Origin of the sequence: Nonomuraea sp. SYSU D8015 (genome assembly GCF_008065375.1) — a bacterium.
Lineage (GTDB): Bacteria > Actinomycetota > Actinomycetes > Streptosporangiales > Streptosporangiaceae > Nonomuraea.
Genome location: NZ_VJYI01000005.1, coordinates 455,738 through 571,080, shown reverse-complemented (window position 1 = coordinate 571,080; position 115,343 = coordinate 455,738). Strand labels below are relative to the sequence as shown.

The 115,343-nt window shown below is 71.2% G+C and carries 91 protein-coding genes, 1 other RNA gene and 1 pseudogene (2 of these 93 running past the window's edge); 45 read left to right on the top strand and 48 right to left on the bottom strand.

From position 1 onward, the window contains the following. Nucleotides 1-118, top strand: the 3' portion of a protein-coding gene (locus ID574_RS24925) for a hypothetical protein (RefSeq protein ID WP_223167033.1). It extends 191 nt beyond the left edge of the window; only the last 118 of its 309 coding nucleotides appear in the window; its start codon lies off the left edge, out of view; its stop codon occupies nucleotides 116-118. 60 nt (nucleotides 119-178) lie between these two features. On the opposite strand, the gene ID574_RS24920 is transcribed toward ID574_RS24925, so the two are convergent. The 3 genes from ID574_RS24920 to ID574_RS24910 are packed head-to-tail and all read right to left on the bottom strand — an operon-like array spanning nucleotide 179 to nucleotide 1,529. After that, complete coding sequence (locus ID574_RS24920) at nucleotides 179-358, bottom strand: hypothetical protein (RefSeq protein ID WP_188191347.1); 180 nt, start codon at nucleotides 356-358, stop codon at nucleotides 179-181. Nucleotides 359-372: 14 nt separating this feature from the next. After that, nucleotides 373-975 (bottom strand): ArsR/SmtB family transcription factor, encoded by a 603-nt coding sequence (locus ID574_RS24915; protein ID WP_188191346.1) that lies wholly within the window; start codon nucleotides 973-975, stop codon nucleotides 373-375. Between the two features lie 53 nt (nucleotides 976-1,028). Then, nucleotides 1,029-1,529, bottom strand: coding sequence for a pyridoxamine 5'-phosphate oxidase family protein (locus ID574_RS24910; RefSeq protein ID WP_188191345.1), 501 nt, complete (start codon nucleotides 1,527-1,529; stop codon nucleotides 1,029-1,031). A gap of 150 nt (nucleotides 1,530-1,679) precedes the next feature. On the opposite strand from ID574_RS24910, the gene ID574_RS24905 reads away from it, so the two are divergent. Next, a complete protein-coding gene (locus ID574_RS24905; protein WP_188191344.1) occupies nucleotides 1,680-2,333 on the top strand; it encodes an alpha/beta fold hydrolase in 654 nt (217 codons plus the stop codon). On the opposite strand, the gene ID574_RS24900 is transcribed toward ID574_RS24905, so the two are convergent. Next, nucleotides 2,312-2,842, bottom strand: a complete 531-nt coding sequence (locus tag ID574_RS24900; protein WP_188191343.1) for a cysteine dioxygenase family protein — start codon at nucleotides 2,840-2,842, stop codon at nucleotides 2,312-2,314. The two genes, ID574_RS24905 and ID574_RS24900, sit on opposite strands and share 22 nt — an antisense overlap. 109 nt (nucleotides 2,843-2,951) lie before the next feature. Here ID574_RS24900 and ID574_RS24895 point away from each other — a divergent pair, with 109 nt between their 5' ends. From ID574_RS24895 to ID574_RS24885, 3 genes are all read left to right on the top strand, one after another. Next, nucleotides 2,952-3,815, top strand: a complete 864-nt coding sequence (locus tag ID574_RS24895; protein ID WP_188191342.1) for a LysR family transcriptional regulator — start codon at nucleotides 2,952-2,954, stop codon at nucleotides 3,813-3,815. 21 nt (nucleotides 3,816-3,836) lie between these two features. Continuing rightward, complete coding sequence (locus ID574_RS24890) at nucleotides 3,837-4,463, top strand: LysE family translocator (protein ID WP_188191341.1); 627 nt, start codon at nucleotides 3,837-3,839, stop codon at nucleotides 4,461-4,463. 117 nt (nucleotides 4,464-4,580) lie between these two features. Further along, complete coding sequence (locus tag ID574_RS24885; RefSeq protein WP_188191340.1) at nucleotides 4,581-11,381, top strand: ATP-binding protein; 6,801 nt, start codon at nucleotides 4,581-4,583, stop codon at nucleotides 11,379-11,381. A 10-nt stretch (nucleotides 11,382-11,391) separates the two neighbouring features. Here the strand turns inward: ID574_RS24885 and ID574_RS24880 are convergent, their stop codons facing one another. The 5 genes from ID574_RS24880 to ID574_RS24860 are packed head-to-tail and all read right to left on the bottom strand — an operon-like array spanning nucleotide 11,392 to nucleotide 17,577. Further along, entirely contained in the window at nucleotides 11,392-12,978 is a 1,587-nt protein-coding gene (locus tag ID574_RS24880; RefSeq protein ID WP_188191339.1) for an acyl-CoA synthetase, read from the bottom strand. Then, nucleotides 12,978-14,126: a thiolase domain-containing protein gene (locus tag ID574_RS24875; RefSeq protein WP_188191338.1), complete on the bottom strand. Its 1,149-nt coding sequence runs from the start codon at nucleotides 14,124-14,126 to the stop codon at nucleotides 12,978-12,980. Before ID574_RS24875 ends, ID574_RS24880 begins: the two co-directional genes overlap by 1 nt. A 1-nt stretch (nucleotide 14,127) precedes the next feature. Further along, nucleotides 14,128-15,147: a thiolase domain-containing protein gene (locus ID574_RS24870; protein ID WP_188191337.1), complete on the bottom strand. Its 1,020-nt coding sequence runs from the start codon at nucleotides 15,145-15,147 to the stop codon at nucleotides 14,128-14,130. Beyond that, a complete protein-coding gene (locus tag ID574_RS24865; RefSeq protein ID WP_223167032.1) occupies nucleotides 15,144-16,043 on the bottom strand; it encodes a Zn-ribbon domain-containing OB-fold protein in 900 nt (299 codons plus the stop codon). Before ID574_RS24865 ends, ID574_RS24870 begins: the two co-directional genes overlap by 4 nt. Next, nucleotides 16,033-17,577, bottom strand: coding sequence for an acyl-CoA synthetase (locus ID574_RS24860; RefSeq protein WP_188191336.1), 1,545 nt, complete (start codon nucleotides 17,575-17,577; stop codon nucleotides 16,033-16,035). Before ID574_RS24860 ends, ID574_RS24865 begins: the two co-directional genes overlap by 11 nt. Before the next feature lie 116 nt (nucleotides 17,578-17,693). Here ID574_RS24860 and ID574_RS24855 point away from each other — a divergent pair, with 116 nt between their 5' ends. Beyond that, on the top strand, nucleotides 17,694-18,503 hold the full coding sequence (locus tag ID574_RS24855) for a crotonase/enoyl-CoA hydratase family protein (protein ID WP_188191335.1): 810 nt from the start codon (nucleotides 17,694-17,696) through the stop codon (nucleotides 18,501-18,503). Between the two features lie 220 nt (nucleotides 18,504-18,723). On the opposite strand, the gene ID574_RS24850 is transcribed toward ID574_RS24855, so the two are convergent. The 5 genes from ID574_RS24850 to ID574_RS24830 all read right to left on the bottom strand — a co-directional run bounded on the left by ID574_RS24850 (nucleotide 18,724) and on the right by ID574_RS24830 (nucleotide 23,775). Continuing rightward, nucleotides 18,724-19,830, bottom strand: a complete 1,107-nt coding sequence (locus ID574_RS24850) for an NAD(P)H-dependent flavin oxidoreductase (protein ID WP_188191334.1) — start codon at nucleotides 19,828-19,830, stop codon at nucleotides 18,724-18,726. Nucleotides 19,831-19,914: 84 nt separating this feature from the next. Beyond that, the gene (locus ID574_RS24845) at nucleotides 19,915-20,655 is read right to left on the bottom strand and encodes a decaprenylphospho-beta-D-erythro-pentofuranosid-2-ulose 2-reductase (protein ID WP_188191333.1); all 741 of its coding nucleotides are present in this window, start codon (nucleotides 20,653-20,655) and stop codon (nucleotides 19,915-19,917) included. Beyond that, nucleotides 20,652-21,971 carry an FAD-binding oxidoreductase gene (locus ID574_RS24840; protein WP_188191332.1) on the bottom strand — a complete coding sequence of 440 codons (1,320 nt, stop codon included), beginning with the start codon at nucleotides 21,969-21,971 and terminating at the stop codon, nucleotides 20,652-20,654. Before ID574_RS24840 ends, ID574_RS24845 begins: the two co-directional genes overlap by 4 nt. Beyond that, nucleotides 21,968-22,858, bottom strand: coding sequence for a decaprenyl-phosphate phosphoribosyltransferase (locus ID574_RS24835; RefSeq protein WP_188191331.1), 891 nt, complete (start codon nucleotides 22,856-22,858; stop codon nucleotides 21,968-21,970). Before ID574_RS24835 ends, ID574_RS24840 begins: the two co-directional genes overlap by 4 nt. Further along, nucleotides 22,855-23,775, bottom strand: a complete 921-nt coding sequence (locus ID574_RS24830) for a cell envelope lipid trafficking protein PgfA (RefSeq protein WP_188191330.1) — start codon at nucleotides 23,773-23,775, stop codon at nucleotides 22,855-22,857. Before ID574_RS24830 ends, ID574_RS24835 begins: the two co-directional genes overlap by 4 nt. Before the next feature lie 117 nt (nucleotides 23,776-23,892). On the opposite strand from ID574_RS24830, the gene ID574_RS24825 reads away from it, so the two are divergent. After that, the gene (locus ID574_RS24825) at nucleotides 23,893-25,146 is read left to right on the top strand and encodes an acyltransferase family protein (RefSeq protein WP_188191329.1); all 1,254 of its coding nucleotides are present in this window, start codon (nucleotides 23,893-23,895) and stop codon (nucleotides 25,144-25,146) included. On the opposite strand, the gene ID574_RS24820 is transcribed toward ID574_RS24825, so the two are convergent. Further along, nucleotides 25,083-26,915, bottom strand: coding sequence for a hypothetical protein (locus tag ID574_RS24820; protein ID WP_188191328.1), 1,833 nt, complete (start codon nucleotides 26,913-26,915; stop codon nucleotides 25,083-25,085). The two genes, ID574_RS24825 and ID574_RS24820, sit on opposite strands and share 64 nt — an antisense overlap. A 115-nt stretch (nucleotides 26,916-27,030) precedes the next feature. On the opposite strand from ID574_RS24820, the gene ID574_RS24815 reads away from it, so the two are divergent. Then, nucleotides 27,031-27,771, top strand: a complete 741-nt coding sequence (locus ID574_RS24815) for a class I SAM-dependent methyltransferase (protein ID WP_223167031.1) — start codon at nucleotides 27,031-27,033, stop codon at nucleotides 27,769-27,771. Here ID574_RS24815 and ID574_RS24810 read toward each other — a convergent pair. From ID574_RS24810 to ID574_RS24780, 8 genes are all read right to left on the bottom strand, one after another. Beyond that, nucleotides 27,712-28,680 (bottom strand): cell envelope lipid trafficking protein PgfA, encoded by a 969-nt coding sequence (locus ID574_RS24810; RefSeq protein ID WP_188191327.1) that lies wholly within the window; start codon nucleotides 28,678-28,680, stop codon nucleotides 27,712-27,714. The two genes, ID574_RS24815 and ID574_RS24810, sit on opposite strands and share 60 nt — an antisense overlap. A gap of 5 nt (nucleotides 28,681-28,685) precedes the next feature. Then, complete coding sequence (locus ID574_RS24805) at nucleotides 28,686-30,536, bottom strand: diguanylate cyclase family protein (RefSeq protein WP_188191326.1); 1,851 nt, start codon at nucleotides 30,534-30,536, stop codon at nucleotides 28,686-28,688. Beyond that, on the bottom strand, nucleotides 30,533-34,678 hold the full coding sequence (locus ID574_RS24800) for an alpha-(1->3)-arabinofuranosyltransferase domain-containing protein (protein WP_188191325.1): 4,146 nt from the start codon (nucleotides 34,676-34,678) through the stop codon (nucleotides 30,533-30,535). Before ID574_RS24800 ends, ID574_RS24805 begins: the two co-directional genes overlap by 4 nt. Continuing rightward, nucleotides 34,675-35,889, bottom strand: coding sequence for a glycosyltransferase family 4 protein (locus tag ID574_RS24795; RefSeq protein WP_223167030.1), 1,215 nt, complete (start codon nucleotides 35,887-35,889; stop codon nucleotides 34,675-34,677). Before ID574_RS24795 ends, ID574_RS24800 begins: the two co-directional genes overlap by 4 nt. A gap of 92 nt (nucleotides 35,890-35,981) precedes the next feature. Further along, entirely contained in the window at nucleotides 35,982-36,113 is a 132-nt protein-coding gene (locus tag ID574_RS61710; RefSeq protein WP_260477562.1) for a hypothetical protein, read from the bottom strand. A 125-nt stretch (nucleotides 36,114-36,238) separates the two neighbouring features. Then, a complete protein-coding gene (locus tag ID574_RS24790) occupies nucleotides 36,239-38,146 on the bottom strand; it encodes an MmpA family trehalose lipid delivery protein (RefSeq protein ID WP_188191324.1) in 1,908 nt (635 codons plus the stop codon). Nucleotides 38,147-38,283: 137 nt separating this feature from the next. Beyond that, nucleotides 38,284-40,461, bottom strand: coding sequence for an acyl-CoA dehydrogenase family protein (locus tag ID574_RS24785; RefSeq protein WP_188191323.1), 2,178 nt, complete (start codon nucleotides 40,459-40,461; stop codon nucleotides 38,284-38,286). Nucleotides 40,462-40,563: 102 nt separating this feature from the next. Beyond that, on the bottom strand, nucleotides 40,564-41,628 hold the full coding sequence (locus ID574_RS24780; RefSeq protein WP_188191322.1) for a hypothetical protein: 1,065 nt from the start codon (nucleotides 41,626-41,628) through the stop codon (nucleotides 40,564-40,566). A gap of 220 nt (nucleotides 41,629-41,848) precedes the next feature. Here ID574_RS24780 and ID574_RS24775 point away from each other — a divergent pair, with 220 nt between their 5' ends. After that, nucleotides 41,849-42,934, top strand: a complete 1,086-nt coding sequence (locus ID574_RS24775) for a S1C family serine protease (RefSeq protein WP_188191321.1) — start codon at nucleotides 41,849-41,851, stop codon at nucleotides 42,932-42,934. Nucleotides 42,935-42,976: 42 nt separating this feature from the next. On the opposite strand, the gene ID574_RS24770 is transcribed toward ID574_RS24775, so the two are convergent. From ID574_RS24770 to ID574_RS24750, 5 genes are all read right to left on the bottom strand, one after another. Then, entirely contained in the window at nucleotides 42,977-43,501 is a 525-nt protein-coding gene (locus tag ID574_RS24770; protein WP_223167029.1) for an OmpA family protein, read from the bottom strand. A 1-nt stretch (nucleotide 43,502) separates the two neighbouring features. Then, nucleotides 43,503-44,084 (bottom strand): hypothetical protein, encoded by a 582-nt coding sequence (locus tag ID574_RS24765; protein WP_188191319.1) that lies wholly within the window; start codon nucleotides 44,082-44,084, stop codon nucleotides 43,503-43,505. 75 nt (nucleotides 44,085-44,159) lie between these two features. Further along, nucleotides 44,160-47,537, bottom strand: coding sequence for an AfsR/SARP family transcriptional regulator (locus ID574_RS24760; RefSeq protein ID WP_223167028.1), 3,378 nt, complete (start codon nucleotides 47,535-47,537; stop codon nucleotides 44,160-44,162). Between the two features lie 64 nt (nucleotides 47,538-47,601). Continuing rightward, entirely contained in the window at nucleotides 47,602-49,539 is a 1,938-nt protein-coding gene (locus ID574_RS60040; protein WP_223167027.1) for a serine/threonine-protein kinase, read from the bottom strand. A 19-nt stretch (nucleotides 49,540-49,558) separates the two neighbouring features. Continuing rightward, on the bottom strand, nucleotides 49,559-50,527 hold the full coding sequence (locus ID574_RS24750; protein ID WP_188191318.1) for a GlxA family transcriptional regulator: 969 nt from the start codon (nucleotides 50,525-50,527) through the stop codon (nucleotides 49,559-49,561). A 102-nt stretch (nucleotides 50,528-50,629) separates the two neighbouring features. On the opposite strand from ID574_RS24750, the gene ID574_RS24745 reads away from it, so the two are divergent. The 5 genes from ID574_RS24745 (at nucleotide 50,630) to ID574_RS62260 (ending at nucleotide 59,061) form a co-directional block, all read left to right on the top strand. Beyond that, complete coding sequence (locus tag ID574_RS24745) at nucleotides 50,630-51,037, top strand: hypothetical protein (RefSeq protein ID WP_188191317.1); 408 nt, start codon at nucleotides 50,630-50,632, stop codon at nucleotides 51,035-51,037. 129 nt (nucleotides 51,038-51,166) lie between these two features. Next, the gene (locus ID574_RS24740; RefSeq protein ID WP_188191316.1) at nucleotides 51,167-52,006 is read left to right on the top strand and encodes a phosphatidylinositol-specific phospholipase C/glycerophosphodiester phosphodiesterase family protein; all 840 of its coding nucleotides are present in this window, start codon (nucleotides 51,167-51,169) and stop codon (nucleotides 52,004-52,006) included. Between the two features lie 149 nt (nucleotides 52,007-52,155). Beyond that, the gene (locus ID574_RS24735; RefSeq protein ID WP_188191315.1) at nucleotides 52,156-53,547 is read left to right on the top strand and encodes a hypothetical protein; all 1,392 of its coding nucleotides are present in this window, start codon (nucleotides 52,156-52,158) and stop codon (nucleotides 53,545-53,547) included. Continuing rightward, nucleotides 53,544-54,692, top strand: coding sequence for an ARPP-2 domain-containing protein (locus ID574_RS24730; RefSeq protein WP_188191314.1), 1,149 nt, complete (start codon nucleotides 53,544-53,546; stop codon nucleotides 54,690-54,692). Before ID574_RS24735 ends, ID574_RS24730 begins: the two co-directional genes overlap by 4 nt. A 106-nt stretch (nucleotides 54,693-54,798) precedes the next feature. Next, the gene (locus ID574_RS62260) at nucleotides 54,799-59,061 is read left to right on the top strand and encodes a rhamnogalacturonan lyase family protein (RefSeq protein WP_188191313.1); all 4,263 of its coding nucleotides are present in this window, start codon (nucleotides 54,799-54,801) and stop codon (nucleotides 59,059-59,061) included. A gap of 72 nt (nucleotides 59,062-59,133) precedes the next feature. Here ID574_RS62260 and ID574_RS24720 read toward each other — a convergent pair whose 3' ends face one another. Genes ID574_RS24720 through ID574_RS24705 form a run of 4 tightly spaced genes read right to left on the bottom strand, consistent with a single transcriptional unit; the run spans nucleotide 59,134 to nucleotide 66,055 of the window. Continuing rightward, nucleotides 59,134-60,645, bottom strand: a complete 1,512-nt coding sequence (locus tag ID574_RS24720) for a VWA domain-containing protein (protein ID WP_188191312.1) — start codon at nucleotides 60,643-60,645, stop codon at nucleotides 59,134-59,136. A gap of 24 nt (nucleotides 60,646-60,669) precedes the next feature. Further along, a complete protein-coding gene (locus tag ID574_RS24715; RefSeq protein ID WP_223167026.1) occupies nucleotides 60,670-61,866 on the bottom strand; it encodes an AAA family ATPase in 1,197 nt (398 codons plus the stop codon). 9 nt (nucleotides 61,867-61,875) lie between these two features. Further along, nucleotides 61,876-63,168, bottom strand: a complete 1,293-nt coding sequence (locus tag ID574_RS24710) for an iron-containing alcohol dehydrogenase (RefSeq protein ID WP_188191311.1) — start codon at nucleotides 63,166-63,168, stop codon at nucleotides 61,876-61,878. Next, the gene (locus ID574_RS24705; protein WP_188191310.1) at nucleotides 63,158-66,055 is read right to left on the bottom strand and encodes a SpoIIE family protein phosphatase; all 2,898 of its coding nucleotides are present in this window, start codon (nucleotides 66,053-66,055) and stop codon (nucleotides 63,158-63,160) included. Before ID574_RS24705 ends, ID574_RS24710 begins: the two co-directional genes overlap by 11 nt. Nucleotides 66,056-66,269: 214 nt before the next feature. Here ID574_RS24705 and ID574_RS24700 point away from each other — a divergent pair, with 214 nt between their 5' ends. Continuing rightward, nucleotides 66,270-66,629 carry a hypothetical protein gene (locus tag ID574_RS24700; protein ID WP_188191309.1) on the top strand — a complete coding sequence of 120 codons (360 nt, stop codon included), beginning with the start codon at nucleotides 66,270-66,272 and terminating at the stop codon, nucleotides 66,627-66,629. 111 nt (nucleotides 66,630-66,740) lie between these two features. Then, complete coding sequence (locus tag ID574_RS24695; RefSeq protein WP_188191308.1) at nucleotides 66,741-66,992, top strand: hypothetical protein; 252 nt, start codon at nucleotides 66,741-66,743, stop codon at nucleotides 66,990-66,992. A 148-nt stretch (nucleotides 66,993-67,140) separates the two neighbouring features. Here ID574_RS24695 and ssrA read toward each other — a convergent pair. The 6 genes from ssrA to prfB all read right to left on the bottom strand — a co-directional run bounded on the left by ssrA (nucleotide 67,141) and on the right by prfB (nucleotide 73,391). After that, nucleotides 67,141-67,524, bottom strand: a transfer-messenger RNA (tmRNA) gene (gene ssrA / locus ID574_RS24690). A 293-nt stretch (nucleotides 67,525-67,817) separates the two neighbouring features. Continuing rightward, the gene (locus tag ID574_RS24685; protein WP_188191307.1) at nucleotides 67,818-69,671 is read right to left on the bottom strand and encodes a penicillin-binding transpeptidase domain-containing protein; all 1,854 of its coding nucleotides are present in this window, start codon (nucleotides 69,669-69,671) and stop codon (nucleotides 67,818-67,820) included. A gap of 7 nt (nucleotides 69,672-69,678) precedes the next feature. Beyond that, entirely contained in the window at nucleotides 69,679-70,146 is a 468-nt protein-coding gene (gene smpB / locus ID574_RS24680) for an SsrA-binding protein SmpB (protein WP_188191306.1), read from the bottom strand. A gap of 47 nt (nucleotides 70,147-70,193) precedes the next feature. Beyond that, nucleotides 70,194-71,102 (bottom strand): permease-like cell division protein FtsX, encoded by a 909-nt coding sequence (ftsX, locus tag ID574_RS24675; protein ID WP_188191305.1) that lies wholly within the window; start codon nucleotides 71,100-71,102, stop codon nucleotides 70,194-70,196. A 20-nt stretch (nucleotides 71,103-71,122) separates the two neighbouring features. Further along, complete coding sequence (gene ftsE, locus ID574_RS24670) at nucleotides 71,123-71,812, bottom strand: cell division ATP-binding protein FtsE (protein WP_091079803.1); 690 nt, start codon at nucleotides 71,810-71,812, stop codon at nucleotides 71,123-71,125. A gap of 460 nt (nucleotides 71,813-72,272) precedes the next feature. Further along, on the bottom strand, nucleotides 72,273-73,391 hold the full coding sequence (gene prfB, locus ID574_RS24660; RefSeq protein WP_188191303.1) for a peptide chain release factor 2: 1,119 nt from the start codon (nucleotides 73,389-73,391) through the stop codon (nucleotides 72,273-72,275). Between the two features lie 135 nt (nucleotides 73,392-73,526). Here prfB and ID574_RS24655 point away from each other — a divergent pair, with 135 nt between their 5' ends. The 6 genes from ID574_RS24655 (at nucleotide 73,527) to ID574_RS24630 (ending at nucleotide 78,416) form a co-directional block, all read left to right on the top strand. Further along, a complete protein-coding gene (locus ID574_RS24655; RefSeq protein ID WP_188191302.1) occupies nucleotides 73,527-74,558 on the top strand; it encodes a DUF8094 domain-containing protein in 1,032 nt (343 codons plus the stop codon). A gap of 52 nt (nucleotides 74,559-74,610) precedes the next feature. Then, entirely contained in the window at nucleotides 74,611-74,844 is a 234-nt protein-coding gene (locus ID574_RS24650; RefSeq protein WP_188191301.1) for a helix-turn-helix domain-containing protein, read from the top strand. Then, nucleotides 74,841-75,323 carry a Clp protease N-terminal domain-containing protein gene (locus tag ID574_RS24645; protein ID WP_188191300.1) on the top strand — a complete coding sequence of 161 codons (483 nt, stop codon included), beginning with the start codon at nucleotides 74,841-74,843 and terminating at the stop codon, nucleotides 75,321-75,323. Before ID574_RS24650 ends, ID574_RS24645 begins: the two co-directional genes overlap by 4 nt. 252 nt (nucleotides 75,324-75,575) lie before the next feature. Beyond that, nucleotides 75,576-76,463, top strand: coding sequence for an ABC transporter ATP-binding protein (locus ID574_RS24640; RefSeq protein WP_223167025.1), 888 nt, complete (start codon nucleotides 75,576-75,578; stop codon nucleotides 76,461-76,463). Then, the gene (locus tag ID574_RS24635; RefSeq protein ID WP_188191298.1) at nucleotides 76,460-77,305 is read left to right on the top strand and encodes an ABC transporter permease; all 846 of its coding nucleotides are present in this window, start codon (nucleotides 76,460-76,462) and stop codon (nucleotides 77,303-77,305) included. Before ID574_RS24640 ends, ID574_RS24635 begins: the two co-directional genes overlap by 4 nt. 4 nt (nucleotides 77,306-77,309) lie before the next feature. Further along, nucleotides 77,310-78,416, top strand: a complete 1,107-nt coding sequence (locus ID574_RS24630) for a DUF418 domain-containing protein (protein ID WP_188191297.1) — start codon at nucleotides 77,310-77,312, stop codon at nucleotides 78,414-78,416. Here the strand turns inward: ID574_RS24630 and ID574_RS24625 are convergent. From ID574_RS24625 to ID574_RS24610, 4 genes are all read right to left on the bottom strand, one after another. After that, nucleotides 78,413-83,287, bottom strand: coding sequence for an NAD-glutamate dehydrogenase (locus tag ID574_RS24625; protein WP_188191296.1), 4,875 nt, complete (start codon nucleotides 83,285-83,287; stop codon nucleotides 78,413-78,415). The genes ID574_RS24630 and ID574_RS24625 overlap by 4 nt on opposite strands. Nucleotides 83,288-83,325: 38 nt before the next feature. Then, a complete protein-coding gene (locus tag ID574_RS24620) occupies nucleotides 83,326-84,129 on the bottom strand; it encodes a tryptophan 2,3-dioxygenase (protein WP_223167024.1) in 804 nt (267 codons plus the stop codon). 86 nt (nucleotides 84,130-84,215) lie between these two features. Next, the gene (locus ID574_RS24615) at nucleotides 84,216-84,413 is read right to left on the bottom strand and encodes a zf-HC2 domain-containing protein (RefSeq protein ID WP_188191294.1); all 198 of its coding nucleotides are present in this window, start codon (nucleotides 84,411-84,413) and stop codon (nucleotides 84,216-84,218) included. Further along, nucleotides 84,413-85,054: a sigma-70 family RNA polymerase sigma factor gene (locus ID574_RS24610; RefSeq protein WP_223167023.1), complete on the bottom strand. Its 642-nt coding sequence runs from the start codon at nucleotides 85,052-85,054 to the stop codon at nucleotides 84,413-84,415. Before ID574_RS24610 ends, ID574_RS24615 begins: the two co-directional genes overlap by 1 nt. A gap of 21 nt (nucleotides 85,055-85,075) precedes the next feature. Here ID574_RS24610 and ID574_RS24605 point away from each other — a divergent pair, with 21 nt between their 5' ends. From ID574_RS24605 to ID574_RS24580, 6 genes and pseudogenes are all read left to right on the top strand, one after another. Then, nucleotides 85,076-85,720, top strand: coding sequence for a DUF4142 domain-containing protein (locus ID574_RS24605; RefSeq protein WP_223167022.1), 645 nt, complete (start codon nucleotides 85,076-85,078; stop codon nucleotides 85,718-85,720). A gap of 87 nt (nucleotides 85,721-85,807) precedes the next feature. Beyond that, entirely contained in the window at nucleotides 85,808-86,491 is a 684-nt protein-coding gene (locus ID574_RS24600) for a DUF1996 domain-containing protein (RefSeq protein ID WP_188191293.1), read from the top strand. Between the two features lie 177 nt (nucleotides 86,492-86,668). Next, nucleotides 86,669-87,439, top strand: a complete 771-nt coding sequence (locus tag ID574_RS24595; protein WP_188191292.1) for a hypothetical protein — start codon at nucleotides 86,669-86,671, stop codon at nucleotides 87,437-87,439. A 61-nt stretch (nucleotides 87,440-87,500) separates the two neighbouring features. Further along, a complete protein-coding gene (locus ID574_RS24590) occupies nucleotides 87,501-89,075 on the top strand; it encodes an NADH-quinone oxidoreductase subunit NuoF family protein (RefSeq protein ID WP_188191291.1) in 1,575 nt (524 codons plus the stop codon). A gap of 342 nt (nucleotides 89,076-89,417) precedes the next feature. Continuing rightward, nucleotides 89,418-89,702 (top strand): annotated as a pseudogene (locus ID574_RS62855) (FAD-binding oxidoreductase); the annotation flags it as partial. Between the two features lie 64 nt (nucleotides 89,703-89,766). After that, nucleotides 89,767-90,600 (top strand): FAD-binding oxidoreductase, encoded by an 834-nt coding sequence (locus ID574_RS24580; RefSeq protein WP_188191290.1) that lies wholly within the window; start codon nucleotides 89,767-89,769, stop codon nucleotides 90,598-90,600. On the opposite strand, the gene ID574_RS24575 is transcribed toward ID574_RS24580, so the two are convergent. Then, complete coding sequence (locus ID574_RS24575; RefSeq protein ID WP_188191289.1) at nucleotides 90,588-91,307, bottom strand: L,D-transpeptidase family protein; 720 nt, start codon at nucleotides 91,305-91,307, stop codon at nucleotides 90,588-90,590. The two genes, ID574_RS24580 and ID574_RS24575, sit on opposite strands and share 13 nt — an antisense overlap. 224 nt (nucleotides 91,308-91,531) lie before the next feature. Between ID574_RS24575 and ID574_RS24570 the strand changes: the two genes are divergently transcribed. The 5 genes from ID574_RS24570 (at nucleotide 91,532) to ID574_RS24550 (ending at nucleotide 94,957) form a co-directional block, all read left to right on the top strand. Further along, on the top strand, nucleotides 91,532-92,179 hold the full coding sequence (locus tag ID574_RS24570) for an HAD family hydrolase (RefSeq protein WP_223167021.1): 648 nt from the start codon (nucleotides 91,532-91,534) through the stop codon (nucleotides 92,177-92,179). A gap of 150 nt (nucleotides 92,180-92,329) precedes the next feature. Next, complete coding sequence (locus tag ID574_RS24565; protein ID WP_188191287.1) at nucleotides 92,330-92,839, top strand: DUF6912 family protein; 510 nt, start codon at nucleotides 92,330-92,332, stop codon at nucleotides 92,837-92,839. A 108-nt stretch (nucleotides 92,840-92,947) separates the two neighbouring features. Then, complete coding sequence (locus ID574_RS24560; protein WP_188191286.1) at nucleotides 92,948-93,424, top strand: DUF2690 domain-containing protein; 477 nt, start codon at nucleotides 92,948-92,950, stop codon at nucleotides 93,422-93,424. A 90-nt stretch (nucleotides 93,425-93,514) separates the two neighbouring features. After that, the gene (locus ID574_RS24555) at nucleotides 93,515-94,141 is read left to right on the top strand and encodes an HAD family hydrolase (protein WP_188191285.1); all 627 of its coding nucleotides are present in this window, start codon (nucleotides 93,515-93,517) and stop codon (nucleotides 94,139-94,141) included. Nucleotides 94,142-94,249: 108 nt separating this feature from the next. Next, the gene (locus tag ID574_RS24550) at nucleotides 94,250-94,957 is read left to right on the top strand and encodes an HAD family hydrolase (RefSeq protein WP_188191284.1); all 708 of its coding nucleotides are present in this window, start codon (nucleotides 94,250-94,252) and stop codon (nucleotides 94,955-94,957) included. Between the two features lie 777 nt (nucleotides 94,958-95,734). On the opposite strand, the gene ID574_RS24545 is transcribed toward ID574_RS24550, so the two are convergent. Further along, the gene (locus ID574_RS24545; RefSeq protein ID WP_188191283.1) at nucleotides 95,735-97,336 is read right to left on the bottom strand and encodes a penicillin-binding transpeptidase domain-containing protein; all 1,602 of its coding nucleotides are present in this window, start codon (nucleotides 97,334-97,336) and stop codon (nucleotides 95,735-95,737) included. A gap of 87 nt (nucleotides 97,337-97,423) precedes the next feature. On the opposite strand from ID574_RS24545, the gene ID574_RS24540 reads away from it, so the two are divergent. The 3 genes from ID574_RS24540 (at nucleotide 97,424) to ID574_RS24530 (ending at nucleotide 101,373) form a co-directional block, all read left to right on the top strand. Beyond that, on the top strand, nucleotides 97,424-98,353 hold the full coding sequence (locus ID574_RS24540; protein ID WP_188191282.1) for a LysR family transcriptional regulator: 930 nt from the start codon (nucleotides 97,424-97,426) through the stop codon (nucleotides 98,351-98,353). After that, the gene (locus ID574_RS24535; protein ID WP_188191281.1) at nucleotides 98,350-99,237 is read left to right on the top strand and encodes a serine hydrolase; all 888 of its coding nucleotides are present in this window, start codon (nucleotides 98,350-98,352) and stop codon (nucleotides 99,235-99,237) included. Before ID574_RS24540 ends, ID574_RS24535 begins: the two co-directional genes overlap by 4 nt. Nucleotides 99,238-99,405: 168 nt before the next feature. Further along, nucleotides 99,406-101,373 carry an acetoacetate--CoA ligase gene (locus ID574_RS24530; protein WP_188191280.1) on the top strand — a complete coding sequence of 656 codons (1,968 nt, stop codon included), beginning with the start codon at nucleotides 99,406-99,408 and terminating at the stop codon, nucleotides 101,371-101,373. An 83-nt stretch (nucleotides 101,374-101,456) separates the two neighbouring features. On the opposite strand, the gene ID574_RS24525 is transcribed toward ID574_RS24530, so the two are convergent. Together ID574_RS24525 and ID574_RS60020 are read right to left on the bottom strand one after the other, a co-directional pair. Next, nucleotides 101,457-102,020, bottom strand: a complete 564-nt coding sequence (locus ID574_RS24525; protein WP_188191279.1) for an NADPH-dependent FMN reductase — start codon at nucleotides 102,018-102,020, stop codon at nucleotides 101,457-101,459. Nucleotides 102,021-102,029: 9 nt separating this feature from the next. After that, nucleotides 102,030-103,688, bottom strand: coding sequence for an alcohol dehydrogenase catalytic domain-containing protein (locus tag ID574_RS60020; RefSeq protein WP_223167020.1), 1,659 nt, complete (start codon nucleotides 103,686-103,688; stop codon nucleotides 102,030-102,032). Nucleotides 103,689-103,796: 108 nt separating this feature from the next. Between ID574_RS60020 and ID574_RS24510 the strand changes: the two genes are divergently transcribed. The 5 genes from ID574_RS24510 to rhaS all read left to right on the top strand — a co-directional run bounded on the left by ID574_RS24510 (nucleotide 103,797) and on the right by rhaS (nucleotide 109,587). After that, a complete protein-coding gene (locus ID574_RS24510) occupies nucleotides 103,797-104,771 on the top strand; it encodes an AraC family transcriptional regulator (RefSeq protein ID WP_188191278.1) in 975 nt (324 codons plus the stop codon). 162 nt (nucleotides 104,772-104,933) lie between these two features. Further along, nucleotides 104,934-106,430 (top strand): sugar ABC transporter ATP-binding protein, encoded by a 1,497-nt coding sequence (locus ID574_RS24505; RefSeq protein WP_188191277.1) that lies wholly within the window; start codon nucleotides 104,934-104,936, stop codon nucleotides 106,428-106,430. Between the two features lie 25 nt (nucleotides 106,431-106,455). Next, a complete protein-coding gene (locus ID574_RS24500) occupies nucleotides 106,456-107,496 on the top strand; it encodes an ABC transporter permease (RefSeq protein WP_188191276.1) in 1,041 nt (346 codons plus the stop codon). Beyond that, entirely contained in the window at nucleotides 107,486-108,511 is a 1,026-nt protein-coding gene (locus ID574_RS24495; RefSeq protein ID WP_223167019.1) for an ABC transporter permease, read from the top strand. The genes ID574_RS24500 and ID574_RS24495 overlap by 11 nt, the downstream gene beginning before the upstream one ends. Then, nucleotides 108,508-109,587, top strand: a complete 1,080-nt coding sequence (rhaS, locus tag ID574_RS24490) for a rhamnose ABC transporter substrate-binding protein (RefSeq protein ID WP_223167018.1) — start codon at nucleotides 108,508-108,510, stop codon at nucleotides 109,585-109,587. Before ID574_RS24495 ends, rhaS begins: the two co-directional genes overlap by 4 nt. Nucleotide 109,588: 1 nt before the next feature. Here the strand turns inward: rhaS and ID574_RS24485 are convergent, their stop codons facing one another. Beyond that, nucleotides 109,589-110,248 carry a response regulator gene (locus ID574_RS24485; RefSeq protein ID WP_188191275.1) on the bottom strand — a complete coding sequence of 220 codons (660 nt, stop codon included), beginning with the start codon at nucleotides 110,246-110,248 and terminating at the stop codon, nucleotides 109,589-109,591. Then, the gene (locus ID574_RS24480) at nucleotides 110,245-111,609 is read right to left on the bottom strand and encodes a sensor histidine kinase (RefSeq protein WP_223167017.1); all 1,365 of its coding nucleotides are present in this window, start codon (nucleotides 111,607-111,609) and stop codon (nucleotides 110,245-110,247) included. Before ID574_RS24480 ends, ID574_RS24485 begins: the two co-directional genes overlap by 4 nt. A gap of 136 nt (nucleotides 111,610-111,745) precedes the next feature. On the opposite strand from ID574_RS24480, the gene ID574_RS24475 reads away from it, so the two are divergent. From ID574_RS24475 to ID574_RS24460, 4 genes are all read left to right on the top strand, one after another. Continuing rightward, a complete protein-coding gene (locus tag ID574_RS24475; protein WP_223167016.1) occupies nucleotides 111,746-112,663 on the top strand; it encodes an ATP-binding cassette domain-containing protein in 918 nt (305 codons plus the stop codon). Continuing rightward, a complete protein-coding gene (locus ID574_RS24470) occupies nucleotides 112,660-114,225 on the top strand; it encodes an ABC transporter permease subunit (RefSeq protein ID WP_188191274.1) in 1,566 nt (521 codons plus the stop codon). The genes ID574_RS24475 and ID574_RS24470 overlap by 4 nt, the downstream gene beginning before the upstream one ends. Continuing rightward, the gene (locus ID574_RS24465) at nucleotides 114,222-114,998 is read left to right on the top strand and encodes an ABC transporter permease (RefSeq protein ID WP_188191273.1); all 777 of its coding nucleotides are present in this window, start codon (nucleotides 114,222-114,224) and stop codon (nucleotides 114,996-114,998) included. The genes ID574_RS24470 and ID574_RS24465 overlap by 4 nt, the downstream gene beginning before the upstream one ends. Nucleotides 114,999-115,081: 83 nt before the next feature. Then, a protein-coding gene (locus ID574_RS24460; protein WP_188191272.1) for a F0F1 ATP synthase subunit A crosses the window boundary here: on the top strand, nucleotides 115,082-115,343 show its 5' end (the start). The gene runs 548 nt beyond the window's last position; the window shows 262 of its 810 coding nt (coding positions 1-262); the start codon lies at nucleotides 115,082-115,084; the stop codon falls past the right edge of the window.

Genomic DNA, 115,343 nt, shown 5'->3' with positions numbered 1-115,343 from the left:
TCCGGATGCGGGGTTCGGGGTCGGGGTTCACCGCTTCACCGGCCGGCCCCGGCCTCTGGAGCTCGGTGAGCTCATGTTCCGGTTCGTCGGTTGCCACGAGCTCAAGACGGAGCGATGAGGGGCACGAGGCGTTCCGCCTGATCCAGGTCCCCGGGAGAGCGGCACCAGCTCGCCTCGATCAGTAGTGCACAGGTCGGCGGTGGACGAGGCGGAGGCCGGTTTCCACCAGGGCCCAGCCCAGGCGGGTCTCCCACGTACGTAAGACCGACGAACGGGACGCGAGGCGGTGGCGGTCCGCCTCGGCGCGCAGCTCGCGGGCTCGCACTTTCTCGACGTACAGGTACAGCTCCGGGTCCATCGGGCTCTCCTTGGTCAATGTCCGGGACTCCACGGGCGGAAGGGGAAGCCGTACATGTGCACGGCGACGCTCTCGCGGCCGTCGGTGTCGCCGGCCTCGCGGGCCGCCTTTCCGTGGGCCCGCCACTTCTCGGCCAGCTCTCGGAGCTCCTCGGCGAAGCGGCTCAGCTCGTCGGCCGTGAGCGACATCAGGTGCTCGGAGGTGAAGGCCGCGCTGCGCCAGGCATCACCCCAGGTCGGCTGCGTGTCGAGGAATTCCTCCAACAGCTCGTGCTGCTGACGGGTGTGCATGCGCGTCACGGCGGCGTGGACGGCGGCGCGCTCAGGGGCGTCGCGGAAGTCCTCGTCCCTGGTGGTCAGGGTGGCGGCCGCGGGCTTCCACCACCGCTCCCTCGCGTCACCGCCGCTCCCCTCCGCCTCCTCGATGAGGCCGTGGGCGGCCAGCTTGCGCAGGTGGTAGCTGACCAGGGAGACGGCCTCGTCGACCTGGTCGGCGAGGTGCGACGCGGTCGCCGTGCCCGCCACTTTGAGAGCGCGGTAGAGCTTCATGCGCAGCGGGTGCCCCAACGCCTTGAGCGTGTCGAGGTCCTTGATGCGGCGGGTGTTCTCGGCGGCCATACCCCCACCCTAGATGCGAAAAAGAATTTGCGCAAATTTCCTTTCGCATGTGGTCAGAAACGCCAGGTGGTCTGGCTGTACTCGCCCTTGCGGAAGCCCAGCACCTTGGCCGGGGCGACCTCGAACACCAGCGCCTCCCCGCCCTGCGCGTGCGTGAACACGCCGTCGCCCACGCCGAAGTGCCATTCGGGGCCGTACTTGGACCCCCAGGCGTCGGCGAGCCGCTTGAGCTTGCCGGAGTCCGTCACCCGGTCGGCGACGCCCTCGACCACCAGGTCGAGCCCTTCGCGCAGGGCGCTGGCGCCGGTCGTGAGCGCGCAGTTGCGGTTGCGCTCGAGGTTCCTGGCCTTCTGCTCCTCCGCGCCGGTGCAGAAGTAGATCGCGTCGTCCTGCCAGACGGCCAGCAGCGTGGTGACGTGCGGGCGGCCGTCGGGGCGTACGGTGGTCAACCAGTACGTCTCCGCCCGCTCCAACTGGTCGCGGGCCTGCGACCACGGGGTCGCGGTGGCGTTCTGTTCGCTGAAGCGCTGGTCCAGTTTCGTGGTCGGTTCCATGGCCGATCCTCACGTGTCGTCGGTACGGCTTCCACATGGACAGACGTGCCCGGGGTCAGAAACTCATCGCCGGAGCCGGCCGAGCGAGTGTCAGAATGGGGCCGATCCCGATCAGTGGGTCCACGCATGTCGGACGCGGAGGTACTGAAAATGGCGACGTTCGCGCTGATCCACGGCGGCGGGGGCTCCGCCTGGGACTGGCATCTGCTGGTGGAGGAGCTGCGTGGGCGCGGACACGACGCCGTGGCGGTGTCCCTGCCGATCGAGGACGAGTCCGCCGGGCTGTTCGACTACGCCGACGCCGTGGTCGAGGCCCTCGGCGGGCCCAGGGAGCGACTGCTCGTGGTGGCGCACTCGTGGGGCGGCTTCGTCGGCCCGCTGGTGTGCGCCCGCGTGCCTGCCGAGCTCCTGGTGCTGGTCACGGCCATGATCCCGAAGCCCGGCGAGCCGCCGGCCGACTGGTGGGACAACACGGGCTTCACTCATCGCGACATGAACGACCCGATCGGGTTGTTCCTGCACGACGTGCCCAGGGACCTGGCCGAGGAGTCACTCACGAGGTCGCGTGATCACGCGGAGAAGGCGCTGGAGGAGCCGTGGCCGCTGGAGCGGTGGCCGGACGTGCCGACCAGGTTCCTGCTGTGCCGCGACGATCGGTTCTTCGAGCCGGAGTTCATGCGCGGCGTCGTACGCGACCGGCTCGGCATCAGGCCCGACGAGATCGACGGCAGCCACGCCCCCATGCTGGCCCGGCCCAAAGAGCTGGCCGACCACCTGACTGGCTACCTGACCGGCAGGTCGTAGACGCGGCGCACGCTGCTGCCGAGCCGGTTCAGATCGGCCCCGTACACGTGCACCGACACCCCGATCTCGCTGCTGCTGTTGCGGACCTTGTGGATGTCACCGGGCGGCGCGAAGCCGCTGACCTCTCCCGGCCGGTTGTCGGCCCGCCCGATCTCCACCAGGTGATCGCCCATGTCGCGGTAGAGGGTCTCGTGCTCGATGCCGCTGAGGATGCCGAACGTGCACCACGAGACGTGGTCGTGGATCACCGTCTCTTGCCCGGGCCGCCAGACCACGGCCGCGATCGAGAAGTCCTCCTGGGCGTGCAGCACGTGGGACACGTACCCGTCGGGTGAGCCCTCGCGCTCCTGCGGCGTGAGGAGGTCGAGGCCGGGCAGGCGGTCGCGGAGCAGACCGGCGACGGCGTACGCGGTCTCGCGCGGCCCGAGCCGCCGGGCCACGATTCCGGAAATGCCGGTCATGAGCGCATCGAGCCCCGGCCTCGCCAGTGCGGTGGCGGCCATGTTCATGGTGTCCCCCTAGCGGAAGCCGACAGTTGCCCTTCCCTTCTACGGTGCTACGCCGCGACCAATAGGTCCAACAGAAGTCTTCTGTGCAACCCATAGATACGATTGATGAATGCTGGATGTCACCCGTCTGCGCGTGCTTCTCGCGGTCGCCCGCAAGGGCTCGCTGACCGCCGCCGCCAAGGAGCTGCACTATTCACAGCCGTCCGTCAGCCACCACCTGGCCAGGCTGGAGGCCGAGACCGGCGCGCGGCTCATCCAGCGGGCCGGCCGCGGCATCAGGCTCACGGACGCGGGCCGGCTGCTCGCCGAACGCGCCGCGGAGATCATCGGCCGTCTCGACGACACCGCCGAGGAGCTGGCCGCCCATGTGGGGCTGCGTTCTGGGCGCGTACGCCTGGCCGCCTTCCCCTCCGCACTGGGCACGTTCGTCCCGACCGCCGCCACGCTGCTCGGCGACGCGCACCCCGGGCTGCGCCTGCACCTCACCGAGACCGAGCCGCCGGAGGCGCTCAGGCTGCTGCGGGCCGGGCGGGTGGACGTGGCGGTGGTCTTCCGGTACGACGACACCGCACCGGAGGACAGCGGCATCAACATGATCCATCTCCTCGACGACCCCAGCTACCTGGTGTCCGACAAGCCGACGGACGGGCGGCTGGCCGATCACGCCGGGGCGTCCTGGATCGCGGGCTGCGACCGGTGCCGCAGCCACCTGCTGGACATCTGCGACAAGGCGGGGTTCGCGCCGCGGATCACGTTCACGAGCGACGACATCGTGGCCGTTCAGGCGCTGGTCGCGGCAGGGCTCGGCCTGACGATGCTGCCGGGGCTCGCGTTGCGCGCCCACCGCCACCCGGACGTCGAGGTGGCCGAGGTGCCGGGCTCGACCAGGCACGTGTACGCCGCCGTCTACGGCGACCCGCCCCACCCGCCGGCCACCGGAGCGCTGCTGGACGCACTACGAGAAAGTCTTTGACGCCGCTCCTACGATGGCCTCATGCCGGATATCTCGACACTCGCTCTCTTCAGTGTGCTCACGCTCGGCCTCCTCGTGGTGCCCGGGCCCGCGGTCCTGTACATCGTCACGCGCAGCGTCGCCCAAGGCCGCTCCGCGGGACTGATCTCCGTGCTGGGCGTCCATGCCGGCTCGATCGTCCACGTGGCCGCGGCGGCACTGGGCATCAGCGCGCTGCTGGCCGCCTCCGCCACGGCGTTCACCGTGGTCAAATACGTCGGCGTCGCCTACCTGGTCTGGCTCGGCGTGAGCAAGCTGGTGCGGCGGGGCGAGGCCGAGGAGGCGGTCGAACTCCGCGTGCAGTCGAAGCAGCGGCTGTTCTGGGAGGGCTTCGTGGTGAACGTGCTCAACCCGAAGACCGCGATCTTCTTCCTGGCGTTCCTGCCGCAGTTCACCGATCCGGCCGCCGGTCCCGTCGGGCCTCAGATCCTGCTGCTCGGAGTGCTGTGGATCGTGCTGGGCATGGCCTCTGACGGCACGTACGCGATGCTCTCCTCGGCGCTCGCCGGGCGGGTACGCGGGTCCGCGCGGGTGCGGCGGCGGCTCGACGTGGGGAGCGGGGTCGTGTACCTGGGGCTTGCGGCATGGCTCACAACCGAGAAGGCATGACAAGCCAAGAAATTTCGGGCCCATAATGCGATAGTGGAGATCAAGCGCCGATAGGGGGGACGGCTGAGCGGGGGGCGGCACGTCCGGACGTACGTAAGAGGCCTACAGGCGGAGCCCATGGACATGCCACCACACCGCCACGGGCTCGAGCGGACCGTCGAGGTTTACTCGGGTCACGACGAGCTCGCGGGCCTGACCGGTTCGGGCTATGCGATCGGCGCCGATCTCGTACTGACGTCCGCGGACGTGGTCGACCCCGAGGCGCCCTGTCAGGTCCGGGCGGCCTGGTCGGAGCGGTGGGTGCGGGCCGAGGAGGTGTGGCGGGGCCGCGGCGGCACGGGGGCGGTGCTGCTGCGGGTGGTGGGGTCGCCGCCGGGTGAGCCGTCCGACGAGACGGGCAGCGGCTCTCCCTGGCGCGACGTTCCCGGCATCGACCACGTCCGCTGGGCCCGGGTGGCCGGTGGAGAAGGCGACGGGCAGTACAGGCTGCGGTGTGTGGCCAGGGGTTTCCCCAGGGCGGCGCAGCGGGGCGGGTCGAGGACCGCGCAGACGGTGTCGGGGCTGGTGGACGCGCCGACAGGTGCGGTGTCCAAGGCGTTGACGGTCGGCGTACTCACGCCCGAGCCGGCGTCCATGCCGGTCTCCCTCTGGGAGGGCCTGTCCGGCGCCGCGCTTCTCGCCGAGCCCGCCAGGCAGATCGTCGGCGTGGTCGTCGCCGGACGCGACGGGGACGCGCGGCGGTCTCTGGACGTCGTCCCGGTCACCGCGCTGCTGAGTGACGCGCGGTTCTGCGAGCTGGCGGGCGTGCCGCCGGGGCGGCTCGAAACGGTGGCCGAGGGCGACCCGTCGGTGATCCTGTCCAATCTGCTGTCCCCCGCCCGGGAGAAGCTGCCTCCGGACTCCCCCGACTGGCGGCTGCTGGCGCCGCGTCACGCGCTGGTGCCGTTCCTGGGGCGGGACGAGGAGCTCGCGCGCCTGCGGGACTGGGCCGCCGAGCCGGGAGCTCTGTCGATCGCGGTGCTGAGCGGTCGCAGCGGCACGGGCCGGACCAGGCTGGCCGGCGAGCTGTGCGAGGAGCTGGCCCGAGCGGGCTGGGACGCCGGTTTCCTGCCTCTGGACTCCGTCTGCGGACCTCTGTCCGGCGACCTGGGGCCGCTGCCGGGCGAGGGCATGGCGGTCGCCGGTCCTGTGGTGGTCGGGGACCTCCTGGATCCTGAGGGCGCCATTGATCCGGTGGGAGCCGGCGAGGCGGCGGCCGGTGGTTGGGTGAGCCCAGAGGAGCAGGGCCCGGGGCCGGCTCTCGGGGGGACGGGGCGACGGGTGGTGCTGGACGCGGTGCGGCCGACGCTGCTGGTCGTCGATCATCCTGAGCCGTCGTCACCGCTGGTGGGAGAGCTGGTACGGCGGCTGGCCAAGCATGAGCACAATCCGCCCGTACGGATCCTGCTGCTGGTCCGCGAGCCCGGCGACGCCGAATGGTGGCGGCGGCTGGACACGGCGGCGGGTGGCTGGCTGCGGCGGCTCAACACCACGACCGTCCAGCTCAACGCCCGGCCGCTGACGCTGGCCGAACGGAGCGAGCACGCGCTGGCGGCCATGAAGGCGTTCGGTCCCAGCAGGGCCGCCCTGCCCCCGCCACCACCCCTCGACGACCCGGAGTACGGTCTGCCGCTCCACGTTCACCTGGCCGTCCTCATGCGTCTGCGCGACGGCGGCATCGACTCCGCGAGCTGGACGGATGCCCGCAAGGGCGGCGCGGCGGCGGCCGACGCGCGGCTGGGTGACGGGCTGGGCGGTCGCGATCGCTGGGCGGGCGTGGCCGGCGGGCTGGTCGGCCGGTTCCTGGCGCGCGAGTACGAGCAGTGGGCCCACGTATGGCCCGCCCGGCACGAGCGGGTGGACGACGTGACGGCGCGGCAGGCCGTGGCGGTGCTCACGCTGACCGCCCCCACTCCCGCCGAGCTGCCCGGGCTGCTGACGGCCGTTCCCGGCCTCCGGCTGCCTGATTCACCTGCCGAGCAGGCGGGACAGGAGGACGAGGGCGTGAGCGTGGAGGACGGTGCCGGACTTCATGGACCGCTCCTCATCGTGGCGCGCTGGCTCGGCCGGATCTTCCCCGGGGAGGAGCGGCTGGTGCCGCTCGGGCCGGACGTCCTGGCCGAGCGGCTCCTGGCCGAGACCGAGGGCCTGGACGAGCTCGTGCTCGCCCTGCACGATCACGAGGGGCGGACGCCGCAGCACCTCGTACGCATGCTCGACATCCTTCGCCTGTCGGCGAGCTCCGCGCGGGTCAAGTCGGCGCTGCGGTCGCTGGTGGTGAGCAGGATCGACCGGTTGGTGACGGAGGCCGCTTCGGCTCCGGCGAGCCGGCTGGGGGACGCGCTCAACGCGGCGCTGGCGCTGTTCGCCGACGATCGGCGGATCGGGGGTGCCGCGGTCGGGCTGACGGTTCGGCCGGATGCGCCGCTGGGGCTGCGGGCTCTGGGCGTGACGCTCGGCGAGCTGGCGGTGCGGCACCTGCGGGCCAGGGGTGAGTCGATCGCGCTGGCCGAGGCGCTGTCCGTGTTGTCGGGGCGGCTGGCGGCCGTGGGGCGGGTGGGCGAGGCGGTCGTCGCGGCCGCGGAGGCCGTCGAGATCTTCGCCGCCGCTGCCCCGTACGAGGCGGCGGGTGCGCGGGCGGAGGCCCTGTACAACCTGGGGGCGTGTTTGCTGCTCGCGGGTGAGCCCGGCAGTGCGCTCAAGCCGGTGCAGGAGGCGGCGGCCAGATTCCGCCTCCTCGCCGAGGACGAGGGTCACGCGGGGCGTGCTGACGCGCGGGCCGACTACAACCTGGCGTGTGCGCTGGTGGGGGTCGGACGGACGGACGAGGCCGTCGGGGCGTTCCAGGCGGCGGGCGGCGATCCCGACGTCGTGGCTGATCTGGCAGCGGTCCTTTCCGTGCTGTCCACGGCCGCCCCCGCCGCGGGAGCCGCGGCCGGAGCGCCCGCCGGGGCAAGGGCAGGAAGACCGGCCCCGCCCACCGGACCGAGCCCAGGCAGGACGACCCCGTCCGCTGGGTCCGGCCCAGGCAGGACGACCGCGTCCACCGGGCCCCGTCCAGGTTGGACGACTCCTCCGTCCGGGCCCGTCACAGGCGACACGGCAGCGCCGGCCAGGCCCGGCCCGGGCTGGACCACTCCCCCCTCCGGGCCAGCCACAGGCGACACCGCAGCGTCCGCCTGGTCCAGCAGTGGCAGCTCGGCCATGCCTGCCGAAGCCGGCGCGAGCGGGGTGACCATGCCCACCGGGAGCGGCGCGGGCAGCGCGGCCGTGCCCGGGCGTGCCGGCGCGGGCGACCCGGCCGGGCCCTCCGGGGCACGCAGGAGCAGGACGGGCGATGCAGGCGGCCCCACCGGGCCCCGCACGGGGAGGAGAGGTGACGCGGCTGCGGCCACCGGGCCCGGCACAGGCGGCAGCGGTGCGGCGGCGGTGCCGGTTGCAGGGCCGATCGGCGGGCCGGTTGGTGGGCCGGTGGTGTCTGATCCGCCGGCGGTGGCGGCGATCATTCCCGAGCCGCTGGCGCCCCTGGACGTGCTCGACGCCTCCAGCCTCGCCGAGCTGGCGGCCTCGCTCATCGCCGCCGCCACGACGGCCGTCAAGGGCGTCGCGCCCACCAACCGCGACCTGGCCCACCACCTCCACCTCTTGGCCTCCTGGCTCCACGACCACGGCAGGACGGCCGACGCCCGGGTCCCGGCGGGTGAGGCCGCGGCTCGGCTGCGAGGGCTGGCCGGCGAGGAGCCGGGGCTGCGGTTCATGCTGACCGAGGCCGCCGGCCTGCTGTCGCGTATCCACGGCGCGCTGGACGACCTGGACGCCGCCGCGAGGTCCGCCGCCGAGGCCGTGCGGAACCTGCGGGCGCTGGTCGCGCTCGAACCGAGCGAGTACCGGCCGGCCCTGGTGGAGCGGCTGCTGGAACTGGGCGAGCTGCTGCTGCTCGACGACCGGCCCGAGGAGGCGCTCGACCCGCTGCAGGAGGCCATGGGTCTGACCGCCGGGCGGCACGCGCAGGCCAGGGCCAGGCGGCTGCTCGGCCTGTGCCTGGACGAGCTGGGCCGGCCCGTGGACGCGGTGGCGCACCTGGAGCTCGCGGCCGAGCTGTACGACGCCCTGACCGCGGAGGACCCGGCCTACGAGCGCCACCTCACCGAGGTACGGGCCCGGCTGGGCCGCACGCAGCCGCCCCCGGCCCCCGCCGGCGCCAGGCACTGGATGTTGTCGCTGGTCAGCGGGCGGCCAGAAGAGGCCGTGGCCAGGGCGGAGCAGTTGCTGGCCGAGTGCCGCGAAGCCGTCGAGGAGGCGCTCGCACCCCGGCCGGACGAGATCCACGCCTACGTGTCCGCCCAGGCAGTGCTCGCCCGCGCCTGGGCCGACGCCGGCCGGGCGGCGGAAGGGTTCGCGCTGGCGATGCAGGCGTCCGAACTGCTCGAGCGCCATACGGGTCTACGGCCGCGCCCGCACGGGGCTCCGCTGATCACGCAAACTGCCGCTCTCCGCCCCAGGCTCGCCGCTTCGGCACCGGATCGGCCGCACGCGATCGCCGTCGGCCAGGTCGCGGCGGCGCTCGGGCGCACGCTCGTGGGGCTGGGCCGCCACGAGGAGGCCGTGCCGCACCTGCTCACCGCCATCGAGTCCCACGGGCAGGCCGGAGCGAGCCCCGCGTCCGGGAAGGAGCTGGCCGGGCTGCTCGTCCTGGAGACCGTCGCGCTGTCCTCCTCCGACTGCCCCGCGGACGCGGAGTCGGCGTCGGACCGGCTGGTCAGGCTGTACGCGGCACTCGTGTCCGAGGGCATCGAGTCCCCCGTCGCCCTCGCCGGGGCGCTGCGCCTGCAGGGCGGCATCCGGTTCGCCAGGCAGGACGCGGAGGGCGCGCTCAAGTCGGCCAACCGCGCGCTGGACGTCCTGGCGTCGGAGCAGACCAAACCGCAGGAGGGCGGACAGCCGGAGAACGGGCGATCGGCCAAGGACAGGAGGCTGATCACCGCAGCCTGTCTGGAGCTGAGCGGCCTCGCCCTGACCGAGCTGCACGAGGACGAGGTGGCCAGGGAGCGGCTGGCCGAGGGCACCGCGAAGATGGCCGAGTACGGCACCGCGCCGCCCGGCCTGGCCGACGCGCACCTGCTGGCCCTGGTGCGGCTGGCAAGGCTGCGGGCGCGCGAGGACCCCGCCGCCGGGATCGCCCTGTACGCCCGGATCCTGAAGATGCGCCCCCTGCCGGCACCCGACGTGCTCAGGACCCTGATCGAGGAGCTCTCCGCATACGTGGGCGACCTTCCGGACGGCGCCGAGCCGGGCGAGCTGCTGCCGCCGCTCAGGACGTTCACCGACGCCCTCGAACGGCACGTGCCGGTGAGCACCGACGCCGGCCTGCACGACAGCTACGCCCGATGCCTGTCCCGCCTCGCCGCCGCGGCCGCGCAGGCGGGCGACCCCGACAGCGCCGTCCTGGCGGCCAGGCTGGCCGTCCGCGTCCACCTCGGGCTGGCCACCCTGTCCAGCTCGTACCGCGGTCGGCTGGGTGCGGCGCTCGCCGCCCTCGCCGAGTACGACCCCGCCGACCTGGCCGTCGCCGAGCAGGCGGTCGCCCTGCTGAGCGAGGAGGAGAACGGCAGGGAACTGGCGGCCGCCCTCGGCCGGTACGCGGCCGGGCTGCTCGAACGCGGCCGCACGGTGGAGGCCCTGGCCCACTGCGAGCGGGCCGCCGACCTGTGCGACGAGCTGGACGACCCGGCCGTGGCCGCCGCCACGTACGCCCAGCTGGGCGCCGCCCTCGCCGCGCTGGACCGCACGCACGCCGCGCTGGAGGCGACCACCTGGTCGCTCGCCGAGCTGAACCGGGCCAGGGAGCGGGGCCAGGAGCTGCCCCAGGTGCGGGCCCGGGCGATCCAGGTCAAGGGCCAGGTGCTGCGGAGCTCGGGAAGCAAGCAGGAGGCCATGACGCACCTCGTCGAGGCGCTGCAGATCTACACGCGGCTGCCGAAGCCGGCTGCCGCCGCCGAGATCGCCGCGATGCTCGCCGACGACCTGCTGGCGTCCGGGCGGGCGGAGGAGGCCGTCGAGTACGCGAAGATCGCCGCCACCGGGCACCCGGAGCGCACGGTCAAGCACGCGCTCGCCCTCCAGCGGCTGGCCAGGTGCCACATGATGCTGAACGAGATGACCGAGGCGAACGAGCTGGTGGAGCGGCTGATCCCGCTGGCCAGACGGTCGCCCGACGATCTCACGTACCGGGCGATCCTGGCCGACTCGCTGGCCCAGAGTTCTGAGCTGCTGCCGCTGCTGGGGCTGGACGACGGGACCGAGGCCGAGGCCAGGGCCCGTGAGTCCATCGCGATCTACGACGACCTCATGACCACGGGCATGAACGCCGAGGCCCTGCACACCAGCCGGGCGGGCGCCAGCCTCACGCTGGCCGCCGCGCTCAGGATGCGGGACCTGGCCGTCGAGGCTGTGGGGCCGTTGCGCGAGGCCGTCGGGGCGCTGGAGCGGCACGCACCGAGCACGGGGCAACTGGCCGGGCTGCTGGCCAGGGCGATGCTCATGCTCGGCGACGCCCTGATGGAGGCGGGCCGGCCGCTGGAGGCCGGCCTGGTCTTCCACCGGGGCACGCAGGTGACGCGCGACATGCTCTCCAAGGCGCTGGCGCACGCCCGGCTCGGCTTCTGCCAGCAGGAGCTGGGGAGGGACGACGCCGCCGACGCCGCGCTGCGGGTCGCGTCGGTCCTGCTGCGCGAGCTGATCGCCGATGACGACGACGAGAGCCTGGCCGAGCTGCTGCGCGACGTGTTGCAGGGCAGGCTGAAGCTGCTGGAGAAGGCGGGCAGGGCCGCCGAGGCGCGCCAGATCGAGGAGGACCTGCGCAACCTCAGGACCCGCTAGCCCGTCGCCTTCAGGACCCCGCGGCCTCCACCGTCTCCCGCGCCCACCGATAGTCGGCCTTGCCGGCCGGCGAGCGCACCATCTCGGCGACGAACGCGTACGAGCGGGGCACCTTGTAGCCCGACAGGAGCTTCCTGCAGTGCGTGTCCAGCTCCTCGGCCGTGACCTCGACGCCGGGCCGCGGCTCGATCACGGCCGCCACCTTGTTGCCCCACCGCGCGTCCGGCACCCCGGTCACCACCGCGTCGAACACGGCAGGGTGCCCCTTGAGCACGGCCTCGACCTCCTCGGGGAACACCTTCTCCCCGCCGGTGTTGATGCACTGCGAGCCCCGGCCGAGCACGTTCACGGTGCCGTCGGTGTCGACGGTCGCCAGGTCGCCGGTCAGCAGCCATCGCGTGCCGTTCTCGTCCGTGACGAACGTGCGGGCGGTCTTCTCGGGGTCGTTGTAGTAGCCGAACGCCACCCGCCCCGACCTGGCCACCGTCCCGAGCTGCCCGGACCCGGGCTCGACGGGCCGGCCCTTCTCGTCGAGCACGGCCAGCTTGACCACGGAGTTCGGCTGGTACCGCAGGCCCTTCTCCGGCGTCGAGCCGGCCACGCCGGAGGCGGTGTAACCGGATTCGGTGGACCCGAAGTTGTCGACGATCATGACGTTCGGGAGCAGTTCCTGGAGACGGTCCCGGACCGCGCCACTCAGGATGGCCCCGGTCGAGCTGATCACGATCAGTGACGACACGTCGTAGGAGCCCTCCGCCAGCGCCTCGGCCATGGGCCGGGCCATGGCGTCGCCGGTGATGTTGATGGTGTTCACGCGCTCGCGCTCGACCGTCCGCCACACCTCGGCACCGTCGAACTTGCGGATGTACGCGACGCTCCCGCCCATCCACCAGCTGATGAACGTGGCCATCTGAGCGGCGCCGTGCATCAGCGGCGCGACGGGGAACATCAAGAGAGGACCTGACGCGACGGCCGCGTCGATCACCTCCTGAGGGGTGGCGCGCGGCTCGCCGCCCGGGTTGCCGCCGCCGAAGCCCATGAAGAGGTCCTCGACGTGCCACATCGCGCCCTTCGGCATGCCGGTGGTGCCGCCGGTGTAGATGATGTACACGTCCTGGCCGGAGCGCGGCGGGAAGCCCCGTTCCGGCTTGCCCCGGTCCAGAGCGGTCTCGTACGGCACCGCGGACCCGATGGCCGACGGCCCGCCCACCGAGATCAGGTGCTCCAGCAGCGGCGCCTGGTCGGCGACGGCGGCCACCCGCGCGTCGAACTCGACGTCGTAGATCAGCGCCCGGATGTCGGAGTCCCGGTAGAGATAGAGCAGCTCGGACTCCACGTACCGGTAGTTGACGTTGATCGGCACGGCCCGGATCTTGAGGGCGGCCAGCATGCCGGCGATGTACGGGACGCCGTTGTAGAGCTGGATACCGATGTGCTGCCCCGGCTGGATGCCGAGGTCCATCAGATAGTGCGCGAGCCGGTTCGCCTCGGCGTCCAGCTCGGCGTAGGTGCGGCGGTCATCGCCGCAAATCACCGCGGTACGTTCCCCGATCGCGTCCGCGAGCCCTTCGAAGAGGTCCGCGTGGTTGAACTCCATTAGGGCTTCTCCCGTCCGACGATCCACATCGCGAAGAACTGGGCTCCCCCGCCATAGGCGTGGCCGAGCGCCGTGCGGGCGCCGTCCACTTGGTGTTCGCCGGCCATCCCGCGGACCTGCAGCGCGGCCTCGGCGAACCTGATCAGCCCGGAGGCCCCGATCGGGTTGCTGGACAGCACCCCGCCCGAGGCGTTCCACGGAATGTCACCGTCGAGCGCCGTGGCGCCCGACTCGGTGAGCTTCCATCCCTCCCCTTCCGCCGCGAACCCCAGGTTCTCCAGCCACATCGGCTCGTACCAGGAGAACGGCACATACGTCTCGGCGACGTCGATCTGCCGCCGTGGGTCGGCGATGCCGGCCTGACGGTAGACGTCGGCCGCGCAGTCCTTGCCCCCCTGCGGGGTGACCATGTCGCGCCCGGCGCGGAAGATCGGCTCGGAGCGCATGGCGGTGCCGTGCACCCAGGCCGGAACGCCGGTGACCGCGGACTCCGACGACAGGACCATCGCGCACGCGCCGTCACTGGACGGGCAGGTCTCCAGGTAGCGGATCGGCTCCCACAGCATGGGCGTGGACTCGACCATCTTCTGGTCGATGCCGGGGATCTTGAGGTGCGCGTAGGGGTTCTTGAGCGCGTTGAGCCGGTCCTTGACCGCCACGAGCGTGCCGATGTGGCCGGGGGCGCCGGACCTGCGCATGTACTCGCGGATGTGCGGCGCGAAGTAGCCGCCCGCCCCCACCACCAGCGATGAGCTGAACGGCAGGTGCGTGGAGAGGGCCCAGGTGGCGTTGGACTCCGACTGCTTCTCGAACGCCACGACCAGCACCCTGTCATGCACGCCCCCCTGGACGAGGCTGGCGCCGACCAGCGCCGTGGAGCCGCCCACGCTGCCCGCGGTGTGCACCCGCATCATGGGCTTGCCGGCCGCGCCGAGCGCGTCGGCCAGGTACGCCTCGGGCATCATCACGCCCTCGAACAGGTCCGGCGCCTTGCCGATGACGACGGCGTCGATGTCCTTGAACGTCAGGCCGGCGTCCTCCAGCGCCCGCAGCGCCGCCTCGCGCACCAGCCCGGCGATCGACACGTCCCTGCGCCGGGTCGTGTAGTGCGTCTGCCCGACGCCGATGACCGCACAACGGTTTCCCATGTCACGCCTCCAGGACCGTCACGAGGTTGTGCTGCAGGCAGGGGCCGCCCGCGGCGTGGGCGACGGTGCGGCGCGCGTGGCCGTCGAGGATGCGCCTGGCCGCCTCGCCGATGCGGATGAGCCCGGTGGCCATGACCGGGTTGGCGGCCAGCGGGCCGCCCGACGGATTGATCACCGTGTCGCCGGTCAGCTCCAGCGCCTCGCGCAGGATGATCTCCTCGTGCGGGAACTGGGCGTGCAGCTCGGCCACCTCGACGGGACCTTTGCCGACCCCCGCGGCACGTGCGGCATCGGCCGCGGAGGCCGACCGGCCCAGGTCCCGCATACCCAGGTAGTGGGGCTCTATGCGATGCGCGATGCCCCTGATGTAGGCGGGACTGTCGGACAGCTCCGTGGCCAGGTCTCCGGCCGCGAGCACGATCGCGGCCGCGCCGTCCGTGATCGGCGGCACGTCCGTCTGCTTCAGCGGCTGGACGGCGAAGTCCTCGCCCTCGGGGTCGGGCAGGTCGAGCGCGTACGGGTTGGCCCGGCCGTCGGCCCGGCTACGGCGGACGATCTCGTCGAGCTCCTTCCGGTCCGCGCCGACGGCGGCGGCCTGGAGCGCGGCGTAGGAAAGCTGGTCGAGGCCGAGGGGGGCCAGGTAGTAGGGGTCGAGCTGGAGCGTCATGATCGTACGCAGGTCGCCGAGCGACGACTTGCCGAAGCCGTAGACCAGCGCGGAGTCGACGTCGCCATGCTGGAGGCGCACCCACGCCTCGTACAGCGCCCAGGCACCGTCCATCTCCACGTGGCTCTCCGAGATGGGCGGCCAGGCGGCCAGCGCGTCGAGCGCCGACACGAACGAGAACGGCGCGCCGGCGAGGTAGTCGCAGCTGCCCGAGCAGGTGAAGCCGAACCTGTCGAGCCCGGTGCGCTCCTTGACCTCGTTGATCACGGGCAGGATCAGCTCGGGCTCGCTCAGCCCGGTGTCGTGGGGGGTGTGCCGCGTCTGGGCGAACGCGACGATCGCGACCTCTCTCATGACAGCTCCACATCGGGCTCGCCGGTGGGGGCGAACCAGCGGATGTTCGCCATGGACGCCGTGCGCTCGCTCTCGGGGACCCAGACGGCCTTGACCCGCATGCCCTGGCGCACCTCGTGCGCGGGCACGTCGCCGATCAGCGCGATCATGGGGATGTCCGCCCCGTCGAGCAGGATGTACGCCGACACGAAGGGCACCTGCGGGGCGCGCGGGTCGGGCAGGTTGTTGATGGCGAACGTGGTGATCGTCCCGGTGTCGGGAAGTTCGAGCGTGTCCGGGATGACGCCTCCGCATTCGGGGCAGGCCGCGCGGTAGGGCACGTACACCTTGTCGCACCGGTCGCAGCGGCCGCCGAGAAAGACGCCGCGTTCGATGCCCTCCAGGAAGACGCGGAGCGCGCCACCGGCCTGGATGCGGTATTCGCCGCGCACGTTGGAGACGATCTTCGTGACCTCGGGGACGAAATGCGAAATGTCGGTGATGTGGCCGGTGGGCTGGTCGCGCCAGACCGGCCATACGCGCATCCCGGTCCGCATCGCCTTGACGTGCTCGGGGTCCACCGCGTGCACCAGCGCCGTGTCGGCGCCGTCGAGCTTGATCAGCGCCCAGGCGAAGGGGCGGTCGAGCGGGTGTCCGTCCAGCGGCTCGTGCACCCAGTTCCACGTGGTGACCGTGCCGGCCGGGCCGACCTCGACGTACTCGCCGGTGACGGGCTCGCCGGTGGCCGGGTCGTACTCGAGGGGCGGCACCAGCACCCGGCCCTCCGCCGTGCGCACCCCGACGATGCGGCGGGCGCGCAGCTCGCTCAGGAACCGGCCGACCACCGGCCCGGTGGAACGGGTGTAGCCGCCGGGGAACTCCAGGACGTGCTGAGTTACCAGCGGATCAGATGGCACGGTCGTGTCCCTCCCAGTACGGGTCGCGGAGCTTGCGTTTGAGCAGCTTGCCGTTCGGCTCGCGGGGCATCTCGGCGATGAAGTCGATGCTCTTGGGCCACTTCATCCTGGCCAGCCTGCCCTCCAGCGAGGCCAGCAGCTCCGCGGCCAGCTCGGGGCCCGGCTCGACGCCCGGCGCCGGCTCGACGACGGCCTTGATCTGCTCGCCCCATTCCTCGTCCGGGATGCCGAACACGGCCACGTCCGCCACCTTGGGGTGGATCATGAGCTCGTTCTCGATCTCGGCCGGGTAGATGTTCGCCCCACCGGAGATGATCATGTCGGCCTTTCGGTCGCACAGGAACAGGAAGCCGTCCTCGTCCAGGTAGCCGATGTCCCCGACGGTGAAGTAGTCCTTGAGCCGGTTCGCGGCGGTCTTCTCGGGATCGCCTTTGTACTCGAACTGGACGCCCATCATCTTCATGTAGATCGTGCCCGGGGTGCCGGTCGGCACCGGCTCCCCCTGCTCGTCCACGATGAGCAGCTCGCTGATCGGCCAGGCCTTCCCCACCGTGCCCGGGTGCGCCTTCCAGTCCTCGGGCGTGGCCAAGGTGCCGCCGCCTTCGGTGGCCGCGTAGTACTCGTACACGCAGTCGCCCCACCACTCCAACATGGCCCATTTCACCGGCACTGGACAGGGGGCGGCGGCATGGATCATCCACTTCAGCGAGGACAGGTCGTAGCTCTCCCTGGTCTTCTCCGGCAGCGCGAGCAAGCGCTTGAAGTGCGTCGGCACCAGGTGGGAGTTGGTGACGCGGTGCCGCTCGCAGACCCGCAGCATCTCCTCGGCGTCGAAGCGGTCCATGTAGACCAGCGTGTGCCCCATGTGCAGGGCGGTGCCGCCGAACTGGGTGACGGCGGTGTGGTAGCACGGGGAGGTGATGAGGTGGGCGTTCGGGCGGCCCGGCGTGATCCCGAACAAGCCGAGCAGGAACGTCATCAGCTCGGCGGAGTCGTCCGGGTCCAGGCCGTTCAGCGGGCGTTTGACGCCTTTGGGCTTGCCGGTGGTGCCCGAGGTGTAGTGCATGGTGGCGCCGGCGGTGCGGTCTTCCGGGGCGGTGTCGGGGCGGCCGTCGACGAGTTCGCTCACCGACCGGAACCCCGGGGCCTCCCCGAACACGAAGCGGCGCTCGGGCGCGATGGCCTCGGCCGCGCGGGCGCCCTCGGCCAGGAAGCGCGGGTGGACGAAGAACGCCTTCGCCTCGCTGTCGGAGACGATGTAGGCGATCTCGGGTCCGGTGAGATGCCAGTTGATCGGCGTGTAGTACCAGCCGGCCTGCAGCGCGGCCAGGTAGAGCACCAGGCCGTCGGCGCCGTTGGGCACCAGGCCGCAGATGCCGTCGCCGGCCTCGAGCCCGAGGTCGCGCAGGCCGTGTACGAGGCGGTTCGATCTGGCCAGGAGGTCGCCGGCGCGGTGCTGCGTGCCGTCGGGGTCCACGGCCGCGATCCACTCGGGATCCGCCTGCGCGAGCCTCCAGAAACCGAGCGTGCCCATCTGAACTCCTGAGGTCAGGCAGCAAAAAATAGGAACCTGTTCTCGTTTGCTGGTGGGAGCGTATCCTGGGGCGCAATGTGTAGCAAGCGCTTGATTCGACACCTTCGGAGGCGTCCGTGGAGCTCCTGCCGATCAGCACCCCCCACTGCCGGGTCGAACGCGACGGCCACGTCCTCATCGTCACCATGAACCGGCCGGAGGCCCGCAATGCGCTCTCCTCGGACATGCTGATCGGGCTGGCCTCGGCGTGGGCGTACGCGTCGACGGAGCCCGGGATCCGGGTGGCGATCCTGACCGGCGCGGAGGGCACGTTCTGCTCCGGCGCCGACCTGAAGGCCATGGGACAACCCTCGACGGACCCGGAGGTCCAGGCCAGGGCCGCCCAGATCCCCAACTTCCACTGGAAGGGCCTCCTGCGCGAGGACCTGCCCACCAAGCCGATCATCTGCGCGGTGGAGGGCTACGCGGTCGCCGGAGGCACCGAGCTGCTGGTGGGCACCGACCTGCGGGTGGTGGCGGAGTCTGCCACGCTGGGGCTCTTCGAGGCCAAGCGCGCCCTGTTCCCCATGGGCGGCAGCGCCGTCCGGCTGCCCCGGCAGATCCCGTACTGCCACGCCATGGACCTGCTGCTGACCGGGCGCGCCATCACGGCGGCGGAGGCCCTGTCGATGGGCCTGGTCAACCGCGTGGTCCCGGACGGCCAGGCGCTGACGGCGGCCCGCGAGCTCGCCGACGACGTGGCCGCCTCGGGCCCGCTGGCGGTCCAGGCGATCCTCCGCACGTACCGGGACACCCTGGGTCTGTCGGAGCCGGAGGCGCTGAAGGTGTCGGACGAGCTCGGCTGGCCGGTCATCGGCTCACAGGACGCCAAGGAGGGCTCCCGCGCCTTCCGCGAGAAGCGCGCGCCGCGTTACGAGGGCCATTGAGAGATTTCCCGGGGGCGTCCCCGACGCGACGGGCCGCCGCCACCTCGTAGCCTCCCCTTGTCCGGCCGTCCGGCAGGGGGAGGGGAGCATGACACAGAAGGCCCTGATCGCCTATATCGTGCCCGATCACGAGGCACCCGCGGGTGTCCCGCCTCGGAAGGAGGTGCAGCCCCCGGGGGCAGGGTTGGGGGGTGCTCGGGGGGCGCAGCCCCCGAGGGTGTCAGTCCTGGGTGATGCGGGAGAGGCGTTCCAGCGCCTCTCCGTACTCCTCCACCAGGCCGAAGACCACGTCCTTCGTGGAGCGGACCTGGTTGGTGATGCCGATGATCTGGCCGGCGGGGAACGTGGACAGCTCGGAGGCGTCCGAGCGGCCGATGCGCCGCAGCGCGTCCGACACCAGCATGAACTGCAACGGCATCGGAAGCGTCCCCGGCGACTCTTCCGACTCCCAGGCGTCCGTCCACTCGTTCTTGAGCAGCCGCGCCGGCTTGCCGGTCCAGCTGCGTGAGCGGACCGTGTCCCGGGAGGTGGCCTGCAGGATGCGGCGCTTGGCCATCTCCGGCGTGTCGGCCTCCTCGACGGTGAGCCACAACGATCCCGTCCACACGCCCTCGGCCCCCAGGGCCATCCCGGCCGCCATCTGACGGCCGTTGCCGATGCCGCCCGCCGCCAGGACGGGCACGTCCACGGCGTCCACCACCTGCGGGATCAGGACCATCGTGGAGATCTCCCCGGTGTGCCCGCCGGCCTCCGTGCCCTGGGCGACCACCACGTCCACCCCCACCTCGACCTGCTTGAGCGCGTGGCGGGGCGTGGAGGCGAGGGCGGCGACCTTGACCCCGTGCGCGTGGGCCAGCTCCACGACGTCGGCGGGAGGCGGGCCCAGCGCGTTGGCGAGGAGGGCGATGGGGTGGCGCAGGGCGACCTCGACCTGAGGACGGGCCGTGACGTCCGTCCAGCCGAGCAGCACCTTGCCCGAGTCCGCGTCCGAGGACAGGGGCGGCACCCCGTGCTTGGCCAGCAGGTTCTCGACGAACGCGCGGTGCCCTTCGGGGATCATCGACTGCAGGCGGCCCACCAGCTCGTCGGGGGCGAAGTCGGCGCCCTCGTAGGAGGCCGGCATGACGACGTCCACGCCGTACGGCTTGCCGTCCACGTGGTCGTCGATCCATTTGAGCTCCATCTCGAGCTCTTCAGGCGTGAAGTAGAGCGCCCCCAGGACCCCCATGCCGCCCGCCCGGCTGACGGCGGCGACCACGTCCCTGCAGTGGCTGAACGCGAAGATCGGGAGCTCGATTCCGAACATGTCCGTGACACGTGTCCGCATGAGCCGACGATAAGCCGCGGACCCAGCAAACTGCAACGCGTTCTACTCTAGAACCTTTGGTCGGTCATCCTGATGGAACGAGTTCTAGCGCGGGAGCCTCCGCCAGAGCGGGCGGGGCAGCAGCCGCAGCAGGCCGAAGGCGGGCCCGAGCGCGCGCGGCACCCAGACGGACGACCTGCCCTCGCGGAGCGCGCCCACCGTGGCCACCGCCACCTGCCGGGGCGTCGAGGACATCGGCGCGGGGGTCAGCCCCTTCGTCATCCGCCCGATCACGAAGCCCGGCCGCACGATCAGCACCTTGGCGCCCGACCCGTGCAGGGCGTCGCCGAGCCCCTGGGCGAAGCCGTCGAGGCCGGCCTTGGCGGAGCCGTACACGAAGTTGGCCTTGCGCACCCGCGCGCCCGCCACCGACGACAGCACCACGAGCGTGCCGTGTCCCTGCTCGCGCAGCACCCTGGCGGCGTGCAGGCCCACGGACACGTGGGCGCCGTAGTTGACCGCGACCGCCTCGGCGGCGGCCGCGGGGTCGGCGTCGTAGCCGGCCTGGGACCCGAGGACGCCGAACGCAGAGATCACCACGTCGAGGTCGCCCACCAGTTCGGCCGCCTTGGCGAAGACGGCGCCGTGGCCCTGGACGTCGAGCGCGTCGAACGGCACGACGTGGACCTCCGCGCCGCCCAGCTCCGGCGGGTCGAACCCGCCCCGCACAGCCAGCACCACCCGGCTCGCGCCCAGCCCCACCAGCAGCCGGACGATCTCCAGGCCGATCTCACTGCGCCCGCCGAGCAGCAGCACCGTGTCCACCGCGCCGAGAGCGTTCTTCACAACCGCAGCCTCCTGGCCAGGTCGGAGCGGAACAGCCCGGCGGGGTCGGCCTCGTCCCTGATCCGCCGCCACCGTTCCAGCTCGGGATACATCGCCGCCATCATGTCAGCGCGCAGCCGCGCGTCCTTGGCGAGGTAGACCCGGCCGCCGGCCGCGGCCACGCGCCGGTCGAAGCCGCGCAGCAGGCCGCCGAGACCGCGCTGCCCGACGGGGATGTCCAGGGCCAGCGTCCAGCCGGGCATGGGGAAGGACAGCAGCCCGCCGGAGCCGGGGCCGAACCTCTTCAGCACGGTCAGGAACGACACGGTGCCGTGCGCCGACAGCGACCCGACGATGCCGCGCAGCGTGTCCTCCGCGCCGAAGGGGACCACGAACTGGTACTGGACGAAGCCGCGCGAGCCGTACATGCGGTTCCAGCCGTCGACGAAGTCGAGCGGGTGGAAGAACGGCGCGATGCCCTGCACGACGGTCTTGCGGCGCGGCGCCTTGCGGTACCAGAGCTCGTTGAACGCGCGCACGCTCACGCCGTTGAGCAGCCCGCCGGGCGCCCACGCGGGCGCGCGCAGCAGCGCGCCGGGCGCGAAGGCCGGGGACTCCTTTTCCTCCGCGCGCGTCACGTGGTCGCCTCTGGTGAGCACGCTGCGCCCCATCCGGCGGCCCCTGGCGAGCAGGTCGATCCAGGCCACCGTGTAGCGGTAGCGGTCGTCGGTGGCCGCCATGGTCGCCAGCGTCTCGTCCAGGTCGGCGGTGCGCTGCACGTCCACCCGCATCAAGGAGGTCTCGACGGGCACGCAGCCGAATGTGGCCTCGGCGATCACCCCCGTCAGCCCCATGCCGCCGACGGTGGCCGGGAAGAGGGGGTCGCCGGGGCGGAGGGTCCGGACCGTCCCGTCGGCGGTCACCAGTGTGATCGAGCGCACGTGTGCGCCGAAGGAGGAGTCGCGGTGGTGGTTCTTGCCGTGGACGTCGGCCGCGATGGCGCCGCCGACGGTGACGTGCCGGGTGCCGGGACTGACGGGGACGAACCAGCCGCGGGGGACGAGCGCGGTCATCAGGTCGTGCAGGCTGACGCCGCCGGAGGCGGTCACCAGGCCACTGCTCTCGTCGAAGGTCCACGTGTCGAGGCCGGTGCAGTCGAGGACGAGGCCTCCGGCGTTCTGCGCGGCGTCGCCGTACGACCGGCCCAGGCCGCGCGCCACCACGCCGCGCCCGGGCGCGGCCGCGACCAGCTCGCACAGCTCCGCGACGGAACGCGGCCGCGCGAGCTCGGCCGGCGTGGGCGCGGTGCGTCCCCAGCCGGTCAGGAACGTCGTCATCTGTAGATCCCCAAGGCCACCAGGGTAACGAGCCCGGCGGCGAAGAGCAGGGTCTGCCGGTCGCGTAGGACGAGTTCCTCCGGCTCCTCGCCCCTCCCCCGGTCCACCAGCAGGTTGTGCCTGAGCACGAGCAGGAGGAACGGGATGATGCTGAGCCCGTAGAAGAGGTCGGCGTGCGCGTTGAGCGCCCACAGGCAGTACGTCACGATCATCGCGCCCGAGCACATGATCCGGACCTGGGCCAGATAGGCGGGAGAGTAGGCGGCCAGCGTCGCGCGCGTCCCGTTGGCGCCCTGGGCCCGCAGCTCCGCCTCGCGCTTGCCGGCCACGATCTGCAGCGCGGCCAGCGACACGACCACCAGGAACCAGCCGGTCACCGGCACGTCGACGGCCACTGCCCCGGCGTAGGCCCTGATCACGTGGCACCCGGCGACCGCGATCAGGTCCACGACCTCCTGGTGCTTGAGCCACAGCGTGTACGACAACGTGAGGGCGACGTACCCGGCGACCACGGCGGGCGCCTCCCAGCCCCCGGTGAACGCGGCCACCGCGGGCGCCAGGACGAGCAGGCCGACGCCGGTCACCCGGGCCGTTCGCACCGACACCTCGCCTGCCGCGATCGGCCGCCGCCGCTTGCGCGGGTGCAGCCGGTCGGCCTCGACGTCGGAGGCGTCGTTGATCAGGTAGGAGCCGCTCGCGGCCAGGCAGAACGCGGCGAAGACCAGCAGCGCGGCGAGCAGACTGCGCGGCTGGCCCAGCACCCCGGCGGCCAGGGGCGCGGCCAGGACCAGCACGTTCTTCACCCACTGGCGCGGCCTGGCCGCCTTGACCAGCGCCAGCACGGGCGAGATCGCCGTCCTGGGCCGCGTGATCACGTCCTGGCTCATGCCGCCCTGCGGCCCCGGACGGTCAGCAGGATGCCTCCCACGAACAACACGACGCCCACGACCGCCAGCACGATCGGCAACGTGGTCCTGATCAGCGTGATCTGGCTCTTGCCCTCGCGAGCGCTGTCCACGAGCCCGTTGACGGTGTCGTCGGTCATCTTGGCCGTGGCCACGAACGCCTTGGAGCGCTCGACGCCGTCCTGGCTCTTGAGCACCTCGTTGCGCTGCTGCTCCTGGCGGACGGGCGCGCCGGTGGTGGGCTCGATCCAGAAGGTGTTGGTGCCGGAGTAGTAGCGGTCGAGCTGCACGTCACCCGAGTCGCCCATGCCGAACCAGGCGGCCGGGGCGTTCAGCGTCTGGGTCTTCGTCTCGGGGACGACCTGCTCGAACTTGTACGTGTTCAGCCCGTTGACCTGCTCCTCACCGACGAACTTGGCCTCGTACGCCTTGCCCGTGGTGGAGTTGAAGACCAGGTAGCTCTTCTTCTCCACGTCGAACGGGAACTTGTAGATCTGCCCCTGGAGCTGCACCGGAGCCTTGTCGATGCTCACGCCGCAGCAGTTGAGCCCGACCCCGGAGCGCTTGTCGAAGGCGCTGCGCCGCTCGGTGTAGTTGATGCCGGGCTTGCCGTTGGTGACGTCGTTCACGGCGGTGAACTCGTCCCACACGACGCGGTCACCCGCCGCCTCCTTCACGTCGCCACGCGTGGTGACGATGATGTCGAGGTCGGCGGTCAGCACCTTGCCGTCGGGGATGCTGAAGTACTGAGCGCCGGTGGCCCGGAGCTTGCTGATGCCGTAGTGGTCGCCCGCGGCGGCGATGAGCGCGGGCGCCACCTGGAAGCGCAGCAGGGGAGACAGAACGATGAGGAATGCCCCGACGGCGATGAGGACGCTGCCAACGACGACCCGGTTCATGGACCCTCCATGTGCAGGTGCACGGACGCCTGTCTGGGTGGTTAAGTGACTGGAACTAGTTCTACTCGCCGGTATGTTATTGCGGTGAGTGACCAACGTCACCAGGGATGCGGAAACGTGACCGAAACAGGTTCTACATCGACGGCGGCTCCGGTGATCTCCGGGCACCAGGCGTCGCTCGACGGGATACGCGCCGTGGCCGCCTTCGCCGTGCTGCTCTTCCACGTCGCGATGGAGGCGGGGACGGCGCTGGAGCCGGGGTTCCTGGGTGGCGTGCTGTCCAGGGGCGAGATCGGCGTTCCGATCTTCTTCACGCTGTCCGGCCTGCTGCTGTACCGCCCGTGGGCGGCCGAGGTCCTGACCGGCGACCGGGCTCCGGACACGCGCCGTTACCTGTGGCGGCGGTTCCTCCGCATCATCCCCGCGTACTGGCTGGTGGTGGCCGTGGCCCTGCTGCTGTGGGGCGAGGCCCACCGGTCCGATCCGTGGACGTGGGCGCAGATGTTGTTCCTGGTGCACATCTACGACCTCGCCCCGTGGTGGTTCGGCCTCGGCCCCAAAGGGCTCGGACAGATGTGGAGCCTTGCGGTCGAGCTGACCTTCTACCTCACGCTCCCGCTGATGGCGGCCGCGCTGCGGCGCTTCGCCCTGGCCGCGGGGCCGGACCTGCGGGCCAGGGCCAGGCGACTGCTCATCGGGCTGGCGGTCTTCGGCGCCCTGTCGTACGTGTACACGATCTTCGAGTACTTCCCCGAGTACCGCCCGTGGATGAACGTCTGGCTGCCGCGCTCGTGGACGTTCTTCGTGCCGGGCATGGCGCTGGCCGTCCTGACCGTGTGGGCCAGGGCCGAGGACGGCCGCGTCCGGCGGCTGTGCGCGGCCCTGGCGTCCTCCTGGGCCACCCTGTGGACGATCGCCGGGCTGGCCTACCTGATCGCCGCCACCCCGGTGACCGGGCCCCGCTTCGTCGGCCTCGGCGGCATCTGGACCGCCCTCTACGAGCAGGCGCTCTACACGCTCATCGCCTTCTGCCTGGTCGCGCCCGCGGCACTGGAGCCCGAGCGGCCCACGCGGGTGCGCGAACTGCTCGGCGGGCGGGTCATGAGCTACCTCGGCCGGATCTCCTACGGCGTCTTCCTGTGGCAGTTCGTGGTCATCTACCTCTGGTACGACTTCACCGGCCAGAAGCCGTGGACCGGCAACCTGCTCGTCAACCTGGTCGCGATCGGCGCGCTCACGATCGCGCTGTCCGGGCTCACCTACCGCTACGTGGAGGAGCCCGCCAGGCGGCTGATCCGCTTCATCCCTCAGGGCGCCGGAGGCGCGGGCCCCGGCTCGCCGAACGCCACCGCCTTGAGGCAGAACGCCTGACCCTGACCGCCGGCCGCGGCGATCCTCAGGCCCTTGCCGACCCCGTCGTGCGGGACGTAGTACAGCGCTCCCATGACGCCGGTCGCCGGCAGCGTGGCCGCCCGCTCGGTGCCGCCGAGATCCACCACGACGTGCACCGGCTGGGGGCTGACATAGGCCATGGCCACCACCATTCCGGGCCCGCCGAACGACTCGACGGGGAAGACCTTGCCCGCGGGGTAGCACTTCCTGCCCTTGACCCCGTCGAAGTACGGGGTGACCCGGCCCACCAGGACGAGCTTGCCCGTGGCGTCGAAGACGTACGGCTCGGCGGAGGGGCGCGGATCGCGCATGCGCTCCCTGGTGTCGGGGTCGGCCAAGGGCGCGAGCACGTACGACGTCAGCCGCCGGGGCCCGTTCCAGGGCAGGACGATCTCCTGCGGCACGGGACGCGCGTAGATGTCGGCGTCCGGCGACGCGGTGGCCAGCGAGGCGCGCGCGTTGTCCAGGTAGGTCCTGACCTTGTCGCCGCTGAGCGTGTCGCGGAAGGCGTTGATCGAGAGCACGGACACGACCAGGTAGACGATCGTCAGCCCGCCCGCGGCCAGCGACAGCCCGCCCGGCAGCGGCCTGCGCCGGGCGTCCTCGGGCTCGCCCTCGACCGGCTGCCAGGCCAGCGCCAGGCAGAGGGCGGCCAGCACCGCGGCGTCGGCGACGTACCTGGTCTCCGCGCCCACCAGGTCCCACGCGGTCGCCCGCGCGATCACGGTGGGGACCGCGTCGGCCACGACGACGTAGGCGGCCAGGACGGCCCACGCCCGCCAGGCCCGCCGGCGGTACACGCACGTGACCACGACCAGCAGCGCGATCAGCGTCCATGACGCGACCACAGTGGCCGAGGCCGGGTCGGCCAGCCCTCCGGTGGAGGTGACCCCGCCCCAGCGCAGCGGGCCGCCTACGGCGCCCGTCGGGAAGGTCTCGCCCAGCAGCCGGCGCAGCAGCCCGGGGACGACCTCTGATTTCGGCCCGGTCAGCGCGTCGGAGCCGGCGCTGTCGCGGCGCAGCCAGTAGAGCACGCCGTATCCGGCCAGCAGCAGGCCGTGCGCCCACCAGACGGGCCTGCGCAGCTCGGTGAGCGCCGCGCGGGCCCATAAGCCTTTGCCGAGGTAGGCGCTGGTGATGCCGAGCACCACGAAGGGGATGAACACGCCCTTGGTGGAGAAGGCCATGCCGACGGCGGTCCAGATCAGAGCGTGCCAGCGGCCCTTGCCCTCGCGTACGTACCTGATGTGCGCGGCCAGCGCGCCGACCAGCGCGAGCTGTAGCGGCACCGCGTTGAGCGCGGCCGACCACCAGCTCATGGCGGGCACGGTGAGCGGGGCGAAGACGTAGACGGCCAGCGCGGCCAGCACGACCGCGCGGTCGCCGAACAGCCGCCGCAGCAGCACCAGGAACATGATCGAGGCCGCCGCCTGGACCGCCAGGGTCACGACCGAGACCAGCGTCCAGCTGTACGGCGCCACTGACGTGAGCAGCCACACCACGGCCAGCGCGCCCGGCATGAGGTGGCCCTTGTGCACCCGGGTCAGGTAGTCCCAGGTGAGCCCGCTGTCGGCGGCGCCGGCCACGAAGAGGAAGTCGTCCTCGACGAAATACGCCCTGCTGAGGACGCCGGCCCGGAAGACCAGCGAGATGAGGATGAGCAGCAGGCCGACGCCCACGACCGGGCCGGTCCGGATCGCGGGCAGCGTGATCTGCAGGGGTTCCGCGCGCTTGACGTCGTCAACCATGGTCGGGTCCTTCCCCAATAAGAAATCTGCGCCCACTGCCGCTACGGCCTTGACCTCGCACGACAGTGGGGCGGCAGACCTGCGAGCAGGTTTCTTGTTGGTAAAGTCCACCCCCGTGGACACCCCCGTACCGTTCCGAGCGGATCTCGGTAGATCCGTCCGGTTGCTGCGTGCCTTCCGCCTCGAGCAGAGCGATCCGGATTTCTTCTACGGCACCCTGGCCCAGGACACGGTCGCCCAGCTCGCCACCTACACGGACCTCGCCGGCGCCACCGTGGCCGACATCGGAGGCGGCCCCGGCTACTTCGCCGACGCCCTGCGGGCCGTCGGCGCGCGGCCCGTCTGCGTGGACTGCGACGCCGGCGAGATGCGCCTGCGCGACGGCGTCCTGCCCCAGGACGCGGTGCTGGGCAGCGCGCTCGACCTGCCCCTCGCCACGGGCTCGGTGGACGTGTGCTTCTCCTCGAACGTGCTGGAGCACGTCCCCGACCCGCTCCGGATGGCCGACGAGATGGTCAGGGTCACCCGCCCCGGCGGGATCGTCTACCTGTCGTACACCGTCTGGCTCTCCCCGTGGGGCGGCCACGAGACCTCTCCCTGGCACTACCTGGGCGGCCACTACGCCGCCCGCCGGTACGCGCGCAGGCACGGCAAGCCGCCCAAGAACGTCTACGGCGAGAGCATGTACGCCATCGGGGTGGCCAAGCCGCTGGCCTGGGCCCGGCGGTGCCGCGACGCGGAGATCCTGGATGCGATCCCTCGCTACCATCCCCGCTGGGCCCGGCATGTCGTCCACCTACCTGGCATCCGCGAGCTGGTCACCTGGAACCTGCTCCTCGTCCTGCGCCGCAGATGAGCGCCGCCGCGCGAGCCACAGGGCGGTCGCCACGCAGCCCGCGCCGAGCAGGCCGCCGCCCACCGGGGCCACGGTCCCCAGCAGCAGGATCCAGCGGCGGTAGGCAGCCGCCGTGTTCAGCGCCGCCACGACGTCGGCCTCCGTGGTACGGAACACCGCGTCCAGCGCGGTCAGCCGGCCGCGTCCGTCGGCCGTGACCAGCGTCTCCTTGACCTCGTCCAGCGTCTTGACGGGCTGGCCGCTGACCGGCTCGACCCAGTACGTGCGCCGGATCTCGGCGTGGCGGGCCAGCCCGACGTCGCCCTTCCCCGGCAGCCCGAGGAGGTGGCGTGGCAGCGGCGCCGTCTCCCCCGGCACGAGCTGGCGCGGCGTGCGCTGGACGTAGCGGTAGGTCTCGACGCCACGGACCTGCTCGACCCCGTCGAACGCGGCCGTGACGGGCCGGCGCAGCCGCAGGTCGAACAGCGTGTAGTCGCGGCGCTCGGCGTTGAACGGCCAGCGGAAGGCCTGCCCCGACTGCTTGATCGTGGTGTCCTCGTCGAGGTATTCGCCGCAGCAGTTGACGATGGCGCCCGTCCGCCGGTCGAAGGCCAGGCGCCGCTCGTGGTAGTCCAGCCGCTCGTCCTCCCGCGTGGCCATGGAGACCGACTCGCCCCACACCGCGCGGTCGTCGTCGCCGGCCAGCACGTCGCCGATCAGCCAGCGGGTCTGCACGAGGTCCCCCACCGCCGGACGCATCGTGGCCGGGTCCAGGTACGTCGCCGACTCGGCCACGGACCTGGTCATGCTCTGCTGCTCCAGCGGGGCCTTGAGCACCTGGCCGTAGACGTACAGGCGGGTCAGCGGGATGAGCGTCAGCAGGAAGGCGCCCACGCCGGCCAGGACCAGCGCGAGGTTCCTGCGGCTCATGACGTTCACGGTCGCGGCACCGCCCGTCCCGGCTTCACGTCGCCGAGGCACACGCCCTCCGGCATGTCGTGCACGACGATGCGGTCGGCGCCCGGGGTCGCGACCATGAACACCTGGCCCAGGCCCGCCCGCAGCTTCACGTCGGTGGCGCGGTCGCCCATCCACAACGTGATCTTCGTGTCCGCGCGGGCGGCGTACCCCAGCCTGACCAGCGTGCCCTCCACCCGGCTGACGCGGTTGTCCAGCGGCACCTGCACCGTCCCGCCGGTGATCGGCCAGCACCGGTCGGACGTGGCCGGGGCGAGCGGGATGCCGTCGACGTCCACGGGCCGCAGGCGGCCCTGGTCGTCGAAGACCATGCCGTCGAGCGCCGCGGGCGGCGCCTTCATCGTGGCCCTGAGCCGCGGCGAGGCCATCGCGCCCAGCACCCTGGAGGTCAGGCTGTAGGCCTGGTAGCTGCTCGGCATCACCTCGGCCGGCACGACCCGGTCGTAGATCACGGTGCCCGGTGGCACCCTGGCCAGCTCGGCGCGGGCCGTCTCGATGTAGCGCTCGCGCCGGTCGCTGCCCAGGTAACCCGCGAAGATCGTGACCGTCACCAGCGACGCGCCTGCGAACAGTCCGAGCGCCGCGCCGCAGACCCCGGTCACCCGTTCCCTGCCGGGCAGCGCTTTCCGGTACGGCTCCGCCTCCTCCGGCAGCGCCAGCACCACGAGCCCGACGACCAGCGCCATCAGCGGGACGGCGTCGGCGATGTAATGCGTGTTGGTGCCGGCGAACGAGCCGATCAGGTAGACCCGCCCCCACAGCGCCGGCACGGCGTCGGCGACGACGATGTATCCGATCAGCGTCACCCAGGCCCAGGCGGCCCGCCTGCGGTAGTACACGGTGACCGCCATCATGGCCGCCAAGGTCACCAGGGAGGCGATCACCACCGGCAGCGGCGGCGAGGCCACCCCCCAGTCGCCGCCCGCGAACCACCGCCAGGGGCCGCCGAGCACCGTGGTGGCGAAGGTCTTGCCGAGCAGCTCCCACAGGAAGCCCGCGGTCTGGCCCAAGGTCGGCAGTCCCCCGACGCTGGTCGACGACATCGATCTCTCGACGTAGAACACGCCGAAGGCCGCCACCGGGACCACGTACATCGCCCAGGCCACCAGGTGCCGCCGCAGCGCGGTGACCAGGCCGCCGTGGTAGATCGCCGTGAGCGCGAACAACACCAGCGGCACGGCGAAGCCCTTGACGAACCCCAGCAGCCCGAACAGCACCCACAGCGCCGCCGCCACGGCGTGCCGCAGGCGGCCGGTACGCAGGTAGTGCCAGTGCGAGGCGATCGCCATGGGCAGGGCGACCTGCAGGAAGACGGTGTTGAGCGCCGCCGCCCACCACACGAGCACGGGCACGGTGACCGGCGCGACGAGGAAGACCAGGAGCGGCGCGAGTATCGCCGGCCGCTCGCCGAACACGACTCGCAGCATGCGCAGGACGGCGAGCGCGGCGAAGGCGTGCATCAGCAGGATCCCGCCCGCCGCGTACTCCCAGCCGAAGGGCTCGAGCCTGGACGACAGCCACACCAGGAGGAAACCGCCCGGCATGAACTGGCCGACGTGGAGCCGGGTCAGGTAGTCGAAGGAGAGATCGCTCTCCATCGCCCTGGCCACGAACTCGAAGTCGTCCTCCTTGAAATAGGCGCTCTGGACGATGGCCGCCTTCCACGCCATGGCCGCGCCGACGAGCGCGAGCGCGGCCAGCAGCACGCCGCGCCGCCGCGCCCACCGGGACACCGCCCCGGCGGTGCGGGCCATCGGCCCCGGGACGGTGAGGACGATCCCGGTGCGCGGCTTGGTCGTCTCGGTCACGGAACACTCGTCATGGTCGGGCCGCCGGCGGCGACGGGGACGGGGATCTCAGCCTGTCGCGCCGGCGCCCGCCGGGCGGGGATCTCGGCGAGCAGCTGCGCGAGCAGGGGCAGGCAGAGGAGCTGCGGCCAGAGACCCCCCATGCCCGCCGCCACGAGGGCCGCGGCGACCAGGTAGAGCGCGACGCCGGCCGCCGGCCCGAACAGCAGCCGCCTGCGGGGCCCCGCGCGTACGTGCTCGGCCTCGCGCAGCGGTCGCAGCCACGCTCCCAGCGCGTAGAGCGCGCCCACGACCGCCGCGCCCGGCACTCCGCCGACCCAGAACCCCAGGGCGACGGCGAACGGCAGGACGTGCGCGGCACGCAGGCGAGCGGGCCGCATCGGCGCGAAGTGCCGCGCGGTCGGGCCCGTCCTGACCAGCGCGAGCACCGCGACCAGCACCGCCAGGACGCCGCCCACGGCCAGTCCCGCGCGGTAGGACGCGTCGGGCTCGTACGTGAGCGTGACGGTGCCCGCCGTGTACGCGGGGAGGAACCAGGCCTGCCGCCAGCCGTCGAGCCGGACCGGCTTGAGCTCGACGACGCCCAGCTCGGCCCGCCACCCGGAGTTGAAGTTCTCGTTGACGACCAGGTACGAGTCGTCGGTGACGCTGACCTTGACCACGCGCTCGCCGGCGCCCCACGACTCCACGAGCGTCTCGCGCATCTCCACGGGCGCGGCCGCCCGGCCGCCGGGCTCGGGTCGGATGATCGCGGACTCGATCCGGTAGGCCTCGCCCGGCCGCACCGCCATCCGGGACGGCCCGGCCTCCAGCCGCAACGGCTCGCAACTCCTGAACGTGACGGGTTCGCCGGTGACCACGTCGTCGAGCGTGCCATCGACGATCTCGGTGTGCATGGCCTCGCCGTTCACGGTGAACGTGGGACCGAACCCGCAGGGCATCCTGAGCGGGAAGCCGGTCAACGGGCCGAGCGGACGCACCCCGGGGAAGGCGATGTCGCTGATCTCGATGGACCGGCCCCCCGACGCGCCGAACTCCAGCTTGAGCTTCTGGGCGGACATGGCGGGGAAGCTGATGAGGCCGTCCTTGCCCACCCAGCTCTGCCTGACCCCGCCTTCGGCGCGGATCGTCACCCGGATGGGCGGGGCGCCGAGGTAGGAGTCGGGCGTCACGACGCGGATCTGCGACAGCCGCATCCTGCGGGCCAGCTCGACGCTCAGCGTGGGCCGCGGGTCGAGCGGGTCGGCGAACCAGGCGGTCTTCGGGTCGCCGTCGAACGCCCACCGCCCGCCTGCCGCGCCGTGCTCGACCGCCGTCGAGGACGCCTGCACCTTGACGGTGTCGCCGGGCAGCGTGCTGAGCCGCTCGATGGCGGTGCGATCGGTGAGCACGGTACGGCCGGTGACGCCGTAGGAGCCGTCCTTCCTGACGGTGAAGGAGCGGTCGAATCCGGTGCCGTCGTCGCCCAGGACCTCGTGGCCCTTGGCGCAGCTCCAGGCGAGCGAGCCCTTCACGCAGCCGGCGACGTCGCCGGTCCTGCTGAGCGCGATCGCGGCGGGCTCGCCGGAGCCGGCGCCGGGGTCGGGGTCGGGCACAGTGATCGAGCGCCCGGCCTGGACGCCGGGGATGGTCAGCTCGGTGATCCCGACGCGGCCGCCGAGCCTGGTGGCCGGCTTGTGCGAGGTGGCGGCCACCTCCAGGCGGAGCCGGCTGATCGGGCCCTTCGGCACCACCAGCTCCTGCGGGTCGGCGGTGGCGCGTACCCGCTGGCGCAGGGAGCCGGTGTCGGTCTCGACCACGACCTCGCTGGGCGCCGGGCCGATGGGCGAGTTCTCGAAGGCCACCTGGATCGTGGAGACGGTCAGCGGCTCGGTGAAGGTGACCTCCAGCCATTCGCCGACCGCGCCGTTCCAGCCCGTGGAGCGCCAGCTGGTGCGCCGGTCGCCGTCGAGCGCGGCGAAGGGTTGATGGCCGGGCTCCCGGGTCTGGGGGGCCGCCGTGACGTCCGCTTCCGAGCTGGAGGCCGTGACCTTGGCGATGCCGCTGAACGTGGCCGTGGCCAGGTATCTGCGCCATCCCGGGTCGAGGATGTCGTTCGCCGGCGAGTCGCCGCGGAGGGGCTCGCCGGCGGTGAGCGTGGCGCTGGCGTTGCGGCGCAGGTCGGGATAGGAGAGCTCGCGGTGGCGCAGGGTGTCGGTCAGCACGGTGTCCTGCGCGGGCACCTCCACCTGGCCCGGGTCGTCGTTGAGCAGGACCGGGCGGTCGTCGTCCAGGAGTCCCTGTTCGGCCAGGTCGAGCACGGCCTCGGGGGCGCCGCCCACGCGCAGCGGGCGGGTGGCGTCGACGGTGCCGACGAGCGGCGCGGCGCCCGACACCTGGTAGATCTCGACCGCGTGGTAGGGCTGGTCGAGCCAGGCGGCGGCCTTGCCGTACTGGGCGATGCCGACGCCGGGCCCCATCTGGGCCACGAGCGAGATGCCGGGCGACTCCTCCAGCGCCTGGTGCACACGGACCGGCCAGGCCGTGCCGATGGTGGCGCGGTCCAGGTCGTTGCGGACCACCAGGTGGGTGACGCCCATGCGGCGCAGCGTGGCCGTGAGCCCGGCGGACCCCTCGCCGGTGGCCAGGCGATCGTCGATGGCCGCCATGAGGCGTGAGATGCCGGCCGACCCCCACGGCACGATGGTGTGCGTGGCCCAGCGGGCCTGCGAGAGCGCCTGCAGCGGCTCGTCCAGCGGGCGCCCCCAGAGGTACTCGCCGCGCTTGGCGCCGGGCACGGCCAGCACCATGCCGTCCCCGGCGTTGCGGTTGAGCCAGGAGATGGCCTGCTTCCAGTGATCGGGGATGGCGGTGAAGCCGCCGGGCGGCGCGAGACCCGCGTACAGGATGGGCAGGCTCGACAACCCCATGAGCCCGACCGCGGCGACGGTCAGGGGTCGCCGCCAGCGCACCCGGACCAGTGACAGCAGCCCGGCGACGCCGAGCGCCACGGGCAGCCTGATCAGCGCGTCGAACTTGTGCAGGTTGCGGAAGACCGCCAGCGGGCCGTCCAGCAGCTGGATCATCAGCTCGTGGTGCGGGGTGCCCGGGTGGCCCGTCGTGATGATGGCGACCCCGCACAGCAGGCTGATCAGGAGAAACGGCCGCTCCGGCAGCCTGCGCAGAGTGAGGCCGGCGAATCCGAGCGCCGCCACGGCCGCGGTCACCACGATGAGCCACGGGACCGTGGACTGCTGATGGGCGTCGGGCAGCCAGGTCTGCCCGTCCACCGTCAGGAAGCTGAGCCAGCTCGACGTGCCGCGCAACGCGTTGACCAGCGAAGTGACGCCGGTCGTCGCGCTGGCCGTCTCGATGAAGGGCAGGAACGAGAAGATGTAGCCGCCCAACGTCAGCAGCGGGGCGACCCACCACATCGACGCGAGCGCGATGAGCGGCAGCCACCAGGCGATCAGCCGCCATTTGTCCGCCCCGCCCGCCCTGGTCAGCAGATACACCAGCGGGACGAGGAGCACGGCGGCCTCGGCCACGGCGTTGACGCCGCCGCAGAAGAGGAAGGCGAGCGCGGACAACGCCGCCGCCCGGCGCGGCGACAGCTCCCGCCTGGCCCCCTTGACCAGGGGGAGCAGGATCCACGGCAGGACGGCGCTGGGCAGGAACTCCGAGGAGTTGATGCCGATCAGCGCCTGGGCGTGGGGCGCGAGCGCGTACACGAAGCCGGCGATCACGCGGGTGTGCGGGCCGCCGATGCCGAGAGCGCGGGCCAGCTGGACCACGCCGAGGAACGCGGTGCACAACACCAGGGACATCCACAGCCGCTGGACCGTCCACGCCTCCATGCCCAGCTTGAGGCCGAGCGCGTAGAACGGGCCCATCGGGAAGAGGTAGCCGTAGGCCTGGTTCTGCAGGTGGCCGAAGTAGGCGCCGTCCCACAGGTGCAGGGCTCGGCCGAGGAATCCCAGCGGGTTGACCGCCATGTCGAGCTTGGTCTCGGGGATGATCTTCTCGGTCGAGGTGTTGAACGCGATGGCGCCGAGCAGGAGGCAGGAGGCGAGCAGTCGCAGCCTGTGTCTGATCCGTGTCTCGTAGCTCTCGGCGGTGGACTCCGCGAACTCCCCCCGGAGTCCAGGCGAGGCTTGGGTCACTGATAGGCTCCGCCGCGATCTTGGAGGTTCGCCAGGATGAGTCCGGTTATGCTAGCCCCTGTTCGGGTCCACGTAAATTCCCGTGCCCAGGCGCGGCAGGCGTCGGCCACCTCGGCCCGGCGGGCCGGGTCCGCCAGCTCCTTGAGCGCGCGTTCCACGACGTCCGCCAGTCTCTCCCCGTCCCGCACCAGCCATCCGGTGACGCCGTGGCGTACGGAGTCGCGTAACCCCGCCACGTCGTAGGCCACCGTCGGCACCCCCAGGGCGGCCGCCTCGATCACGGTCAACCCCCAGCCCTCGAACTCCGAGGCCGTCACGTTGAGCCACGCGGCGGCGAGCAGCGCGTTCTTGCGCGCATCGGGCAGGAATCCGTGCAGCACCACCCGTCCGTACAGCCCTTTGTCCACGATCCGCCGGGCCAGCGGGCCCTGCTCGGGGCCGCGGCCCACGACGTGCACGGTCAGCTCGGGCCACGCCGTCTCCAGCTCGGCGGCCAGGTCCACGACCCGTTCGATGCGCTTGTGGCCGACCAGGCGGCCGGCGTACACGATCGTCGGGTCGCCCTGGACGGGCTCCGGCGCGACCTCCGCGGGCTCGGCGCAGCCGTTGGGCACGACGGTGATCGGCGCGAGCCAGCGCAGCTTCCTGATGAGCTCCTGCTTGGACGACTCCGAGACGGTGATCGTCAGGCAGCGGCGGTAGAGCAGCCGGGCGACGGGCCCTTCGACGAAGCAGCCGATCCTGGCCAGCCAATGCGGGAGGAAGGCGTGGAACTGCCGGTCGTGGACATGGTGCACGAGGCAGAGCACGGGCGTGCCGCGACGCACCACGAGCGGGGAGAAGAACGGGATGCCGTTCATCGTGTCGATCACGGCGTCGACGCGGCGCCGGTGGAGCAGCAGCCAGAGCGGCACCAGCAGATAGACCAGATACGGATTGCCCATCCTTCGCAGCTGGATGTCCTCCAGGACCTCCACCCGGCGCTGCCCCCGCTGGCGGCCGGTCACGAAGACCACTTTCGCCCCCTGCGCCAGCAGGAAGCGGCTGACCTGCCAGGCGTACTCCTCGGCGCCCCCGGCGGTCGACTGCCGGGGCTCGCGGAAATTGAGCATGGCGACGCGGATCCCCGCGAGCGGCCGCTCGTCCCCCCCGGAATGGGTCAGCCTCGCCAGGCGTGCCGCCTCCGCCTGGTGCTCTCCGGTAAAGACCACCGTCACTCCTCGTCAGCGGGCATGCGGGCATGGCAGAGCCACGCTCCGTGCTTGCTGAGCTTGGTATGGGCCCCGTCAAGCGGGGAGGATCATCACCTGGTGCCGTAGTTGTAGAGCGGCTGGTTCGGCGGGGTCAGAGAAGGTGATGCCACATTGACCACGGCGACAGAGGCTCCGACCGCCAGCAGAGCTCCGATGGCCAGGGCCACGAGAAGTCGCAACAACAGAGCACTCCCTTCCGATCAGTGGCGCAGTGTGCCGAGACTAGAACGTGTTTCGCCTTGAATCCATAACATTGGTCAAACCGTGATAAAGCAAGTTACCCTCCGGTATATCACGAAACAGCCGGTCAACGCCGCAGCAAGTGAAGGTCTTTTCCGCGGAAAATGGTCTTGAAGCCGGCCCGCTCAAGTAGGAACCCGTTCTGACTTGCCGCCACCAGCACGTACCTGGCAGGGAGCCGCGCAAGGTCACCCGCGGCCAGGAGCTCTCCGGCGCGCCGGTTGAGGGGGTCCTCGCCGCGCACCCGCAGCCGGCCGCCGTCCGGCAGCCCGACGTACAGGGTGTCGTCCCAGAGCACCCGGCGCTCGAAGAGCTTGGTGGCCGGATCGAGCACGATCCGGCCGCCGTTCCAGGCGAAGGCCCGGTGCGCGCCCCAGGGCAGTGACAGCAGCGCCCCGGGCGCGGGATCGGCGTTGACGATCCGCTGCACGGCCGTCCAGTCCGGCGGGTACGTGACCGCCGCCAGCCGGCCGAACGCCCCGAACGCGAGCGTGGGCAGCACCAGCACCGGCGCCACGACCCCCACCGACGCGGACACGCCCGACCGCAGGGCCGCGGTCAGGCCGACGGCGACCAGCAGGACCAGCGGCGCCAGATAGACCTGGCCGTCGCGCAGCGGCCCGAATCCCGGCCACAGCGCCACGAGCCATTTGAGCGCTTCGCGCCCCGGCTGGAACGCCCCCAGCGCGGCCAGCCCGAACCCGGCCGCCGCGGCCACGGCGAGCCCGCCCCACCACGCCGGCCGATCGGGATCGGAACGGAGCCGCACGTAGCCGAAGAGACCGACGCCGACCATGAGCAGGCGAGCGGTGGCGAGCCACCACGACTCCTGACCAGGGAGCCCGGCGTCGGCGCTCCAGATGCCGCCGAGGGACAGCAGGCTGCCCAGCACGCCGAAGGGCCCGTCGGCGCGGGCGGCGAACGCGTCCACCCCCGCCGGGTCCGTCACCGCGCCCGATCCGAGCGCGGGGACCGCCCAGGGCAGGCTGAACAGGGCGAGGACGCCGGCGACCACGGTCACCCTGCGCCGCGCGACGGCGATCGGCAGCAGAGTGAGCGCCGAGACCAGCATCGCCTGGAACCCGCCGACCGCGGCCGGGAGCAACGCCGCCCCGAGCCGCGTCAGGGGCGCGAACCGGGCCCGGCGCGTGGCCCGCGCGCCGGACATGAGCCGGGCCCCAGACGCGGGCCGGGCCCCGGACGCGGGCCGGGTCCCGGACATGCCCACGGCCCGCACCGCCCACGGCAGCCCGGCCACGCCGAGCAGCAGCGCCCACTGGCCGAGCAGGAGCCGCTGGGCGAGATAGAGGTTCCAGGCGTAGCAGGCGGCGGCGACCAGCCGGGCGAGCCTGCGCTCCGGCGGCACCAGCGCCGCCGCCCCTGTCGCGGCCAGCACGAAGACGCCGACGAGCAGGCCTTTCTGCACGACCTCCACGGGCAGCACCCGGGACAGCAGCGCCACCACCAGATCGCTGGGCACGGCGCGCGGGAAACCGCCGCGATCGGGCAGCAGCGGCGGGTCGGGCACGAACACCAGGTCGTAGCGGAGCACGAGCCCTTGGCCGAGTGCCGGCCCCAGCGCCAGCACCGCCAACCCCAGGCCGAGGACGGCAGGCGCCACCCGCCAAAGCCCCAACCGCACCCACTCCAGGCGCTCGCCCCCCGCGCGGACGGCTTCCGGGGGCACACGCTCAGGGCGCACGCCTCCCGAGGGCATGCCTCCCCGCGGCACGCCTCCGGGCCGCTCGTCTTCCGGGCGGTCGCCTTCCGCGCGGTCGCGTCCCGGGGGCACATGTCCCATGGGCTCGCCTTCCGGGCGCTCGTCTCCTGGGCGCACGTGCTCAGGCTGGTCGGGCACCGGCCGATCCGACGAGTCGGGGCACTCGGGTCCCGGGGGCACGATCTCCGTCTGGTCGGATCCGGCGCGTTCGGGGTCCAGGCGCATGTGCTTCAAGGGGCCGGATTCGGGTCTCACGGGCGGCTCGCCGTCCGGGCGTGCGGGCTTCGGTTGTGCGGACGACGACCGGTCGGCATCCACCGAAGCACCGCCTCTCCCCTGCTCCCGGACATTCCAGGCACAGGGGAGCGTAGCGGGCCGCAACCTCACATGCGTTACTTGCCGGGCTCCGGATCCCTGGGCAGCCCGAGCATGCGCTCGCCGATGATGTTGAGCTGCACCTCCGTGGTGCCGCCGTAAATGGTCATGGCCCTGGTCGCCAGCACCGCCCGGTTCCAGTAGCCGGCGTCGCCCAGTTTGACGTCGGCAGCCACCGTGGCGGCGGGGCCGAGCAGTTCGACCGCCGTCTCGGAGACGTGCTGAGCATGCGAGGTGGACAGCAGCTTGCGTACGGACGCGTCCGCCCCCGGCTCGGTCCCGGCCAGCTGCTTGAGCGTGACCCGCAGCGACAGGGCGCTGATCGAGTGCCCCTCGCAGACGACCGCGGCCACCTTCTGCGCCTCGACCGGCGTCAGCTCACGCCCGAGCCGCCCGACGAGGCCGAGCAGGTCGGTCACGGACGCGCCGGTGCCGCCGGAGCCGGACGACAGCGACACGCGCTCGTTGGACAGCGTGTTGCGGGCGACCTTCCAGCCCTCGCCGACCTGACCCACGACGAGGTCGTCCGGGACGAAGACGTCGTCGAAGAAGACCTCGTTGAACAGGTTCTCGCCGGTCATCTCGGTGAGCGGCCTGACGGTGACGCCCGGGGACTTCATGTCGACCAGGAAGTACGTGATGCCCTCGTGCTTGGTGCCGTCGCTGGAGGTGCGGGCGATGCAGATGCCCCACTCGGCCACGTGCGCGACCGACGTCCAGATCTTCTGACCGGTGAGCTTCCAGCCGCCCTCGACCTTCTCCGCCTTCATCTGCAGCGAGGCCAGGTCGGACCCGGCGCCGGGCTCGGAGAACAGCTGGCACCAGATCATCTCGCCGCTGAGTGTCTTGGGGAGGAAGCGTTCCTGCTGCTCCGGGGTGCCATACACGGCGATGGACGGCACCACCCACGCGCCGATGATCAGGATCGGCGGGCGTACCTTGGCTGCCTTCAGCTCCTGGGCGATGAGCACCTGCTCCAGAGGCTTGGCGTCGCGGCCCCACGGCCGGGGGAGGTGGGGCATGACGAAGCCGCGCTCGGCCAGCGCCCGCTTCTGCTCCTTGCCCTCCAACTGCGCGATCTCCGCGATCTCGGCGCGGATGGAGGCGCGCAGCTCTTCGGCGTCCTCGGGCAGGTCGATCTCCATCTCGCGGGAGACGCCCTGCAGCGCCAGCGAGGCGACCGTGGCGGCCCACTCGGCCGACGGGCCGAGCAGGGCGCGCAGGGTGAGCGCGCGGCGGTAGTAGAGGTGCACGTCGTGCTCGAAGGTGTAGCCGATGCCGCCGAACGTCTGGATGGCGTCCTTGGCACACTGGACGGCAGCGTCGGGGGCCATCACCCCGGCGACGGCGGCCGCGAACGCCAGCTCCTTGCCCTCCGCGCGGGTGGCGTCCCACACGGTGGCGCGGGCCTGCTCCAGCGCGACCAGCATGCGTGAGAGCTTGTGCTTGATGCCCTGGAACTGGCCGATGGGACGGCCGAACTGGACGCGTACCTTGGCGTAGTCGGCGGCGGCCGTCACGCACCACGAGGCCAGGCCCGTGGCCTCGGCGCCGAGCAGGATCGCCGCCAGATCCAGCACGTCCGGGCCCTCGACGCCGTCAAGCACCCGCTCGGTCGGCACGGAGACCTCCGCGATCTCCACCTTGGCCACCGGCCTGGTCGGGTCGAGCGACTTGAGCTCGGTGACGGTGGCGGCGGAGGCGTCCAGGGCGATCCATTCCTCGCCGTCCGGCGTGGTCACCGGCAGGACCAGCACGTCGGCCAGCGAGCCACCGAGCACGGGCTCGGCCCTGCCCGACACGACGAGGGAGCCGTCCGCCGCGCGGGTGCCCGTCAGCGCGCCGGTCAGGGCGACGGCGCCGGTGAGCGTGCCGTCGGCCAGCGGTTCGAGCAGTTCGTGGCGCTTCGAGGCGTGGATGACCGCACTGGCGAGCACGGTCGGCACGTATGGGCCCGGCGCCATGCGCTCGGCCAGAGCCTCCACGGCGACCGCCGTCTCCAGCAGGCCATAGCCGGAGCCGCCCGACTCCTCAGGCAGGTGCAGGCCGAGCAACCCCTGCTCGGCGAGGCCCGCCCAGAACGGCGGACGCCCGCTTCCCCCGGCGCGGAGCAGCTCGGAGGGGACGTTCCGCTCGGCCCAGCCGCTCACCGACTCGCGGAGCGCCTCGTGTTCCTCGCTCAAACCGATCGCCATTGCTCATCCTCCAGCCAGGTCCGAGTCGACACCCAGAACCATATTCTAGAGGATGCTTCTGGCCTAGCGGCCTACCCGCTCTTCACGTGATCGGCTGCGGGACTAGATGGGCCGTACCTGCTGGGCCAGAGTGTTCAGGTCGCGCCAGCGGCTCTTGTTGGACTCCGGGATCGAGGCCACGAGCATCGCGGGCCTGTTCTTGCCCACCTCGACGATGGTCACCATGGCCTGGGCGGTCTCCTGCTTGCCGCCGTTGGGGTAGGTCACCTTGTAGCCGAGCGTCCAGCCCTTGCCGACCGGGATCTTCTTGGAGGCCGTCCACTCCGCGACCGTGGCGCCCTCGGGGAACTGCGTACGGATCGACCAGCGCACGGCGTTCGTGGCGATCTCGCGGTAGTCGGCGTTCGAGTCGGGCTTCGTCGTCGGCGCGTAGCTCTCGGGCAGCATGGCCGAGCCGATCACCGTGAACGGCGTCTTGACCTTGCCGATCCGCTGCGCGATCGAGTACGGCGAGAACGACCTGGCCTTCCACGGCGAGGCCAGCCGAGGATAGGTGATGCCGACCGCGTTGTCGGTGATGGTGCTGGTGACCGCGGACGCCGTGCCCGACAGGTTCTTGAACGCCTTGCTCTCCGGCACCGGCGGCAGCACGATCGGGGTCTCGGTGGGCGTGGGACTGACCGTCGCCGTGGGGGTCGCCGAGGCCGACGGCACGGGCGCCACCCGGACGACCTGCTCGCTCGGCTCGTTGTTGGCCGGCACGTCCCCGGAGAAGACGACGAAGACCAGCACGACCGCCCCGACCGTGGCCAGGATGGCGCCGAGCAGGTAGACGACCTTGATCGGGATGTCGCCGATGCCCCGGGACGGCTTGGGCGGCACCACGGGCAACGGCGGCATGGGCGGCTGTACGGGAGGCGGCACGGGCGCCTGCGCCGGCGACTGCTGCCGCGAGGACTGCCCAGGGGGCTGCTGTCCAGGCGGCTGCTGCGCGGGGGCCTCTTGAGCCGGCGGTTGCTGCCCCTGGGGCCGCACCGGCACGGACGGGCCTGGCTTGGGCGGCTTGGGGATCTTGATCGTCTCCTCAGCGGGCAGGACGACCTTGCGGAACGGGGTGGTGGGTGATCGTGATTCAAACGAAGGTCTCTGGTCGCGTCCGTCCGCCATGGCCTTGAGGTTACGTCACGACAGCCAGGGATATTTCCCCTATGGCCCGTGCAGAATCTAATTCTGTAAGGTCTTCCGGCAATGAACGGTTGGCAACGGTGGTCGTTTGAGTGCGTGGCAGAAGCCCTTTCCTCCGCCATCCGCACGCCCACCGGGGAAGCTGAGCAGGCGGAACGTCAGGGAAGCGTATCTTTCACATCGAGGTGGGCAGGAACCCCGCATGAGGGAGCCCATCAGGGAGATCATCGCGGGATTGGCCGCTGTCGCGCTGCTCACCGGCTGCGGCCCCCTTACCTCCGCCGGCACCGCCACACCGTCGCCCTCTCCCACGGCGACGACGGCCTCGCCCTCCCCCACGGGGCCGGCCGCGCCCGTGCAGCCGCTGGAGGCCGCGTTCGAGAAGGTCATCGCGGACGTCCTGCCCTCCATCGTCCAGATCAACACCAGGGTGGGGCTCGGCTCCGGCGTCGTCTTCGACACCGCGGGCCACATCGTCACCAACGCCCACGTGGTCGGCGAGGCCACGTCGATGAACGTCACCCTCGCCACCGGCGGAGCGCCACGGCGCGCCCGGCTGGTGAGCTCGTTCAGCGCCGGCGACCTGGCGGTGATCAAGGTGGAGGATCCCGACGGGCTGCGCCCGGCCAGGTTCGGGGACTCGTCGAAGCTACGGGTCGGGCAGATCGTGCTCGCCATGGGCAACCCGCTCGGGCTGTCAGGCAGCGTGACGAACGGGATCATCTCTGCGCTCGGCCGTACCGTCACCGAGCCGCAGAACCCGGGCTCTCCCGGCGCCACGATCGCGGGCGCGATCCAGACCTCGGCCGCGATCAACCCGGGCAACAGCGGCGGGGCGCTCGTGGACCTGTCAGGCCAGGTGATCGGCATCCCGACGCTCGCGGCCACGGACCCGACCCTGGGCGGCGGCACCGCCCCCGGCATCGGCTTCGCGATCCCGAGCAACACCGCCATCGACATCGCCGCCCAGATCGTCAAGGACGGCAAGGTCACCAACACCCGCCGGGCGGCGCTGGGCATCAGGGGCAGCACGGTCATCGGCTTCGACGGCGAGTCCGCCGGTGTGAGCGTGGTCCAGGTGGAGCCCGGCGGCGCCGCGGAGAAGGCGGGGATCCGAGCCGGGGACACGATCGTCTCGCTCAACGGCCGGCAGACGCCGACCATGGCGTTGCTGGTCGAGATCATCGCCACGCTCAAGCCCGGCGATCAGGCCCGGGTGGGCCTGATCCGCGCCGACGGCGCCAGGGAGACGGTGACCGTCACGCTCGGCGAGCTACCGGGCGAATAGCACCCCGGGAGCCGCCCCGACTTGTCACCACGCTGCCGTCCGTCACTGCTTGGCGGTGAAGATGATCTCGACGCGACGGTTCTTGGCCCGGTTCTCGTCGACCGGCCTGCCGTCGACGATGTTGGGCAGCTTGGGGCGGCTCTCGCCGTACCCGGAGGCATGGAGGGTCACGCCCGGGCCGGTCAGCAGGGTGCGCATGGCCTGCTCCACGGCCTGTGCCCGGCGCCGCGACAGCGTCAGGTTGTACGCGTCGCTCCCTTGGTCGTCGGTGTGCCCCTCGATCTTGACCACGCCGCCCGCGCCCTCGGCGCCCACCTTCTCGGCCACCTTCGCCAGCCGCTGCCGGGCCTTGGCGGTCAGCTGCCACTTGTCCAGGGCGAACAGCACATCGCTGGTCACCGCCAGCGTCACCTGCCGCCCCTGCTTGGTCTCGCTCTCGGTGCCGTCCATCGACTCGACCTCGCCCACGATGTCCTCGACGGGCATGACGAGGTCCTCGACCGGGAGATAGGCGTCGGCCGGCGGGCTCGGCGCCGGGGTCGGGGACAGGACGAGGGCGAGGGCCACGCTAAGAGATCGGAACATCGGTGAGCACGCCGAACATGGGCATCTCCACATTGACCTTCGTGACGTCCGCGGGTGGGGCGGCGAAGACGGCGTACAACGTCGAGGCCTCCCCCTTCTCCAGGAACTGGCCCAGGGTGCCGGAGCAGACGCAGGCCGCGCCCGGGCCGTTGTTGTTGCGGGCCACGCGGTAACGCTTGGCGTTGACCGGATCGATCAGGGACACGGCGGAGACGGTGCTGTCGGTGGGGCCGTCGCCCATGCTGTTGTGCAGGTTGACCTTGCCGTCCGTCGCGGTGACCGTCCAGTTGAGCATGGCGGTCTTGCCCTGGCGCTTGAGCGCGGTGATCTCGACGCGGGCCTGGCCGTACATGTCGCCGGCCGCGACCTTGGTCTCGCGGCTGGCGATGACCTTGCCCTCCTGCGGCGGCGCGGTCTGCTGCTCCTGCTCCGGGGCCTGGGCGGGGGTCGTGTCGGCGACGGCCTGCGACTGCCTCTCCTCGCCGCCTCCGCCCTGCTGACCGGGGACCATGCCGCAGCCCGCCAGTGCGACGGCCGCGGCGAGCAGCGCGATCGTCCTTCGCATTATGTGATCACCTTCGTTTGTCGGGGATGTGGCCCACACCTTACGGAGGCGACCTTCAGGATCCGCATAGTTGGCCTATATCGGCTGACCACTCTGCCTGCGGGCCTCCTTCGCGAGCCCTTCGGCCTCGGCCTTGCCGTCCGCGTCACCGAGGCGGTCGAACTCTTCCATAGCGCCCGTGACGGTCTCAACCGCGCCATCGGGATCATGCCTGTCGAGTGCGGCGTGGGCCAGCGCCAGCAGGGCGTGTGCGGCGTTCCGGCGGTCGCCGTACCGGGTGAACGTCTCCCGGGCCGCCTGCGCGGCCGCCGCCGCGGCGCCGGGGTCGCCTTCCGCCCTGGCCAGCTCGGCCGACACGAGCAGGGCCGCGGCCTCGGGCAGGGGGTCGCCGAGGCGGCGGTTGATCCGCAGCCGGCGCTCCACGCAGCCGCGGGCCTGGGGATGGCGGCGGGCGGCGAGGTGCAGCCTGGCCAGGTCGAGCAGCGCCTCCGCCTCGCCCCGGAGATCGCCCAGCTCCCGGTACGCTTCGAGGCTCTCCTCCAGCCGGCCCTCGTCCCGGCGCAGGGCGCCGAGCGCCCGCAACGCGTCCGCCCGCCCCCGCCGATCCCCGGCCTCCTCGAAGGCCCGCAGCGCCCGCAGGAACGCCTGCTCGGCCTGCGCGAGATGCGGCGACCGCGCCACACGGGCCCCCACCGCCTCTCCGGATCCGCCCGGCCGCTCAGCAGGCCCCGCCGCCCCGGATCCGCTCAGCCGCCCCCCGGATCCGCTCAGCCGCCCCCCGGATCCGGTCGGCCGCGCCGCGGATCCGCCTGGCGGTGTACCGGCTCCGATCGAGGGTGTACCGGGTCCGCTCGGCGGCGCCCCGGGCACGGCCTCGGCGGCCATGGCCGGTCGTTCACCAGGCCCCGGCTCCCTCGCACCGGCCTGCCCCGTAAGCCCACCGGCCTGCCCCGTAGGCCCCGGCTCCGCCGCGCCGGCCTGTCCCGCACGCCGTGACTCCGCCGGACCGGGCTGTCCCGCCCCGGGCGCCGTCCCCGCACGCTCGGCGGGCCGCGCACCGGACGTCATCTGCCCTGACCCGGCCGGCCGCTCACCCGGCGTCGGGAGCATGACGCCGGCCGGTCCCCAGCCGTGGGGGTGAGGCGACTCGATCTCCGCCTGGCGGGCTTGGACGAGGCCGAGGCGGAGGGTGATCCTGGCCAGTTCCAGGCCTTCCGCCAGCGGCTGGGCAGCTCGCAGCGCGGCCGCGGCGGCCTCCGTTCGCCCCTCGATGCGGTGCAGATCGGCCAGGCCGCGCAGAAGGAGCGCCTCGCCGCGCCGGTGGCCCGCCGCCCTGGCCGCGTCCAGGCCGATCGCCGTGGTGGCGTGCCAGTCGTCGTGGTGCGCGCCCAGCTCGAACAGCGGCGTCAGGTAGAACGCCAGGCGCCAGGCGGCCTCGTACAGGCCGGCCCGGTGGAGGTCCTCGACCGTCGCGACCAGGAAGCGGCGCTCGGCGCTCAGCCACCGCGCCTCCTGCCGCAACCATCCCGTCCGGAGCGCCTGATCGTCCCCGGAGTGGAGCCCGTCACCGACCGGCTCGTTCCCGGGCAGGTGGACCTCGGTGCGGCCGGTGCCGGGCTCGGCGGGGAGGAGGGCCGCCCTCGCCCGCCGGGTACGCTCCAGGATCGCCTCGGCCCTGACCGCCAGCACGCCTGCCGCCCCGCCGTCCTCCTCGGCCAGCCGTTCGGCGGCGTAGAGCCTGGTCAGGTCGTGCCACCCGTACCGCTCCTGCCCCGCCTCGTCCAGCCCGCGCGACTGCAGCAACCCGGCCGCCGCCAGCGGCTCCAGATCGGCGCCGAGCGCCCAGGAGGCGAAGTCGGGGGCGGACAGGGCGCCGAGCTCACGCAGCAGCCGGCGTTCCGGGTCGGGCAGGCCGCGGTAGCCGAGCGCCAGGCTGCCGCGGACGGCCAGGTCGCCCGCGCTGAGCTCGTCGAGTCTGCGTCGCTCGTCGCCGAGGCGGCCCGCCAGGTGTTCGAGCGTCCACCCGGGCTTCCTGGCCAGCCGGGATCCGGCGATGCGCAGTGCCAGCGGGAGACCGCCGCAGAGCCGGACGATGCGCCGGGCGGCCTCGGGCTCGGCGCGGATCCGCTCATGCCCGGCCACGCCCCCGAGCATGGCCACGGCCTCGTCCTCGTCGAGCACCCCCAGCTCGTACGCCCGCGCCGCCTCCAACCCGGGCAACGACGACCGGCTGGTCACCAGGGTGAGGCTGCCCGGACCGGTCGGCAGCAGGGGGCGTACCTGCGCCTCGTCGGCGGCGGCGTCCAGCACGACGAGCAGCCTTCTGCGGGCCGTCGTGCTGCGGTAGAGGCGTACGCGGTCGTCGAGCGTCGGCGGCACCGCGCCGTCCGGGCAGCCCAGCGAGCGCAACAGATCCTCCAGCACGGCGCTGGGCGGCCTCGCGCCGAGATAGGCGTACAGGCGGCCGTCCGGGCGGTCGATGCCGGTGGCGGCGTGCACGGCCACGGCTGACTTCCCGCATCCGGGCGGACCGTGCACGACCAGGTGTACGGGGGCCGGCGCCTGCTCGGCGGCGGCGCGACGGATCCAGTCGAGCACCTGTCGCCGCCCGGCGAAGTCCGAAATATCCGGCGGCAGTTCGTCGACCACGCCGGTACGCCGCCGCGCGTCACCGCTCCCCGCCCACTGCCCGCCGCCATCCGCGGACCGCGAATCCCGTGGCGCGGCAGGGAGATCGGCCTCGGACAGCACCCGCTGCTGGGCGGCGTTCAGCTCGGCGCCCGGCTCCAGGCCGAGCTCCTCGACCAGCGTCCGGCGCGCGTCCTGGTAGGCGGCGAGCGCCTCCGACCGGCGTCCTGCCTGGTGAAGGGCGTCGATGAGGCGTACCCAGGCCCGCTCGCGCAGCGGGTGGGCGGCCACCAGCGCCCGCAGCTCGCCGACCACCTCCGCGCCCCTGCCCAGCCCCAGGTCCAGCTCCACGCGCTCCTCCAGCGCGGTGAGCCGCAACTCCTCCAGCGGTACGGCGTGCGCCCGGCGCAGCACCGACGACTCGACGTCGGCCAGGGCCTGCCCCCGCCAGAGCCCCAGCGCCGTCCTGAACCCGTCCGCCGCCTCCGCGACCCGTCCCTCCGCCCTGGCCTGCCGCGCCTCGCCGACCAGCCGTTCGAAGCGATGGCAGTCGACGTCGTCCGGATCGATCTCGATCACGTAGCCGCCGGGCACCGTGCGGATGCCGTCGACGAGCTTGCGCAGCGCGCTGACGTACACCCTGAGCACCGACTCGGCGGACGCCGGCGGCCGGTCGTCCCACACCACGGACATGAGCCGCTCGACCGGCGCCCGCTCCGGGGCCGAGAGCAGGAGCGCGGCCAGCAGCGTACGGTGCTTGGCCGGTCCCGGCGCCCGGCCTCCCTCGATCCGCAGCGGCCCCAGCACGCCGAACCGCACCTTCACCCGCCCTTCGGCATCGCGCCCCGCTCACACCCGAACCGAGCGCGCGGAGATCGGCCGCCGCCCATCACCGGCTCACCAGCCGTAGGGCGAACGAGTCGAAGCGGACGCGTACCTCTCCCGTGGCGGCGGCGGTCGCGTAGACGCCCGCCTCGTCGGGGCCGTACGGCGCGTCGGCGTCGGATGCCTCCGCGACCAGGCGTTCGTTCAGCCACATGCGTAACGTCACCTTGTTCCCGCTTCGGCCGCACTCCGCCACGATCCGGTTGACGGCCGCGGACTGCGCGTTCCCTGGGCCGTACAGGGTCTTGCCATCCGTGCTGCCCGCGCCACGCTTGACGATCGTGACCTTGCCCGAGCCTGACACGCCGAACTCGTAGCGGTCTCTGGAGGCCGCCGAGCCATGGCACCACACACCGTACTCGCCGGTTCCGCCTGTGAGGGCGGCCTTCGCGCTGACGATCACGCCGCCGTCGGGCTCCCGTCTCGGTGCCGACTTCCACAGGCGCCAGCCGGGATTGACGGTGAGCTCGTAGGCGGTGCCCGCCAGGCGCGCGTCGCCGCCATCCGACGCGCCGACCGCCCAGGCGTCGCCGAAACCGGCCTCGTACGGCCAGGTCTCGCCCCAGAACCTGGGCACCGCCAGTGCCACGCCGACGACGACGGCCACCGCGGCGGCGGCACCGGCGACCCACGGCCACCGCCGCCGTCCCGCCCTCACCGGACGACCCGCCGCCCCCGGCGCCGCCCCATCCGGCGGCGGCGCCACCATCGTCCCATCCGCGGCAGACGGTACCCACGGCCCATCGGTGGCAGAGGGCACCCACGGCCCATCGGCGGACGACGGCCCCGGCCCCCCGCCCTGTGGCCTGCCGTCCGCGCCCGGCGTCGAGCGATCCGTCGAGGCCGACGTCATCCCACCCGTTGTCCGAGGCCCGTGCATCTGCTCAGCGGCCGCTCCAGGGATGGGCGCATTCGTCGGCACGGGCGCTGACCTGTCCATAGACCCCGCTGCCGCCCCGTCCGGCCGCATCACCACCCCGTCCGGCGGTGCCGGCGGCGGCCCACCACCGAGTGATGCGGCACCGAGTGATGCGGCACCGCGCGGCCCAGTGGTGGGCGATCCGGTGTCGGGGGCGGACCCGCCGGGGTCCGGGCGCAGGTCGGCCGTCACCGTGCCCGTCCAGGTGCGTTCCACGACTTCGGTGGCCGTGGTCAGGCGAGTGCCGCCGACCAGCTCCGACAGCAGGCCCTGCGCGGTGGGCCGCAGCTGGGGGTCCTTGGCGAGGGCACGCGAGACCACCTCCCTGATCCCCTCGTCCAGCCCGTCCAGCCGGGGCCCTTCCTGCATGATCCGGTACAGCACCTCACCAGGCGCCCCGCCCCCGAACGGCAGCCGCCCCGTCCCCGCGTACGCGATCACCCCGCCCCAGGCGAAGACGTCGATGGCGGGCGTGAGCGCCTCGCCGCGCACCTGCTCGGGCGCCATGAAGGCAGGCGTGCCGAGAATCGCCTGGCTGGCCAGGCTGTCGTGGTCCACGAGCTGGGCGATGCCGAAGTCGATCACGCGTGGCCCGAGCGGCGAGAGCAGCACATTGGAGGGTTTCAGGTCGCGGTGGATCACCCCGGCCCCGTGGATGGCGCTCAGCGCGGTGGCGATCCCGACCGCCAGCGCCTCCAGGTTCCCGCCGGACAAAGGGCCCTGATCCCGTACGGCCTGCGCCAGATCGGGACCCCGGACGTATTCCGTGACGAGATAGGCCACGTCACCGTCGATCCCGGCGTCCAGCACGGGAGCGGTGCAGAACCGCGCGACCCGGCGGGCCGCGGCCACCTCGCGCTCGAAGCGCCGCCGGAACGCCGGATCCCGGGCCAGCGCGGGATGGATGACCTTGACCGCGGCCAGGCCGCCGGTGGGCGTGGCCGCGAGGTGCACCTCCCCCATGCCACCGCGGCCGAGCAGGCGCCGCAGCGCGTACCCGCCTATGACCCGCTCACCGTTCATCGCAGCCACATTAGCCAGATCATCCGGTGGCCGAGCTCTGGGTCAGGCGGTAGCGGGAGGGCGGGATGCCGTACCGGTCGATGAAGGCCTGACGCAGCGTCTCGGCCGTCCCGAACCCGCACCGGAGCGCGATGGACGCCATCGGCAGCGACGTGGAGGCCAGCAGGCGGGCGGCGGCCTCGGCGCGGGTCTGGCGGACGTACCGGCCGGGCGTCTGCCCTAGGTGCTTGAGGAACAGCCGGGTGAGATGCCGCTCGCTGACGCCGGCGGCCTCGGCGAGGGCGAGCGTGGACAGGTCTTCCGCGAGGTGGCCGCCGATGTAGTCGACGGTCCGCTTGACCAGGCCGTTCGCGGGTGGCGGCGCGCTGACGAACATGCTCATCTGCGCCTGGTTCCCGGGCCGCTGCAGGTAGGTGACCATGTTCCTGGCCACGGTCCTGGCCAGTTCCGGGCCGCTGTCCTCCTCGACGAAGGCGAGCATGAGGTCGTGCGCGGCGGTGATGCCGGCGGACGTGGCGACGTTGCCGTCGCGGATGAAGATCGGATCCGGGTCGACGACGACGTCGGGGTAGCGGGCCGCCATCAGCGGCGCCCGCTCCCAGTGCGTGGTGGCGCGCCGCCCGTCGAGCAGACCGGCGGCGGCGAGGACGAACGCCCCTGTGCACACGGACGCCACCCGGCGGCTCTCGCGGGCCAGCCGGCGAACGTGACCGACGATCAGCGGGTTGGCGGCGGCGTTCTCGTAGCCGATCCCGCCCACCACCACAAGGGTGTCGAGCGGCCCGGTGACCCGTTCGAGGGTCAGTTGCGCCTGCATGACGAGAGCGGTGGCGGTGGTGACCGCATGGCCGCCGGGCGTGGCCACGCGATACTCGTAGTACGGTAAGGCGCCGTGCCAGTTGGCGCTCTCCAGCGTCGTGGTCACGCTGGCGATCTCGAGCAGCTCCGCCGCGTCGTACGCCACCACGACGACCCTTCGTACCTCCATGGCTCTCGACTGTAGGTCCGAAGGACCAAGAGCCCAAGTTTCCTGACCTCCTGCCCGCTCACCCCTGGCCGGGCGACCACGGTGACCGCCACAGTCGTCACCATGACGACGACGAACGCGAAGCCCCGCCGCCGCTGGGGCAGGTTCACCCTCCACTACATCGAGATGATCATCGCCATGTTCGTCGGGATGTTCGCCCTCGGCGCCCTTCTCGACGTCCTCGGCCTCGGCATCTCCCACTCCGAGTATCCCGAGCTGGGCTACCTGGTGATGGCGTTCAACATGTCCGTCGGCATGGCCGTGTGGATGCGGATCCGCGGGCACGGCTGGGCCTCCACCCTGGAGATGTGCGCGGCCATGTTCGTCCCGGTCGTGCCGCTCTTCCCGCTGCTGTGGCTGGGCATGATCGACGGCGGCACGCTGATGATGGTCGCGCACGTGGCGATGTTCCCGCTCATGCTGGCGGCGATGTTCCGCCGCCTCGACGAGTACGCCGGCTGCGCCCATTGACCGGACACCGGCTCAACAGGTCCTCAACGTCCCCGCACCTGGCACCACGCATAGTTAGGCTGAACTTCACTCCTGTCACACCTTGCGCAAATAACGTGACATGCATCCCTGACCTCGTAAGGAGATGCGATGTTGCGTCGAGCCCTGGGCGTGCTGATCGCCGCCGGAGCCGTGCTGCTGACGTCCCTGCCCGCCGCCGCCGACCGCGCCGAGCCCCTTCCCCGGGCGCACGCCCACAACGACTACGAGCACGAACGCCCCCTCTTCGACGCACTCGACCACGGATTCACCAGCGTCGAGGCCGACATCTACCTGGTGGACGGAGAGCTGCGCGTCGGGCACGACCCGGAGGACCTGCGGCCTGGGCGCACGCTCCAGTCCCTCTACCTCGACCCCCTCGCCCAGCGCGTACGCGAGGGCCACGGCCGCGTCTTCCCGCGCAGCCGGCAGCAGCTCCAGCTCCTCGTGGACATCAAGAACAACGGCGCGGCCACGTACACCGAGCTCGACAAGGTGCTGGGGGCGTACAGGAAGATGCTCACCGCCTACCACAAGGGCAAGGTGAAGCCCGGCGCGGTGACCGTGGTGATCAGCGGGGACCGGCCGCGCGACCTCATGGCCGCGCAGGAGCGCCGGTACGCCTTCTACGACGGCCGGATGTCCGACCTCGGGCAGGGCAACCCGTCCCTGATCCCGCTGATCAGCGACAACTGGACGAACCACTTCACCTGGCGCGGCGAGGGCGACATGCCGGCCGCGGAGCGGGACAAGCTGCGGCGGATCGTGGCCGCCGCACACCGCGACGGGCAGCGCGTGCGGTTCTGGGCCACGCCCGACGCGGCCGGGCCGGCGCGGGAGGCCATCTGGCGGGAGCTGGTCGCGGCGGACGTGGATCACATCAACACCGACGACCTGGCGGGGCTCCAGCAGTTCCTGCGCGCGCACGACAGCGAGCGCGCCGCCGCGTAAATCCCGTCGCCATGCCCGTGACGGCCCGGTAAGGTCCGGAATCAGACTGGCCGCGGGACTTCGGCGCGACTTCCGGAACCCGCCTTAATCGCGATGCTTCGCAGCTCGTGCCCCCATTCCCCGGCCAGTCCGCGACCTCGGGGGAGTCCATGGAGACCTACGCCGACCTGATCGAGTGCGAGGACGTGCTGCTCTTCGCGAACGCGGCGATCACCTCGACCGGCCAGCGCGAGTTCCACAGCGCGGCCGGCGAGCAGCGGCTCTCCCTCGACTTCCTGCACCGCTACATCGAGGGCAACTACCCCGACCTGTACGCCGCGACGCTGGCCCTCGACATCAACGACCACAACGCCGCGCTGATCATCGCCAACCTGCTCGCGCGGCCGGGCCAAGGGGACGGCGAGCTCATCGCGCGCCGGCTGAAGCGCATGAGCCCGCCCCGCGTCTACCGGCTCTTCCGGCGACTCCGCCACGACGGCGTCAACAACCGGCGCACCCGCGCCCTCATCCGCGACTGGCTCGCCGGCCGCCCCGACCTGGCCTTCGACGCCGTCAAATACCGTTCGGCGCTGAAGTCCGCGGTCCGGCACGCGCATCTACGGCTGCCGGGCGAGCTCGGCGACTTCCTGTTCGCGCCGTTCAGCCGCGCCCGGTACGACACGCCGGTGCTGGAGGCGTGGCGGCGCGCGCACTACGACAAAGGGGCGCTGTACGAGCTGCCGTACACCGTCGCCGAGGGCTTCGCCGCCCGCCACGGCATCAGCAGGACCCTGTTCCTCGAACGCATCGCCCCCAAGCTGACCAGGCTGGAGCGGCTGCGTCTCGCCGAGTCGGCGGGCAAGGGCGGCCTGGACACGGAGGCGGACCTGGCCTCGATGCCGCTGGTCCGGCTGGCCTCGTACGTGCTGGCGCTGCCCGCGGACACCCGCACCCGGCGCCGCGCCGAGCTGGTGGGCGCGCTGCGGGCCGCGGCCGCCCGCGTGGCCGGGACACGGGCCGGCACCTGGGGAAGCGTGGCGGCGGTGCTCGACGACAGCTTCTCCTCGTTCGGCTCGCCGGTGAAGAGACGCCGCCCGCTGGCGGTCGCGCTGGCCTGCCACTACCTGCTGGAGGCCTTGGCCGGCGGCTACCGCGGCCTGTGGCTGTCGCGCCGGACCGACCCGCTCCAGACGCGGCCGTCCGGGCCGACGCCGCTCGGCCGGCGCATCCTCGACGCGCTGGAGACGCGGCCGGACCTGCTGGTCATCGTCTCCGACGGCTGGGACAACGCGCCGCCCGGGCTGGCAGGCGAGGTGCTGCGCGTCTGGCGGCGCAAGCTCGATCCCGGAGGCGAGGTGGGCATCGTGCACGTGAACCCGGTTTACGATGCCGACCACTTCGACGTGCGGCGGCTGTCGCCGATGGTGCCGACGGCCGGCATCCGCGACGCCGAGGACCTGCCGGCGCTGGTGGAGCTGGCCAGGTTCGCGGAGGGCCGGACGGGGGTCGCGGATCTTCGGGCGTACCTGGCGGATCGGGCGGCCGGGCTGGAGGCACGATGATCGATCTGGCCGGGCTCGACACGCGGCCCGCGCAGACCTGGGGCGGGTTGCGGCTGGTGCCGCTCGTGCGCCGCGAGCCCATCGAGGACCTGCGGCTGCACGCCAGGGTGTACGGCGACGAGCCGTCCGGGGTGTCCCTGCCCGACAAAACCTTCTACACCGCGTACGTGCCGCACGCCTTCGTCGCGTCGTGGACCGGCGACGGCACCCCGGCGGCGGCGTACGGCACCCAGCTCGGGGAGCCGCCGCGGCACATGCCCGTGCGGTTCCACCGCCGCATGGCCCGGCGCGCGGACGAGAACCGGCTGCGGTTCCTGCCGCTGCACCTGGCCATGGAGGGTTTCCTCGCGCTGCACTTCGGCGGGCCCGTGATCGCCTGGGAGGAGTGGTCGCGCCAGGCCATCGCGCACGGCCTGTCCCCGCGGTGCGAGGACGCCTACACGGGAGCCGAGGTACGCGGGCTCGACGACGCACTCAAGATCTTCGAGATCTACCCGGGGCAGTGCGGGCTGCTGCTGTACGCGGGCGACACGCTGGCCGCCGCCTTCGTGGTGCCGCACCCCGAGGACTACCGGGCGCTGCACCCGACGTTGGTCAGGGACCTGTACGGCGAACTCGTCCACGAGTACGCGCTCTTCTATCCGGCGAGAGACTTCCCCGCGGTCATCGACGAATCGGCGGTCTCCTCGCTCGCCGACCTGCGGGCCCAGGCCGTACGGCAGGAGCGGCAGTGGGCCGCCTTCCACGACTCCGTCATGGCCGCCGGTCTGCTCCGCGCCCCCGGACACGTGCAGGAGGTCCACCGGCTCGGCCGGTTCACGCTGAGCCGTTTCCTGCCGGCGTTCGAGCGGAAGTCCGAGAACCACATCGGCGAGACGATCCTCGATGAGGACGGGCGGCTGGCGTACCTGAAGACCTTCCGGCTGTCGGAGGCGCAGACCCGGCGCGGGCACCTGCTGAGCACGCTGGCCGCTCATGACTGGAGCCTGCCCGCCGCCGCGGCCACCCTCAGGACCAGCGCCGCCGAACTGGGGCTGCGGCTGGAGCGGGCCGGGTTCGGGCACCTGTTGCGGCAGGACGTGCTCGACGGCTACCGCAGGGCCGCTCGCAGGCGGACATCAGGGGCGTCATCACCTCCCCGTTGACATTGAAGTGAGTTTCCGATCACACTTGGTTTCGGACCTTCTATTAAAACGATTCAATCGGGCCGAAACCCCACTCCCCCAAGCACCACCCCCGAATGGACGCCCCATGCGCAAGACCGCGGCCATTGCCCTCCTTCTGGGCTTGTTAGCGCTAACGCCGATCCCGGCCCAGGCCGGGGAGGCCGATCGCGCCTTCGACTTCGGCACCTCCGACAGCCCTCTGCAGGAGGGCTACACCCGCGTCACCGAGACCACCGGCTACACCTCCGCCCAGGGATACGGCTTCGCCGACACCTCAGGTGTGAGCTCGGCCGACAGAGCCACGGGAGACGCCCTCCGCTCCGACTTCGTCGCCACCGGCGGCGCCACCTTCAGCGTCGACCTGCCCAACGGCGACTACACCGTCTCACTCATCGCCGGTGACGCCGCCGAGGCGACGGACGTCGCCATCACGGTCGAGTCGATGGCCAAGGTGCAGCAGACCGCCAAGGCGGCAGGCCAGTACCTGGAGATGTCGTTCGGCATCGCCCTGGTGGACGGAAAGATGGACTTCACCTTCTCCGGGACCGCCCCCAAGATCAACTCGCTGGTGATCACGCGGCAGGCCGACCGCACCCCCGGCACGATCCCGACCGCCTACATCGCGGGCGACTCGACCGTCCAGACCTACGATCCGTTCTGGGCGCCCGAGGCCGGGTGGGGTCAGATGATCGAGCAGTTCTTCACCACCGGCGTCGCCTTCGACAACCACGCCATCGGCGGCCGCAGCTCCAAGAACTTCATCACCCAGGGCCGCCTCGACACGGTCCTGCGCGCCATCAGGCCCGGCGACTACTTCTTCGTCCAGTTCGGGCACAACGACGCGACGGTCAGCATCCCCGACCGGTACGCCTCCCCCGCGGACTACAAGGAGTACCTGAAGGTCTACGTCAACGGCGCCAGGCAGCGGGGCGCGACCCCGATCCTCGTCACGCCCGTCTCCCGGCTCGACTACAACGCCACGACCGGCACGTTCAACGTCTCCTTCCCGGAGTACGTGGCGAAGATGAAGAAGCTGGCCCAGGAGGAGAACGTCGCCCTGGTCGACCTGTCCACCCTGAGCAGGGAATACCTGGACGGCATCGGGCCCGAGGCGGCCAAGTCGGTGTTCCTGCACGTCCCCGCCGGCGTCTACGGCGCCTGGCCGAACGGCGCCACGGACAACACCCACTTCCAGGAGTACGGCGCCATCCAGATGGCGCGCCTGGTCGCGGGCGGCGTGAAGGCGCTGGGACTGCCGCTGTCGGGACTGGTGCGGGAGATCGAGCCGCCCGCCGCCGTCCCCGCCAAGCCCACCGGACTGGTGGCGGGCGGCATCTCGAACGCGGGCGCCGTGCTGAAGTGGGACGCCACCGAGTCCGCCGACGTCTACAAGGTGCTGCGCGACGGCGCCCTGGCCACCACCTCGGCGATCCCGCAGGCCTCGGTCTCGGGTCTGGCGGAGGGCAAGACGTACGAGTTCCGCGTGGTGGCGGTGAACGGGCGCGGCGACTCCGAGCCGTCCGACCCCGTGACGATCACCACGAAGCGCGCCCTGTACAAGTACGACTTCGGTCCCGCCACCGGGCCGGTCGCCGCCGGGTACACCCAGGTCACGCGGGCGACGATCTACACGCCTGAGAAGGGCTTCGGCCTCACCAGCTCCGCGAACATGATCGACCGGGACCGCGGCAGCGCGCTGGACGACCTCGGCAGGGACTTCGTGGCCTACTTCGGCGGCTCCTACGAGTTCAAGGTCGACGTGCCCAACGGCCTGTACGGCCTGAAGGCGTACGTCGGGGACCTGCTGGGCACCGCGCGGACCAACATCTCCGCGGAGGGCGGCACCGCCGTCGCCGTCTCCGGCAGCAGAAGCGTCGCCACGGCCGCCATCTCCGGGATCAAGGTCACCGACGGCCAGCTGAATGTCGTGATTTCGGGCACCACCGCCCACCTCAACGGCCTGGAGATCACCCCGATCCTGACGGCTCCCGAGGGCCTGCGAGCCGGAACGATCTCCTTCGAGGGGATCTCCGCCGGCGTCCCGCTGAGCTGGACCGCGACGGACGGGGCGGCCGGCTACCGGATCTTCCGGGCCGAGGAGGGCGACGCGAAGCCCACCCTGCTCGGCAAGGTGACGGACCCCTCCTACACCGACACGACCGCGCAGATCGGCTCCCGCTACGACTACACGGTGACCGCTCTCGACCCCGCCGGGGACGAGTCGGTGCCCTCGGCCGCGGTCAAGGTCGCCACCGTGGACTCCTCGGTGACGCCTCCGGCCGTGCCGCAGGCGCCCCGCCTCGGCCAGGTGCAGGAGGACAGCGTGGAGCTGCGCTGGAGCGGAGTCGAGAACGCCTTGCTGTACCGGGTCCAGCGGGCCGAGAAGGCCGAGGGGCCGTACAAGCTGATCGGGAGCACCCAGGAGCCGTCGTTCACCGACGACGAGGTCCTCACGACGGTGCCCTTCCACTACCGAATCGTCGCCGTCAACAGGGGCGGCGCCTCCGAGCCCTCCCCGTCGACCGCCTCGCGGGCGGCCGCCAAGCTGAAGCGGCAGATGGAGCGCCTGAACCGGGCGCCGGTCGCCGTCGCCACCGGCTCGGGCGTCTACCTGGGCTGGCGGCTGCTCGGGCTGGACGACCCCGGCCAGGCGTTCGAGATCTGGCGCGACGGAAAGAAGATCAAGGAGATCACGGGCGCCACGAACCACCTCGACCCTGACGGCACCGCACAATCCACCTATCGGGTGGTCCCCGTGGGGGGCGACCCGACGGCCGAGTTCGGCGTGTGGAGTCAGCCGTACACGGAGATCGCGCTGGACAAGCCGGCCGACGACTACACCAAGGACGGCCAGCCGTACACCTACAGCGCGGGCGACGCCTCGGTCGGCGACCTGGACGGCGACGGCGAGCTCGACCTGGTCCTCGTCTGGAACCCCAGCAACGCCAAGGACAACTCCCAGGCCGGCTACACCGGGCTCGTCTACGTGGATGCGTACACGATGGCGGGCAAGCGGAAGTGGCGGATCTCGCTCGGCAGGAACATCCGCGCGGGAGCCCACTACACCCAGCTCATGGTCTACGACCTCGACGGCGACGGCAGGTCGGAGGTGGTCATGAAGACCGCCGACGGCACCGTCGACGGCGCGGGCGCCGTCCTGGGCAACCCCAGCAGGGACTACCGCAACTCCAGCGGGTACGTGCTGTCCGGCCCGGAATACCTGACGGTGTTCGAAGGGAACACTGGCAAGGCGATCGACACCGTCGACTACACCCCGCCGCGCGGCGACGTGGCGGCGTGGGGCGACGCGTACGGCAACCGCGTGGACCGCTTCCTCGCGGCCGTCGCCTACCTCGACGGCGAGCACCCGTCGGTCGTCTTCAGCCGCGGCTACTACACGCGCACGGTCCTGGCCGCCTACGACTTCGACGGCAAGGACCTGAAGCAGCGGTGGGTCTTCGACTCGGGCACCCCCGGCAACGGCGCCTATGCGGGGCAGGGCAACCACAACCTGTCCGTCGCGGACCTCGACGGCGACCAGAAGGACGAGATCGTGTTCGGCTCCATGGCCGTCGACGACGACGGCGAGGGCCTGTACACCACCCGCCTGGGTCACGGCGACGCGCTGCACGTCACCGACCTGGACCCGAGCCGGCCCGGCTACGAGGTGTTCGCGGCCCACGAGGACATGGGCTCCAGCGGCAACCGCGGCGCCACCTTCAGGGACGCCGACACGGGTGAGGTGCTGTGGTCGATGCCCGCCACGAAGGACACGGGCCGCGCCGCCGCCGCCGACATCGACCCCAAGCACCCGGGCGCCGAGGCGTGGGCCGTGACCGCGACGGGCGAGTGGAACTCCACCCAAGGTGAGCTGCGCTCCGCCTCCGGCGAGCTGCTCGGGCAGTCGATCCCGGCGGCGAACTTCCTCGCCTGGTGGGACGGCGACCCGCTGCGCGAGATCGTCGACCACGCCTACGACCAGGCCAAGGGCGTCGGCGTCGGCACGATCTCCAAGTGGGACGGCACAGCGAGCAAGGAGATCCTCCGCGCCGAGGGCACCTACTCGAACAACTCCACCAAGGGGACGCCGACGCTCCAGGCCGACCTGGTCGGAGACTGGCGGGAGGAGATCATCTGGCGGTCGCAGGACAGCACCAAGCTGCGCCTCTACACGACCGTCGACGTGACCGACGTCAGGATCCCCACACTGATGCACGACCCCGTGTATCGGCTCTCGGTGGCCTGGCAGAACGTCGGCTACAACCAGCCGCCGCAGGCGGGCTTCTTCATCGGGAACGGCATGACCGCCCCGGAGGCCCCGCGCATCGTCTACACGCGGGCGCGCTAGCCGCGTCCATGGGGAGGACCTCCGCTGTGGTGCCGGAACCGGATTCCGCACCACACGGAGGTCCTCACCGGTTCACCTTCCCGTGAACCGCTGCGCCACCTGGTGTGCGACGCCTTCGAGCCGCGCCAGATCCGGCACCACGTGGATCTGGTCGCAGTGCTCGGCGTATGCGGGCAGGTCACAGCTGCCGAGCCGCCATGAATACCGGGGCTCCGGGGTGAGCCAGATGGTCTGCCTCGCCCGCCTGGTGAGCTCCTCGAACGCCTCCAGCTTCGGATCGTGGCCGTTCCCCCGGCCGTCCCCGAGCATCAGCAGGGTCGTCTTCCTGGTCAGCGCCGAGCGGTGCTCCGCGAGCATCAGCTCGAAGGTGCGGCCGTAGTCGGAGTCGGCGTCGACGTCGAGCAGCCCGCCGACCGCGCCGAACACCAGGTCGGCCACCTGCTGCAGCGGATGCTCGGCGAACAGTTCGGTGATCTCGTGGGGTTCGTCGACGAAGGCGAACGAGCGGACCTGCCCGAACAGGGACTGGAGGGTGTGCACCAGGTGCAGGGTGAAGCGGGCGCTGGCTCGTACGGAGAGTGAGACGTCGGCGAGGACGACGAGCCGGGGGGCGTCCTCGGCCCGGGTCGTGGTCACCGGCCGGAAGGGCACCGCGTCGTAACGCATGTTCTGCCGCATCGTGCGGGCCGGGTGCGCCCGGCCGCGGGGGCTGTTGCGCCGAGTGGCGGTCAGCGCCCCGGACAGCGTGCGGGCCAGCCGGCGCAGCGACGCCTCCAGCTCTCGGCGGCTCTGCTCGTCCACCGCCTCCGTACGCGCCCGCTCGACGGCTCTCGACTCGACGGCGGCGGCGAGCTGGGCCAGCTTGGCGAGGTGGCGCAGCAGCAGCTCGGCGAGGGCGTCGGCCGCCTGGGCCCGGCCGCGCGGGGTGGCGGGCTCCGGCCCGTCCGACTCCTCCGCGGATCGGCCGTTCGCGGGTCCCGCCACGGTCATCTCGGTGTCCGCGCGGAGGGGGTCGCCGCGGGAGAGCCGGCCGGGCGTTCCGGGGTTGTGCAGCCGTTCGGCCGCCAGCTCGACGCTGCCGACGAAAGTGGAGCCGGCGGTGGACCGCTGCCGGTCCTGGGGGAGGACGATCTCCTGGGTCAGCGCAGAAAGGTCGATCTTGCTGGCCTCCTGGTGGGGGTTGTAGCGCTGGGCGAGGTCCTGCGGGTCGAAGTAGTCGCGAATGTCGCGAGGCGGGCCGTGGCTGTGGCCGGGCTGCGGGAGGTGCGAGGGCTCTTCGGAGAGCGTGAACGACGTGGCCGCGCCGGTGTCGGACAGGTCGTCGTGCCCGTGGTGATGGCCGTTCCCCTGCTCGGCGGGGCTCGGCGGTGTGAGGGTGAAGAACGCGGTGAACAGCTCGTCGAAGACCGCGTCATAGCGCCGGTCCTTGATCAGCGTCATGCGCAGGGCTTCGCGCAGCGTGTCGCGCTCGCCCAGCATGCCCGGCTGCGCCGCCGCCCTCGTCGCGTCGATCGTCTCCGAGACCGAGACCGGCACGCCCGACAGGCGCAGCAACCGGACGAAGCGGTGGATGGTCGCTTCCATGGAACGCTCCTGTGCCCGAGCCGCTCAGCGTGCCCGGCGGCGCACGGCCGCGGAGAACGCGCGCTGTCCCTGGCCGGACCGCCCGTCGCGGTGGGGCTCGGCCGCGCTCGGGCCCGACGGCAGGCGGTAACCGACCTCGTGCCGGCCGAGCTGGTCCATGGCCGCCCGCACGGCGCGGCCGTCCGGCTCGTCGGCGTGGGTGTGACCGTTGGCGTGGGTGTGCGCCGGTGACGGGGCCCGTCGCGGATCGTGGGCGGCGCCCTCCTCTGCAGGCGCCGCCCGCCCCCCGGGGACCAGGTGGGGCAGCGCCTCGAGCGCCCGTTTCAGGTCGCGCTCGTATTTCAGCACCACGTTGGCGGTTTCCATGAGCAGTTGCGCGTCCAGCTCCGCGGCCCCCAGCACGGCCAGAGCACGGGCCCAGTCGACCGTCTCCGAGATCCCGGGGCTCTTCCGCAGCCGCAGGCCGCGTAGTTCGCGGACCACGCCGACCAGCTGTGCGGCCAGCGCGTCGGGCAGCCCCGTGTGCTTGGAGCGCACGATCTCCAGCTCCCGCTCGGCGTCCGGGTAGTCCAGGAACATGTGCAGGCACCGCCGTTTGAGCGCGGCCGACAAGTCCCTGGTGTTGTTCGAGGTCAGCACGACGCACGGCGGCACCGCCGCGACGTAGGTGCCGATCTCGGGCACCGAGACCTGGTACTCGTCCAGGCACTCCAGCAGCACGGCCTCCAGCGCCTCGTCGGCGCGGTCGATCTCGTCGATGAGCAGCACCGCCGGCTCGCGGCTGCGGATCGCCTCGAGGACCGGCCGAGGGGACAGGAAGCGGTCGGAGAAGAAGACGCCGTCCTGATCGCCTATGCGCTCCACGGCGGCGGCGAGGTCGGGTGCGTCCGCGACGATCTCGCTGATCTTCTCGCGCAGCAGCTGCGTGTACAGGAGCTGCTTTCCGTAGTCCCACTCGTACAGCGCCCTCGACTCGTCCTGTCCTTCGTAGCACTGCAGGCGCAGCAGCCGGCGTCCGGTGGCCGCGGCCAGGACCTTCGCCAGCTCCGTCTTGCCGACCCCGGCCGGGCCCTCCAGCAGGACCGGCTTGCCCAGGCGGAACAGCAGGTACACGGTGATGGCCAGCCGGCGATCGGCGATGTACCCGTGGGCGGCCAACTTCTCGATCACATCCGTGACCGACTCGAACGCATCGGGTACGGGGTGCGAAATGCCGGTCACGTCATCACCTCAGAGGAGCAGGTCGTCCAGGTCACCGTTCATGCAGTGCTCGACGAGCGGACGGACGGTGTCGTACGTGGCCTCCTTGGGGTTGGTCGGGACACAGGAGTCGCCGAGGGTGTGCCGGGTGATGCGGTCGACGTCGGCCTCGTCCCCGACGATCTCCCTCGACCGCTGGTAGAACTCGGTGGGGCCCTGCCCGAGCCGGTTCTTGGAGTACGTGTCCTGCTTCACGTCGGTGAGCTTCTCGGGCATGCCGAGGTCGCGCACCAGGCGGACGAGCTCCTCCACCGCGGCGTCGGCCGCGCGCACCGTGGTCATGCCGGTGGTGTCCACACCCATGGCGCGGGCGATGTCGGCGAAGCGCCGGTAGGCCACCGGCAGGTTGAAGGCCCACACCCTGGGCAGCAGCACGGCGTTGTTGATCCCGTGGTGCAGGTCGTAGTAGGCGCTGACCGCGTGCGAGATCGAGTGGGCGAGGCCCAGCCCGCCGGAGTTGAACGCCTGCGCCGCGATGTACTCGCCGTACATCATGGCCTCGCGGGCGGCCAGGTTGCGGCCGTCCCAGGTGGCGGTGCGCAGGTACTGCGCCGCGATATCCACGGCCTGCAGGGCCTGGCCGAGCGCGGGCGTGAAGTCCAGCCGTGACACGTACGCCTCGGAGGCGTGCGTGAGCACGTCGATTCCGCACTGCGCGGTGAAGTCGATCGGGCACTCGTAGAAGAGCACCGGGTCGTCGATGGCCAGCGTCACGCGCGCCGAGCGGTCGAAGGCCGCGTACTTGTGCGGATTGTCGGGATCGGTCGTGGTGTCGGTGATGACGAACAACGACGTGGTCTCAGAGCCCGTCCCGGCAGTGGTGTTCACCGCTATGTGCGGCGGGTTGTCGGGATTCTCCGCCTTGTGGTAGCCCTCGAACTCGTTGATGCTGCGGCCGTCGTGCGCGAGGGACAGCCGAGCGCCCTTGGTGGCATCGTGGGAGGAACCGCCGCCGATGGAGACGAAGGAGTCGCACTTGTTCTCCCGGAAGGCCTCCGCGGCGTCCATGCAGTTGTAGTCCTTGGGATTGGACTCGACCTTGTCGTAGACGACGAAGTCGACACCGTGGTACTTCCCCTGGTCGATGATCCGCTGGACGATGTCGGTCCCACGCAGGCCCGAGGTGACGACCAGCGACCGTTTGAATCCCAGCGCCTTGGCCTCCGGGCCGACGAGTTCGTGCGTTCCCGGCCCCAGCAGCGCCCTGGGCAGCGGTGTGAACTCCTTGACCGGCGACGGCCTGAAGAGTGTGTCAAGCTGCATGATCACCAGTCCTCTCCGTGTGATCCGGAATGGGACTCGCAGGCAGGTGCTGTTCGGTCCAGATGACCTTGCCGCTGGCCGTGTAGCGGGTGCCCCAGCGGGAGGCGAGCTGGGCGACCAGGAACAGTCCGCGCCCGCCCTCGTCGGTGGTCGCGGCGCGGCGCATCCGGGGCGAGGTGCTGCTGCCGTCGGACACCTCGCAGATGAGCGCGGAGTCGCGGAGCAGGCGCACCTCGATGGGCTCCCTCGCGTAGCGGATCGCGTTGGTGACCAGCTCGCTGACCACGAGCTCGGTGGTGAAGCACAGCTCGTCCAGGCCCCAGCGCTCGAGCTGCTCCGTCACCGCGCCGCGCACGGTGGAGACGTTCGCCGGGTCGGCGGACAGCTCCCAGGTGGCCACGCGGTCGGGGTCCAGCGCGTGCATGCGGGCGACCAGCAGAGCCACGTCGTCCTTGGGACGGCCGGGCAGCAGGGCCTCGACGACCGCCTGGCACGTCTCCTCTGGCGGGCGGCCCGGGTGCGTCAGGGCGCGCCGCAGCAGGGAGAGCCCCACGTCGATGTCGCGGCTGCGCTCCTCGATGAGACCGTCCGTGTAGAGGACGAGCTCGCTGCCCTCGGGGATCTCCAGGTCGACCGTCTCGAAGGGCAGACCTCCGAGGCCCAGCGGCGGACCCGCCGGCACGTCGGGGAACTCCACGGTTCCGTCCGGGAGCACGAGGGCGGGCAGCGGGTGACCGGCGCGGGCCAGGGTGCAGCGCCTGGACACCGGGTCGTACACCGCGTACAGGCAGGTGGCGCCCACGATCCCGTCGCCGCCGCACTGGTCGGCGTCGAGCCGGTCGACGAGCTCGTCGAGGCACGTGAGCAGGTCGTCCGCGGGCAGGTCGAGTACGGCGAAGTTCTGCAGCGCGGTACGCAGGCGGCCCATCGTGGCGGCGGCGTGCAGGCCGTGCCCGACGACGTCGCCGACCGCCAGCGCCACCCGGGCGCCGGACAGCGGGATGACGTCGTACCAGTCGCCGCTCACCCCGCCGTACGCCGGCAGGTAGCGGTGCGCGACCTCGACCGCGTTCTGCGAGGGCAGTCCGCGGGGAAGCAGGCTGCGCTGCAGGGCGAGCGCCATGTTGTGCTCGCGGGTGAAGCGGCGGGCGTTGTCGATGGACAGCGCTGCGCGGCCGACCATCTCCTCGGCGAGGCGGAGGTCGTCCTCTTCGAACGCGCGCTGCTGCCAGCGGTAGAAGCTGACCACGCCCAGGGTCGCGCCGCGGGCGTACATGGGCACCGCGATGAGGGAGCGGATCCCGAACCTGAGGATCTTCTCAGTGCGCGCGGGGTCGATGGCCTTCCACCCCGGCGCCTGCGCCAGATCCGGCTCCAGCACGGCCTCCCGGGTGGCGAGGCACTGGCCCTGCGGGGTGGACGGGAGGAACCTGACCGATTCCCCCACTTCGGTCAGGTGGGACGACCCGAGGACCGCGCCCAACGCCACCCGGCGGAACTCCCCGGTTTCGAGGGCCGCCTCGTCCCCCCGCAGAACGGCATCCACCAGGTCGACGCTGACGAAGTCGGCGAACCGTGGGACGACCACGTCGGCCAGCTCTTCCGCTGTACGGGTCACATCGAGGGTGGTGCCGATGCGGACGCTGGCGTCGTACAGCAACTCCAGGCGCTGCCGTGCCCGCAGGGCGAGCTGTCCCACGCCCAGCTCACCGACGAGGAGCAGCCATCCCTCGCCGCCGCCGGTCGCCGCGGCGGCGTCCTGGCCGTCGGCCGTCCCGGGTTCCGGAGCGGCCGTCTCCCCGCACACGAACGGGACCGCGGGCACCGGTGCGGATGTGGGCTCAGGGGCCGCCTCCGGCGGCTTGGCCACCTTCCGCGGGGCCGGGATGATCAGGGTCTCCGAGGAGGGCGCCACCGCCAGGGGGGCCGTGACCGACATGCGGCGTACGCGCCCGGCCTCGTCCGCGCGGCCGGCGTCGTACGGGAGGCTCGCCTCGACCGCTATGCCGGCCTCTCCCGAGAGGCCGGCGACCGACCGGCAGGTGAGAGTGGCGATCTGGCCGTTGAAGAGCTCCACCTGGGCCATGAACCGGTGCGGGGAGGAGATCAGCTCCGCGGCCTTCGCCCGCAGCAGGGCCTGGTCGGCGCGACCCAGGACGTCGTCGATCGAGGGGAGCGCTCCTTCGGACCCGACGCTGGGCGGCTCGCCGGGCAGCCGGGCGGCGCGCTGGCTGCGCATGAAGGCCCGGAGCAGGTCCCGCTCCCGTTGTGTGGTCTGCTCCAGCAGGCGCCGCTCGATGTCGCGGGCGGCGTCGCGGACGACCTTCATCATCGCCGGGTCCGCGTCGGACCGCCGGCAGGTGAGATCGAGGATCCCCTCGACCTGCCCGCTCAGCGGATCGCGGATGGGCGCGCCAGCGCAGGCGAAGGGGTGCATGCAGGCGGCGAAATGCTCGCTGCCGAAGACGTAGCTGGGCCTTCTGTCCGCCAGCGTCGTGCCGATGCCGTTGGTGCCGGCGATCTGCTCGGCGAAGGCGAATCCGACGGCGAGGCAGACGGCGTCGAGACTCCTGTTGAGCTCGGGGTCGCCGCCCCGGCGTTGGAGCACCCTCGCCTTGTCGTCGCAGAGGATCACGCTCACGCGTTCTCCGCTGAGTTGGGTCTCCATCTTGTCGAGCACGGGCGTGGCCGCGTGGATGAGCCGGCCGTGCAGGTCCAGGTCCTCCTGGTAGGGAATCTCCAACTGGTCGGGGACCAGGCCGAGCAACCGGCAGCGCTGCCAGGACGTCAGAATGGGGCTCCTGACGTTTCCCTCGACCTCGCGCCCGTCGTAGAACCTCTCGTGGGCGCCGGTCAGTTTGTCTATGTCGTCCCAGGCAACCGCCACTTCTGACCGCCCCCTCGTCTAGCGAGAGACATATGCGCCTCAGAAACCATTATTCTACCTAAAATCACTTTTTTGGGTAAATGTCCGGATCGATCACCCCTGAGCCGCTCCGGGCGGCGTGCGCGCACTAGTTGATCAAGAAATTCCCCGGAAAGGCTAAGATCGCAAATTCGGAATTAACCGGGATTTCAGCCTCTCTCGATACAGAGATCACATGACCATCAAGCGCCACACAGTGGCCGCCGCCGCGATCGCCCTGACCGCGATCGCCACCGTCACCTCGCAGCCGGCTGTCGCCGCCGAGCAGCGCGCCGCGGGCCAGTCCGCCGTCGTCTGCCCCACCGGCTATCTGTGCCTCCAGCCGAGCTCGACGTCCGCCCGGCCCGTGCTCGTCAGAGAGGGGACCAGCCGCTCCTTCTCCGGCGGGCTGCGCGTCAGCGAGGTCTCCAACCGGACCAGCGTGGCGTACTGCATCACCAGCCAGCCCTACAACTACGCCCTGTCCCCCAGCCAGTCGGCGGTCCGCGCCCACACCGTGCTGTCGGTCCGGCCGGGCGGCGTCTGCCTGACGTGACCTCTCGGCCGTAACCACGGAATGCCCGGGTGGCCGGAGTGCGGCCACCCGGGCGACATGGCGGCGAACGGGCGCATTGCCTGTCACCGTATTATTAGTTAACTTTCCTTTATGAAGTCGCGCATCCTTGCCGCGCTCGCGTTGGCCGCGGCCACCCTCGTCACCGCATTCAGTCTCGGTTCACCCGCACAAGCGGCAGCACCCGGCTACGTCAAGCAGGGCTCCTACGGCTGGCCCGACCAATGCCTCGGGGTCGGCCACCAGGGCCAGGTCAACCACACCTGGAGCTCGTACTACTGCGAAACCGTCATCCCGACCAACTGGAACGCCCCCGGCCTGTACCACCTGTGGGTGCAATACTGATTCCTTCGGTGTTTCCGCAGGTAAGAGGCGGTCAGAGGCGCGGCGGATGCCGCCGGGGCGCCCGAGGACACCGGTGGCAGGCGCGCCCCCGCAAACGCCAAACCGCCCCTTGCCTGCGGTGTTTCCGCAGCCAAGAGGCGGTCTGAAGTGGTGGAGGTGGCGGGAATCGAACCCGCGTCCTTCAACCCCAAGTCAGGGCTTCTCCGGGCGCAGCCTGCTGTGCTTTTCTCAGCCCCGGCGATCACGCAGGCGAGTCGCCGACGGGCTCAGCCACTGTTTGATTTCCCGATCTTCCCCGTGGCCGGGTCGAACGGTTGAGCCTTCTAGCGATGCCAGACACCGGGCCGAAGGCACTCCCGGGCTGACAGTGGTTTCGCTGCTTAGGCAGCGAGGGCCAGGGTGTCCGTGGCCGCCACAGTGCTCTTGGAATTGGCACTTATTGTTTGCGGTCACAGGATTAACGAGGTTATGTCCGCAGTCCTCGGCCCGCTTCACCTGGCTTGCAAGGTCAAAGTCGAAGCCAGTCACCCCCTGTGCAGTTGTCAACACATCCCACCGGGGCGGGATGAGCAACATGAATGTACACGGGACAACGCCCTCAACGCCAACTTAATTCCCCATGGCGAAACCCCCGGGAGCGCGGCACAGCAGCGCGCGCTCCCGGGGGCCGACCGGCAGGGTCGAGCCGGTCCGGACGGCAGGACTTCCCCCGAGATGAAGTCCTGATCTCATCACGGCGACTGGGACCGCAACCCCCCGAGCGGGCCCAGTCACTCTGTAAGACGCCGCCACGGCCCCGAATGGTTGCTCGCCGTCACCGCTTTTTCACGATGAGGTACGAAGCGCCTCGAAGAAGCCGCCCGCCACCGCCGAGGCGTCGTAGTTCTTCGACAGCACCGCGATGGCCACGTCCCCCTGCCAGCCGACCCACCAGGTCAACTGGCTGCCCGCATTCGCCCGCACGCCGTAAACCGTGCCCTTGCCCGCCTGGGCGGGCGTACCGGCCGCACCGGTCCGCATCATCGGGACCAGCGCCGCGCGCACCTGCTGGTCGACGGGTACGGGGGCGGGCTGGGTGACCGGCACGGTCTCGGCCGAGGGATCGGGCGACTTCGGGTCGGTGACGAGCACGGGCGGGCGCCAGGTGCCCGAGGACACCGCCGCGGCCACCAGCGCCATGCCCAGCGGGCTCACCTCGACGTTCTGGCCGGCGATGGCCCTGGCCTTGTCGGCGTCGCCCGACAGGGCGGGGAACGAGCCACTGAAGGACTTCAGCGGCAGCCCCCAAGGCAGCCCCACCCCGAACGCCTCGGCGCTCTTCTTCAGGTCGTCGGCCTTGACGCGGCGGGCGAGGGAGGCGAGCGCGGTGACGCAGCCCTTGGCGAAGTGCTCCTGGAACGTGCCGGACGACGTGGTGCCGCCGGACTGGCCGGTCTGCACGAACTTGGCGCCGCCGACCGTGCGCTCCTCGGGGCAGTCGAGTCGCTGTTTCGGGCTCACCTTGGCCTTGATCAGCGCGTCCGCGGCCACGATCGAGAACGCCGTGCCCGCCGGGTATTTGCCGGCCAGCGCGTCCTTCTCCTGGTGCATGTCGCCCTTGGTGGCCACCGCGCGGATCTCGCCGGAGTTGCGGTCGACCGCCACCAGCGCGCTCGTGGAGGTGTCGGCCACCGCCCGCTCGGCCGCCGCCTGGATGCCGCTGTCGATCGTGGTCCTCACCGGGACGTTCTGCCGGCCGAGCCACTCTTTCAGCGTCGCGGCCTCCTTGCCGGTCTTGAGGTCGAGCGTGATCACCTTGGTCTCGGTGGAGCCGGTCAGATAGTCCTGGTAGGCACGTTGCAGGCCACTCTTGCCGATCGAGTCGCCGGCCCGCGCGCCGAGCTTCTGCTCGTCGTCCGGGGTGAGCGCGCTGACGGTGCCGACGATCTGCCGGGGCGCGGCGGGGCCGACCGGCTGAGGCTCCGGATTTACCTTGATTCCCGAGATCGCGTCGGGCTTGGGCCTCATCTTCTGGTAGAGGGAGCGCCCGAACGTCACCAGCGGCACGAACTTGTCCGGCGGCGACGACCTGACGCGGCTGAGCAGCCGGTCCTGGGCGTATCCGGTGATCTCGGAGAGCTTGGCCACGACCTCCTCCGCCCGGTCGCCCAGCTGGTTGGGGTAGACGCCGGCGACGTAGAGCATCGTGTCGGTCTGCAGCGGGTGGCCGGTCCGGTCGGTCACCGGCTGGCGCTCGATGGGCTCGGTGTCGACCGCGAACCGCTGCCCCTCCTTGAGCTGCGGATGCAGCACGGAAGGCGACCAGCGCACCTTCCACATGCCGTTGACCAGGTGGAGCGGCAACATCCCGTCGTACTGCCACAGCGGGTTGTTCTCGCCCAGGTCGACCTCGGCGTGGAAGTCGGCCTGGGACTGGTCGCCGTTGACCGTGAGCTTCTTGATCTTGAAGCGGAACGAGGCCGCGTCGAGCTCTACCGTGGCGTCGGACAACGCCTTGCGCACCGCCGCCTGGTCACCGTCGGTGCGCCCCGCGGCCAGGTCGTAGTCTCCGGTCTGCCAGCCCACGAGGAAGTCGCGTACGGCGTCATGCGGCGACGACTCCTCGAAGCAGCCGGTCAGCGTCGTGCACGCCACCGCCAGCGTGACGGTCGCGGAGAGGGTGCGGCTCAGCCGTCTCATGCCGCTCTCATCTGTTGCGGTGGCGCAGGGCTCGGGCCATCTCCCGTTTGGCCTGCTGCTCCGCCAGCGACTGCCGCTTGTCCCAGTCTTTCTTACCGCGGGCGAGGCCGATCTCGATCTTGGCCCGGCCGTCCTTGAAGTAGAGCACCAGCGGCACGATCGTGAGCCCGCCCTCCTTGGTCTTGGCGGCGAGCTTGTCGATCTCCTTGCGGTGCAGCAGCAGCTTCCGCTTGCGGCGGGCGGCGTGGTTGGTCCACGTGCCCTGCGCGTATTCGGGAATGTGCACGTTGAGCAGCCACGCTTCGTTGCCGTCGATGGTGGCGTAGCCGTCGACGAGCGAGGCGCGGCCCTCGCGTAGCGACTTCACCTCGGTGCCCTGCAGCACGAGCCCCGCCTCGAAGGTGTCTTCGACGTGGTAGTCGTGCCGGGCACGTTTGTTCTGGGCGATGACCTTCCGCCCGGTCTCACGCGGCATGCTTCGACTTTACCGGCGCTCAGAGTGGAGTGACTCCATGAGCACGGCTACACCCTGAGGTAACGGCGAAGCGTGACGAACGAGGCCAGGATACAGATGACCACACCGATGATCATGGTGAACGTGATCGTCTGAGCCACGGCGTCCCAGCCGAGCTGCGCGGTCGCGCCACCGAAGAAGCGGCCGAGCTCCTCGAACAGCATGACCTTCGTGACGATCAGGATGACCGCCGCGAGGACGCCGCCGATCAGGCCGGCGATCACGCCTTCCATGATGAAGGGCAGCTGGATGTACAGGTTCGACGCGCCGACCAGGCGCATGATGCCCGTCTCCCTGCGCCGGTTGAACGCCGACAGCCGGACCGTGTTGCCGATCAGCAGGGCCGCCGCCAGCACCAGGACGATCGCGACGCCGGTGGCGTAAATGGCGAGGTTGTCGAGCATCTCGAAGAACGGGCCGACCAGCTGCTTCTGGTCGGTCACCTGGGAGACCCCCGGCTGGCCCTGGATGGCCTGGATGACGGACTGGTAGTTGTTGGGGTCGTCCACCTTGATCCGGAACGACTGGGGCATGTCCTCGACCTTGGTGGCGGTCAGGAGGGCCTTGTTGGAGGCGTAGGCCTCCTGGAAGTTCTGCCACGCCGTGGCCTGGTTCTCGAAGAACACTTCCTTGACCCCCGGGACCCCGTCGATGTGGGTCTCCAGCGCCTTGATCTGGGCCTGGGTGATCGCCTTGCCGTTGCAGGCCGGGATGGCCGATCCCTTGCTGCACAGGAAGACCGAGACCTCGATCTTGTCGCCCCAGTAGCCCTTCATCAAGCCGACTTGGGCGTTGATCATCAAGCCGACGCCCAGCATCGCCATTCCGACCGCCACGGTGATGACCACCGCGATCGTCATGGTCAGGTTGCGACGGAGGCCGATCCAGACCTCGGAGAAGATGAAGTTCGCCCGCATGTTCTGTCTACAGCTCCCTGTCAGTACGCCTGGCCGTAAACGCCACGCGACTGGTCACGGACGATCTTGCCGTCCTCCAGCTCCACGACACGCTTGCGCATGGAGTCGACGATGGCCGCGTCGTGCGTGGCCATGACGACCGTGGTGCCAGTCCTGTTGATGCGGTCGAGCACCTTCATGATGCCGATGCTCGTCGCGGGGTCGATGTTGCCCGTGGGCTCGTCGGCCAGCAGGATCATCGGCCGGTTGACGAAGGCGCGGGCCATGGCGACGCGTTGCTGCTCGCCGCCGGACAGCTCGTCGGGCATGCGGTGGGCCTTGCCTTCCAGGCCGACCAGCTCGATGACCTCGGGCACCACCTTGCGGATGAACCGCCGGGGCTTGCCGATGACCTCGAGGGCGAACGCCACGTTCTCGTAGACGTTCTTGTTCGGGAGCAGCCTGAAGTCCTGGAACACGCAGCCGATGCGGCGGCGCAGGTGAGGCACCTTGAAGTTGGAGAGGCGGGCCAGGTCCTTCCCCGCGACGTGGATCGCGCCGGAATTGGGCCGCTCCTCCTTGAGGATCAGACGCAGGAACGTGGACTTGCCTGACCCCGAAGGGCCGACGAGGAACACGAACTCACCCTTGTCCACGTCTACGGATACGTGGTCGAGAGCGGGCCGGTTCTGGTTCGCGTAGACCTTGGTGACATTATCGAAATGGATCACGAGAGCATCACGGCATGCCAGTCTAGGGGTCAGGACGGAAGCGAGGGTGGCACATGCCCACTTCCCGCCGCTGGCCGACCGGGGACATCGGCTTTACTGATGATCGACGTTCCGATTGGCCAGAGCACAGTCTAGGGGGAAGACTGGCATGGAACGTCCATAACGGAAACAAAACGATTGTGCGGCTAGACTTGGGGCTGTCATGAGTTGTGAACACCTCGTATGTGCGCAGTGCGCCCACCCCGTGATCGAGGGACGCTGCCCCCTCTGCCGCGCCAACAGGGAGCGGATGCACAGCCACGGCTTCGCCGGGCTGTCCCCCGCCCTCATCGCCCTGCTCCTGATCGCCCTTCTCTTCGTCACCCTGGCGGTCAATCACCTGGCCGGCCGCTAGCCCGGCTCCTCCGCCCGGCCCGCTCCACGCCGACATCACAAGGAGCGCGATGAGGCCGGTCGGGGGTTAGTCGGCGTTGCCCGACTCCTGCCGCCGCATCCACCGGATCTCCGCCTCGATGAACTGGTCGAGGTCGCCGTCGAGCACCGCCGACGGGTTGCCGGCCTCGGTGCCCGTGCGCAGGTCTTTGACGATCTGGTAGGGGTGGAGCACGTAGTTGCGGATCTGCGTGCCCCATGACGTGGTCGTCGCGCCGCGAAGCTCGGACATCTTCTCCGCCTCCTCCTGCCGCTTGCGCTCCAGCAGCTTGGCCTGGAGCACGGCCATGGCGGTGGCCCGGTTCTGCAGCTGCGAGCGCTCGTTCTGGCAGGAGACGACGATGTTGGTCGGCAGGTGCGTGATGCGCACGGCCGAGTCGGTCGTGTTGACCCCCTGGCCGCCGGGGCCGCTCGAACGGTAGACGTCGACGCGGATCTCGTCCTCGTTGATGTCGATGTGGTCGGTCTGCTCGACGACCGGCACGACGTCGACCCCGGCGAACGAGGTCTGCCTGCGGCCCTGGTTGTCGAACGGGCTGATGCGGACCAGGCGGTGCGTGCCGTGCTCGCCGCGCAGCGTGCCGTACGCGTAAGGCGCCTTGATGGTGAACGTGGCGGACTTGATGCCGGCCTCCTCGGCGTAGGAGGTCTCGTAGACCTCCGTCGGGAAGCCCTTGCGCTCGGCCCACCGGAGATACATCCGCAGCAGCATCTCGGCCCAGTCGGCGGCGTCGACGCCGCCGGCCTGCGAGTTGATCGTGACGAGCGCCTCGCGCGCGTCGTATTCGCCCGACAGCAGGGTGCGCACCTCAAGGGCGCCGACGTCGGACTTGAGCGTCTCGAGCTCCTTGTCGGCCTCGGCGCGCGTGTCGTCGTCGCTCTCCTCGGCCGCCAGCTCGTAGAGGACCCTCAGGTCGTCGAGGCGGCGCGCGACGCCCTCGACGCGGTTGAGCTCGCCCTGGAGGTGCGAGAGCTTGCTCGTGACCTTCTGGGCCTGCTCAGGGTCGTCCCAGAGGTCGGGCGCGGCGACCTGCTGCTCCAGCTCCTCGATGTGCTTGCGCATCGCGTCGAGGTCGAGCACGTCCTGAATGCTGCGGATCGTGCCCGCGAGCTCGTTGATCTCTTCTGCCGGATCGATGCCTGCCACGCCTCCCTAGCGTACGCGACCCCTCGGGGGGCTACGCCCTCCGAGCACCCCCCAAAACCCAAAACCAAGGACTGCTTCGCGGACGTAATGCCCGCCGAGGCGGCTACGCCTCCTCGGCCCGAATAACATGGCCACGTGCGTGCATACGGGCGGCGGAAGGTGCTGGCGCTCGCCGCCGGCGTGCTGGCCGCGGCGACCGCCTGCACGAGCAGTGCCGCGCCGCCGTCCACGAAGCCCGCCGCCGCCTCCTCCACGCCCTCGCCCTCCGCGAGCGCGGTGGCCGTCACGCGGGCCGAGGCGGCCAAGGTGTTCACCGAGATCACCCTCGGCGACAACGTGCTGCGGGCCGACGGCCTACGGGGCGAGAGCAGCCTGGAAGGCCGTCTGAAGCTGGAGGTGGAGGGGCTGACCACCGGCGGCCGGACGCCCCTGACCCAGGCGGCGTTCCTGTCGACCGGCTACGCCCCGCCCCGCTACCGGTGGGGGACGCCGACGCTCTACGTGCCGAGGTTCCCGCCGGGCGAGCAGGCGCCCTGGTTCAGCGCGCTGGCGACGCGCGACGGCCGACCGGCGCTGCTGACGTTCGCCAAGTCGGACCTCTGGCGGCTCAGCTCCGTCGCGCAGCTGCTGCCCGACCAGCAGGTGCCGGAGATCCAAGTGGACTCCGAGGGCTACGCCACGGCGCTGGCGCCCGACGACAAGACCGTCACGATCAGCCCGCAGTTCATGCAGCCCGTGCACGCCAGCGTGGCCGAGACGGGGTCGGCCGGGGTCACGGCGGGCCTCCTCGCGCCGGGCCCCTACACGACCGAGGTGGCCGAGCAGATCGCCGACCTGCGGAAAGAGGCCAAACTCAGCGGCTACAGCTACGACTCGATCTTCAGCGCCGACAGTTTCCCCGTGTACGCGTTGCGGACCGCGGACGGCGGAGCACTGATCCAATACTCACTGTCGCGGACGACGACCACGACCACCAGGACGGCCGAGGACGACCCGCTCCCGGTGCCCGACTCGGCCCGGTGGGCGATCAGCGATCCGGTGCTGCGCCGTACGCTGCGGCTGGTCGAGACGCATCAGTACGCCACCGCCGTCCCGCCGCTCGCCAAGCCCTCCGCCGCCGCCGTCATCGCCCACGACGGCGGGCTCACCCGCGCCTCCGGCACCTGACTTTAGCAACCGCAGTTGACTATTGCCGAATTAGTCAACTACGGTTGCTTGCATGCCGGCAGAAGACGTACCCGTTCCCAAGGACCCCGCCGACGCGCTGGCGGCCGTCGTGGCGCTGCGACGCCTGGCCGACCAACTGGAGGACGCCGCCGTGGAGCAGGCCATGCGCGCGGGCTGGAGCTGGCCGGACGTCGCCGAGGCGCTCGGCGTCACCCGCCAGGCGGTCCACAAGAAGCACGCCAAGCGGCTCATCGCCGCCGGCGTCGTGCTGAGGAGACGACAGTGAGCAGGATCGACCACTACATCAACGACATCATCATCCGGGGCGGGGCCGAGGCGCAGGAGGAAGGCTCCGCGACGACCGAGGCCCATCACCTCCTGCTGGCGATCGCCGCCATCGAGGGCACCGCCGCGCACCGCGTCCTGACCGCGGAGGACCTCGGGCGGCAGACCATCAGGGAGGCGCTGGACCGGGAGTTCGAGCACAGTCTGGGCGCGGTCGGAGTGTCCCTCGCCTCCTTCGACCTCCCGCGGCCCAGCCGCGACCCCAAGGCCCTGCCCAAGCTCGGCGCCTCGGGCCGGCTCGCGATCGAACGCGCCATCGCCGCCTGCAAGGGCAAGAAGGACATGCGTCCCGCCCATCTGCTGCTCGGCGTCCTGGACACCGAGATCGGCACCGTGCCCCGCGCGCTCGCCCTGTCGGGCGTCGACCGGATCGCCCTGATGGCGCGCGCCCGGGAGACGCTCACGCACGAGAGCTGGTAACCAGCCCGGCAACCCCCTTTCCGGCCTAGCCCGGCCATACGGCCCCGACAGCCCGGCGGACACGGCCCGGACAGCCCGGCCAGGCAGCGCGACGCCCGTTCGGGCAGCGCCGCCGCCCACTTCCCCTTACCCCATTCCTCACGCTCCGGCCCCGGTTCGGGCCGCGACGCGCCATGCCCTCGCGACGAGGCCCCGCCGGCATGCGTCCCGGCGCGAGGACATCCGATCACGAAGAGAGGTCATCTGGTGACCATGAGCAAACAAGTGGTGCTCGACGTCGACGGGCTGCGCATGCGCTACGGCTCCGTCGACGTGCTGCACGACGTCACGTTCCAGATCCGCCACGGCGAGGTGCTGGCCTTGCTGGGACCGAACGGGGCGGGCAAGACCACCACGATCGAGATCCTCGAGGGCTTCCGCACCCGCTCGGCGGGCCGGGTCGAAGTGCTCGGCGCCGATCCCGCACATGGAGACGAACGGTGGCGGGCCCGGGTCGGGGTCGTCCTGCAATCCTGGCGCGATCACGGCAAATGGCGCGTACGCGAACTCCTTGCCCACCTCGGCACCTACTACGCCGCCTACACCACCCCCGACATCGAGCGCCCCTGGGACCCCGACGAGCTGATCGCGGCCGTCGGCCTGACCGGGCACGCGGACAAGAAGATCAAGACGCTCTCGGGCGGCCAGCGACGCAGGCTCGACGTGGCCATCGGCCTCGTGGGCCGCCCCGAGCTGCTGTTCCTCGACGAGCCGACGGCGTCGTTCGACCCGCAGGCCAGGCACGAGTTCCACGAGCTCGTACGCCGCCTGGCAGGCACCCAAGAAACCACCGTCCTGCTCACCACCCACGACCTGGACGAGGCCGAGAAACTGGCCGACCGCATCCTCGTCCTGAACGGCGGCCGGATCGTCGCCGACGGCACGGCCGCCGAGCTCGCCCGGCGGATCGCCGGCGAGGACGAGGTGCGCTGGCTGCGCGGCGGCCGGCGCTTCACCGAGAAGACCGCCGACTCGACGAAGTTCGCCCGCGACCTGTTCGCCCGCTACGGCGAGGAGGTCCAGGAGCTGGAGGTCCACCGCGCCTCCCTGGAGCAGACCTACCTCGCCCTGGTCCACCAGGCGGAGAGGACCACCCGATGAACCCCGTCATGACCGCACTGCGCGCGGGCTGGTCCCGCGGCCTCATCGAGCTGCGGCAGTCGTTCACCAACGGCGCCGAGCTGTTCTCGCACTTCCTCTGGCCCGCTCTGATGGTGGCCACCATGTTCTTCATCCGGGACATGTCGTTCGGGTCCACCGGGCTGCTCCTGGGCACCCTGGCGCTGCCGAGCATCCTCGGGATGAACGCCGCGACCGGCATGATCAGCATGAGCCAGCAGCTCACCGCCGACCGCGAGGACGGCACCCTGCTGCGGGCCAAGGCGACCCCGCACGGGATGCCCGCCTACCTCATCGGCAAGGTGATCTCGGTCTCCGGCGGCCTCCTCGCCGACCTGGTGATCTTCCTCGTCCCCGGCATGCTCATCGTCGAGGGCCTGCGGATCGGCCCGGGCTCCTGGCCCACCCTGGCCTGGGTGCTGGCGCTGGGCCTGGTCGCGACGCTGCCCCTCGGCGCGGTCCTGGGCTCGGCGTTCCCCAGCGCACGTGCCCAGGGGCTGATCCAGCTGCCGTTCCTGGGCGTGATCGGGATCTCCGGCATCTTCTACCCGCTCACCGCGCTGCCCGAATGGCTGCAGTGGATCGCCCAGATCTTCCCGATCTACTGGATGGGGCTCGGCATGCGCTCGGCCCTGCTGCCGAACTCGGCGGTGGCGGTCGAGATCGGCGAGTCCTGGCGCCACCTGGAAACCGCCGGTGTCCTGGGCGCCTGGGCGGTGCTCGGGCTACTCGTAGCGCCCATGGTGCTGCGGCGGATGGCTCGCGGCGAGTCCGGTTCGACCATGGCGGCGCGTCGCGAGCGCGCCCTGCAGCGGGTCGGGTGACGCCATGTCCCTCACGACCTCGACCGGCCGCTCGCTGGCGCCGGACCTGGCCCGCGGGTTCATGCTGCTGGCGATCGCGCTGGCGCACGCGCCGGTGTTCGTCTCCGGCCCGGCTTCCGGAGTCATCGACGACGTCGCCGCGTTCCTCGATCACCTGCTCGCCCACAACCAGGCCCGACCCATGTTCGTGTTCCTGTTCGGCTACGCGCTGGGGCAGCTCGCCCACCGCCATCAAGGCGACTGGGCCTCGCTCAAGAGACTGTTACGGCGCAGGGGCCGGTGGCTGATCGTCATCGGCTTCCTGCACGGGGTGCTGCTGGTGCCGCTGGACATCGTCGCGGTGTACGGGCTGACACTGCTGGTGCTCGTCCCGCTGGTGCGGGCCCGTGACTCGGTGCTGTGCTGGACAGCCGCCCTGATGCTCGTCCCGGCGGCGCTCATGGTCTCCGCGCCGGTCATGCTGGCGTACGCGGGCGCCGTGCCCCTCACGGGCGCCGGGATCATGCCGGCCGACCTCGGTTCCCACCTCCTCTCCGGCCTCCAGCTGTGGCCGTTCAAGACGGCCCTGGGCACGATCGACGTCGTGCCGGGCATGGCGCTGGGCATCTGGGCGGCCCGCCGCCGGATCCTGGACGAGCCCGGGCGCCACCGGACCCTGCTGGGCCGCGCCACCGTGATCTGCCTCGGGGCGGCGATCATCGGCCGGCTCCCGGGAGCACTGCTCCTGGCCGGCATGTGGACGCCCCCCGTGCCCTGGGCCGTCGTCCTCGCGCACACCCTCTTCGGCTACGCCGGCGGCATCGGCCTCGCCGCCCTCATCGGCCTTGTCGCGACCCGGGTGGAAAGCGGCGCGCTCACCACCGCCCTCGCCGCGCTCGGTCAGCGGTCGCTGACGTTCTACCTGTTCCAGTCGGTGGCGTTCCTCGTGCTGTTCTACCCGTTCACCCTGGACCTGGCCGACGAGCTGGGGTTCGCCTCCGCATCCGGGATCGGCGTCGCGATCTGGGCGGTCTCGGTCGCGCTCGCGGAGTGGATGCGCCGGGCCGGGCGCAGGGGACCGGCGGAGGTGATGCTGCGGCGGCTGACGTACCGCCGCAGCCCTGCCCCTTAGGCCTCCGTGTGCGGGAGGTTGCTGGCGTTCACCAGCGTGCGGATGGCACGCAGGGCGACCGAGAGCGTGGCCAGGTCGAAGTTGTCGCTCTCCCAGATCTCCGACAGCGTCTGCCTGGCCCGCCCGACGGCCGCCGAGTTGGCCTCCGACCACCGGGCCAGCCGCTCCTCCGGCGGCAGGCCGGGCTTGCTGTGGGCCAGCACGTCCCTGGTCAGGGAGGCGTGCGCGGCGTACAGGTCGTCGCGCAGGGCCGAGCGGGCCATGGAGTTCCAGCGGTTGTCCCTGGGCAACGCGATGATCCGCTCCCTGAGGCGGGCCAGCTGGAGGCGGTCGGCCAGGTCGAAGTAGACCTCGCCCACCTCGTTGACCGGCCGGTCCGTCACGGAGGCGACCTCCACCAGGTCGAGCGTGGAGTAGGCGGGCACCATGGCGGCCACACGCTCGGCCAGCTCCTGCGGCACGCCCCTGGCCAGGAACGAGTCGCGGCGGTCCTCGTAGGCGGCCAGGTCGGGCCCCGTCAGCAGCTTCGGCAGGTGGGCGAGGAGCCCGTTGACGCCCTTGACGAAGAAGCTGACGGACCCGGCCAGTTCGAGCGGCGGGCGGCGGTTGATCAGCAGCCACCGGGTGCCGCGCTCGACGAGCTTGCGGGCCTCCAGCAGCATGGCGATCTGGACGTCCGTGCTGACCTTGTTGTCCAGGGACTCCACGGCCCGGTAGAAGCTCGGCAGGTCGAACACCTCGCGCGCCACGAGCCACGCCCGGACGATGTCCGGCGTCGAGGCGCCGGTCTCCTCGCCGAAGCGGTGCATGAACGTGGTGCCCATGGAGTTGACCAGGTCGTTCACCACGCCTGTGGTGATGATCTCGCGCCGCAGCGGGTGCGCGTCCATGTACGGCCGGAACCGCTCCCGCAGCGCCGACGGGAAGTACGACACCAGCCACGACTCGAGATAGGGCTCGTCGGGCAGGTCGGAGCCGAGCAGCTCGGCGTCGGCCACGAGCTTGGTGTAGGCCAGCAGCACGGAGAACTCGGGCGCGGTCAGGCCGAGCCTGGCCTGGCGGCGCTCGGCCAGCGTCTTGTCCGCCGGCAGGAACTCCAGCTCCCGGTTGACCAGCCCTTCCCGCTCCAGCCGCCGCAGGTAGCGGGCGTGGATGTGGAGCATCTCGACGGCCTGGGCGCGGGCCGCGGCCAGGACGACGTTCTGGGCGTAGTTGTCGCGTAGCACCAGGTTGGCGACCTCATCGGTCATCGAGGTGAAGACCTGGTTGCGCTGCTTGTCGGTCAGCTCGCCGTCGCGGACCACCTGGTCGAGCAGGATCTTGATGTTGACCTCGTGGTCGGAGGTGTCGACGCCGGCCGAGTTGTCGATGAAGTCGGTGTTGATCAGCCCGCCGTTGAGCGCGAACTCGATGCGGGCCAGCTGGGTGAAGCCCAGGTTGCCGCCCTCGCCGACGACCTTGCAGCGCAGGTCGGCCGCGTTGACCCGGAGGCTGTCGTTGGCCTTGTCGCCCACGTCGGCGTGGGTCTCGGCGGTCGCCTTCACGTACGTGCCGATGCCGCCGTTCCACAGCAGGTCGACCGGGGCCCGCAGGATGGCGCTGATCAGGTCGTTCGGCGCCATCGAGTTGACGCCCTTCGGGATGCCGAGCGCCTCGCGCATCTGCGGGGTGATCTGGATGGACTTGGCCGTGCGCGGGAACACGCCGCCGCCCGCCGAGATCAGCTTGGGGTCGTAGTCTTCCCAGGAGCTGCGCGGCAGCTGGAAGAGGCGCTGCCGCTCGGCGAAGGAGCGGGCGGCGTCGGGCGTGGGGTCCACGAAGACATGCCGGTGGTCGAAGGCGGCCACGAGCCGGATGTGCTCGGACAGCAGCATGCCGTTGCCGAACACGTCGCCGGACATGTCGCCGATGCCGACCACCGTGAAGTCGGTGGTCTGCGTGTCGACGCCCATGGTGCGGAAGTGGTATTTCACCGACTCCCAGGCGCCGCGGGCGGTGATGCCCATGGCCTTGTGGTCGTAGCCGACCGACCCGCCGGAGGCGAACGCGTCACCCAGCCAGAACCCGTACTCCTTGGCCACGCCGTTGGCGATGTCGGAGAACGTGGCGGTGCCCTTGTCGGCCGCGACGACCAGGTAGGTGTCGTCGCCGTCGTGCCTGACCACGTCGGGCGGCGGCACGACCTTGCCGTCCACGAGGTTGTCGGTGACGTCCAGGAGCCCCGAGATGAAGGTGCGGTAGCAGGCCACGCCCTCGGCGAGGAGCTCCTCGCGGGTGCCGTGCGCAGGCGGACGCTTCACGACGAACCCGCCTTTAGACCCGGTCGGGACAATGACCGTGTTTTTCACCATCTGCGCCTTAACCAGGCCCAATATTTCCGTCCGGAAATCCTCCATTCGGTCGGACCACCGGAGCCCGCCCCGGGCGACCTTTCCGAACCGGAGATGAACACCCTCGACGCGAGGCGAATAGACGAATATCTCGAACTTCGGCCGCGGCAACGGCAGCACGCTGATGGCCTGCGGGTCAAACTTGAGCGAAATGTACGATTTGCGCCGCCCATCCACCGTTTGGAAGTAATTCGTGCGCAATGTCGCGTGAATCATCTCGAGGTACGCCCGCAGGATCCGGTCCTCGTCCAGCGAGGCCACCTCGTCCAGCGCCCCGAGGGCCTCCTCCTGCAGCGCCTCCACGAGATCGGTCCGCAGGTCTTCCGACCGTCGCGGATCCAGCTTGGCCTCGAACAGGTGCACCAGCAGCCGCGCCAGCCGCACGTTGCCCGTGAGCACCCGCTCGATGTAGCTCTGCGAGAACGTGCTCCCGGCCTGCCGGAGGTATTTGGCGTACACCCGCAGGATCTCGACCTCTTCCCAGGTCAGCCCGGCCCGCAGGATGAGCGCGTTGAAGTCGTCGGCCTCCACCTCGCCCTTCCACAGGGCGGTGAGCCCGTCCTGGAAGAGTCGCTTGAAGTCGTTCCTGTCGACCTCGTCGGAGGGGGTGTAGCGCAGCCCGAAGTCGTAGATCCAGGCGTTCTTGGTGCGGGGGTCGTTGTCTCGGTCGACCTCGTACGGCCGCTCGTCGACGACCTCCACGCCGAGCCGCTGGATCAGGGGCAGCGCATGGGACAGCGAGATGGGCGAGCCGATCTTGTAGATCTTGAGCCGCCGCTCCCCCTCGGCCGCGTCGTACGGCTCGTAGAGGTTGATCCCGACCTCGTCGTCGTCGCCGCCGGCGACGAGCTCCTCCAGGCGGCGCAGGTCCACGACGGCCACCTTGGGCGGGAAGTCCGCTTTGTACCCCTCGGGGAACGCGTACGCGTACCGCCTGATGAGCGTCGGCGCCTCCTCCTCGGAGGTCATCTCCCCCAGCGCGCCCGCCAGGTCGTCCTCCCACGAGCGGGTGAGCGCGGCCAGCCGGGACTCCAGCTCCTCCACGTCCACGCTCGGCGGCGGCAGCTGCTTGCCCCGCTCGCCCCGCACCACCACGTGCAGCCGGGCCAGCACCGACTCGCCGATCATCGCGCTGTAGTCGAGCGCCTTGCCGCCCAGGGCTTTGAGCAGCACCTCCTGCATCTTCAGCCGGACTTTGGTGGTGTAGCGGTCGCGGGGCAGGTAGATCAGGCAGGAGATGTAGCGGCCGTAGTCGTCGCGCCGCAGGAACAGCTTGACCTGCTTGCGCTCGCGCAGCCGCAGCACGCCCAGCGCGATCGGCAGCAGCTGGTCGACCGAGGTCTGGAACAGCTCGTCGCGCGGGAAGGACTCGAGGATCTCGATCAGGTCCTTGCCGTCGTGGCTGTCGGGCGCCAGCCCGGCCTTGTCGAGCACGTCGGCCAGCTTGCGCCGGAGCACCGGGATCCTGGAGATCGACTCGTTGTAGGCCACGTGCGTGAACAGACCCAGGAAGCGCCGCTCGCCGATCACCTCGCCCTCGGGCGAGAACATCTTGACCCCGATGTAGTCGAGGTAGGCGGGCCTGTGAACGGTGGCACGCGAGTTGGCCTTGGTGATGATCATGAGGTGCTTCTCGCGCGCCTTGGCCCGCACCTCGGGAGGCAGCACGGAGAAGCTCGCCGAGCCGACCTTGTCGTCACGCAGGATGCCCAGCGCCGCCCCCGGCAGGGAACGCAGGGCCTCGCCCTCGTCGGTGTCCTCCAGCCGGTATTCCCGGTAGCCGAGGAAGGTGAAGTGCCCGTCGGCGAGCCAGCGCAGCAGGTCGATGCTGTCCTCGACCTCCGCGGGCTCCAGCGGCGGCGGGTTCATGCTCAGGTCTTCCGCGGTCTGCACGGCCAGCGCCCGCATCTTCCTGAAGTCCTCGACCGCGTGCCGCACGTCGGCGAGCACCCGCTGGAGGTCGTCCTCCAGCTTCTTGAGCACCCCGTGGTCGGACTGCCGGTCGATCTCGATGTGCATCCACGACTCGACCAGCATCTGACCGGTGACGTCCTCCTGGCCCCGGCCGAGCATCCGGCCCGTCATGTCGCGGCGCACCCGCATCTGCGGGTGGACCACCAGGTGGATGCCCAGGTCGTGGCGGTCCAGCTCCATCGTCACCGAGTCGACCAGGAACGGCATGTCGTCAGTGACCACCTCGACCACGGAGTGGCCCGGGTCCCACCCGTTCTCCTCCAGGGTCGGGGTGTAGGCCCGGACCACGGCCCGGCCCTGGGGGCGCACCTCGGCCAGTTGGCGCTGCGACATCGCCGGACCGTAGACGTCGACCGGGTCGCGGTCGAGCAGGTCCTCCGGCGCCACGTGCCGGTAGTAGAACCGGAGGAAGGACAGCGCCTCCTCGGTGGTCACGTGTTCGCTGCTCGCCGCACAGCTCTCCGCGGCTCGCTGGAGCAGCTCGTCCTTGGCCTCGTCGAGGGGCATCTGGGTCTCACTCCTTTGTGAGGGTACGCCGTGGCCGTTCATAGCCAGGCCCTTAGTTCCCACAGAAGCGGGAAGTAGTGCAGACGCGTTCTATCGCGTAGATAGGGGGCGCCGGTCGAGCCGCCGGTGCCGGACTTGGTGCCGATCTGGCGTTCGACCATCTGGACATGACGCATCCGCCACAGGGCGGCGGTCTCGTCGTGGGTCAAGAGGTCCTCGGCCAGCTGCCACAGGTCGTCGTAGGACCGGCGGTCTCTGGCCACGGCCAGCAGCGAAGCCATGATCTCGTCGTCGGAGACCGGTAGGCCTCGCTGAGAGAGGGCGGCCAGGTAAGCATCCCACAACGTGGGCTCCTCCAGCCTCCGGCGCAGCCTGGCGAGCTCGGTCTCGCTGGCGTTGCGGAAGCTCATGAGGTAGCGCTCGTCCTTCAGCCCCGACAGGAACTCCAGCTCGCGGAACTGCACCGACTGGAATCCGCTGGCGGGCGCCAGCTTCGAGCGGAACGCCAGGAAGTCCTGAGGCGTCATCGTCTCCAGGACCTCGACCTGCTCGATCATCACCCGCTCGACCGCGTGCACCCGCCGGAACAGGTGCCTGGCCTGCCACAGCTCGCCGTCGAACATGGCGGCACGCGCCGCCTCCAGCTCGTGGAGCAGCAGTTTGAACCACAGCTCGTAGATCTGGTGCGTGGTGATGAACAGCAGCTCGTCGGGAGCCTCCGACTGGGGCTGTTGTTGGGCGAGCAGCGCAGGCAGGCAAAGGTAGCCGCCGTACGACAGCCGGCCGCCTTCCTCGCCGAACTGCCGCTGCGGGGGACCGGGCGCATCACCGTTGATGCCCACCGAACACCTCCCCCTGAACCGCCCGGCCATGGTCCGCCGGACGTAGTGCCTCGCCGTACCGATACCACCCGAAAAGGTGATAGACGTCAACGCGACATCGACATAGGGGGATCGTCGTCGGAGGCTGAGGGGGTGTTCTTGAGCTCGTCGAGCTGCTCCGGCAGCTCGGCAAGCTCAAGTAGCTCCGCCTGGCACTGCTCGCATGTGTCGAGGTGGCGCTCGAACGCCTCGTGCTCCTCTTCATCGAGGACGCCGAGGACATAGGCGGCCACCTCGTCATGCATCAGCCGGCTACCCCCTTGTCCCGCAGCTGTTCGCGGAGAGCCCGGATCCCGTAGTAGAGCCGGGACTTCACCGTGCCCGGCGGGATCCCCAGAATCTCCGCCGCTTCACTTATCGTACGGTCTCGAAGGTAGGTCTGCTCTATTACTTCCCGGTGTTCTTCGGACAGACTGCGCAGCGCGTCGGCGACAACGATCGCCGAGAGGGCTCGCTCCGAGCCGTCCGGCACCGCCAGCGTGTCGACTTCGGGTGGCTCGACCTCCTGTGGCCGCACACTCTTACGTCGACGTCCGTCAATGACGATACGGCGGGCTACCGTGAGTAGCCATGCCCATATGAGGCCTGGTTCCCATTGCAGTCTTGCCGAGTTTCTCCAAGCTCGGACGAGCGTCTCCTGCACGACGTCTTCAGCCCACTGAAGGTCGTTGCCTGTTGATTTACGTACGTGGCGCAGCAGAGGGCCGCCGAACTCCTGGTAAAGCACCGCAATGCGATGCTCCGCCTCGGCATCCGCACTCTCGAACCTGCCGTCGAGGTGACCTAGCACGGGGCACATCTTTACACCTTTGTTATCGGTCCGGTAGCCACTCCGATAACTCCAGTCATTTCTAACTATCTCCGGCCATAGGTGAACCAGGCTCATGCCCCCCGCGTACCTCACACCATGCACAGGCTTCTGCGTGGCGAGATCTTCATGCTCGCCAGCTTCGTTCTTGCCGCCGCGGCGACGGCCGTGCTGATCATGCCGTCTCCGAGCGATTCCGCGGCCACCCAGTCCACGACGACGTCGTTCGGGCCCCTCACCGCTGCTGACCGCGACCTCCTGATCAAGGTGCGCCAGGCCGGCCTCTGGGAGATGCCGGCAGGGGACTACGCCCAGACGCGCGCCGAGTCCCAACGGGTCAAGCAGGTTGCCAGGCAGATCAAGGATGAACACGGGAAGCTGGACCTGCTGGTCCGCCAATCAGCGAAGAAGCTGGGCGTGGCCTTGCCCGACGAGCCGAACGCCGACCAGCAGAGCTGGCTGGCCCAGATGGCCTCCGAGAGCGGCCCGGCGTTCGACAAGGACTACGTGAACCTGTTGCGTGCCGCGCACGGCAAGGTCTTCTCCGCCATCGCGCTCGTACGGGCCGGAACCCGCAACGCCGAGGTGAGGAAGCTCGCCTCGGACGCCAACGCCTTCGTCATGCGCCACATGACCTACCTGGAGTCCACCGGCCTGGTGGACCACAGCCAGCTGCCGGAGCCCCCGACGCCCTCACCCGCTCCGCCAGTCGCTCTGGCGGGAGACATGAGGAGACAGCAGTGAGCAGATCCAGGCGCATGGCCGCGGCCGTCCCCTCCTTGGCCGTCGCGGCCACGGGACCGCAGGCCCCCCCAGGGCGGCGGCGTCGCGGTGCTGGACCCCGTCGCCTCCCCCGAGGCGGGCGCCCAGGACCAGGATCAGGGACAGCAGCAGGGCCAGAACCAGGACCCCACCGCGGCGCCCGAGGACGAGGAGAACGCGCAGACGTTCCGCCGCGGCCGCCCGAGGCCCACGCAGACCCAGAACCCCGGCAACAGCCCGTACTTCCGGCCCGTGCTGAGGGACCGCAAGGCGGACGCGAACTCCAACGACCCCGACGGCAACGTCGGCCAGGTGCTGACGGCGCGCTCGGTACAGCTCCAGTTCCGCGGGAACGCGAACGGTCCGGCCAACGCGCGCGCCGCGTGGAGCTGCACGGGATTCCAAAACCGTATAGCGACCGACAAATCTCCGCTTTGCCCGCGCGGCAGCCAGGTCCTTCGTATCCTGGACTTCCCCAGCTGCTGGGACGGACAGAACACCGACAGCGCCAACCACCGCACGCACGTGGTCTTCCCCGGGCAGAACGGTGCCTGTCCTCAGGGCACAAGGGCGATCCCGCAGCTACGCATGACCCTCGCGTACTCCGTGCCGCAGGGCCCGTCGTTCGCGCTGGACTCCTTCCCCGAGGAGAAGCACAACCCGATCACCGACCACGCCGACTTCGCCAACGTCATGCCCGATCGGCTGATGCGCTTCGTCGTCGACTGCATCAACCGGGGCCGCCGTTGCTGACCCTGAATCACGCCCTCAAGGGCTGACCTTCCGAGTCGCACCCTCACCCGATCTTGGAGGGGAACACAGATGCTCCACAGACAACACCCCCGGCACTCTCCCACCAAGCTGGACAATCGAAGCATCCGGCTGGGAGTCAGTGCGATGATCATGGCTGTCGTCCTGACAGGTTTCGCTGTGACCAGTACGGAGCGCGGCGTCGCGCTGCTCGGCCGGGTGGTGGGCTTCCTCGAGTACTACATGGGCGTGTTCGCCCTGGTGACGCTGACCATGACGGTCGCGCTCGGCATCATCACGACTGAACGGGTCTTCCTGTCGATCGCCGGCAGGGTCAGGTCGCAGCTCGCGCACAAGGCCTTCGGCATCCTCGGGATGACCTTCCTGATCACGCACATCGCACTCATGATCGGTCTGGGACATGTGCCGCCCGCCGCGGCGGTCGTCCCGGTCGCGGGCCTCTACAAGGGTCTCGGGCTGCTGGCCTTCGACCTGATGATGGTGGCCGTGGCCACGGGAATGATGCGAGGGCGCTTCGCGGTGAAGGCCAAGCCGTGGGTCTGGCGTGTGCTGCACTCCACCGCATACATCGCCTGGCCGGTCGCGATCCTGCATGGAATGGCGGCCGGCCGCCAGACGCTCGGAGAGTGGGTGAACTGGTCCTATGTGGCCTGTCTGGCGGCGGTCGGCGCAGCGCTGGTCGTGCGCGTGCTGGCCTCGATGCGCCGGCCACCCGCAGTGACCGAGAAGGTCCGAGGGCCCGAGGTGACGGCGCCCATCCCCGTGGTCGTGCCCAACGAGCGGCCGCAGACGGTCGGGGCGGCGAACCGGGCCGCCGCTGCCGCGGCCGCCGCCAGTGCGGCCGCAGCTCAAAACGCTGCCTTCAACGCAGCAGAGAACACACCGGTGAGCCTCGCCGAGGCTCGACGCAGATACCGGGAGGCCGGATGAACCTCACCGCAACCGCCAAGGAGCGACCGTGATTCCGGCTCGAGTGCCACGAGTCTTACGAATGGGTCCAGCCCGGCTGACGGCCGGGCTCGAGCACGCCCGGCGCATCGACCTGCCGGCCCACCGCACGCTCCACGGCGTCATGAAGCCGCGCACGCTGGACCAGCTCATCGCGTACGCGAACGAAGTAGACATGCGCGGGCGGGGCGGCGCGGCGTTCCCGTTCGCGCGCAAGCTGCGAGCCGTCGCCGACGCGGTGGGCTCGCAGGGCGAGTGCGTCGTCCTCATCAACGGCGCTGAGGGCGAGCCGGCCAGCTCCAAGGACGCGATGCTGCTCACCCGCAACCCCCACCTGGTCCTGGACGGCGCCGTACTGGCCGCCGAGGCTCTGGGGGCCCGCGAGGTGGTCCTCGCCACCCCCGGGGGCGAGGTCTCCGAGGCGTCCGTCAACGCCGCCGTGGAGGAGCGCCGGGCCGCCAATGTGTCCGGCGGCGTCGAGAGCCGCGTGCCGATCCGCGTGGTCGGCATCAAGGAGCGGTTCATCTCAGGGGAAGGCGGCGCGCTCGTCAACGCCGTGAACGGCCTGGAGGGCATCCCGCCCGGCCGCAAGAGGCGGGCCGCGCAGAGCGGTGTCGACGGGCTGCCGACCCTCCTGTCCAACACGGAGACGTTCGCGCAACTCGCGCTGCTGGCCGAGTACGGCCCGGAGAAGTACTCCGAGGTCGGCACGGTGAAGGAACCGGGCACGATCCTGCTCACCGTCAGCGGCGGCGCGGCCAACGGCGCGGTCATCGAGGTGCCGACCGGCGTCATGCTGGCCGACGTGCTCAATCTGTGCGAGGCCGACATCGGCGACGGCGTGCTCTTCGGCGGCTATCACGGCGCGTGGCTGTCGGCGGAGGCGGTCCAGAGGGCCGTGGTCTCGCGTGAGGGCATGAAGGCGGCCGGGGCCACCCTGGGAGCCGGGATCATCGTCCCGGTGGGCTCGTCCACGTGCTCGCTGGGCGAGGCCGCCAGGGTCGCCGCCTATCTGGGGTCCGAGTCGGCGGGCCAGTGCGGCCCCTGCCGCCTCGGCTTGCCGGACATCGGCAGGCTCATGTGCGACCTCGTCGAGGGCAGGGGCTCGGTGGACGCGATCCGGCGGGCCGTGCGCCTGGTGGAGCGGCGCGGCGCGTGCTCCCACCCGGACGGCACGGCCAAGTTCGTGCTGTCGGCGCTGGACGCGTTCGAGAACGAGATCACGCTCCACCTGGAGCAGGGCTCCTGCGGGCGGCCGATACGCGGCGTGATGCCGATGCCCGAGTTCGAGAAGGAGCCCGAATACCGGTTGGAGGTCGACTGGTCCCGCTGCATCGGGCACGGGCTGTGCGCGCACCTGCTGCCGGAGTTCGTGACGCTGGACGACTACGGGTTCCCGGCGTTCAAGAAGATCCCCGGCTTCATGGCCAAGGAGGCGCAGCGGGCCGTCGACATGTGCCCGGCGCTGGCCATCAGACTCGCCTCGGCCAGCGGGGACGGGCACGGTCCCGGCCCTGAGAAGAAGTCGAGCAAGTCGAACGGGTCGCCGCTGCGGCTGGTGAGGAAGGACGGCACGACGAAGACCGGACCGATGCCGCGGTTCTCGCGGGTCGGGTAGGGGGCCAGAGGGGCGGCCGAGTGACGTGAACCCGAACCCGGTGGACCACCCGGGCGTCTCACCAGTCGATTGACATCGATCGGGAGGAGGGCGCCCATGGACCACTGGGATTTGGCGCGCCGGGACACGGCCATGGGCCGGCGCGATTTTCTGCATGTCGCCGCCCTGGCCCCACTGGGGCTCGCCGCGGCGGCGCCTGACTGGCGAGGACTGCGCAGGCGGCTGTCGGGGACGCTCGTCCTGCCCGGCGACGCCGGATACGCCGCCGCCCGCCGCCTGTACAACCCGGCCTACGACCGGATCAGGCCGGGCGGGGTGGCGTACTGCGAGAGCGCGGCCGACGTGTCGGCGTGCCTGGCGTTCGCGCGGACGGCCCGCGTCCCGGTCACCGCCCGCTCGGGCGGTCACTCGTACGCGGGCTGGTCCACGGGCACCGGGCTGGTGATCGACCTGTCCAGGATGCGCTCGGTCGCCCATGCGGGCGGCCGGGCCACGATCGGGGCGGGGGCCAAGCTGATCGACGTCTACGACCGGCTCGCCCGGCACGGCGTGAGCGTGTCCGCCGGCACCTGCCCCACCGTGGGCATCAGCGGGCTCACGCTGGGCGGCGGGCTCGGGGTCGTGTCGCGCAAGCACGGCCTCACCTGTGACCTCCTGGAGTCGGTGACGGTCGTCACGGCCGACGGCCCGCGTGCTGACCTGCGACGCCACCCACTACGCCGACCTGTTCTGGGCCTGCAGGGGCGGGGGCGGCGGCAACTTCGGCGTGGCCGTGTCCTTCACGTTCAGGACCTTCGAGGCCCGCGACGTGACCGTGTTCTTCCTGAGTTGGCCATGGTCCAAGGCGCTGGCCGCGGTGCGGGCATGGCAGTCGTGGGCCCCGTCGGCGCCCGACGAGCTGTGGTCGTCACTGCATCTGGCGCGGTCGGCGAGCGGCCTGGGCGTGGAGGTCCTGGGCGCGTACCTGGGTGGCAGGTCCGCGCTCGACCGGTTGCTTGCGCCGTTCGTGGCCGCGGTCGGCCGGCCCTCGTCGCGTTCGGTGCAGGGCACCTCCTATCTGGAAGCCATGAAGATCATGGGTGGCTGTGGGTCGCGGTCGGTGGCCGAGTGCCGGCGGATCCCGCGTACGGCGTTCGCGGCCAAGTCGCACCTGGCGTACCAGGGGTTGTCGTCGGACGGCGTCCGGGCACTGGTGAACGGAGTGGCGCGCGGCGGGCGGCACATGGTGCTGATGGACGCCATGGGCGGTGCGATCGGCCGGGTGGGCGCGACGGCCACGGCGTTCCCGCATCGGGCGGCCCTTTTCAGCGTGCAGTATTACCAGGATGGAATGGATCGGACGTGGCTGCGCGGAATACACGCCGACATGTCCCGACATTTCGGGGATCACGCCTATGTCAATTACATCGACCCCGGTTTAACGAATTGGCGGAGCGCGTATTACGGTGCCAACGCCGCGCGGCTGGCCCAGGTGAAAGCCGCCTATGATCCGGGGCGGCTCTTCACGTTCTCTCAGGCCTTGTAGTCGCCGCGCACGTACACGGGGTGGCCGATGCCGACGAGCTCGTACAGGCGATGGGCGACGGCCATCGGGACTCGGACGCAGCCGTGCGAGGCGGGCCACGGCGGCACCCTGGTCGAGCCGTGCATGGCGACGCCGCCGACGAAGTAGAGCGAGTTGAACATCGGGCCCAGCGGGCCGGTGGTCCACCCCGGCGCCCGCCGGTTGACGCGGAAGTTCCCCACCGGCGTGACGGCGTTGCCGCAGTGACCGTTGAGGCAGTAGGGCACCTCGGCCCCCGAGGAGATGTGCGAGAACAGCACCGGGCGGCTGTTGCGGTAGACGGTGAGCAGTTGGCGGGTGAGGTCGATCTCGACCCGGTTCGCGCCGCCCCCGGACACCAGGGGGCGGTTGCGGGCCGGCCGCTCCAGCTCCTTCCAGAACTCCGGCCCGATCTCCGCGTTCGGCGGCAGCCTGCGGCTCTTCTGGAAGGCCCAGACGCCGAACTGGGTCTGCTCGTCGTACACGCCGTTGACCGGGCCGTAGTAGTAGCCGCCGCGGTGCAGCTGTCGCTGCAGCAGCGTGACGCTCTCCCCGCGATCGCCGGGCTTCAGCGCGGCCGTCTCGGTTTTCGTCTCGGTTTTCGTCTCCGTGCCGGCGGGCGTGCCCACCAGGAATGGCAGACCGCAACCGAGGGCCAGAGCGACAATTCCCCGTATCTTTGTACTCATATGCCGATGCCTACCCGGATCACCGAACTTCCACCTCTAATAGAGGTTTTGTCAAGCAAAAACCCAGCGCACCATTGAATCCCGATAAATGGGGCATTTCTCTTTTATAGGAATCGCAGTGCCCGTCATCGACGGCAGGACACCGGCGCGGCCCCTTCCGCGGCGGCGCCGTGGCGGCCCGCGGACGCCTTACCCTAGAACCGGATTCGAGCCAGGAGGTGGTCGTGGTCACGGGTGTGCTGATCGATTGGGGTGGGGTGCTCACGACCAGCCTCACCGACGCCATCGCGAAGTGGATCGAGGCGGACAGGATCGACGGCGAGCACTACCGCGACGTGATGCGCCAGATGATCGACCACGCCTACCGCGGCGGCGACGGCGAGAGCACCGTCCACGCCCTCGAACGGGGCGAGCTCGACGGCCCCTCCTTCGAACGCGAGCTGGCCGCCCGCCTGCTGACCCTGGACGGCGTGCCGCCGGTGGCCGAAGGGCTGCTCGCCCGGATGTTCGCGGGCTTCGAGCGGGTGGAGTCGATGTACGACATGCTGCGCGACATCCGCGAGCACGGCGTCAAGACCTGCCTGGTGTCCAACTCCTGGTCCAACGAGTACCCCCGGGACGACTGGGACGACGTCTTCGACGCGGTGGTGATCTCCGGCGAGGTCGGCATGCGCAAGCCCGAGCCGCGCATCTTCCGCCACGCGCTCGACCAGGTCGGGCTGCCGGGCGAGGAATGCGTGTTCATCGACGACATCGAGGCCAACATCGTGGCCGCCCGCACACTCGGCATGACCGGAATACACCACCGCGACGCGGACACGACCATCGCGGAACTCGAGTCTCTCCTCCGTCTCACGTTGCGGCGGGCATGATGGGTGCCCTGCAGTTCGCGATCGATGTCCTCACTTCGCTGCGGATCGGTCGCAGCACGCCGAGCCGGGCTCGGCAACCATAAGCACGGCGATGGTCTCCATCGCCGCCCGCCGGGCCGAGCTCGGCGATGAAAGCAGGAAAGGTACGTCATGCGCGTCTATCTGCCGTGCACCCTCCCCGCCCTCGCCCTCGCGGTCGAGGAGGGCGAGCTGGGCCCGGCCCCGCTGACCGGCTACGCGGTGACCCCCGCGCTGACCGAGTGGTACGCCTCGGGAGACACCGAGGAGCTCGAGTACGTCGCACTCACCGAGGCGGCCCGCGGCTCGCTGCGGATGCTGGCCGCCGACCGCGCCGACGGCCTGGAGGCCACGCCCCGGCGTGTGGTGGTCGCGGCCGAGGTGCCCGACCGCTCGGTCTCCATGGGCGTCGAGCTCGAGGAACGCGGGAGGGTGCGGCTCTCCGAGCCCGTCCCACTGGCCAAGGTGGCCTCGGTGCACATCGACGACGTGTCCGCGGTGCCCGACATCGAGGCGGCGATCGACGCGCTGCCCGCCTCGGACCAGGGCGACGACGACGCCAGGTTCACCGTGGACGGAGCCGAGGCGCACGAACTCATGTGGTACGCGACGCAGGAGATCCCCGACCTGCTGCGACCATGACATAGATCACAGATCATGACATAGATCACAATCGCTTGACCGCTCGGAGCCGACCCTCGCTAAGGTCGCGACCCAGCACGTGTTCTCTGACGCAAGGAGTGGGTCCAAGTGAAGCTTCGAGTTGCGGCGACCGCGGTGGGGGCAGCGGCGGCGATGGCCCTCGTCGCAGGCTCACCCGCCCACGCGCAGGCAGCGCACAGGTACGACCACAAGGACCCCTACAGGTCGGGCTGCGGCAACTCGGCCCGCGTGGTCGAGACCGCGGACATCAAGAGCCGTATCCACGGCGAGGTCGGGACCATCAAGCTCATGTGGTCCGGCAAGTGCAAGACCAACTGGGTCGAGATCCGCACGGCCAAGTCCGCGACCGGCACGATCAGGCTGTACACCGGGAAGGGCAGGACCACCAAGGTCGCCAAGATCGACACCTTCAGCTTCAAGAAGGGCAACGGCGGCCGGCACTGGGGCAACATGCTCTACGCCAACAACGTCTGCGCCTGGGGCAGCGTCTCCGTCCAGTGGAACGGCGGCCGGGGCGGCCAGAACGGCAGCGGCATGACCGACCCGGAAGGCGCCTGCGACTGACCCTTCCGCACGAGCGGCCGCGACCCGGACGGGCGCGGCCGCTCGGCGTTCACGGGAATGTCATGGTCGCCCAATAAGCTGGACGCCGATATGACGAAGCACATTGTTTGGGATTGGAACGGCACCCTCTTCCACGACATCGACGCCGTGGTCGGAGCCACCAACGAAGTATTCAGACCGTACGCACTGCCCGAGCTGACCGCCGACGGCTTCCGCGCCGTCTACACGCGGCCCATCTGGGTCGCCTACGAGCGCCTGCTCGGCCGCCCCCTGGCCGAGGGCGAGTGGAAGCTGCTGGACGACGGGTTCCACGAGCACTACTACCGGCTGGCCCACGCCTGCGCGCTGGCCGCCGACGCCGAGCTGGTGCTGACCAACTGGACGGGCACCCAGTCGCTCTGCTCGATGGCGCCGCACGCCCATCTGGTGCCCAAGGTCGACTCGTTCGGCATCAGCGGGCACTTCACCAGGATCGACGGGCTGCTCGGCACCACGGGCGGCGAGAAGGCGGCCCACATGACCGCGCACATCCAGGCCCTCGGCGTGGATCCCGGCGAGGTCCTGGTGATAGGCGACAGCGTGGACGACGGGATCGCGGCCAAGCACGTGGGGGCCCGTGCCGTGCTCTACACCGGCGGGATGACCACGCGGGCGGAGCTGGAGAGCACCGGATTGCCGGTGGTCGACACCCTGGCCGACGCGCTCGACCACGCATAGGGCCCGAGACTCGCCCGGAGATGCTTAAATCGCTCACACGGCGGTCCTGACCGGGCACCGCCCGTACCCTTGCAGTGTCCCCCTCAGGAGGCTGCCATCAATCGCCTTGTGCTGTGGAACGTCGACCTGACCCTGGTCGACGTCGCCATCGTGTCCAGAGACGCCTACGCCGAGGCGTTCCGCGCCGTGACCGGGCGGCCGCTGGTCAAGCTCGTGCCGCCGTTGGGCCGGCCGGACTCCGAGATCGTCTTCGAGACGCTCGCCGTCAACGGCGTGCAGGCGGAGGACGATCATCTGCCCCGGTTCCTGTCCGCGCTCGCCGAGGCCTTCGCCGACCGGCGCGGGCGGCTGGCCAAGCAGGGGCGGATGATGCCCGGGGCCAGGGACGCGCTGAAGTCGGTGTCCAGGCTGGACGGCGTGGTGCAGACGGTGCTGACCGGCACGATCAAGAGCAATGCGGTGCACAAGCTCAAGGCGTTCGGGCTGGACAAGTACATCGACTTCGAGCTCGGCGGCTACGGCGAGGAGCCCTATCCCAAGGCGACGCTGCTGCAGGTCGCCCAGGGGCGGGCCAAACAGCGGCTCGGGACACCTTTCACGGCGGCCAACACCGTGGTGATCGGAGACTCCACGCGGGACGCGCAGGCCGCCAAGATCGGCGGGGCCGCCATGATCGGTGTCGCTTCGGGGCGTTCGATGACCGCCGAGCTCCGCGAGGCCGGCGCCGACGTCGTCCTGCCCGACCTGTCCAACGCCTCGGAGGTGGTGGCCGCGGTCGCCTCCCTCACCTCCCCCGCCGGCCGCAAGGCCGGCTGACCCCGCACCCGGCGCCACTCGCCGGCCGCACGGCGCCACCTCTCCCCGCTGGCCGCCCACCAACCGCACGGCGCCACCGACGCCATCCGGCAGGGCACGACGCGGCACGGCCGGATCCAGCGCGACCGGCGCGGGCCGAGGGGGGCGGACCGGCGCGGGCCGAGGGGGGCGGACCGGCGCGGGCCGAGGGGGGCGGACCGGCGCGGGGAGCGGACCGGCGCGGCGCGGGCGCGAGGCGGATCCGCTCGACATGGCGCCTCCGACGCGACCCGGCAGGGCACGACACACTTCGGCGGATCCAGCGAGACCAGCGCGGCCCGGCCCCTGCGGCCCGGCCTGGCGTGGGGCGCGAGGCGGATCGGCCCAGCTTGGCACGGTAGCGGCCCAGCTCCGGGAGGCCAGGCGGTGACGATCGCGGCGTCCTCGCCGAGGAGCGCGAGGACGACGGCGGTGTCGAGCAGCAGGGAGGGGATCAGGCCGAGCCGGAAGAGCGCGAGGATCGCCCGCACGTCGTCCGCGTGCGCCGTGTCGACCACGGGGAAGGGCAGCGTGGCGGCCGCGGCGGCGGCCTTGGCCGGCACCTGTTCGCGTGCGGTGGCTAGTCCGCGCCGCGAGGGATGGGTCCCAGCCGTTTCCACACCTCGGGCAGGAAGCCGGCCCGGCGGGGGCGTGAGGCGGATCGGCCCCGGCCCGGCACAGAGCCCGGGTGGGCACGGCGGTGGCGAGTCGGCGCGGCGCGGAGAGACCCGGAGCGGCGCAGGCGGGGTGGGTGAGGGGTCAGGGGAGGGCGGTCAGGAAGCGGGCCGCTACTGGGGCGGCTACCGCGGAGCCGGCGCCGCCACCCTCGACGATCACGGCGAAGGCCAGGTCGTCCTTGTAGCCGATGAACCAGGAATGGGCCGGGGGTTCCTTGCCGGAGCCGTACTCGGCCGTGCCGGTCTTGCCGGCGGTGCCCGCTGGGAAGCGTACGGCGTTGGCGGTGCCGTCCGTGACGACGGCGGGCATGAGCTCGCGCAGGGCCGCCACCACGGCGGGCTCCAAGGGCCGGGGCCGGTCGTCCTTGCCTCCGGCGACGAGGCGGGGCGGGATCCAGGCGCCCGAGGCGATGGCGGCGGCCACCGAGGCCATGTTCAGGGGGCTCGCCAGCACCCGGCCCTGGCCGATCGAGGCGGAGGCCAGGTCGGTGTCGTCCTTGGGGTCGGGGAACTCGGCCCGCACGGCGGGGACGCCCGGGGTGATCGGGGCGCCGAAGCCGAAGCTCCGCGCGACCTCCGCCAGCCGGCCGTCGTTCAGTGAGGCCACGCTCATCTCCCCGAACGTGGTGTTGCAGGAGTGGGCGAACGCCTCCTGGAACGTCAGCGTGCCGTAGTCCTTGAACCCGGCGTTGTGGAACGGGAAGCCGCCGATGTTCTTCTCGGCCGGGCACGTGACCTGCTCCCCCGGCTTCACCCCGCCCGCGACCAGCGCGGCGGCCGTCACGACCTTGAACGTCGACCCCGGCGGATACTTGCCGAGCAGCGCCCGGTTGAACCCGCCCGGTTTGTTGACCACCGCCAGGATCTCCCCGGTCGAGGCCCGGAGCGCCACCAGCGAGGCCGGCTTGCGCACCCCTTCGAGAGCCTCGGCCCCCGCACGATGGACCGCCAGATCGATCGTGGTCTTGACGGGCTCGGTCCCGGCCGGCTCGTCGGCGACGGTCCGGACGGCCTCGTCCCCCTGATAGAGGACGATCCTCGAGCGGTTGAGAGCCTTGAAGCGGTCCGGGTACGTCTGCTTGACGCCCTCGACGAGCTGCTGCACCGAGCCGGGCGCGTCCGGCGTGCTGACCGGGGTGCCGTCGGCGGCCAGGACCTGCGGCGGGTCGGCCTTGTCCGTCACCACGCGCAGCGAGCGGCCCTTCTTGAGCAGCGGGTGGAGGGTGGCCGGGCTCCAGGCGACCTTCCAGGTGCGGTCGCGTTCGACGAGCTTGAGCTCGCCGTCGTAGGTCCAGTCCCGCCCTCCGGTGAGCCTCGCCGTGAAGCTCGCGACGTCCTTGACGGGCGCGGCGAAGACGCCTGTGGGGCGGGGCCGGCGGAAGGTGGCGTCCATGACCTTGAGGTCGGCGAGGAATCGCTTGTGCCAGGCCTCGAAGTCGGCGGGAGGGTCGGCGACGAGCGCCCGCATCGCGGCGTAGTCGCGCGACGTCCAGGCGGCCAGATACCGGTCGGCCGTCTCCTCCTGCGACCCCTGCGTACGCAGCGCCCAGACCACGCCCCCGGCCGCGACGACCGGGACCAGGATCGCCGCCAGGATCCACGGCCGGCGGCGGCGCCGCCGCTGTCGCCGGGGCGGCCGCTCCGGCTGAAGATAGCCATAAATTGTCCCCGTTTGTGGTGCCATGACGCAGAGGACACCAGAGGCACGGCCAAGGTGTCCAATATTGATATGACCGCTCAATAGATATAAACCTGGATATAGTTGCTGGTCATGGACCTTGTCCGCCATCTTCGCTACTTCATCGCGGTGGCGGAGGAACTCCACTTCGGCAACGCCGCGATCCGGCTCGGCATGGCCCAGCCACCGCTCAGCCAGCGCATCAAGCGCCTGGAGGAGGAGCTGGGCACGCGGCTGTTCGACCGCTCGGCCCGCCAGGTGCGGCTCACCGAGTCGGGCCGGCTGCTGCTGGCCGAGGCCCGCGAGATCGTGGCCCGCGTGGACCGGCTGCACGAGCTGGCCAGGCACGGCGAGGACACGGTGCTCAAGGTCGGCGTCCCGCCCGACCTGGCCGCCGCCGTGATCGCCGCCCTGGTCGCGGGCTTCCGTGAGACCAACCCCGAGGTACGTCTCGCGCCCGCCGAGATCTGGACCGCCGACCAGGTGACCGCGCTGGCCGAAGGGGCGATCGACGTCGGCCTCGTCCGCCATCCGGTGTCCGCGCCCGGTCTGCAGTTCGGCGAGATCCTCGTGCAGCTCCAAGGCGTGCTGCTGGCGGCGGGGGACCCGCTTGCCGGCGTCGGCGAGGTGCACCTGGCCGACCTGGCCGGGCGGGAGCTGCTGATGCCGCCCAGAGAGGGCGAGCCGGGCATGCACGCCGAGATGTTGTCGGAGTGCCGCCGCCACGGCTACGTGCCCCCGCAGGTGCACCAGGGCGCCGGGCTGGGGCTTGTGCTGGCGGGCGCGGCGGTGGCGTTCGGGCCGAAGGCCGAGCTTCCTGGGCTGGCCTGGCGGCCGCTGCTAGGCTCGCCGATCACGTGCCGGGTCTCCACTGCCTGGCGCGTGGCGACGGCCCCCATGAATGAGCTGGTCGGCGATTTCTCGGCCGTGGCCGTACGGACGTTGAAGGAGAGCGCCGGCATGACGGACGAAGGCGCCGTGCCCGCGCGGCGGATCAGCCGCAGGCCGGGGATGCTGGCATGATCGACCGCACCGAGCGAACGACCGGGCACCACGGGCCCGACTTCGAGACGCTGTTCCGCGCGGCGGGCGTCACCGGCTGGCTCTACGCGGCCGACATCGACTCCGGGCGTGACGTCGGGCACGGCGCCGACGAGCCGCTGCCGACGGCGTCGATGTTCAAGGTGCCGCTGCTGGTCGAGTTCTGCCGGCAGGCCGACGCCGGGCTGCTCGATCCCACCAGCAGGGTGACGGTGACGGCCGACGACCGGGTGCCGGGGCCGACGGGGATCTCGGCGATGCTCGACGACGTGACGATCTCCCTGCGCGACCTGGCATACCTGATGATCGCGGTGAGTGACAACAGCTCGGCCGACGTGCTGCTCGGCCGGGTCGGGATCGACGCGGTCAACGCCATGCTGGCGCACCACGGACTGGCCTCGACGAGGGTGTCGCAGAGCGCCAGAGAGCTCAACGAGAGCATGCGCAGGGACACCGGGCACGGGTGGCCGTACCTGGATCCGGACGAGGTGGCCCGGCTCAGCGCGCTCGACCCCGCGCGGGCCAACAGCAGCACCCCACGGGAGATGGTCCGGCTGTTCGGGCTGATCTGGCGGGACGAGGCGGCCTCCCGCGCGTCGTGCGCATGGATGCGTACGGTGCTCAACATGCAGGTGTGGCCGCACCGGCTGGCCTCCGGCTTCCCGTACGACGACGTCGCCGTCAGCGGCAAGACCGGCACGCTGCCGACGCTGCGCTGCGAGTCGGGCGTCGTCGAATACCCTGACGGCCGGCGCTACGCGGTGGCGGTCTTCACCCGCTCCTTCAGCACCGCGCTCATCCAGCCGCGGGCCGACGCCGTCATCGGGACGGCAGCGCGCATGGCGGTGGACCACCTGCGGAGATAAGGCATGTGTTCGTCCGTCCCCGTCGCACTTCGCCGGGGTCCTTCCGTTGAGAAAGGACCGGGAGGTGGCGGCGGCCGGGTTTATGGCGGTGGACCACCCACGGCGATAGCGAGTTATGTGGAGGGTACAGGTATGACTCTCCACTGATCGGGCGACAGGATGGGGCACATGGTTGCTGAGGGCGAGCTTCTCTGGGAGCCGAGCGAAGAGGTGGTGGCGCGGGCCAGGCTGACCCGCTATCTGGAGTGGCTGGGACGGCCCGGCGAGTCCTACGAGGACGTGTGGCGGTGGTCCGTCGACCATCCCGCCGACTTCTGGACGTCGATCTGGGACTACTTCGACGTCATCGGCGACCGCGGCGACGGGCCGGTGCTGTCCGGGACGATGCCCGGCGCCACGTGGTTCGCCGGGAGCTCCCTCAACTACGCCGAGAACGCGCTGCGCCGCGCCGACGGCACCGCGCTGATCTTCGTCTCCGAGGACGGCGCCCGCCAGGAGCTGACCCTCGCCGAGCTGCGCGAGGAGGTCGCGCGCGTCCGGGCCGGGCTGGCCCGGCTCGGCGTGCGGCGCGGCGACCGGGTGGCCGGTTATCTGCCGAACATCCCGCAGGCCCTGATCGCGTTCCTGGCCACCGCCTCGCTGGGCGCGATCTGGTCGGCCGGCTCCCCCGACTTCGGGGTGCCGAGCATCGTCGACCGGTTCAAGCAGATCGAGCCCAAGGTGCTCATCGCGGTCGACGGCTACCACTACAACGGCAAGAGCTACGACCGTTCTCAGGCGGTCAACGAGATCGCCGCAGAGCTGCCCTCGCTACGCGCGACCGTGTGGATCCCCTACCTGGCGGCGGCCGAGGAGGGTCGTGCGCCGCAGCAGGCAGAGCCCACCCCCGTGCACACCGCGGAGGTGCCGCACGGGGAGGTGATCGGCTGGGAGGGGCTTCGGGCCGAGGAGGGGCCGCTGGAGTTCGAGCGGGTGCCGTTCGACCATCCCCTGTGGATCCTCTACTCCAGCGGCACGACCGGCCTGCCGAAGCCGATCGTGCACGGCCACGGCGGCGTCGTGCTGGAGCACCTCAAGTCGCTCTCCTTCCACCAGGACCTGGGCGAGGGCGAGGTGTTCTTCTGGTACACCACCACGGGCTGGATGATGTGGAACTACCTCATCGGCGCGCTCCTGGTGGGGGCCACGCCGGTGCTGTACGACGGCTCGGCAACGCATCCGTCGCCGGCCGCGCTGTGGCGGATCGCCGCCTCGGAGGGGGTGACGTACTTCGGGGTCGGGGCGCCGTACATCATGGCCTCGCTGAAGGCCGGCATCCGGCCGGAGGGGCTGGAGCGGCTGCGGGGCGTCGGCTCGACCGGGTCGCCGCTGCCGCCCGAGGGGTTCGCGTGGGTGGCCGAGCAGCTGCCCGGGATCCCGATCGGGTCGTTCTCCGGCGGCACCGACGTGTGCACGGGGTTCGTGGGGGCCACGGTGCTGCATCCCATCCGAGCGGGGATCATCCCGTGCCGGTCGCTGGGGGCGAGGGTGGAGTCGTACGACCCTTCGGGCAAGTCGATCGTCGGCGAGGTCGGTGAGCTGGTCCTGACCCAGCCGATGCCGTCGATGCCGGTGATGTTCTGGAACGACCCCTCCGGCGAGCGGTACGCCGAGAGCTACTTCGACGTCTACCCGGGCGTGTGGCGGCACGGCGACTGGATCAAGATCAACGAGGACGGCAGCTGCGTGATCTACGGCCGCTCCGACTCGACGCTCAACCGGGGCGGCGTGCGGATGGGCACCAGCGAGTTCTACCGGGTCGTCGAGCGGTTCGAGGAGATCGCCGACAGCCTCGTGATCGACACGGGGCAGCTCGGGCAGGAGGGGAGGCTGCTCCTGTACGTGACGCTCGCCGAGGGGGCCGACTTCACCGAGTCGCTGGAGCGTGCACTGTGCGACGCGCTCCGCACCGAGTTGTCCCCCCGGCACGTGCCGAACGAGATCCGCGTAGTCCCCGGCATCCCCCGCACGCTGTCGGGCAAGAAGCTGGAGGTGCCGGTCCGCAAGATCCTGCTCGGCACGCCGGTGGAGGACGCGGCCAACCCGGACGCGATGGCCAATCCGGAGGTGCTTCAGCACTTCAAGCCGGGCTCCTGAGCGGGCTCAACGCTTCAGGCCGCTGTCCGGAGACGGTTGAGGCGGCTGTCCGGAGACGGTTGAGGCGGCTGTCCTGAGACGGTTCAGGCTGCGGCCCTGAGCGGCTTCAGCGCGCCGCTCCAGGCGACGAGCTGGTCGAGCATGGTGGCGAGCAGTGCCTCTTGGCGCCCGGTGGGCCTGAACACCGACATGTTCTCGAAGTCGTGGTACAGCGAGAGTGAGACCTGCGCGGGCACGTCGGCGACCTTGAGCTGGCCGAGCACCTGCCTGAGGTGCTCGGCCGCCCGGACGCCGCCGTCCACGCCGTAGCTGACCAGACCCGCGGCCTTGTCCTGCCACTCGCTGTAGAGGAAGTCGATGGCGGTCTTCAACGCGCCGGTGGTCGAGTGGTTGTACTCCGGCGTGACGAAGACGAAGCCGTCGAAGGCGGCGATGCGCTCCGACCAGGCCTTGGTGTGGTCGTGGGCGTACTGGTTGACGGCGGCCGGCACGGGCTCGTCGAGGTGCGGCAGGGCGAAGTCGGCCAGGTCGATCAGTTCGAAACGGGCGTCGTCGCGCTTGGCCGCCAGGTCGTGGACCCAGCGGGCTACGCTCTCGCCGTTGCGTCCTGGGCGGGTGCTGCCAATGATGATGCCAATCCTGATCATTGTGGATCCTCAGGGATAGATGGTGATTTTTCCGCGGATGTCGCCCGACTCCGCTCGTCGGTGGATTTGGGGGAGCTCGGACAGCGGATGCGACTCCGCGACCTCGACCACGAGCTCGCCCTTGTCGATCAGAGCCGCGATCTCGGCCAGGTGCCGCGGGTCGTTGCGGGCGACGAAGTGCGTGCCGCCCTCGATCGGGGTGGCGATCGTGACGATCGACCGGGCCAGGCCGGCCAGCCCTTCTGCCGTGCCCTCCGGGATCGGGACCAGGTTCAGCAGCACGTCCATGTCGCCGGGCAGCGGGTCCGCCGTGTAGTCGACCACCTCGTCGGCGCCGAGCCGCCGCACCGCTTCGGCGCTGCGCGGGCTAGCCGTGGCGATCACGTGCGCGCCCGCCTGCTTGGCGAACTGCACCGCGAACAGGCCCACACCGCCGCCCACGCCGTTGATCAGCATGCGCTGCCCGGGAGCGATGCGGGCGTGCTCGTGGACCGCCTGCCAGGCGGTGAGCCCGGCCACGGGGACGGCTGCGGCGTCGGCGAGCGGGATGCTCTCCGGCGCCCTGGCCAGGACGTCAGCGGGCGCCACGACGTATTCGGCCGCCGCGCCGCTCACCAAGCCGAAGACCCGGTTACCGGGCGCCAGGGCGGTGGCCCCCGGGCCGGCCTCGACGACCGTGCCGGAGACGTCCCAGCCGAGCGTGTGCGGCAGGCTCGCCTGGAACACCTCGGGAAGCAGCCCGGACCGCAGGCCGACCTCCGAGGGGTTGAAGGACGTGGCGGCGACCTCGACGAGCACCTCCCCGGGGCCGGGACGGGGCGTGGGGACGTCGTCCCGCACGATCTCCGAAGCGTCGCCGAACCGGTGGATGCGTGCCGTCCGCATCATGAGCGGAAGTTCCGGGACGGCGCGGAAGTCATCCGCGTGCTCGGCCGCCCACTCCCGGAACGTGCGTGCCGGGGCCTTCGTGACCTCCTCGACGTCCGCGGTGACCGGCGGAGGGTCGGCCGCCTGCGCCCGGAAGACCTCCTCCACCACCTCGGGAGGCCAGCCCTCGGCCAGCAGGCCGGCTCGGGCGCGGTCGAGCGGGACGTCCTCCCAGCGGGCCGGGATCCCGGTCACCTCGGAGATGATCCGCACCTGGTCCGCCTGGCTGATGAGCTCGGGCCCGGTCGGCGAGTAGACCGCGCCGTGGTGCCCGTCGTCCAGCAGCGCCCGTACCGCCACGGCCGCGATGTCCCGCTCGTGCACCACCGGCGCGGCCGCGGCGCCGTACGCCCCGCGCACCACCCCCGCCCGCACCTGCCGGGCCCACCGCAGCGCGTTGGCCGCGAAGGCGTGCGGGCGCAGGAACGTCCACTCCGTCCCCGACTCCTCGATCAGCCGCTCGACCTCGCGTTCGTGGTCGCGCAGCGCGGCGGAGGACACGTAGATCACCCGCCGCACCCGCCCGGCGACCGCCTCGACCAGCGCCCACGCCCCCTCGGCCGTGGCGAACGGCCACACCAGGAACACCGCCTCCACCCCGTCCAGCGGCAGCGACCCGGGATCGGTCAACTCCCCCATGCTCCTGCTGAAGGGCACGACCTCGGCCCCAGCCTCCCGCAACAACGCCACCACGTGACGGCCGACCCTGCCGGTCGCTCCGGTGACCAGAACTCCGCTCATCAGTCACTCACTCCTTCTGTCGCAAGCAACCGTAGGAGCGAATGACGAGACGACCAATGCGCTGAAATCTGCGGTTTATACGTCATCGTCTCGCGTTAGAGTTGCGCCATGGACGTGCTCAGCGACGTGATCGCCATCATGCGCACCGGCCGGCCCCGTTCGGTTCGCGTCGAATGGCACGCCCCGTGGGGCCAGCGCTTCCCCTCCGCGCCCGGATCGGCCGGCTTCCAGGTGGTGCTGCAGGGCTCGTGCTGGCTGCTGCCGCCCGACGAGGCGCCGATCGCGTTGTCCGTGGGCGACGTGCTGTTCTTCCCCCACGGGCATGGCTACGCGCTGGCCGACAGCCCCTCCACGCCGGTGGCCGAGCCGCAGTGCGACCCGCTGGCCGAGGAGGGCATGTTCGAGTCCGCGTCAGTGGGCGGTCCGGGTGCGGCCACGGTGCTGCTGTGCGGCGGCTACCAGCTCGATCCCACCCGCGCGCACCCGGCGCTGCGCGAGCTGCCAGAGATGATCCACCTGCCGGCCCAGCTGGGTCTGCATTCGGAGCTGCGGACCGCCGTGGACCTCCTGGGCGGGGAGATCAGGCAGCCGCGTCTGGGCGCGGACACGATCGTCACGTCCCTCCTGGACATGCTCCTGCTCTACATGCTGCGGGCCTGGTACGGCGCCGATCACGGCCAGTGCCAGCTCGGCGGCTGGGCCCTGGCCCTGTCCGACCGGAGCGTCAGCGCCGCGCTCAATGCCATGCACCGCGATCCCGCACACCCGTGGACGGTGGCGGAGCTGGCCGGGCGGGCGGGGCTGTCGCGGGCCGCGTTCGCCCGCCGCTTCACCACGCTCGTCGGACAGCCTCCGCTGGCATACCTCACTTGGTGGCGGCTGGCCACCGCGGCCAGGATGCTGCGGGAGTCCGACGCGTCGCTGGGCGAGATCTCCGGGCGCGTGGGCTACGGCTCGGAGTTCGCCTTCGCCAACGCCTTCAAGCGGGAATACAAGATGGCGCCCGGCAGATACCGCCGTGACGGCTGCCCGCCCCTGCCTGCCCGCGTGGCCGGCGGCGTTGTGCGCGGTGCCCGCGGCTGACGCCCTTTCCCTGCACGGCCGTTGTTAAAACGTAACAATCAGCTCAAGCATCGGATCCATCGGAGCTGTCGCGAAATCTTCCCTTAACTGGGCATTGACGCACCGCTGCTCACTGCTCTACGTTCCATCCACCGATTAAAACGATTTTGCCGGAGTGCGGCAGTGGAGGATACTCCTGTCCTGGCTCTTTCAGGGGTCAGCAAGGCGTTCGGCGCGGTACGGGCCGTACGCGACGTCTCTCTAGAACTGTATGCGGGCGAGGTTCATGCCCTCGCCGGCGAGAACGGCGCGGGCAAATCAACGCTCGTGAAGATCCTCTCGGGCGTGCACCGACCGGACACCGGGCAGATCCTGCTGGACGGCGCGCCGGTGGAGTTCGCCGGCCCGGCCGACGCGCAGCAGGCCGGGGTCGCGGTGATCTATCAGGAGCCGACCCTGTTCCCCGACCTGTCGGTCACGGAGAACATCTTCATGGGCCGTCAGCCCCGCGCCCGGCTCGGCATCGACCGGCGGGCCATGCGAGCGAGCGCCGCCGAGTTGTTCACCCGGCTGGGCGTGCAGCTCGACCCCGACCAGCCGGCCCGTGGCCTGTCGATCGCCGACCAGCAGCTCGTGGAGATCGCCAAGGCGCTGTCGCGGCAGGCCCGGGTGCTCATCATGGACGAGCCGACCGCCGCGCTGTCGGGCAAGGAGGTCGCCCGGCTGTTCGGCGTGGCCAAGGCGCTGCGCGAGCAGGGATGTGCGCTGCTGTTCATCTCGCACCGGCTGGAGGAGATGTTCGAGCTGTGCCAGCGGGTCACGACCCTGCGGGACGGCGCCTTCGTCGCCAGTGACATGATCGCCGACATCACACCCGACGACCTCGTCCGCCGTATGGTGGGCAGGGAATTGGACGCCCTGTTCCCCAAGCAGGAGACGACCGCCGGCGAGGTGGCGCTCAGCGTGCGCAGGCTCACCCGCGAGGGCGTCTTCACCGACGTGTCATTCGAGGTGCGGCGGGGCGAGATCGTCGCGCTGGCCGGCCTCGTGGGAGCCGGGCGCAGCGAGGTCGCCAGGGCCGTGTTCGGGATCGACCGGTGGGACGCCGGCAGCGTCGAGGTGGACGGGAAGCGGCTGCGGCCCGCCAGCCCCACGGCGGCGATGGCGGCGGGCCTGGCGCTGGTGCCCGAGGACCGGCGCCAGCAGGGGCTCGTCATGGACCTGTCGATCGAGCGCAACATAGGCCTGGCCGGACTGGCCGCCCTGCACAGGGGTCCGCTGATCTCGCGGCTCGCCGAGCGGCAGCGGGCCAAGGACTGGGCGGTGCGGCTGCAGCTGAAGTTCGCCCGGCTGACCGACCCGGTGAACGTGCTGTCCGGCGGCAACCAGCAGAAGGTCGTGCTGGCCAAGTGGCTGGCGCGCAAGCCGTCGGTGATCATCGTGGACGAGCCCACCCGGGGCATCGACGTGGGCACGAAGGCCGAGGTGCACCGGCTGCTGTCGGAGCTGGCCGGAACCGGGGTGGCGGTGCTGATGATCTCGTCGGAGCTGCCCGAGGTTCTCGGCATGGCGGACCGGGTGCTGGTCATGCACGAAGGACGGCTCGTCGCCGAGATCGACCGCGCGGACGCCACCGAGGAGAGCGTGATGGCCGCCGCGACCGGGAGGACCGCGGCATGACCACCATGGAAAGGAGGGGTGTCGCATGACCGCCACCGCAACCCGGCCCGAGCGCATCACGCGCAACGGCGGCCGGCGGCTCGTCGACCTGGTCGCGCGGGTGCGGGAGCTGGGCATCCTGGCCGCGCTCGCCGCCCTGTTCGGCGTCACGGGCGCGGTGAACCCGAGCTTCCTGACCTACGGGAGCCTGCGCGACATCCTGCTCAACACCGCCATCGTGGCCATGCTGGCCGTCGGCCAGACACTCGTCGTGATCACCCGGAACGTCGACCTGTCGGTCAGCTCCGTGGTCGGTCTGTCGGCGTTCGGGGGCGCGCTCGTCCTCGCCGACAACCCCGGCGTGCCGATCCCCCTCGTGATCGCCGGGTGCGTGGCGCTCGGCGCGGCCTGCGGGGCGGTCAACGGGCTGCTCGTCGGGGCGGCCAAGGTGCCCGCCCTGGTGGCCACGCTCGGCACCCTGTACGCCTTCCGCGGCATCGACTACGCCGTGGCGGGCGGACGCCAGGTGAACGCGGCCGACATGCCCGACGGCTTCCTGTCCCTGGGCACGCGCTCGGTGCTCGGCGTGCCGCTGCTCGCCCTGGTCGCCCTGGCCGTGCTGCTGGTCGTCGGCTGGATGCTGCGCAACCTGCGCTCCGGCCGCGAGTTGTACGCCATCGGCTCCAACCCCGAGGCCGCGGTGCTGGCCGGGATCCAGGTACGGCGTCGCATCATGGCGGCGTTCGTCGCCAACGGGGCGCTGGCGGGACTGGCCGGGGTCATGTGGGCGGCCCGCTTCGGCACCGTGGACGCCACCGTGGCCACCGGCAAGGAACTCGACGTGATCGCCGCCGTCGTGGTCGGCGGCGTCGCGATCTTCGGCGGCAGCGGCACCGTGTACGGGGCCGCGCTAGGGGCGCTGCTGCTGGCGAGCATCACGAGTGCGCTGGCCGTGCTCCGCGTGGACGCGCTCGCCCAGACCGCCATCAACGGCGCCCTGCTGATCGCCGCCATCGTCCTCGACCGGCTGCTCGCCCTGCGCGTGGCCGCCGCACTCCGCCGCCGGAGGTTCCACGATGACAACTGACCGGCTCCGCCAGTCGATGACAACTGACCGGCTCCGCCAGTCGGTGACAACTGACCTGCTCCGCCGGTGGGAGACGCTCATCCTCGCGCTGCTCGTCGGCGTCGTCGTCTGGGCGTCTCTGGGCGTGGACGGGTTCGCCAACGGCTCCAACATCTCGTTCCTGCTGCTCGACACGACCGAAATAGCCCTCATGGCCCTGACCATGACGCTGGTCATCGTGGCCGCCGAGATCGACCTGTCCGTGGCCTCGACGCTGGGGCTGTCCTGCGCGGTGCTCGGCTGGCTGTGGAACGCCGGGCTGCCGATCGAGGCGATCATGCCGATCTGCCTGCTGGTCGGCGCGGTGTGCGGCGCGTTCAACGGCCTGCTCGTCACCCGCCTCGGCCTCCCGTCCCTGGCGGTGACGATCGGCACGTTCGCGCTGTTCCGCGGCCTGGCGTACGTGATCCTCGGCGACCAGGCCGTGGCCGACCTGCCGCCCGCCTACACCGGCCTGGCGACGGCCTCGGTCGGCCCGGTGCCGCTGATGACGGTGCTGGTCGCGGTGCTGGCGGCGCTGGCGGCCGTGGTGCTGCACGCCACGGGCCTCGGCCGGTCGATCTTCGCGCTCGGCTCCAATGAGGAGGCCGCGTACTTCTCCGGCATCCGGGTCAAGCGCATCAAGTTCTGGCTCTTCGTGGCCTCCGGGGTCATGGCCTCGCTGGCGTCGCTGGTCTACACGTTCAGGTACGCCAGCGCCCGCGCCGACAACGGCGTCGGCTTGGAGCTGGCCGTGGTGGCCGCCGTGCTGCTCGGCGGGGTGTCGATCTTCGGCGGCCGCGGCACCCTGCCCGGGGTCCTGATGGCGGTGCTCCTCCTCGGCGTCGTACGCAACGCGCTGATCCTGGCGGACGTGGCCAACGAGGTCCTCAACTTCGTGACGGGCCTGCTGCTCGTCGCGTCCGTGCTGGCGCCGAATTTGGGGGCGATCTGGCGACGGCGCACATCACCACAAATGGAAGGGAAGTCCCCATGATGAAAATGCGTCACACGGCGCTTCTGGCCGGGCTCGTGCTGATGACCGCCGCATGCGGCGGCGGCACCACGCGGAGCGACGTGCAGCAACAGCAGTCGTCCGCCCCGGCCGCCACGGCCGCGTCGTCGGCCGCGGCCAACCCGAACGCCCCGCTCAAGCAGGGATTGAAGATTGCTTTCCTGCCCAAGCAGGTCAACAACCCCTATTTCACGATCGCTGACAATGGCGGTATCGAGGCCGCCAAGGAGTTCGGCGGCGAGGGCAAGGAGGTCGGCCCGTCCGACGCCAACGCCTCCTCCCAGGTGTCCTACATCAACACGCTGATCCAGCAGAAGCAGGACGCCATCGTCATCTCCGCCAACGACCCGAACGCCGTCGTGCCCGCGCTCAAGCAGGCGAGGGCCGCCGGGATCAAGGTCGTCAGCTACGACTCCGACACCGCCCCCGACGGCCGGGACATCTTCGTGAACCAGGCCAGCGCCGAGGACCTCGGCCGTACGGAGGTGCAGCTCCTGGCCGAGCAGATCGGCCACAAGGGCAAGATCGCCATCCTGTCCGCCACACCGAACGCGACCAACCAGAACACCTGGATCGAGTTCATGAAGGACGAGCTCAAGAAGCCCGAGTACAAGGACATGGAGCTGGTCAAGGTCGCCTACGGCAACGACGACGACCAGAAGTCCTTCACCGAGACCCAGGGCCTGCTGCGCTCGTACCCGGACCTGGCGGGCATCATCTCGCCGACGACCGTGGGCATCGCCGCGGCGGCCCGCTACCTGTCGGACTCGCCGTACAAGGGCAAGGTCAAGCTGACCGGCCTCGGCACCCCGAACCAGCTGCGCAAGTTCGTCAAGGACGGCACGATCGACGCGTTCGAGCTGTGGAACCCGGCCGACCTGGGCTACCTGTCCGCGTACGCGGCCGCCGCCCTGGCCTCGGGACAGATCACCGGCGCCGAGGGCGAGAAGTTCAAGGCCGGCAAGCTCGGCGAGTACACCGTGGGGGCCAAGGGCGAGGTGCTGCTCGGCAAGCCGACCGTGTTCAACAAGGACAACATTGACGACTTCGACTTCTAGTTCATGACCGGCTGCGCGGCACGACCAGGCCCGTCTCGTACGCGGCGACCACGGCCTGCGTCCTGTCGCGCAGCCGCAACTTGTTCAGCACCCGGCTCACGTGGGTCTTGACGGTCTCCTCCGTCACCACGAGCCGGGCCGCGATCTCGGGATTGGACAACCCCTCGGCGACCAGGCGGAGCACCTGGGTCTCGCGCGGGGTGAGCGTGGACAGGGCGGCCACGGGCGCGTCGGACCGCGGGCCCAGGCGGGCGAACTCCCTGATGAGGCGCCGGGTGACGGCCGGGGCCAGCAGCGCCTCACCGGCCGCGATCACGCGTACGGCGTCGAAGAGCCGCTCGGCGGTGACGTCCTTGAGCAGGAAGCCGCTGGCCCCGGCGCGCAGCGCGTCGTAGACGTACTCGTCCAGGTCGAACGTGGTCAGGATGAGCACCCGTGGCCCGCCCGGCCCGGCCAGCTCCCTGGTGGCCTCGATGCCGCCCATGCCGGGCATGCGCACGTCCATGAGCACGACGTCGGGGGCCAGCTCGCGGCAGATCCGCACCGCCTCGGCCCCGTCGGCGGCCGTCCCGGCGACCTCGATGTCGGGCTGGGTGTCGAGCAGCTCGGCGAACCCCGTGCGGACCACCAGATGATCGTCGGCGATGACGACGCGGATCATGCGGTGTCGGTGTCCTTTCCGGGTAACCGGGCCTCGACGAGGAAGCCGCCGCCCGGCGCGGGGCCGGTGCGCAGCTCGCCGCCGACGGCCGCGGCACGCTCGCGCATGCCGGACAGGCCGTGCCCGGCCGTCTCCTCGGCGGCCGGCCCTGGCCCGTTGTCGCGCACGGCCAGCCGCAGGGCGTCGTCAGTGTAGTGCAGCTCCACGTCCACGGCCGCCCCGGGCGCGTGCCGCCGCGCGTTGGTGAGCGCCTCCTGGATGATCCGGTACGCCGCCAGCTCCACCCCCGGGTCGAGCTCGACCGGGGCGCCGCGCAGGATGAGCCGGGTGCTGCTGCCGGAGGCCTCCCGGGACTCGTCGAGCAGCTCGTTGAGCTCGTGCAGGCGCAGGCCGGGCTGCGGCCGCCAGGTCGCCTCCGCCTCGGCGTCCTCGCGCAGCACGCCGAGCAGGCGGCGCATCTCGGTCAGCGCCGCCCTGGCGGTGTCGCCGATGGCCAGCAACCGTTCCGCGCCCGCGGCGGGCATCCCGGGGACGGCCAGCCGGGCGGTCTCGGCCTGCACGGCGACCATGGAGATGTGGTGGGCGACGACGTCGTGGAGCTCGCGGGCGATGCGGGCGCGTTCGCCGCGGGCGACATGCTCCAGCAGGCTGTCCGCGACGACCTGCCGCGCGGCGGTGTCCGCCAGGGCCTTGCCTCGGGCCCTGCGGGCGATCCCGGCGAGCGCGGCGGCGGGGGCCAGGCAGGCCGGCAGCACCGTGAGCAGGCGCAACTTCCCGTCCGGCCAGCCGGCCGACTCGAGCACCGCGGCGACCACCGGGAACGGCACGGTCATGAGCACGGCCGGGATCGGCGATCCGTGGCGGCCGCACCGGTAGGAGGCGATCAGCTGCGCGGCCACGCCGGCCGCGGTCAGCGTGTGGAACGCCGCGATCGACAGCACGCCAGCCGCGCTGACCAGGACCGCGGCCACCAGCGGCTGCGCCCAGAGCAGGGGCAGAGGGAGCGTGGTGGCCAGGGCCAGCAGGGGGAAGACCATGGCGTAGAACGGCCCGTCGGTGGCTCCCGGCACCGGCCCGTCAGTGGGAAGCGGCATGGGCCCGCCGGTGGCGGCGGCCGACCCCGGCCCGTGTGTGGCGGCAGTCCCCGGCGGGCCTTCGGCTTGCCCGGCTGGATCGCCCGCCGGTGCACTCACGCTCTCCCCCAGGAACGGCTGCGTCGCGCTGGCTCCCTGAAGGACCGACTCGGCCACGGCGACCAGCGCCAGCAGCAGCCCGGCCGCGAGGGGCGCGTACCGGGCCGCCTGCGGAAAACTGGCCGCGCCCCGGCGCCACCACCCGCCCCCGTCTCCCACTCGCTGCACGAAAGCCATTGTCACGGCCCATGCGGCGTTCTGGCATCCCTCGTGTGAGGGACCCGCCGTAGCTGCCGCCAGTGACGGCGGAGATCGCTCCGCCGCGTGACGACCTCCGCGGCGCCCGCTGCCTAGTCTGCCTGGCGTGGAAGCAACCATCGAAGTCACCGGACTGCGCAAGCGGTTCGGAGAAACCCTGGCACTGGACGGGATGTCGTTCACGGTGCGGCCCGGCCAGGTCACCGGGTTCGTGGGGCCGAACGGAGCGGGCAAGTCCACCACGATGCGGGTGGTGCTCGGCCTGGACGCGGCCGACGAGGGCCAGGCGCTGATCGGCGGGCAGCCGTACGCGAGCCTGCGCACCCCCCTGCGCCACGTCGGCGCCCTGCTGGACGCCGGCGCGCTGCAGCCGAGCCGCACCGCGCGCAACCACCTGCTGTGGCTCGCCCACTCGCAAGGGCTCGGCTCCCGCCGCGTGGACGAGGTCCTGGAGCTGGTCGGGCTCCGGTCGGCGGCGAAGCGCAAGGCCGGCGGGTTCTCCCTGGGGATGCGCCGGCGGCTCGGGATCGCCGCGGCGCTGCTCGGCGACCCGCCGGTGCTCATGCTGGACGAGCCGTTCAACGGCCTCGACCCCGAGGGCATCGTGTGGATCCGCGGTTTCCTGCGGTCGCTGGCCGCCGAGGGGCGGGCCGTGCTGGTGTCCAGCCACCTGATGAGCGAGCTCCAGGACACCGCCGGCCATCTCGTGGTGGTGGGCCGGGGCCGCGTGGTGGCGGACGCCGGCGTGGCCGAGCTGATCGCGGCCGCATCCAACGGCCGGGTGACGCTGCGTACGCCGGCGCGGCCGGAGGCCATGCGGGTGCTGGCCTCCGCGGGCGCCACCGTGACCGTCACCGACCGGGACACGCTCACCGTCTCCGGACTGGCCGCTGAGCACATCGTGGGTCTGCTGAGCGGCCAGGTGATCCCGTTCTCCGAGGTGGCCGCGCACCGCGCGACGCTGGAGGAGGCGTACCTGGAGCTCACCAGGGACGCGGTGGAGTTCCGGGGGACGCCGCGATGACGCCCTATCGTTCGCAGGCACCTGCCGGGCGCGACGGCTTCGCGCAACTGCTGCACGCGGAGTGGACGAAACTCCGCACGGTACGCGGCTGGATGATCGGGACGGCGCTCGCGGCGCTACTGATCGCCGGGCTCGGGACACTGACCGCGAGCGGCAGCTACTCCTCCTGCATGAAGGGTTCGGCCGAGGTCCCCTGCCCCGCTCCTGTCCTCGGGCCCGGTGGCGAGGCCGTGAGGGACCGGTTCTACTTCGTGCACCAGCCCCTGAACGGGGACGGCACCATCACCGTACGGGTGAGCTCCATGACCGGCCAGATCCGCAAGCCCGATGTCACCCCTGGAGTGAGAAACGTCGTAAGCGGCGTCGTGCCCTGGGCGAAGGCCGGCGTCATGATCAAGAAGAGCACCAGGCAGGGCGACCCCTACGCGGCCGTGATGGTCACCGGCAGCCACGGCACGCGCATGCAGCACAACTTCACCGAGGACGTGGCCGGCCGCCCGGGCGGTGTCTCACCGCAGTCGCCGCGCTGGCTGCGGCTGACCCGTCTCGGTGACACGATCACCGGTTCGGAGTCGCCTGATGGAAGGCAGTGGATCGAGGTCGGCACGGCCCGCCTCGACGGGCTGCCCGCTCAGGTGCGCATCGGGCTTTTCGCCGCCTCCCCCGGCGATGTGACAGTGTCGTCGAACACACTCGGCGGGACCACGTCGGCGTCGCGCTTCACAGAGGCCACCGCCGTCATGGACCAGGTCAGCGTGCGCGGCGCGGGAACCGGCGGCACGTGGAAGATCGACGACATCGGAGTCACGACGGGGCTCGACGGCGTGACGCCCCATCACCCGGGCAGGTTGGCCCGATCCGGCGACACCTTCACCGTCACCGGCGTCGGCGACATCGCACCGGTGACGGAGGAGGGCGGCATCGAGCGTACGCTCACCGGCGCGATGGTCGCGCTGATCGCCGTGATCGTCGTGGCCGTGCTGTTCGTGACCGCCGAGTACCGGCGGCAGCTGATCCGCACCACGCTGCTGGCCGCCCCACGGCGCGGCCGGGTGCTGGCGGCCAAGGCCGTGGTGATCGGCGCGGTCACCTTCGTCGCCGCGCTGGCCGCCGCCGCGGTCACCCTCCCTGTCGCGAGACGGATCTACCAGGGCAACGGCATCTACTTCCTCCCGGTCGGCACACTGACCGAGCTGCGCGTGATCGTCGGGGTCGCGGCGGTGCTGGCCGTGTCCGCCGTGCTCGCCCTCGCGCTGGGCGTGCTGTTCCGGCGCAGCGCCATGGCGGTCATCGCGGCCATCGTGGCGGTCCTGGTCCCGTACGTGCTGGCGACCGCGTCTCTCCTGCCGGAGTCCGTGTCCGACTGGCTGCTGCGGATCACGCCCGCCGCCGGATTCGCCATCCAGCAGAGCGTCACCGAATACCCGCAGGTGATCTCCCACTACGCGCCGGTGGCCGGCTACTACCCGCTGCCGCCGTGGGCCGGATTCGCCGTGCTGTGCGGGTACGCGGCGCTGGCCCTCGCCCTGGCCGCGCGCCGGCTGCGCAGGAGCGACGTATGAAGCGGGAGCTGCACGCCGAGTGGACGAAGCTGCGAACCATGCCGGGGCCCGGCTGGCTCCTCGCCGGGGTGATCGTGCTCACCGTGGCCCTCAGCGCCGTGGCGGCCACGGTCGTCACCTGCGGGTCGCCCGGCTGCGGCCAGGACTCCACCCGGATCGGCCTCATGGGCGTGCAACTCGGCCAGGCCATGGTGGCCCTGCTGGCCGTCCTGACGATCTGCGGCGAGTACAGCACCGGCCTGATCCGCACCAGCCTCACCGCGATGCCGCGCCGGACCACTCTGCTGGCCGCCAAGGCAGGTGTGCTCACGGGCCTGACGCTGGCCGCGGGGACGGCGGCGGTGCTCGGGTCCGTGGTGGCGGGCCGGCTGCTGCTGCCCGCCAGCGGCTTCACTCCGGCGCACGGCTACGCGCCGCTGTCCCTGGCCGACGGCCCGACGCTGCGGGCCGCGATCGGCTCGGTGCTCTATCTCGGGCTGATCGCCCTGTTCAGCGCGGGGATCGCCGTCGCCGTACGGGACTCCGCGGCCGCCACCGGCATCGTGCTCGGCCTGCTCTACCTGTTCCCCCTCGTCATCCGCATGTTCGGCGACGAGGACACGCAGCGCTTCCTCTGGAGCCTCTCCCCCGCGAACGCCGGCCTCATGATCCAGGCCACCACCGACGCCGCCGTCCTGCCCCTCACCCCATGGGCGGGCTTGGGCGTGCTCGCCGCGTGGACGGCCGCGGCCCTGCTCCTCGGCGGCCTCCTCCTGCGCCGGCGCGACGCCTGACCGGATACCACCAATAGGATCCGACCAATTCGGTCGTTAGGGTGATCTTCCAGCGCAAAGGACGCTACCCAGAAGGGACCGCCGTGCGGACGACGATCCTGATCACCTCCACCGGCCCGAACGCCTCCCCCGAATGGAAAGCCCCGGGTCTCGACCTCTTCCAGTTCGACGCGATCATCTCCGGCGGACCCGCGTGGTTCACCAAACCGGTGCTGATCGCCCTGCTCAGCTCGGTCATCATCATGGCCGTGTGCTGGGCCGCGTTCGCCAGGCCGAAGCTCGTGCCACGGGGCTGGCAGAACATCGGCGAGTACGCCTACATGTTCGTACGCGACCAGATCGCCC

Excerpts from the sequence above, each read along its gene's own strand:
- ID574_RS62260 (WP_188191313.1), top strand. The coding sequence starts at position 54,799 with ATGCGCAAGACCGCGGCCATTGCCCTCCTTCTGGGCTTGTTAGCGCTA.
- ID574_RS24625 (WP_188191296.1), bottom strand. The coding sequence starts at position 83,287 with ATGCCCCTCGACGAGGCCAAGGACGAGCTGCTCCAGCGAGCCGCGGAG.
- ID574_RS24545 (WP_188191283.1), bottom strand. The coding sequence starts at position 97,336 with ATGGCACCACAAACGGGGACAATTTATGGCTATCTTCAGCCGGAGCGG.
- ID574_RS24830 (WP_188191330.1), bottom strand. The coding sequence starts at position 23,775 with ATGAACCGGGTCGTCGTTGGCAGCGTCCTCATCGCCGTCGGGGCATTC.
- ID574_RS24500 (WP_188191276.1), top strand. The coding sequence starts at position 106,456 with ATGACCGCCACCGCAACCCGGCCCGAGCGCATCACGCGCAACGGCGGC.
- ID574_RS24920 (WP_188191347.1), bottom strand. The coding sequence starts at position 358 with ATGGACCCGGAGCTGTACCTGTACGTCGAGAAAGTGCGAGCCCGCGAG.
- ID574_RS24465 (WP_188191273.1), top strand. The coding sequence starts at position 114,222 with ATGAAGCGGGAGCTGCACGCCGAGTGGACGAAGCTGCGAACCATGCCG.
- ID574_RS24525 (WP_188191279.1), bottom strand. The coding sequence starts at position 102,020 with ATGATCAGGATTGGCATCATCATTGGCAGCACCCGCCCAGGACGCAAC.
- ID574_RS24735 (WP_188191315.1), top strand. The coding sequence starts at position 52,156 with ATGGAGACCTACGCCGACCTGATCGAGTGCGAGGACGTGCTGCTCTTC.
- ID574_RS24635 (WP_188191298.1), top strand. The coding sequence starts at position 76,460 with ATGAACCCCGTCATGACCGCACTGCGCGCGGGCTGGTCCCGCGGCCTC.
- ID574_RS24700 (WP_188191309.1), top strand. The coding sequence starts at position 66,270 with ATGACCATCAAGCGCCACACAGTGGCCGCCGCCGCGATCGCCCTGACC.
- ID574_RS24605 (WP_223167022.1), top strand. The coding sequence starts at position 85,076 with ATGCACAGGCTTCTGCGTGGCGAGATCTTCATGCTCGCCAGCTTCGTT.
- ID574_RS24590 (WP_188191291.1), top strand. The coding sequence starts at position 87,501 with ATGGGTCCAGCCCGGCTGACGGCCGGGCTCGAGCACGCCCGGCGCATC.
- ID574_RS24905 (WP_188191344.1), top strand. The coding sequence starts at position 1,680 with ATGGCGACGTTCGCGCTGATCCACGGCGGCGGGGGCTCCGCCTGGGAC.
- ID574_RS24630 (WP_188191297.1), top strand. The coding sequence starts at position 77,310 with ATGTCCCTCACGACCTCGACCGGCCGCTCGCTGGCGCCGGACCTGGCC.
- ID574_RS60020 (WP_223167020.1), bottom strand. The coding sequence starts at position 103,688 with ATGAGCGGAGTTCTGGTCACCGGAGCGACCGGCAGGGTCGGCCGTCAC.
- ID574_RS24510 (WP_188191278.1), top strand. The coding sequence starts at position 103,797 with ATGGACGTGCTCAGCGACGTGATCGCCATCATGCGCACCGGCCGGCCC.
- rhaS (WP_223167018.1), top strand. The coding sequence starts at position 108,508 with ATGATGAAAATGCGTCACACGGCGCTTCTGGCCGGGCTCGTGCTGATG.
- ID574_RS24910 (WP_188191345.1), bottom strand. The coding sequence starts at position 1,529 with ATGGAACCGACCACGAAACTGGACCAGCGCTTCAGCGAACAGAACGCC.
- ID574_RS24895 (WP_188191342.1), top strand. The coding sequence starts at position 2,952 with ATGCTGGATGTCACCCGTCTGCGCGTGCTTCTCGCGGTCGCCCGCAAG.
- ID574_RS24835 (WP_188191331.1), bottom strand. The coding sequence starts at position 22,858 with ATGAGCCAGGACGTGATCACGCGGCCCAGGACGGCGATCTCGCCCGTG.
- smpB (WP_188191306.1), bottom strand. The coding sequence starts at position 70,146 with ATGCCGCGTGAGACCGGGCGGAAGGTCATCGCCCAGAACAAACGTGCC.
- ID574_RS24740 (WP_188191316.1), top strand. The coding sequence starts at position 51,167 with ATGTTGCGTCGAGCCCTGGGCGTGCTGATCGCCGCCGGAGCCGTGCTG.
- ID574_RS24685 (WP_188191307.1), bottom strand. The coding sequence starts at position 69,671 with ATGAGACGGCTGAGCCGCACCCTCTCCGCGACCGTCACGCTGGCGGTG.
- ID574_RS24875 (WP_188191338.1), bottom strand. The coding sequence starts at position 14,126 with ATGGGAAACCGTTGTGCGGTCATCGGCGTCGGGCAGACGCACTACACG.
- ID574_RS24535 (WP_188191281.1), top strand. The coding sequence starts at position 98,350 with ATGATCGACCGCACCGAGCGAACGACCGGGCACCACGGGCCCGACTTC.
- ID574_RS24860 (WP_188191336.1), bottom strand. The coding sequence starts at position 17,577 with ATGGGCACGCTCGGTTTCTGGAGGCTCGCGCAGGCGGATCCCGAGTGG.
- ID574_RS24900 (WP_188191343.1), bottom strand. The coding sequence starts at position 2,842 with ATGAACATGGCCGCCACCGCACTGGCGAGGCCGGGGCTCGATGCGCTC.
- ID574_RS24730 (WP_188191314.1), top strand. The coding sequence starts at position 53,544 with ATGATCGATCTGGCCGGGCTCGACACGCGGCCCGCGCAGACCTGGGGC.
- ID574_RS24530 (WP_188191280.1), top strand. The coding sequence starts at position 99,406 with ATGGTTGCTGAGGGCGAGCTTCTCTGGGAGCCGAGCGAAGAGGTGGTG.
- ID574_RS24775 (WP_188191321.1), top strand. The coding sequence starts at position 41,849 with ATGAGGGAGCCCATCAGGGAGATCATCGCGGGATTGGCCGCTGTCGCG.
- ID574_RS24610 (WP_223167023.1), bottom strand. The coding sequence starts at position 85,054 with ATGAGCCTGGTTCACCTATGGCCGGAGATAGTTAGAAATGACTGGAGT.
- ID574_RS24555 (WP_188191285.1), top strand. The coding sequence starts at position 93,515 with ATGACGAAGCACATTGTTTGGGATTGGAACGGCACCCTCTTCCACGAC.
- ID574_RS24540 (WP_188191282.1), top strand. The coding sequence starts at position 97,424 with ATGGACCTTGTCCGCCATCTTCGCTACTTCATCGCGGTGGCGGAGGAA.
- ID574_RS24650 (WP_188191301.1), top strand. The coding sequence starts at position 74,611 with ATGCCGGCAGAAGACGTACCCGTTCCCAAGGACCCCGCCGACGCGCTG.
- ID574_RS24750 (WP_188191318.1), bottom strand. The coding sequence starts at position 50,527 with ATGGAGGTACGAAGGGTCGTCGTGGTGGCGTACGACGCGGCGGAGCTG.
- ID574_RS24575 (WP_188191289.1), bottom strand. The coding sequence starts at position 91,307 with ATGAGTACAAAGATACGGGGAATTGTCGCTCTGGCCCTCGGTTGCGGT.
- ID574_RS24880 (WP_188191339.1), bottom strand. The coding sequence starts at position 12,978 with ATGGAGTTCAACCACGCGGACCTCTTCGAAGGGCTCGCGGACGCGATC.
- ID574_RS24820 (WP_188191328.1), bottom strand. The coding sequence starts at position 26,915 with ATGGTTGACGACGTCAAGCGCGCGGAACCCCTGCAGATCACGCTGCCC.
- ID574_RS24710 (WP_188191311.1), bottom strand. The coding sequence starts at position 63,168 with ATGCAGCTTGACACACTCTTCAGGCCGTCGCCGGTCAAGGAGTTCACA.
- ID574_RS24745 (WP_188191317.1), top strand. The coding sequence starts at position 50,630 with ATGACGACGACGAACGCGAAGCCCCGCCGCCGCTGGGGCAGGTTCACC.
- ID574_RS24785 (WP_188191323.1), bottom strand. The coding sequence starts at position 40,461 with ATGGCGATCGGTTTGAGCGAGGAACACGAGGCGCTCCGCGAGTCGGTG.
- ID574_RS24780 (WP_188191322.1), bottom strand. The coding sequence starts at position 41,628 with ATGGCGGACGGACGCGACCAGAGACCTTCGTTTGAATCACGATCACCC.
- ID574_RS24915 (WP_188191346.1), bottom strand. The coding sequence starts at position 975 with ATGGCCGCCGAGAACACCCGCCGCATCAAGGACCTCGACACGCTCAAG.
- ID574_RS60040 (WP_223167027.1), bottom strand. The coding sequence starts at position 49,539 with ATGAACGGTGAGCGGGTCATAGGCGGGTACGCGCTGCGGCGCCTGCTC.
- ID574_RS24870 (WP_188191337.1), bottom strand. The coding sequence starts at position 15,147 with ATGAGAGAGGTCGCGATCGTCGCGTTCGCCCAGACGCGGCACACCCCC.
- ID574_RS24470 (WP_188191274.1), top strand. The coding sequence starts at position 112,660 with ATGACGCCCTATCGTTCGCAGGCACCTGCCGGGCGCGACGGCTTCGCG.
- ID574_RS24885 (WP_188191340.1), top strand. The coding sequence starts at position 4,581 with ATGGACATGCCACCACACCGCCACGGGCTCGAGCGGACCGTCGAGGTT.
- ID574_RS24485 (WP_188191275.1), bottom strand. The coding sequence starts at position 110,248 with ATGATCCGCGTCGTCATCGCCGACGATCATCTGGTGGTCCGCACGGGG.
- ID574_RS24840 (WP_188191332.1), bottom strand. The coding sequence starts at position 21,971 with ATGACGACGTTCCTGACCGGCTGGGGACGCACCGCGCCCACGCCGGCC.
- ID574_RS24850 (WP_188191334.1), bottom strand. The coding sequence starts at position 19,830 with ATGCGGACACGTGTCACGGACATGTTCGGAATCGAGCTCCCGATCTTC.
- ID574_RS24640 (WP_223167025.1), top strand. The coding sequence starts at position 75,576 with ATGAGCAAACAAGTGGTGCTCGACGTCGACGGGCTGCGCATGCGCTAC.
- ID574_RS24720 (WP_188191312.1), bottom strand. The coding sequence starts at position 60,645 with ATGGAAGCGACCATCCACCGCTTCGTCCGGTTGCTGCGCCTGTCGGGC.
- ID574_RS24565 (WP_188191287.1), top strand. The coding sequence starts at position 92,330 with ATGCGCGTCTATCTGCCGTGCACCCTCCCCGCCCTCGCCCTCGCGGTC.
- ID574_RS24615 (WP_188191294.1), bottom strand. The coding sequence starts at position 84,413 with ATGCATGACGAGGTGGCCGCCTATGTCCTCGGCGTCCTCGATGAAGAG.
- ID574_RS24495 (WP_223167019.1), top strand. The coding sequence starts at position 107,486 with ATGACAACTGACCGGCTCCGCCAGTCGATGACAACTGACCGGCTCCGC.
- ID574_RS24695 (WP_188191308.1), top strand. The coding sequence starts at position 66,741 with ATGAAGTCGCGCATCCTTGCCGCGCTCGCGTTGGCCGCGGCCACCCTC.
- ftsX (WP_188191305.1), bottom strand. The coding sequence starts at position 71,102 with ATGCGGGCGAACTTCATCTTCTCCGAGGTCTGGATCGGCCTCCGTCGC.
- ID574_RS24765 (WP_188191319.1), bottom strand. The coding sequence starts at position 44,084 with ATGCGAAGGACGATCGCGCTGCTCGCCGCGGCCGTCGCACTGGCGGGC.
- ID574_RS24890 (WP_188191341.1), top strand. The coding sequence starts at position 3,837 with ATGCCGGATATCTCGACACTCGCTCTCTTCAGTGTGCTCACGCTCGGC.
- ID574_RS24810 (WP_188191327.1), bottom strand. The coding sequence starts at position 28,680 with ATGAGCCGCAGGAACCTCGCGCTGGTCCTGGCCGGCGTGGGCGCCTTC.